Below are 115,343 nucleotides of genomic sequence, written 5' to 3'. Positions count from 1 at the left end.
GATTTTCGCAGCAAACCCGGCGCGCAAAAAATCTGCGATCATGCCAGGCACTCTTCAACGCTTCCTAACGCCAAAGCGCCCACGCCAACCCCAGCCCGCCTATGTCCACCCGCCCCACGCTCCTCACCACCGACCGTCTGATCATGCGCCCGCACACGCGCGACGATTTCCTCGAGAGCTATGCAATGTGGTCCGATCCCGAAGTGATCCGCTACATCGGCGGCAAGCCGTTCACGCGCGAAGAAGTCTGGGCGCGCCTGCTGCGCTACGCCGGGCATTGGGCGATGCTGGGATATGGCTATTGGGTGGTGCGGGAAAAGGACGGCGGCCGGTTCCTGGGGGAAGTCGGCTTTGCCGACTACCACCGCGAGATCGAGCCTTCCTTGATGGGCACACCTGAAATTGGCTGGGCACTCGACCCCGCCGTGCACAATCGCGGCTACGCAACCGAAGCCGTGCGTGCCGCACTCGCCTGGGCCGATACGCATTGGCCCGGTGGTGAGACCGCCTGCATCATCGCGCCGGAAAACCAGCCATCACTACGCGTCGCGCACAAATGCGGTTACCGTGAGCGACTTCGCACGACGTACAAGGGCGATCCGACTATCGTGCTGCGGCGACCGGCGGGCGTTGTCTGAATGACCGCTTAGTCTGCCGTCACCTGCCGTCACTTGCCTTCACTCGCCTTCACTCGCCGCCGCTCGCTGCCGCGCGATCAGGTCCACCAGCCGTGCGACCTGCTTACCCTGTGCATCGAAATTGCCGGCGTCAAGCCAGCGCACATAGCTCGGACGCAGCGCGGGCCATTCGCTGTCGACGATCGAAAACCACGCGGTATCGCGATTGCGTCCGCGATACACGATCGCCTGCCGGAAGATCCCCTCGAACGTAAAGCCATAGCGCAACGCCGCCGTGCGCGAGGGGCCATTCAGCGAATCGCACTTCCATTCGAAGCGGCGATAGCCGAGGTCGTCGAACACGTGGCTCATTAGCAGGAACATCGCTTCGGTGGCAATGCGCGTGCGCTTCAGGCGCGGCGAAAAGGTGACGTGCCCGACTTCGATCACGCCGTTCCCGCGGTCGATGCGCATCAGCGCGAGCGTGCCGACTGCCTTGCCGGTCGCCAGATCGATCACCGCGTAGTGCAGCGGATCGGGCGACGCGGCCATGCGCGTCAGATGCTCGCGATACGCGGCAAGGCTCTCGAACGGTCCGACCGCCAGATAGGTCCAGTCGCGGCCATCGGGCGCCGAGCTGTAGGCCTCGTACAGGTCCGCCGCATGGCGTTCGACGTCCACCGGTTCGATCCGGCAGTATTGGCCCACCAGCGGCTCGCGGCCGGGCGCCTGAGCGCCTTTCCAGTCCGGCACGGGCGCGCCGATAGGCTGCTCGAAAGCGTTACGTCCGGGTTCCATGTCTGCTCTCCTGTCGATAGTGGGTGAGGGTTGCCTATGGAGAACGATACGGCAAACGTGGTATGTTAAAAAGATCCAGCCAAACAGTATTTGATAGGTCCAGACGAGATGATCGAGATCATTGGTCCGCTCGCCAACCCGGGCGCCGCGACCGTCGCGGGTGGCGGGGAAAAGTCCGTGTCGCTGCAAAAACAACTGATCGAGCGTTTGCAGCAGGCGATCCTCACAGGGCGTTTGCCGGCGGGGTCGCTGCTGCCGTCGTCGCGCTTGCTGGCGGCGGAGATGGGCGTGTCGCGCAATACCGTGGTGATTGCGTACGAGCATCTGGCCGCGGTCGGCTATGTGGTGGCCGACAAAAAAGGCACGCGCGTAAGTCCGCTTTCCAGTCCGGCCGCGCGCGGTGAACCGCAGACATTGCCGGCCGCATCGGAGATCGCCTACGCGGCGCGCGTAGCGCAATTCGCGCCGACACGGACCCATGTCGACAATACCTTGCCGCTGACACCGGGCACGCCCGCGCTGGACCATTTTCCACTGGCCGCCTGGCGGCGCGCGCTGGAACGTTCGATGGAGCACGCTTTGCCGCTCGCGCTTGGCTACGGCAACCCGGCGGGCGAGCCGGCACTGCGAGAGGCGATCGCCGCGCATTTGCGAATGGCACGGGGCGTGCGCTGCGAGGGCTCGCAGGTGGTTATCACCGAAGGCGCGCAGGAAGCGCTGAATCTGTGCGTGCGGCTGTTCACCAATCCGGGCGACATTGCGTGGGTTGAAGATCCGGGTTATCGCGGCGCCAAGGCGGCGTTCAATCTGGGCGATTTGACCATGCTGCCAATGCCGGTCGATCCCGAAGGCATCGCGGTGCCGTCCCGCGCGTGGCGCACGCATCCTCCCAAGTTGATTTATACGTCGCCCGCGCATCAGTATCCGACCGGTGCGGTGCTCTCGGTGGCGCGCCGGCTGGAACTGATTGCGCAGGCGCGCCGCTGCGGCGCCTGGCTGATCGAAGACGACTACGACGGCGAATTCCGCCATACGGGCGAGCCGATCGCCAGCATGCAAGGGCTGGTCGAGGACGCGCCGGTTCTGTACGTGGGCTCGTTCAGCAAGACGATGTTTCCGGCGCTGCGGATCGGCTTCGTGGTGCTGCCGCTCGCCATCGCCGCGCACGCGGCGGTGGCGTTGCAGGAGATGCTGCGCGGCGGGCATCGACTGGAGCAACTGGCGCTGGCGCATTTCATCGACAGCGGCGAATTCGGGCGGCATCTGGGTCGCATGCGGCGTTTGTATCGGGAGCGCCAGCAGGCGTTGCGCGATGCGCTCACCGCGCATTTCGCGCCGTCGCAGATTCTGGGCGGCAATTGCGGCATGCATCTGACGCTTCGTCTGCCGTCCCCTATTTCCGATCGGACCCTCGCCGAACGCGCGCTTGCCAGGCGGCTCAATCCGCGGGCGCTGTCGGGTTTTGCGCTGCAGCATCGCGAGGAGACGAACGGCCTCGTGATCGGCTATGGCAGCACGCCAGCCGGGCAACTGACCCTCGCCGTCGGCGTATTGGCGGAACTGGTGAGCGAGTTGACGCGCGCGTCGAGCAACGGGTCGGCAAGCGCGGCGGCCACCCGGCGCGCCGTATAAGTTTTACGTTTGTCCGCGCGGCCCATGTCGCGCTATCGTGTCGTTTATGCGCGGCGATTTCGACGTGCGCGACGTCGACGGATCGCCCGCAGGTCATGCCCAGCGCACTGCCCTGCAACATCGTGTGAAATGCAGCGCCCGCCTGCCGGGCCGCCACCGGGCCCGGGCATGAAGCATGCCTTTGTGGTGGTTATCGATGACGAACTATCTGACGGAGACGACATGAAGGAAATCGAACCGACCGCCTGGTTTGAGCTTGCTGCCCATACACCCGTCCGTGAGGGCTGGTACGAAGTGCAACTGACGAGCGGCGACACGGCTTTTGCGAAATATGGCGACGGCGTGTGGACCGAAAAGCCGTTGCTGGTGTTCACGCACTGGCGGGGTCTCTCCGCCGACCCGTCGAAAGCGGCCGACGGCGAGGCAGAATCGATTAGCGCGGAGGCCACGGCGGCTCAAGGGGTGCGCGCCGCATGGAATGCGTTTTTCCCAGGACTAGGCGAAGAACAGCACAAACCGCTGGACGCCATGCCCAACGGCAAAGCACCGCATTGACAGACGGAATGCCTGGGCGGCGGCCTGGCGGCTGCCGCCCGGCCATGCCGCTCGCCGATCGGGATTGACAGGATCAGTGCGGCGCCAAAGTGTAAGCGGCCGTGTCCAGGATGGACGTTTGCTTTTCAGTTCCCAGCAGTTACTTCTGTTTCAGCGCTTCAGCGCTTCGGCGGCCATTCTGCCGATGTCTGTATCGATGTCCGGCGTTTCGCCCGTTTCAAGCATCCACGCCGCGGACAAACCTGACCACGCGAGAATCCATTGCAGCAAACGGCGTCTGTCGATTCCGGCGATTTGCGCCACGCGTTCGACGCGACGCTCGAATCGTCCTGGCACTAGCGCGGACGCCGGGTCCGGATTGCAGAAGAGGTTCGCGTAGTCGAATCCGCGTTCGCCGTACAGACCTTTCGGGTCGATCGCCAGCCAGCCGCGCTTGCCGAAATCGAGCACGTTGCCGTGATGAATGTCGCCGTGCAGCACCACGAGGTCTTGTGGTGCGGCAAGCAACGCCTGTGCTGCGGTGGCACTCTCGACAAGCCAGCCGCCGTATTGCCCGGCTGCGGGCCAGAGGCTCCGGAACCAGCGCGGTAAGCCGATCAGTTCGGGCAGGGTTTTGTTTCGTGGCGCGTGGAGTCGTGCAACGGCGGCGCAAAGGATGTCGATGGCGTGGTCGTCCGCCTCGCTGTCGTTCGCGCGGGCTTGGTCCGCTAACGCATGATTGCTTTCGGCGCGCTCCAGCAGCAGGGCGTCAGCATCGCGGGCGAGCACGCGGGCTGCGCCGTCGCCGTCCCACCACACCATCAACTGCGCGCCGAATTTCTCTTCGGGTTCCTGCGCAACTTTCAGCATTGCGGCGACGCCGTGCTGACGCACAGGCAACAAACGGCTGCTATGCGTGCGAATCGGCTCGCCGTCCGGCAACAAATCCCACTTGACGATGTATTCGGCGAACATGCCGCTTCAGGCTGCAAGTGTGGCTGCGTGGACCGCGGCGGCGAGGGCGATGTCCACTGAGGGCCCGAGCGTCGAACAGTTGAGCAACACGGCGTGTGCGTTGTCCCTCAGTGCGAGGAGCACCTCGCGGGTTTGCGCCGCGATTCTCTCGGTCAAGCCGCCGGCCTGCTCAGCGGCGGCGAGCAAATCCGCGCGGACCACATGGGTCAGTTCGAGCGCTTCGAATCCTTTGGCACGGGCAGCCGCGTCAAACAGGGCGATGTTGCTCTCGGCGGTATGCAAGCAGACGATGCGCACGGTCTCTCCAACGGTTGGTCGTGGTTCTGCATTCTCGCCTGAAAATAGCACGCGGATGTGGATACGCGCCGGTATTGTGTGAGGCAGTAACGATCGAGTGATTGCGCGAAGCGCAGCGCCACCGGCCATTCAGCTTCGCTCAGCCTGGATCAGGCGCATCGCGGCGCGCCGGAGCGTCGTTCATGAGGGCCGTCTGACCCACTTCGCGCGTCCCCGCTACAATCTGTTTGATCCATTTGACGCGGAAGAGAACGTATGAAAGTCACCCGGGAACCCGTCGCATTGTCGCGCGCCACGCAGTTACTGAATCATGGCCCCGTCACGATCATTACCAGCGCGCACGGCGGCCGCTCGAATGTGATGGCCGCATCGTGGGCGATGCCGCTCGATTTCACCCCGCCGAAAGTCGTGGTGGTGGTGGACAGCCGCACACTCACGCGGCAACTGATCGAAGCGAGCGGTGTGTTCGGCCTGCAATTGCCGAGCCGCGGATTTGCCGCGCAGACGCTGGCGGTGGGCACGAACGCGGGTGCGGAACTCGACAAGTTCTCCGCCTTCGACCTCGAGATCTTTCCTGCACAAGAAATCGATGTGCCGATGCTGGCCGGCTGCATCACGTGGATGGAATGCAAGGTGATTCCGGACGATAGCCAGCGGCACGATCTGATCATTGGTGAAGTGGTTGCCGCCTATGCGGACAGCCGCGTGTATTCGAACAACCGCTGGCATTTCGGCGACGACCCCGACCTGCGTACGTGCCATTACGTGGCAGGTGGGACATTCTTCGCCACGGGCGACGCGTTTGAAGTCGACCCGGTAGTGAACGGGGCGGGCGAATAACGGGCTAGCGCCGCGCGCTAGGTCTGCCGCCAAGGGCTGCGTACGCGGTTCTTGCTGCAGATAAACAAGGCGCGCCTCGTAGATTACCGAGCTATGTTCCTGTTCGGGGGCAAGCGTGTCTCACGTATTGCCATCGGCAAAGGCCGTGAGTGCATCACCCGCCAACCGATAGCGCACCCATTCGCTTTGCGCGCTCGCGCCGATCGATTCGTAGAAGCCGATTGCCGGCTCGTTCCAGTCGAGCACGCTCCATTCGAAGCGCCCACAGCCTGTTTCACATGCAATTTGTGCGAGATGGCGCAGCATCTGTTTGCCCGCGCCGCTGCCGCGCGATGCCGGCGAGATGTACAGGTCCTCCAGATAAAGCCCCTGTTTGCCGAGCCATGTCGAATAGGAAAAGAAGTAGACGCAGAAGCCGATCGGCTCGCCGTTCATTTCGCAGATCAACGATTTCGCGGTGGACGTAGCGGAGAACAGGCTCGCTTCGATGTCTTTGACGGTAGCCACAACTTCGCGCTCCGCCTTTTCGTACACCGCGAGTTCGGTGATGAAGCGGAGAATCAAGGCGGCGTCGGATGCGTGCGCGGGGCGGATATGGATGGTCAAGGTGAAGTGCTCGGTCGGATGGATGGTGGATCGAAGTTTAGCGAAGATGCGTGGGCTTCGGATCGAACATCTATCGTACCGTTTATCCTGCTATCGCCGGCCAGCGCAAGCCGGCGCTCGTCGAGATTACGATTGACGTGCCCTCGTCAAATCGTTTACTGTCGATCCATGGACTTCCACTCGATTCCCCTCGCTGCCGTCACCACCACGACGACCACCTTCACAGGCGGGTCGTCTGGAGGTCGCGCACGCTAGAAGCAGGAAGCTGTGGCAGACCACCAAAGGCCCCGCCGGAAACGGACGGGGCCTTTGGCGTTTCTGGACCTCCGTTTGCGGCATCGATCCGCTTTTTCGGCAACATCAAACCAAACGGAGTGTCATCGTGAACGAAATCGACCATCGTGTACTGGGCAACAAACTCGATCTCTTTCATCAGCAGGAAGAGGGCGCCGGCATGGTTTTCTGGCACCCACGCGGCTGGGACCTTTACCGCGTGCTGGAAGACTACATTCGCGCCCGCATGCGGCGCGCAGGCTTTCGCGAGATCCGTACGCCGCAATTGCTGGCGCGCACGTTGTGGGAGAAGAGCGGCCATTGGGAGAAATTCGGCGCGGCGATGTATTCGCTGGCCGACGCGGAAGAAGGGCGCGCGCTATGTTTGAAGCCGATGAGTTGCCCATGTCATGTGCAAGTATTCAACCAGCGCGTGCGGTCGTATCGCGAGTTGCCGGTTCGTTATAGCGAGTTCGGCGCGTGTCATCGCGACGAACCGTCGGGGTCGCTTGAAGGGCTCAAGCGTACGCGTGCGTTCGTGCAGGACGATGCGCATGTGTTCTGCATGGAGGCGCATATCGAAGCCGAAGTCGGCCGCTTCTGTTCGTTGTTGCGTGCCGTCTATGCGGACCTCGGTTTCCCCGATTTCAAAGTGGCGCTCGCCACGCGGCCCGCGATGCGAGCGGGCAACGATCAAACGTGGGATCGCGCGGAGGAGGCGCTGGCGAATGCGGCGCGTGCAGCGGGTCTCGTATTCGACGTGCTCGCAGGAGAGGGCGCATTTTATGGCCCGAAACTGGAGTTCCATTTGACGGACAGCCGTGAGCGCAGCTGGCAATGCGGCACGATCCAGCTTGACTTCGTGCTGCCCGAGCGGCTCGACGCGGAATTCGTCAACGAGCGCAACGAACGCGAGCGGCCAGTGATGATTCATCACGCGGTGCTCGGCAGCATGGAGCGCTTCATCGCGATGCTGCTCGAACATCACGAAGGATGGCTACCGGTGTGGCTCGCGCCCGAGCAGGTCGTGGTCGCGACGATCAGCGACGCGAACGCGGCCTATGCGCAAGCGGTCATGCAGGCGCTTGACGAGGCCGGTATCAGGGCGCTGCTCGACGGCCGGCCGGAGCGGTTGGAAAAGAAGATCGTCGACGCACGTGAAAAGCAGGTGCCGATTTTTGTCGCGGTGGGTTCGCGCGATGAGCGCGATCGGACGATCAGTATTCGCATGCGCGACGGGCGGCAATCGACGCTTGCGCTCGCGGAGGGGGTTGAGTATTTGCGGTTGGCTGCGCTGCCGCCTGCAATGCGCCGCCAGGAGAGCAACTGTATGGCGGGCTGATCCATTAACGCTACGGAGTTTGGCTGCTGCCGAACTTGCCGACGCGGCAGAATTCGGTGCAGAAGGGGCATGCTGCATCGTCTGGGTCAATAAAGTGAAACTTTAATTCTCGCTGCGTCGATTTTGATGGTATTCCTTCGTCGTTTTAGTGACGGTACGCGGCTTGCTTCCGCAATTAACCAATACTGACAGGAGATTTGCCATGACGATTCAAAAGATCACCCCTTTTCTTTGGTACATCGAGCAAGCTGAGGAGGCCGCAGCTTTCTATGCGAATATTTTTCCAGACTCACGTGTTATTCGGGTCACTCCAGTGCCGAGTGCCGGTTCTACAAGGATCGTGGAGTTTGTTCTCTTTGGGCAGCCATTCATTGCGATGAGCGCCGGGGGAGCCGACCCGTTCAACCACTCGGTGTCCCTTATGGTCAACTGTGGCGATCAGGAAGAACTTGACCGCTATTGGAACGCCCTTCTCGAGGGTGGCGGTTCGCCCGAGGCGTGTGGCTGGCTGAAGGACCGCTTCGGCGTCTCGTGGCAGATCATTCCGACCGATCAGATCGAGATGATGGCTGACCCCGATCCGTCAAAGGCCGGGCGCGTTGCCGACGCCATGTTAAAAATGGTGAAGCTCGACGTCGCCGCGCTGAAAGCCGCCTATTCGGGGACGAAGGTTTAACAAAGGGTCTGGTACATCGTGTGTCCGATAAATCGCCGATCAGGTTTGTCTGCATCCTCCCGACCGGCTCACGTGTTTAGGTACCCTAACGCTGGGAAAGCCAACGTCCGCTTCGCGGTTTCCGATTGAACGACATGGCTTTCCGCAGTCAACTCCGATTGGATACGGCTCACTGAACACCTGTTGGCGCGTGTGCCTGGAGAAACCAGGCGATCGCCGCGATGCGCGCCCGGGTCGGGCCGGACCGGCCAATCCTTGTCTATCACGAAGACCTGCCGCTCAACGATTTCAATTCGCTGTTCAAGGGGCTGGCTTCTGGAAACGTTCACCTAAACTACGGGAAAAATGTTGAGGTAGCATCATCGAACTCAACAGCGGAGAAAGCGGTGTTTCGGGAAATCAAATCTCGCATAAACGCAATCGCCCCACCTCTTGCCAGTCTGCTTCTCAGCGATCTTCTGACGATCCTGGCGGACATGGTCGGCTATATCACGCTCCCTTGGTGGATCGTTCATCAGGGCGGCGCACATGACCTTGCGCTGTACAGCGTCAGTATCGCCATCACCACGATTTTTGCAATGCCGCTGCTTTCGCCACTTGGGGATCGATATGCAAAGAGCGCGCAGATTGTATGGGGTGTCTGCGCCTTAATGGTCGTCGCCTTTACCCTCGCTACGCTCGCCTCGCTGTCTGACTACCGGCTTACGCTCATCATTTGCATAGGCGTGGTCACCGTTATAGCGAAAGCTTTCATCCACCCGGCCAGCGCCACCATTTCGGCTGAACTTGTTCCGGCGAATCGTTTGGCAGAAGCGCTTCGTCTTCGTAAATCGACGCAAGCGGCTGGCCGCGCTTTAGGACCGGCATTGGCTGGCGCAACTCTGGCCTTGGGAGGTATCGCTGCAACATTCTGGATGAACGGTATCCTGCTTGGCGTCGCTGCCTATGTGACTTTGCAGCTTCCGTCCCAGTCTCAGCATCGCGAGCACCATCGCGGGTTAGCCCGTTGGTGGGAAGACCTGCGCGCCGGACTGCATGCTAAATGGATCGTCCCGTTGGAGCGCGGCTGGACACTTGTCAACTTCCTCGTATGGATATTCCAGGGACCTGCAGTCGGTATGCTGATCCCGCTCAAAGTTCAATCACTCGGGCTGTCGGGCCTCTGGCTAGGTGGTTGCGAAGCGGCCTTATCTATCGGTTTGCTACTCGGCAGCTTTCGCGGTTCTGACGCACTAGTCAGTCGGTTCGGCCGATTCAATGTCCGCGTAGGGGCCGCTATGTGCGAAGGACTGGCACTTGCTGCTTCGGGCTGGGCCCATTCACCCATCGTTCTCGTATTGGCGCTTACGTGTGTGGGTTTCGCCAATGCATCAATGGGGCTCGTTGGCGCGACTCACCGTTCATTGGCCATCCCGCAAAATTTCCGGGTGCGCATTCTCGCTGCCAGTATGATGACTACGCAGATTGCAGGGATTCTTGGACCGATGATCGCAGGTGCGGCGCTCACGCATTGGGCAGTGAGCAAGGTCTATACATGTTTCGGTCTCGCCACCTGTCTGCTCGCTTTCGGTTTCGTCCTGATACCGCGATCGCGCGAATTCTTTGCACTCAATCACGATCAGGTGAAAGACTGGTTTCGTCACGAATATCCCGATGCATTCCAAACGCCTAAAGTGCCGGAGTCGAGACAAATTACGTAGATCGCAATGCGACAGGAAGTCGGAGATGCCGCGCGCATACGAGCCTCAACCGCAGCTTCAGCCAGAATGCGCGGACCCTTTCGAGTGAAAACGAGGTGCCGGCTTTGCGCAACAGGATGTGTGGATCACTTCCTGGTTTTTTTCGGGATCAGTATTTGCGCCAGTTCCTGCAGGAACCGTACGGGCCCCTCTGCGTGCAGCGCGTGCCCACTACTGAGTGCGCCGTCGATGACCGTGCCCAGCCGTAAAGCAAAAGTCTCGGCCCCTTCGATGCGCAAGGCTCGCGCCAGATCCGCGAGTCGCCGTCGCAGTTCTTGCTTGTGCGCCACCGCGACCTTGCGGGCCGGGTGGTTCTCGTCCGCATATTCCGCGGCGATGTTGATCTGCGGGCACCCGCGATAACCCGGACGCGCAATGCGTTCGCCAATCCATCGGAGTTGCGCATCCAGTTCTTCACGCGGCGCGCCCTTGTGCCGTGCGGCAACCGTATCCCAATGCCGCCAGAAGTCTTCATCCTCAAGGTGAAGAAAAGCTTCGATCAGGTCATCTTTCGTCCCGAAATGACGATAAAGGCTCGTCTTGGCGACACCCGCCCGCGCCACGATAAGGTCGACGCCAACCGCGCGCGTGCCCTCTCGATAGAAAAGTTCGCTGGCGGTCCGCAGGATGCGCTCACGCGTATCAGGTGCGAGTCCGTGCGCTTGTTCTCCCTTCTTCATTCAGGCTCAACCTCAAAAATTTCTTATGCCGAAACACTATTGCCAAGCATAGCACTCAGAGCTTGACGGTGCTACAGATCTGTATTACAAATACAGACAGGTCTGTAGCGTAATCAATCATATATCGGAGACAAGGATGAACGACCGAATGACCGTTGCGGTGTACGGGGCCACAGGCCACACGGGAAGCTTTGTTGTCGCGGAATTAAAGCGGCGCGGGCTCGGCGTTGTCCGGATAGGGCGCGATGCTGCGCGCTTGAGGCAAAGCAGTGCCGGTGACTCGACTCCATGGCGCGTCGCTGACATTGACGACCCGGAGCAACTCGACGCGGCGCTTCACGGCACGAACGCCGTCATTAACTGCGCCGGCCCTTTTCTCGATACGGCGTTGCCGATCGTCGATGCTGCGTTGCGCGCCAAGATTCCTTATCTGGACGTCACGGCGGAACAGCCCGCGCTCCAGGCGCTGATCGAGCAACGTGATACGAGCGCACGCGCTGCGGGGGTGACGCTCATCCCCGCAGCGGCGTTCTATGGCGGACTTGCCGATTTGCTCGTCACGGCCGTAGCAGACAAAGATAAGCCGCTCGACAGGGTTGATATCGCCATTGGCCTCGACAGTTGGCATCCGACGCGTGGAACGCGCCTGACTGGCGAACGCAATCGCGCAAGACGGCTCATCCAGGCGGAGGGGCGACTGGCGCCTGTCCCGCAACCGGCGCCCGAAGGCGTGTGGTCTTTCCCGACACCGCTCGGCAACGTGGACGTGATGATGCTCCCCTTTACGGAGGTGCTCACCGTCTCGCGTCATCTGCGTGTCGATACCGTCGAGTCCTGGCTCGCTCTTTCGGCCCTGCGCGACATTCGCGATCCGAATACGCCACCGCCCCGCCCTGACGATGAGCAGGGACGATCGGCCCAACAATTCGTTGTGGACGTCGTCATCGTACAGAGCGGAACGACGCGCCGTGTCACGGCAACGGGACGCGACATCTATGCGGTCAGTGCGCCGATCGTCGTGGAGGCGACCGAGCGGCTGCTGAGCGGCAAGGCCGCGCCAGGAGGTGGCGTCGCAAGTCTGGGAGAAATTTTCGATGCCCGGGATTTTCTCGCCGCGCTCGATACGGTGACGGTATCCTTTGGCGCAGTGTCCAGCCCGATATTGACGAGGAGAGACGAGCATGAGCAGCAATGACAAGGGTGCATATTTTCGATCGCTTCATCGCGCAGGAAATCCGCTGATCCTGTTCAATGTGTGGGACGCCGGCAGCGCCGCCACCGTGGCCAAGGCAGGCGCCGTTGCGCTGGCTACGGGAAGCTGGTCAGTGGCCATGGCCAATGGGTTTTCCGACGGAGAGAAAATGCCGCGGGCGCTGGTCATGGAGGTGCTCACAAAGATCGCACGTGCAACGGACCTCCCGGTCACCGTGGACCTGGAAAGTGGCTATGGAGAAAGACTCGAGGACGTGGCCGAAACGATCGCGCTTAGCATCGAAGCAGGGGCAACCGGTTGCAACATCGAGGATAGCTTTCCCGCAGCGGGTGCCTTGCGCGCTGTCGAGGACGCGGCCGCCCGTATCGCCGCGGCGCGAAGTGCGGCTGATCGCGCGGGGAGTGAATATTTCATCAATGCACGTACCGACGTATTCTTCACGCGTCCACCGGAAGAGCACGATAGCCGCATGGTCGAGGAAGCGCTGGCGCGAGGACGGGCTTATGCAAAAGCGGGGGCCGACGGTCTTTTCGTGCCGGGCCTTCAATCACCAGCGCTCATTCGCGAGTTGACGGCTGCATCACCTCTCCCGGTCAACATCATGCGTCTGGCAGAAACGACTTCCATCGCGGAACTCGCGGAAAACGGGGTTGCACGAATCAGCCATGGCCCGTACCCGTACATGCTGGCGATGAAAGCGCTCGCGGCCGCCGCTCAGGGCGTCAGCTAGCAAATTCATCTGCCAGTGTTCATATCATCCGACTGACTTCAGATAACGTCCCCGACCCTTGTGCGCTGTTTAGCGATTCGATCGGTTAAGAATGCCGATCGAATCGTGACGTAAAGCAATGGCCCGAGCCTCTCGGGGACGAACGACAAAACGTCCGCTTCCGGCCATAGCGAACTGTCCCTCCAGGCTCGACGGCGGAAGTTCGGCGTGAGACCGGACCCGGCAGGAAGCGGCTAGGAATTGCCTGCTAAACTCGTCCCGATTTCCGACCTGAGTGTCTTTGAGTAAGCCAATCATGAAGAGTAGTTCAAAAGGCGGCCTTGTCTATTCCACAGACGGCGGGCGGATGTGTCCCGAATGCAGGCAGGTACTCGCGGAATGTGTCTGCACGACGGCTGCCAGGACACGTCCGGTAGGCGATGGCGTGGTGCGGGTGACGCGTGAAACCAAAGGCCGGGGTGGGAAGAGCGTGACGGTCGTCAAGGGGCTTGCGCTTGATCCTCTCGCCTTGGCCCTGCTAGGCAAGCAGTTGCGCACGGCCTGCGGTTCTGGTGGAACGGTCAAGGATGGCGTCATTGAAGTGCAGGGCGACCATTGCGAGCGGGTTGTCGAAGCGCTCAAAAAGTACGGCCACAGCGCGAAGCGGGCCGGGGGCTAATCGATATCCTGGCACGGGCCAAAGTGGGAGCGGTGTGGGGTTGACGGCTTTCGTTCCCGTCGACTTCATCGACTTTCCTACGGACAGGTTATTGCCATCCGGGCACTCACTCGGAGTCTCCTACCGCTGTTTGACCTGGCGCACCGGTTGAAAAAACGTCGAATGATCACCACACGATTCGCGTTTTTGGAAGCGCCGCTTTGAGATCGTCGACGTTCCTGGCCTGGATGCCATACAGAACGAGCTCTCGCAGGCCAGTGAGCCCTTTCAGCGCGTCGACGTCTTCGACAGGGGTGTTCGCCAGGTAGAGCTCCTGCAAACCGGTCAAACCTCGCAGTGGATCGATGTTTCGAACCCTGGTGCGAAAGAGATTGAGCATTCGCAGGGTTTTCAGGTCTGCCAGCGCCTCGATGTTCTCGACCCGGGTGTCGGCGAGATTGAGCCTTTGCAGACGGGTGAGCCCCTTCAATGCATCGATGTTCGTCACTTGCGTGCGCGCGAGCACCAGCGTGTCCAGCTGGAGCATGCCCTGCGCCGCGTCGATATCATCGACCTTCGAGCCGTCCAGCACGAGCGTCCTGAGCGAGGTCATTCCTTTTAGTGCGTCGATGTCTCGCAGCGGCGTGTTCGCCAGATAGAGCGCTTGCAGACCGCTGAGCTTTTTCAACTCACTGATGCTGTCGATCTGGGTTTCGTTGAGGTCAAGCGTCTGCAAGGAGGCGAGCTGGCTGAGCGCGTCGACGTTCCGGACGTTCCTCGCGCCCCCGAGTTTGAGCGTTTCCAGATGAGGCAAATCTTCGAGCGGATTGAGATCGCGAACCTGTGTATCCCGCAGGTCGAGGTCTCGCAAATCGCGCAGGTTCTTGAGCGCGTCGAGATTCGAGACGCGGGTATCCCAGAGATTCAGCGATTGCAGACCGGTCAGCCCTTTTAGCGCGGCGATATTTTCGACTTCGGTGCGATGGAGCACGAGCCTTTTCAGCGAGTGCATGTCCTTCAGGGCGTCGATGTTCCAGACGGGCGTGTCCGTCAGGTCAAGCGATTGCAGATCGTCCAGTTCCTTCAGCGAATCGAGGTTATCGATCTGGGTGCCTCCCAGATTCAGTTCTATCTTGCGGTCGGAATTCTTTAGATGTGGCAAAGCGGCCGCGACCTGAGATGCCGTCATTGTCGGTTTCGCCCGCAACGCCAGGCATCCCGAGTCGGGCGTGGCTGTCGACGCATCGCTGTCGTTGCAGGTGCCTTTGATGAATCCCAGTTCGCTCAGCGCCCGTTCATCCGGGCTCTTGTGGAACGGGTTGAAGACCAGCAGCAAAATGCCGAGCAACAGCACGATTGCGCCGCCGATGGCCAACGGCTTGATGATTCGCGGCGAGGACGGGTTCGGACCTTCAGCGGTTGAGTTTGTGGTTGACGGCGGGGTTTCGGGCACGGCGGGCTTCCGTAGTACAGGCTTCCTCCTTTATACACGAAGAGCGGGGGCATGCCGCCCAGCCAACGTGGCTCTTCGCGCTACGCGCGAGAGCTCCCGGAAGCGTTTGTCGGCGGCTCGGCCGGAGCCCTCATTGACGTGACGGCGTCGGCGGACGATGGCTGCACCAATGAATCAACCCCGGCGTTTGAATGCCAATTAACGTTAACCCGGAGGCGGGAAACGACGATGCTGGTGGATATGGCGGCAGCAATAACAGCGGTTGTTGGCAACCGCGAACGGGTGATTGGCGTGAATGCTTCTGGACGAGGCTTGAGCGAGGGATCAGACAATTAGCCTGGACAGTACGCGCTAGCGTATTCACCGCGTGTTCATGACAATACGATGATGGTCGTCACCGGCCATCGACCGCTTCGCCGCCTAGCCGGGCACTTTCGATGCTGGCAATGCGGCCTTGTGACCACAGCTGCGGCCAACAATGAAGTTACGTCAATTGCCGCATATAGGGGAGCAGAGACAAATGAACGTCATCGATACGTGGGCCATCACGTCCCTAAGTAAAGTGGCCATTCCCTCCCCAGGCTTCACCCATGTAGTCGAAGCGGTCGTGAACGCGTACTTGCCCAAGGGTGTGGTGTTGGTTGCACTGCTGTGGTGGGTCTGGTTCAGGCCCGAACGTGCGGAAGGACTTGACGGCGAGGCCGCTCGGCGACACCGTCGCGAGCTCGTGGTGATCGCCATCGCAAGCGGCCTCATCGCACTGGCGGCTGGCCGCCTGCTTGCGCTCTACCTGCCGTTTCGCCTGAGGCCGATGTACGAACCGGCGTTGCGTGCGTTCTTTCCGGAGGCCAACGTGGACGAGCCGGTACTGCGAACGTGGAGTTCGTTTCCGAGCGATCACGCCATGCTCTGGTGCGCGGTCGCCATGGGCATTTTCCTCGCCTCGCGGCCCGTGGGGATCTACGCGCTATTGCACGCCGTGGTGCTGATCGGCCTGCCGCGCATCTATCTCGGCGTGCACTACCCGACGGACGTGCTGGCCGGTGCGGCACTCGGTATCGGCATCGCATCCGTGATGAGCGCGAGGGCAATACGCACGCGCATCGCCGCACCGATACTGGCGTTCGCCGAGCGCTATCCCGGCGTGTTTTATGGCGCCGCGTTCGTGCTCAGTTTCGAGTTGGCGACACAGTTCCAAGAGCTGCGCGTGTTGGCGCACGGCCTGATACATGGGATGTAGCTGGTCGGCGAGGTGTGGAGGGGAGGCGCTCATCGCCCCCTACTGGACACGCTCGCACGCGTGGCGTGGCATCTGATCGATCCGGGAAGCCGTTCAAAGTGGCGTCACCTGCTCGCGGCTCGTGCCCGGATGACGGTAGCACGAGGTTTTTCAACAGGCTGCTAGTTAAGTCCTTGAAGAAAATCGGGGATCGCATTTCTAATCGAGGCAAGATATCCCGCCATAGCACCGGCAACTTTTCGCACGGCAGGACGTGCGGTCATCCGTTCACGCCAAGCCAGCAGGTTGGGCGTTTCTCCTGTCATCGGCGCGCCCTTGCGCGCGCCGAACAACTGCGCCATGTAAAACGCAATGTCGGCATAGGAATAGGTCTCGGCCAGAAATTCCCGATTCGCAAGAACGCGTTCCATGCGTCGATAATATTGCAGCGCTTCGTTGCGCGCAGTCTGCGCCGCAGGATCATCCGGCGCATCTTCAAGACCCATCAGTCGGACAACGTGGGGAAAATAGATTTCATCGCTGCAGTGTTCGAGCTGACGCGCCCTGGCGCGCGCCTCTGGATGCGCCGGCCATAAGGCGGGATTGGGCTTCAGGTCTTCAAGATACTCAAATATTTGCGTGGAATCGAAAATCTCCAGGTTGCCGTCTATCAGTACCGGCACCTGATGCTTCGGATTGACGCGCAATACATCGGGATGTTTGGGGGCGTAACCGCGTAGCTGGTCAAACGGAACCATCACCAGTTCGAAGTCGATGCCCTTCTCGTGCGCCGCGATCTCGACCTTGGCACCGAACATGCTCAGGGGTCCGGAAATTATTTTCATTTGTCTTTCCTCATTTGATTTAATGCGGCGCAACCCTGCTCGCCTTCGGGGTTCACTTAGATATCGATCAGCAACGACAATGCTATTTGAGTTGCCTTTCGTGAGTGCTCTCGTCCATGTCTGACCTTCGCATCGATCCAGCAGATTAGGGGTGTGGCAGATAATAGATCCGTTAACATGACACCTTATGTCATGTATTTGAGGTCAGGTGCCATTTATGAAAGCCAGCCGCCTTTTGTCGATCATGATGATGCTGCAAGCGCGCGGGCGGTTGACCGCACCGGCTTTGGCCGAAGCACTGGAGGTTTCCGAGCGCACGATCTTGCGCGATATCGATCAGCTCTCCAGTGCTGGCGTGCCGATCTGGGGGGATCGAGGTCGCAATGGGGGATTTCAATTGCGCGAGGGTTGGAGCAGCGATCTCACAGGGCTCACGGAGCACGAAGCGCACGCGCTGTTTCTGGCAGGTTTGCCCGGGCCTGCGACAGAACTCGGCCTGGACGGCATGGCTGCCTCGGCGCGGCTAAAGATGATTGCCAGCCTGCCTCCGGACTCGCGCGAGCAGGCTGATCGCGTCGCCAGCCGACTGCACATTGACACTGTGGATTGGTACCGTGCGCAAGAAACGCCGTCATTTCTGCGTGAAGTCGCCAATGCCGTGTGGAGCCAGTACCGTATCGAAGTGACGTATGAGAGTTGGCGCGGTTTATCCCGCCGCGAACTTGAGCCGCTCGGTTTGGTGCTCAAGGGAGGTACCTGGTACCTGATTGCCAGGGTGGTGGGCAAGCACGGCGCACTGACCTTTCGGCTAGCGAATATTAGTGAACTCAAGTCCTCCCGCCTCCGTTTCAAGCGTCCTGCCCGATTTGATCTGGCGAAGCACTGGCGTGATGCCATAAACCGGTACGAGACCGATCTTTATCGGTTGACGGCACATATCGCCGTGTCGCCGCGCGGCGAGAATTGGTTGGTCAACGCGCGTATTAAAACCGCTCCAGTTTTGCAGGGTGCAGGAAGTGCGGAGGTGCCATCGGGATGGAAAGAGTTTTTGATGCCCATCGAATCCATCGAGCACGGCACGCGGAAGCTGCTGGAATACGGTTCAAATTTGAAAATCGTAGGGCCGCAGGAACTTAAGAATAAATTCATGGAAGAGTTATCGCAGTTGAAAGCGCTCTATAAGAAGGGAGCATAATTTTGGTGAGAGATGACGCCAGGAAACCGGACCGTTCGGGAGGGGGAAAAGCGGGCATGGGTCTCCTTTCTTCTTACGAGCTCGTTAGGTTTTAACGGGTCAGGTCCAGGAGTAAAGTACGCGAGGCAATCCTTGAACCCCATCATCGGTCTGATGATGCGTTTGATGGTGCGGTGGTCCTGCTCAGGCAGATGAAGAGTGACGGTGGCCGGCAGAGTTCAGTCACCTGGCAGTTCCACGATTTCACGAAATAAGCATTCCTATTCGTGCCGTCTCGATCTTTCCCGATTTTCGTTACCGCGTCAGATCCGATCGTGGATGGGATGGCAGGACTCGGGCCTTATTTCGGGTAGCTGGTGGCGATACAGGTGCGTGCGTGGCTGGTTGCGCGGCGCAATCAGGCGGTAACCGCTAGAATTGCGGCTTTAGCCCGGAATACGCCAATGTCTTTTGCCTCGCTTGGCCTGATCGATCCCTTGCTGCGTAATCTGCAGGGCCTCAATTACCAGACACCTACGCCGGTGCAGGCCAAGGCGATTCCTGCTGTGCTCAGTGGCAAGGACGTCATGGCTGCGGCACAGACCGGCACTGGCAAAACGGCGGGTTTTGCGTTGCCGCTGTTGCAACGGCTGGTGCAACACGGCCCGGCGGTGTCCAGCAACCGCGCGCGTGTTCTGGTGCTGGTGCCCACGCGTGAACTGGCCGAACAACTGCTGCAAAGCTTTATCGAGTACGGCAAAGGCCTCGACTTACGATTTCTGGCCGCCTACGGCGGTGTGAGTATCAACCCGCAGATGATGAAGTTGCGCAAAGGTGTGGATGTGCTCGTTGCCACGCCGGGCCGTTTGCTGGATCTCCACCGCCAGAACGCAGTGCAGTTCGATCAAGTACAAACGCTGGTGCTGGATGAGGCCGACCGCATGCTGGATCTGGGCTTTGAGCGCGAACTCAACGCCGTCTTTGCAGCCTTGCCCGCGCAGCGCCAAACCCTGTTGTTCTCTGCCACGTTTACCGATGATATCCGCGCCATGGCGGCAGGCATTCTGCGCGGCCCGGTCAATATCAGCGTCAGCCCGCCCAATGCCACGGCCAGCAAGATCAAGCAGTGGGTGGTGACGGTCGATAAGAAGAACAAGCCTGACCTCTTCATGCACCTTGTGGCAGAGAACAACTGGGAGCACGCGCTGGTGTTCGTCAAAACCCGCAATGGCGTGGATTACCTGGCGGCCATGCTGGATGAAGCGGGCTATTCGGTCGACACCATCCACGGCGACAAACCGCAACCCGCGCGCCTGCGTGCGCTGGAGCGCTTCAAGACGGGCGAAGTACTGATGCTGGTAGCCACCGATGTGGCGGCGCGCGGGCTGGATATCGACGACCTGCCGCTGGTGATCAACGTTGATCTGCCGATCGTGGCGCAAGACTATGTGCACCGTATTGGCCGTACCGGCCGCGCGGGCGCCAGCGGCGTGGCGGTGTCCCTTGTGTGTGCCGATGAAGCGCCGCAACTGGCCGCGATTGAAGCGCTGATCCGGCAAACGCTGCGCCGTGAAGAAGAGCCGGGTTTTGAAGCCGAACACCGCGTGCCGGAAACTAGCGCGACGGGCGAGATCATCAAGAAACCCAAAAAGCCTAAGAAGCCGAAAGTGCCGCAAGCTGCGCGGGGCGCCGTGCAGGTGCCCAGCAAAAAACCGCGTCCGCAAAGTGGCGAAAACAAACCTAAGCCTGCGGCGCAGCGCGCTGTGGCCGCGGGTAAAGGCACGAGCTTGTCCAGCGGTAGCCCATTCAGCGTGCAAAAGCCACGCAGCAAACCCGCCAGCAAGCCAGTTGCGGGTTCAAGTAAGCCGGCGGGCAAACCCGCTGGTGGCCGCGGCAAACGCCAACCCTGATAAGCCGTCATTTGATCGGCTCATTGCGAACTACCGCATCACGCCCTGAGTCGGTCAGTCAAGCATTTTGAGCGGGAAGCGCGAGGCTTCCAAGGAGAGGCGAGCCCCGCTTCTTCATCGCGGCATCTCACGCGACACGGCCGGCAACCTATCAATGCCGCGAGTCAGACAGGTCGCTATGCCGAAATGAGCGTCCTTTTCGTCCCGATCATACAAGCCTGGTGGATTTTGCACTGATACATTCCTCTCGCCAAGAATGGCCGCATACAGGCCTGCGCTGGAGACTATGTTTCAAAATCTCTCAGAGAAGACTATGAAGAACAAGACAAGAAAGAGTCGAATTCGCATCGGAGCATTGTCGCTAGCCTTGTTGTCACTCCTGTTGACGCAGTATGGACAGGCGGCGGAGACCAGCAGGACATTGGTGTATTGCTCAGAGGGTAGTCCTGGTGGATTCGATCCTGCCCAATTCACCACCGGCACCGATTTCACGGCCAATACGTTCACCGTCTACAACCGTCTCGTCGAATTCGAACGCGGCGGTACTAAAGTCGAGCCGGGCCTTGCTGAAAAGTGGGAGGTCTCGCCGGACGGCAAGACTTACACGTTCCACCTGCGCCACGGCGTCAAATTTCAGACGACATCGTTCTTCAAGCCAACTCGCGAATTCAATGCGGATGACGTCGTCTTTACGTTCGAGCGCATGCTGGACCCAAATCAGCCGTTTCGTAAGGCGTACCCGGTCCAATTCCCGTACTTCACCGACATGGGCCTCGACAAGCTGATCACCAGCGTCGAAAAGGTCGATCCGTACACGGTCAAGTTCACGCTGAAGGACGTGAACGCGCCGTTCGTCCAGAATCTGGCGATGGAATTCGCGTCGATCCTGTCGGAAGAATATGCGAATCAATTGCTGAAGGCGGGGAATGCGGCCGACATCAACCAGAAGCCGGTCGGTACGGGCCCGTTCATCTTCCGCAGCTATACGAAGGACGCGACGATCCGCTTCGACGGCAATCCGGACTACTGGAAGCCGAACGCGGTCAAGATCTCGAAGCTGATCTTCTCGATCACGCCGGACGCCAGTGTGCGCGTGCAGAAGTTGAAGCGCGACGAATGCCAGGTGATGAGCTATCCGCGTCCGGCCGATATTGCGCAGCTGAAATCCGCCCCGAATATTCTGATGCCTTCGCAGGCCGGCTTCAACGTCGGATACCTTGCCTACAACACGACGCACAAACCCGTTGACAATGCCGACGTGCGGCGCGCCCTGGATATGGCGATCAACAAGGCGGCGATCATTGAATCTGTCTACCAGGGCGCGGGGCAGGGCGCGTCGAATCCCATGCCGCCGACGCAATGGTCATACGACAAGAGCCTGAAGAGCGCTGCCTTTGATCCGGTCAGAGCCAAGGCTTTGCTCGAGAAGGCGGGCTATCCTAACGGTTTCGATATCACGCTTTGGGCGATGCCGGTGCAGCGGCCCTACAACCCGAACGCCCGTCTCATGTCCGAAATGATCCAGTCCGACTGGGCGAAAATCGGTGTGAAGGCAAAAATCGTCACGTATGAGTGGGGCGAGTACATCAAGCGGGCGCACGCGGGTGAGCACGATGCAATGTTGATTGGATTTACCGGAGACAATGGAGACCCTGATAACTGGCTCGGAACAATACTGAGCTGCGATTCAGTGAATGGGAACAACTTTGCGCACTGGTGCTTTGGACCGTTTAACGATCTCGTGCAAAAGGGACGGGAGACGAATGACGTTGCGACGCGCACGAAGTACTACATGGAGGCGCAGCAGATCTTTGCACAACAACTTCCCTTTTCACCCATCGCCAATTCGACGGTCTACCAGCCGACGAGCGCGAAAGTTGTCGACATGCGCATCGAACCGCTCGGCTACGCGCGCTTCGACGGCGTGACGCTCAGGTAACTTGCTGACGAAGCAGATAGCGGGCGAGCCGATCGAAGTCACGATGGGTGTCATCACTCCGTGTAAGGTACTGATACCTGCAGTCAATCCTGTTAACCCCAACCACGCGCAACCGGTATGGCTGGCCATGCACCTTCGCCTTCCGGTGCGCGTCATTAAACAATGAGATGAAAGATGAGCAATGGGATCGGTGGAAGCAAGCAATCAGAAGCACTGGAGCGACTTGTCCGATTGCCGACCGAAGTCGATGAAATCAGCGTAGTCGAGTATCGTGACCGGATACGCAGAGTCCAGCTATCGATGAAGGCGTCGGGCGTTGACGCACTCTATATCAATGCCGGGACGAACCTGCTCTACTTCACTGGCATTCAGTGGTATCCAAGCGAGAGACTATTCGGCGCCGTCATTCCTGCCGACGGAGAATTGGTCTACATCGCTCCGTGCTTCGAAAAAAGAACGCTGTGCGACGCCATGAAAGTCGCAGGTGAAGTCGTGTGCTGGCATGAGGACGAGTCTTCCTACGCGACGTTCTACAAAGCGCTGGGCGTGCTAGGTATCACTTCCGAGTCAGGAAAAAAGAGAATCGCCATCTGTGCAACGGCGAGTGTTGCAGTGTTCTTCGGCATGAAGCAACTGTCCGGCAGCTATGAATTGATCAGTGCGGAGGCATTGGTGACGGGGTTGAGGAGCGTTAAATCGCTCAGTGAAATCGCGCTAATTCAGTCGGCGATGAACATGACTCTGCGGGTTCACGAAGCTGCTGCAAGCATTCTGCATGAAGGGATGAGTACGGTTGAGGTGCGCGATTTCATTGAGCAGGCTCACCGCAAGCTGGGTGCCTCGGGTTCGACATTCTGCTCTGTTCTTTTTGGTGAAGCGACGTCCTATCCGCATGGCGTTAAGGATATCCAGTACCTGAAGAAGAACGATATCGTACTCATCGATACGGGTTGCCGGTACAAGAACTACAACTCCGATATTACGCGTACCTATGTTTTTGGCGACCCTACTGACCGGCAACGATTTGTGTGGGACACGGAAAAGGCAGCGCAGGCCGCGGCTTTCAAGGCGGCTCAACTGGGCGTGCCGTGTTGCGACGTTGATCGCGCGGCGCGGCAAGTTGTGGAGGCGGCTGGATTCGGCCCCGGGTATCAGTTGCCTGGCTTGCCGCATCGAACCGGTCATGGGATTGGTTTGGACTTGCATGAGGCGCCGAACCTGGTCGGCAATGACACCACCCCGCTTGAAGCCGGTATGTGCTTCAGCAACGAGCCGATGATTTCTATTCCAGGTGAATTCGGCATCCGTCACGAAGATCATTTTTACATGACCTCAAGCGGGCCAGTGTGGTTTACACAGCCGGCTCACTCGATCGAGGACCCTTTCGGTCTTTCATGAATTCAACAACAGATCACGCGCGACGTGAAATCGCGTGTGATCGTATTGCCCCTCTGATTCTGTGACCCCCAGCATCCATGGCCGCGGCGGCTCACGACGCCCGCAACTCACGTACCCCTTTACCTATCCGCCGCCGCAGCAACGTTCGCAAAGTGACGCCGTCCGCATACCCGACCTGCTCGGCAATGCGATCAACGCTGAGCTTGCTCGTCTTCAACAGATGGACGGCGCGCTCGACCCGCAGATCCTGAATGTACTCGACGGGCGTTTTACCCAGCACCTCATTTAAACGTCGCGTCAATGTCCGCGTGCTGGTCGCCAATGCATTGGCGACGACGTCGAGCGCAATTGCCTTATCAAGGTGTTCACGCACCCAGCGGTCGAAACGTTCGACGAGCGGGTCCGAATGAGAGAGGTGATCGGAGATCGCATAGGCAGACTGCGACGGCCGCGAATCGAATACGAGGTAGTTGGCCACGAGCGCCGCAAGCTCGGGGCTGTTGTTGCGGATCAACCAGAGTGCAAGGTCGAGGTGGCTCAGGGCCGCCCCTGCCGTCACCGTGCTGCCGCTGGGGACGACGATGCGATGCGCATCCAGGTGCACGTGTGGGTAACGCTGGCGGAACACCGGTGACAGCCACCAGGTGGTCGTGGCTTCGTGGCCGTCGAGCAAGCCGCTTTCAGCCAGCACGAACGTACCCGTACAGGCGGCTGCAATCTGGGCGCCGCCACTGCGCCACGAGCGCAAAGCGCCAATCGCATCGATCACATCGTCCTGGCCGAGCGCAGGCACGAGCTCTTCGGCGGTCGTGCAGTTGAGCGCCGGCACGACGATCCAATCCGGGGCGGGGGCGCCGGTCATATCCCGGACGGGTACCTGCAGCCCAAGCGCGGTACGCACTTGGGGCCGCATCCCCACCACGGTGATGTCGAAACCCGGTGTGGCGACGCCCGTCGCGGACGCAAGTTTGTTGGCGATGGTCAAGGCATCGAGCACGGTGGTCAGACCGGTATCGAACACTCCATCGAGCGCCAGGACAAAAATTCGCATGGCGGAATTGATATCAAAGTTGTCGATTGAGACAGTGTTTCCCAACGCGCTCCGTTTGTAAAGTGTGACTCACCGCATGACCCCCTCACGCGGACACCGGAGAACGAAGATGATCAAACACGCACTATTTGTCCGACTTGAAGCCAAGCCGGGAAAGGAGCAGGCCGTAGCAGACTTCCTTGCCGCCGGCCTGGAAATGACCAATCGGGAGGCGACCACGCCGATCTGGTTCGCCCTCAAGCTGTCGCCGACGACGGTCGGCGTCTTCGACGCCTTTGCAAGTGAAGAGGATCGCCAGGCACACCTCGCCGGTGACATGGCCAACGCCCTGATGGCGCAGGTCGACGAGATGCTGGCAAGCCCGCCGTCAGTTGAGCCGATCGACGTTCTCGCCATGAAAAACAAGCTCGGCTGACGTCGTTACGCGCCGGTACGCCAGCGCGCAAATGCGACCCGCAGCGTTCGTGGGTCGACATGTCCGACGTTAGAGGGTTCAGGCAAAACGTCGGGCACATTGGAACACCACTGGAGATTGAAATGTACGCACTACGAAAGAAAGTTGCTGTTGCCTTCCTGCTTGCTTTGGGTAGCACGATGGCTCACGCCCAGACGAAGCCGGCGGCGAACGATATCGTCATTGTCCACGGAGCACTCGTGGATGGCTCAGGCTGGCGAGCCGTCTACGACATCCTGACCAAGGACGGTTTCCATGTGACGATCGTGCAGGAACCGCTCACTGGCCTCACTGAGGACGTCGAGACCACCAGGCGCGCCATTGAGCAGCAGAGCGGTCCGGTCGTGCTGGTCGGTCACAGCTATGGCGGCTCCGTGATCACGGAGGCAGGCGCCGACCCGAAGGTTAAATCGCTCGTCTATGTGGCTGCGCTCCAACCCGATAAAGGGGAAGCCAGTGGTCAACTGCTGTCGAAGTTCGCCGCGCCCAACGATGCCATGCGAGCAACACCGGACAAGTATTTCTTCATCCCTGCGGCAAGATTCCCTGGGACCTATGCACAGGATGTCTCGCCGTCGGAGGCTCAATTCATGGCGGACTCGCAGGTGCAGCTTAATCAGCAAGCCTTGGGGACACCTGTTTCTGTAGTGGCATGGCGAACCAGGCCGAGCTACGCCATCCTGACCACTCAGGATCATGTAGTGAGCCCTCAGCTTCAGCGCTGGATGTATCAACGCTCGGGCGCCAAGGTCACTGAAGTGAGCGCAAGCCACGCGGTCTTCATCTCTCAGCCGGCCAAAGTCGCTCAAGTGATTGAGACTGCAGCAAGGCAGGCAAATTAACCGCTGATGTGCGTCATGCGGACGCCGGCAGGCACGCGATTGAGATCAGGGCTACCGCGCATGCGGCGATCACGTACCACGCCGGTGCGAACGTGCTGTGCAGGTTTTGCGTCATCCAGGTCAGCGCAGCGGGCGCAAATCCGCCGAAGGTGAGGACGGCGGTGTTATATGACAGCGACATGCCAGTCGAGCGAACCCGTGTCGGGAACAACTCGGACAGCGCAGCCGGCGCGACACCGCCGAACATTGCGACGACTGCGCAGAGCATGATCTGCACGACGACGAGCGTGGCGGTCGTGTGCGACAGTTGCAGAAGCGCGAGGAGCGGGTAGACGACCACCAGCATGACGACCGCGCTGCAGGCGAGCACGGTGCGGCGCCCGAAGCGATCCGACAGCGTGCCTGCCGCCACGCAAGCGGCCGCCATGAAGACGTTGCCGACCAGGGCGGCGAAGAAAGCCTGCTGGCTCGAAAAGCCTAATGTCCGCTGGACATAGACGGGCATGAAGATCACCAGCGTATAGATGGACGTCGCCCACAGTACCGAGATGCCGAAACCAATCAGCAGGCCGCGCCGATGCGCCGTGACAATCTCGCGCAAGGTGCTGCGTTGCGCGTGCTGTTCACGAAGGGCGCGATCCATCTCTGCCTGGAAGTGGGGGGTCTCATCGAGCGTCTTGCGCAGCCAGAAGCCGACCGGCGCAATGGCGAGACCGACGATGAACGGGATCCGCCAACCCCAGTCGCCGATTTGCGTGCGGCTCAGCGTCAGTGTCACCGCCGTCGCGACGAGTGCGCTCAGCACGTTGGAAATGGCCATGCTCGCCTGCAGCCACGACGCATACTTGCCTTTCCTGTCCTGCGGCGCGTGTTCGATCAGGAACGCTGCCGCCCCGCCGATCTCGCCGCCCGCGGAGAAGCCCTGCAGCGCGCGACCGCAAACAATCAGGAGTGGCGCGCCAATACCTATCGCCGAGTAGGGCGGCGCGAATGCGATGACGGCTGTGCCCACGGCCATGAACAGGATGGTCAGCGTCAGCGCGGCCTTGCGCCCGGCGCGATCGCCATATACGCCGAGCAGGACCGCACCGAGCGGCCGCACGATGAAACCGAGTCCGAACGCGAGGAATGCCTGGAGCAGCCGTGCGCCGTCGTCGGCGCCGCTGAAAAAGTTTTGCGCAATGTAAACGGCGAAGAATGCATACACCGAAAAGTCATACCATTCGAGCGCGTTACCGATCGAGGCGGCAAAGACAGCGCGACGGCCTGTCTTCAAAGTGGCGGGCGAGGCAAGCGTGCCAGCGGACGAAAGCGTTTCCATGACATAACCCGAGAATGGAGGAGGGACGCGGGAAGTCTAGATAGCCAATTTCGTTGATGGTTAATGCCTTTTTATCGTCCACGCATAACGGGGTGTTATGCCGTGGGCGGGGCCGGCCGAAGGACATCCAGACTGAGGCGAAGCATGCGCGACGGTGCGATCGGGAGGCGAGGGCCAGCGTGTATTACGCGAGCAGCCTCAAAGTCTCGAACAGGGCGACGTCCTGTTTTTTGGCGGAGCGCGCGTGTTGACGGATGACTTGCAGCAGGCATTCCGCGAAGCAGCGCGCCGCTGTGCTCAGCGTGCCATTTCTGCGCATGATGATCGAAAGTTCGATTGGTTCGAACTGCTCCTTTAATGTGAGCGCCCGAAGCGGTCGGCGAAACGACGGTGCGGCGGCAATGATCGCCGGACACCATGTGCACATATCGGCATCTTCGACCATGAGTTGCTGCATGGCCAACGACTGGGCGCGGACGATGCGCTGCTCGTCGATCGTCGCGCCGTGTCGGTGAAACAGATGTTCGAGGATCGTCTCGCGGCCGTCCGGCGCGAAATTCAGCACCCAGTCCTGATCGAGCAGATCGTGAATCGAGCGGCAGCCCTGGCGGGGATGGCCGTCGCGGACCATGACGGCCGTCTCGTAGGTCAGGATCGGTTCGCCGGCGAACTCCTGCATCGCGGCCGACGAATGCAACGGACCGATCGCGAAGTCCATGTCGCCGCTACGCAGCAGCGGCTGCGCGACGGCCATCAGGCTCTCGAATAGCTCGAGGCGCACGTTCGGCATCCGCTGCCGGAACGACAGTACGGTCTCGGTCAGAAAAGTGAGCGTGATCCAAGGGGTGATGCCGACGCTAAGCCGCTCCTCCGAGCGGCCGCGCAAGCGCGCCAGATCGTTTTGCGCACGGGACAACTGGTTGAGCACCAGCTTCGCGTGATTGAGCAGCACCTTGCCGTATTCCGTCAGGTTGATGCCTTCTGTCGCGCGGATGAGCAGCGGCAGGCCCTCGCTCGTTTCAAGCTCGCGCAGCGCGCGCGTGACGGCCGCCTGGGATAGACCCAGCGCACGTGCCGCGCCCCGGATACTGCCCGCCTCGGCACTGGCGACCAATGCCTGTAGCTGATGGAGTTTCATCGATTGGATGGTTTGACGACAACAAACGGTTGTCATCATAACAAACTTGCATCTTTTCCCGAGATTTTCCGCTGCATATGATCCGCCCAGTCATGTATCTCCAAAGCGCCACCGCGTGGGTGGCCAAACTGTTCAAGGAGTTGTTCGATTGAAGGATGACGTCGTATTGCCAGGCATATCTGCCATCCAGGACGAGATGATCGCGTTGCGCCGGCGGATTCATGCGCATCCCGAGCTCGGTTTCCAGGAACAGGCGACAAGCGATCTCGTCGCCGGCCAGCTCAGTGCATGGGACTATCGCGTCACGCGCGGCCTCGGGAAGACCGGCGTGGTCGGCACCCTGACAACCGGCGTTGGTCGCTCCATCGGCTTGCGCGCGGACATGGATGCGCTGCCAATCCGGGAAGCGACCGGCTTGCAGCACGCAAGCCGCATCGACGGCGTGATGCACGCATGCGGTCACGATGGCCACACTGCGATGCTCCTGGCGGCGGCGCGCCACCTGGCCGAAAGCCGCTCGTTCAAGGGCACGCTGAACGTGATCTTTCAGCCGGCGGAAGAGGGGCTGGGCGGCGCGCGTGCGATGCTCGACGACGGGTTGTTCGAGCAGTTTCCGTGCGATGCGGTGTTCGCGATGCACAACGTGCCGGGCCATCCGGCGGGGCAGTTCGGTTTCGTGAGCGGCCCATGCATGGCGTCCGCCGACGAGGTCACGATCCGCGTGGTGGGCCGTGGCGGACACGGCGCTGCGCCGCACACAACCGTTGATCCGGTCGTCGTGTGCGCTTCGATCGTGATGGCGTTGCAGAGCATCGTCGCGCGCAATGTGGATCCGTTCGCGCAGGCGGTGGTGACGGTCGGGGCGATTCACGCAGGCACCGTGTCGAACGTGATTCCGGCGTCGGCTGAGATGCGTATGAGCGTGCGGGCGCTCGACCCGGCAGTGCGCGAGACACTCGAACAGCGCATCGTGGCACTCGCGCAGGGGCAGGCTGAGAGCTACGGCGCCGAGGCGCAGGTCAACTATGTGCGCTGTCATCCGGTGCTCGTCAATCACGCGGCCGAAACCGAATTCGCGCGGCGCGTCGCCGAGCAATGGTTGGGCCGCGACGGACTGATCAGCAATTTCGGTCCGTGCATGGCGAGCGAAGACTTCGCGTTCATGCTCGAAGCCCGGCCGGGATGTTATCTGTCGATCGGCAACGGCGTCGGCGAGCACGGATGTGCGCTGCACAACCCGAAATACGATTTCAACGATAACTGCCTCGCAATCGGCGCAAGTTACTGGGTCAAGCTGGCCGAGCAATTTCTGCAATGAATGGGGCGCGCACCGCAGTTCCGCGGGTGCGCACTACATTCGATAGATAGGCGGCGGCCGGATTTCAGGCCGCCCCAATAACCTGGAGGAGAGACAAAAGTGAAAAAGTGGATTGCAATGCTGTCGCTAACGGTCATGGCGCTATCGGGCACGGCGCAGGCCGCTGACTGGGCGGGCAAGGAGATTCGTCTTGCGGTCGATCCGACCTATCCGCCTCTGGAATACAAGACGCCCGATGGCAAGCTCGCCGGTTTCGGCATCGACATGACGAATGCATTGTGCGCGCAGATGCGTGCGCACTGCGTCTGGGTGGAGAACAGCTTCGACGGGATGATTCCTGGTCTGCTCGCGCGGAAATTCGACGTGATCGCTTCGTCGATGACGATCACGCCGAAGCGCATGGAACAGATCGCGTTTACCAACAAGATGTCGAATACGCCCGCGCAACTGGTTGTGCGACGCGGGTCGCCGCTTGTGCCGACGGCTGCGTCGCTGAAGGGCAAGCGGGTCGGCGTCCAGCAGGGCACGAGCCAGGAGGACTATGCCCGGGCGCTCTGGCAACCCGCCGGCGTGCAGATCGTCTCTTATCAGGATCAGGACCAGGTCTACACCGACCTCGTGTCGGGTCGCCTCGACGCGGCGTTCCAGGCGGCAATCGCTGCGAGCGAAGGATTCCTGAAGAAACCGCAGGGCAAGGACTTCATGTCCGCCGGCCAGAGCATTCTCGATCCGAAGTACTTCGGTCAGGGCGACGGGCTCGGTTTGCGCAAGGAGGACGTTGCGCTGCGCGAGGCGTTCAATCAGGCGCTGGCGGCTATCCTGGCGAACGGCACGTATGCCCGCATCAACAATAAGTATTTCGATTTCGACGCCTACGGCGGGAAGTGACACGACGACCCGGTGCCGCACAGCGTGGGCGGTACCGGTGAGACTGAACCTGAGAGGAGCAAGCTCATGTATTTCGCCGGATTCGGCGCCGCGATAGCGACGGGCACATGGTTGACGCTCAAGCTCGCCGTGCTGTCGCTTGTTATCGCTTTCGCGCTGGGCCTTGTCGGTGCCTCCGCGAAATTGTCGCGGCATCGTGTGCCCGCCCGGATGGGCGCCGCCTACACCACGCTGATCCGCGCAGTACCCGACCTCGTCCTGATGCTGCTGCTGTTCTATAGCAGCCAGATACTGCTGAACCGGATCACGGACTTGCTCGGTGCGCCGCAGATCGACATCGATCCTTTCGTCGCCGGCGTGCTGACGATCGGCTTCATCTACGGCGCGTATTTCACTGAGACGTTTCGTGGCGCGTTCCTTGGCGTGCCCCGCGGGCAGCTCGAAGCGGGCGCGGCATACGGGATGTCGGGCTGGCAGGTGTTTCGCCGCATCCTGTTTCCACAGATGATGCGGCTCGCGTTGCCTGGCATCGGCAACAACTGGCTGGTGATCGTTAAGGCCACCGCGCTTGTGTCGATCATCGGATTGTCGGATCTCGTCAAGGCGACACAGGACGCGGGCAAGTCGTCGCGCGAGTTTTTCCTGTTTGCGCTGGTGGCGGGCGCGGTTTTTCTTGCAATCACAACGGCTTCGAACCTGCTGCTTGTATGGCTCGAAGCGCGCTATGCCGCAGGCGTAAGGCGGGTGGCCGCATGAGCGAAATCGCTCGCCAATACTGGCACAACTATCTGTACACCGACGGCTATCAGCTTACCGGCCTCGCGATGACGCTGTGGCTGCTCGTCGCTTCGCTGGTGCTCGGCTTCCTGCTCGCGCTACCGCTCGCGATCGCACGCGCCTCGTCGAACCGCTGGCTGTCGACGCCCGTCTGGTTCTACACCTACGTATTCAGGGGAACGCCGCTCTACGTGCAGTTACTGCTCTGCTACACGGGAATCTACAGCCTGCAGGTCGTGCAATCGCACGCGCTACTGGATGCCTTCTTTCGCAGCGCGATGAACTGCACGGTGCTCGCTTTCGCGTTGAACGAATGTGCGTACGCGACTGAGATCATCGCAGGTGCAATCAGGACGACCGCCTACGGCGAGGTCGAGGCCGGGCAAGCGTTCGGCATGTCGAGACTGACGCTGTATCGCCGGATCGTGCTGCCGTCCGCGCTGCGGCGCGCATTGCCGATGTACAGCAACGAGGTGATCCTGATGCTGCATTCGACCACACTCGCCTTTACCGCCACCGTGCCGGATTTGCTGAAGGTCGCGCGGGACGTGAATGCCGCGACCTACGCGTCATTCTCCGCATTCGGCATTGCGGCCTGTCTGTACGCTTGCGTCGCGTTCGTTCTGGTGTGGACCTTCAGGAAGCTCGAGGGCCGCTGGCTGGCGTTCCTCCGGCCCGCAACCCTCAATCGGAAACATTGAATGTCGACAGGCATGGCTTTACCCATCCCCTATAAATTGACCGCTGAGGATGTGCACAAGCGTTACGGCATGCACGAGGTGCTCAAGGGCGTGTCGCTCAAGGCGAAGGCCGGGGACGTCATCAGTCTGGTCGGATCGAGCGGCTCTGGAAAGAGCACGTTCCTGCGCTGCATCAATTTTCTGGAGCACCCGACATCGGGGCGGATCACCGTGGACGGTGATGTCATCGAGACCGTGCGTGACCGCGCGGGCGCGTTGCGCGTCGCGAGCGAAAGTCAGTTGCGCCGGGTCCGCACCCGGCTCTCCATGGTGTTCCAGCATTTCAACCTGTGGTCGCATCTGACGGTGCTCGAAAACATCGTCGAGGCGCCTGCCAGCGTGCTGAAGATCAGCCGCCAGGAGGCGCGGGAACGCGCCCGGCACTATCTGGGGAAGGTCGGGCTCGGCCGCGAAGTGGAAGCGCGTTATCCGGCGCATCTGTCGGGCGGCCAGCAGCAGCGTGTCGCGATCGCGAGAGCCCTTGCGATGGAGCCCGAGGTCCTTTTATTCGATGAACCGACGTCAGCGCTGGATCCGGAACTGGTTGGCGAAGTTCTGCGGGTGATGCAGACGCTTGCCGAAGAAGGGCGAACGATGGTGGTCGTCACCCACGAGATGGGATTCGCGCGCAACGTGTCGAACCACGTCGTATTTTTGCATCAGGGCAAGATCGAGGAGGAGGGGTGCCCGGACGAAGTACTCGTGCGGCCCTCGAGCGAACGGCTGGCGAAGTTTCTGTCCGGCAATCTCAAGTGATGCCGGTTGTGCCCGCAGCGGTGCGAACTACGGAGTAAAGGTGTTGGCGTGCACGGCGGGCTCGCCGTAGGCCGAATGACGGCTCGCGGTGCGTCCGCCGGAAAAGGTGTGGAGACGTTGTTTTATAATTATTAAGGATATCAAAATGAAAAAAGTTGTCGTTGCGGTCATGTTTTCGTCCGCACTCGCGACATCCGCGTTTGCTCAGGGCAGTATGACGCTGTACGGCGTGCTGGATGAGGGCATCGATTTCACCAGTAACGTTGGCGGCAAGCACGTCTACGAGATGACGAGCGGATATGCGCAGGGCAGCAGATGGGGACTGCGCGGGACTGAGGACCTCGGCGGCGGATACGGTGCGGTTTTCGTGATCGAGAACGGCTTCAATCTCAGCAATGGCAGGCTCGCCCAAGGTGGTCTCGGCTTCGGGCGGCAGGTCTATGTGGGCATCCGAAGCGAGCGCTTCGGCACGATAACGCTGGGGCGCCAGTACGACTCCGTGGTCGACTATTTCGCGCAGACGACGGCAATATGGTGGGGCGGATACATCTTTGCTCATCCGTTTGACAATGACAACGCGTCGAACACGTTTCGGGTCAACAACACGATCAAGTATCAGAGCCCAGACCTGCCTGGCGTGAAGTTTGGCGGCGCCTACAGCTTCAGCAACGACACAGGATTCGCGAACAACCGGCAGCTCAGCTTCGGCGCGAGCTACGCCTATGGCGGATTGCTGCTGGCGGCGGCTTTTCTCAACGCGGACAATCCCGGCGCCACCTCAGGCGGAGCAATCGCAGGCTCAAGCTCGACCGTGTACGCGGACGCCAATTTCCAGTCCGAACGATTACGCATCTTCGGTGCGGGCATGAACTACACGTTTGGCCCTGCGACACTCGGTCTGACGTACTCGAACACGACCGTGGGAAATCCCGTGGCAAACGTCGGCTATCTTTACGGCTCGGAAACCATTCAGCCTGTAGTCGGGCGGCTGGCAGGCGGCACGGTCACCACGCTGAAGTACCAGAACTTCGAAGTGAACGGGCGATATCAGGTTAGTCCGGCGTTTTACGTCGGCGTGCAGTATGCGTACACGCTGGAGAACTACGACACAACGGCGGGCGGCGCAACACCGAAGGTGCACAGCTTCGGCTTCATGGCCGACTACAATCTGTCGAAGCGCACCGATGTCTATTTGCAGGGCGTTTTCCAGAAAGTCGCGGGCGACAAGACCGGGTCTTCGCTCGATCAGGCCTACGTGGCCGGCGCGCAGGATTTGTCGTCGACATCGAAGCAATTGCTCGTTCGAGCCGCGCTTCGGCATCAGTTCTGATACCGAAGGAGATCGAGTCCAAAAACACAGCGGCCACGATCCGGTGAAAGCCGGATCGTGGCCGCTGGTCCATCTGCTGCGCCGCGAGCGTGGTCGCCGCGCGGATACCTCAACGTCTCAACGTTGCAGGATGGTATCCAGTTCGAGTATGGATTCGTACAGCACGCGTGTGCCGTCGAGGAGCTGCGACGGTTCGATCCATTCCTCTGGGCAGTGGCTGCGCCCATTCAGGCACGGAATGAAGATCATACCGATTGGCCCCGTGGGCGCCATGTAGACGGCGTCGTGCCCGGCGCCGCTCGGCAGGCCCATCGACGCATAGCCCAGCCGCTTCGCCGCGATTTCCACCGCGTCCATCACGAGCGGCGAGCAGTCGGTCGGCCGCGCCCGGCTGACGGCGCTCATGCTGGCTGTCAGCCGCAGCGCGGCGAGGTCCGCCGCCACTTCGTCCATCAACGCCTCGGGGAAACTGTCGAGCACCTGATCGCTGTCGCTGCGCACTTCCAGCATCAATTCGACCCGGCCTGGTACTGCGTTGGGCACGTTTGGCGTCATCGCGATGCGGCCAATCGTGGCGACCACGTAGTGGGGATGGCCGCTCAGTGCGCCGGCGCGCCGATGGGCCGCCTGGATCACGCTGGCTGCGCCGACGAGCGCGTCACGCCGGATGTCCATAGGCGTCGTGCCGGCGTGATCCGGCTGACCCTCGACGACGATCAGCGCGCGCCGGATACCGACGATGTTGGTCACGACACCGATCGGCAGCTTGCGCGTTTCGAGCACCGGCCCCTGTTCGATGTGCAGCTCGACGAATGCGGCAGTGCCGCCCGCGCCGCGTAGGGGCGCGTTGAGCGCGTCCGGATTGCCGCCGATCCGGCGCATGCCCTCGGCGAGCGTTTCACCGGCTGCGTTGCGGGCAGACAGCATGTCCGGATGGAGTTGGCCCGACAGAGCCCGGCTGCCGACGCACGAGATCCCGTAGTCGCTCGGCTCTTCCGATAGAAAATCGACGACTTCGAACGGATGAGCGAGCGCAATGCCGTGCTCATGCAGCGTGTGCGCGACCTCGATGCCCGCCAGCACGCCGATGATGCCATCGAAGCGGCCGCCGCCCACCACCGTGTCGCAATGTGACCCGGTGACGATCGGTGCGCGGCTTGCATCGCGCCCGGCGCGGCGGCCCACCAGATTGCCGCCGGCGTCCTTGTGCACGGCGAGACCGGCCGCTTCGAATTCACCATGCAGCCACGTGCGTGCCTCTTCGAACAGCGGAGTGAACGCGCGGCGCGTCCAGGGGATGTCGGGCAAGGTCATCCGCGACAACGTTTCGACGCGCGACCACAGACGGTCGGCGTTCAGGGGAGGCATAGCCATGAGTACTCCGGAAGAAAAGAATGATACAGAGAAAAGGTGGCGATCACGCGGCACGGGGGCGCAGAAAGCGGCCGTGGCCCGGCTCGTTAACGATGCGGCGGCCGTCATACACCTGCTGGCCTCTGCACCAGGTGCCGGCGACGCGCACGGTGAACTCACGATCCTCGAACGCGCTCCATTGCACCGCCGACAGACTGCTGGACGGATCGAATACGTGGCGTCCCGGTTCGAGCAGCACGAAGTCGGCGTCGCAGCCGGCGGCGAGCGAGCCTTTGCGGTCGTCGAGCAGGAAATGGCGGGCCGGATTGCGGCAGAGCTGCTTCGCCACCATGGTCGGCGGGATGCCGTGCTCGTCGCAGCCGGTCCAGAACGCGGGCAGCAGGGTTTCGAGGCCAGGGCCGCCGGATGCGTTCTTGAAGATGTCCGCGTTCTGCTTGCGCTCCAGTCCCCAACTGACGTGATCGGACGACACGAACGTACATTCGTCGCGGGCGATGTGGGTCCACAAAAGCTCCACTTCGGCTTTGGGTCGGATCGGCGGGTAATGCTTGGTCTTCGCGCCGAACCTGCGCGTGTGTTCCTCGTGATTGAGCATCAGGTACTGGACGCACGTTTCAATGCTGGCCTGATGGCCCGCGCGGCGGTACATGTTGCACAGATCGAAACCGCGCGATGTGGAGACGTGCACCGCATGCGCGCGGGCGCCGGTTTCGGCGCCGATCTCGTAGATGATCGCGGTCGCCAGGTTTTCGATCAGTGGCGTATGAGCGCGTAGGAACGCGTCCCAGCCGGTGTCGCCCGCCTCGATCATTCGGGTGATGTTCTTGCGCGTCAGCTCCTGCATCTGGTTATGCACGCCGCACGCAAGCCCGGATGGCGCGATCAGGCGAAACGCCTCGTGGAGGTCGTCTTCCGCCACGCGCGGGAAGCGGCCGGGCGTCGCCTCGAACGTTGAGAACTTGAACGCGCAGACGCCGCCTTCGATCAGGCCGGCCGCGGCCTGCAGGCCGTGCGTCGCGTTCAGCGTGCCGAACAGACCGACGTCCACGTGGCAATCGCGCTCGAGCTCGGCGATCTTTGCATCAAGTTGCGCGCGCGAAGCCACCGGCTCGGGATCGTCGTATGGCATGTCGACCATGACGGTAACGCCGCCCGCAGCCGCGGCGCGCGACGCGTGGCCGAGTCCTTCCTGAGCGCGCTGGCTACCTGAGTGCACCTGCCCGTCGACGACGCCAGGGAGGATCCACTGTCCGCGCGCGTCCACGTGTTCGGCAGCGGCCGGCGGTGCGCCGTCGCCACGTGCGGCGATGCGGCCCTCGCGCACCGCCAGCCAGCCGTCGGCCGTCACGCGATCGGCCTCCACGATATTGCCCCGCACCACCAATTCGAAATCGCTCATGACGCGTCCCTGATCTACACGAATGTTGAGATGCAGGCAGTGTAGTAACGGGCCGCGCTTAACCTGCTATACCGATATGTGTGTCGCCATTGATCGAATGTTATGACGTGGTCGCGGTGGCTCTCAAATACGCAAGGACTCGAGAATGGCGATGAATTCCTCAGCAAGCCGGGACAGCGGCTGGAACTGGACGCTGAAGATCTCAATGGGGGCATTGATCTCAGGCGCGATCGGCCGGGTCACGATGTTCGACCAGATCGGACCCTGCATGGTGATTTCGTCCACCAGCGCAATGCCGATTCCGGCCTGGACCATTGCGCAGGCGACATGCGCCTGCTTGACCTCGACGCGGGACGACGGCTGGCTCTCGGCGCCGCCGAACACCTGCTGCGTGAGCTGGCCGAACGGAATGTCGTTGCTGTAGCCGATCAGCGGTTCGTTGACGAGCTCGGCGGCGCGAATCACATCGCGCGCTGTGAGTGGGTGGCCGGCGGGCAGCGCGGCGACGAGGCGGTTCGCGTAGAGCGGCCGGGAATCCAGCGTGGGGGGCGCGACCGGCATGTAGGCGATGCCGAGTTCGACCTGTTGCGTTTGCAGGCTGTGGACCAGCGCGCCTGGGATCAACGTGTGCAACGCGATCCGGACATCGGGATAGCGTTCGCAGAAAATCGCGATAGCGCGTGGCATCACGGACTGGCCAATGTTCGGACTGCACGCGAGGCGCAGTTGCCCGACGCGGTTCTCAGCGAGGTTATCCGCGATTTCGTTGACGCGTTGCACGTATTCATACAGCCCGCCAATTTCCTCAAACAGCCGCTGCGCCTCGGGCGTCGGGACGAGACGGCCTTTGATGCGCTTGAACAGCAGAAAACCCAGCCGTTGCTCGGTGTAGGAAATCAGCCGGCTTACCGCCGGCTGCGAGACGAACAGCACTCTCGACGCGCCACTGATCGAGCCGCTAAGCATGATTGCCCGAAAAACTTCGATCTGACGCAGATTGATTTTCATAACATCATGTTAATTGGTTGCCACATATAAGCATAAGATATTTTGGCTTATGGCAATTTACACTGTCCTTGCTCGTGAAGCGCTACTTGCCGCCGTGCGCATGAACGAGACGGGATGTCGGATCCGACCGCCCAGACACTACTTCTATCTGGAAAGCCAGGACCATGAGCGTCAGTACATCATTCTCCAGTTCAGACGAACTCGGCGCGCAGCGTCAGTCGATGCGTCCTCTGCTCGACGCGCTGGCGCTGAGCAGCCAGTTGCTGCAAATCGCCGATCCGGTCGACGCGCGCTTCGAGATCGCCGCTTATCTCGCGCAGTGCGCGCAAGGGCCCGCGCTGCGATTCGATTCGATCGATGGATACGCGATACCGGTGGTCGGAAATCTGCTCAACTCGGTGCCGCGCATCGCGCGCGGCCTTGGCGTGCCGCGGGCTGCGCTGCAGCAGCGCATCGTCGACGCGATCGATCGCGGCATCGCCCCTGTGCGCGTCGAGAGCGGGCCTTGTCAGGACGTCGTGGTCGAGGCGCCCGATTTGCGCGCGGCGCTGCCGGCGCCATGGTTCTTTCCGAACGAAACGGGCGCGTACATCACGGCCGGCCTGATCTTCGCGCGCGATCGGGTCACGGGGCGCGGTAATGTGTCGTTCGCACGAATCAAACTGCTGGACGGCCGGTTCGGCATGGTCGGCATCGCGCCCAACCATCATCTGGCGGTCATGGCTCGCGCGGCGAAGGCACGGGGCGAGAAACTCGAGATTGCGGTCACCGTCGGCAACCATCCTGCGCTGCTGATCGCCGGCGCGCTCTACCTTCGGCTCGGCGACGACGAACTGGAAGCGGCGGGCGCCTTGCTGGGCGAACCGGTGCAGACGGTCGCGTGCCGCACCGTTGACCTGGATGTGCCCGCACAGTGCGAACTCGTGCTGGAGGGCACGCTCGACATCGACGAGCAGCACGAGGAAGTGCGGGTGTCCGAGTATCACGGCATGTACGAAGCGTACGGCAGCGGGCCCATCGCCGAATTCCACTGCCTGACGCGGCGCCGCGACGCGCTGTTTCAGGTGATCCAGCCAGGCTATTACCCAGAGCACACGCTGATCGGTGGTGTTGCGATCGCAGCCGGCCTCGCACGAGCGCTGCGCGATGCCGCGCTCCCAGTGCACGAAGTCGCGGTCGGACACGGTGGTTGCGGGCGCCTGAGCGCGGTGGTCAGCCTGCGCGCGCCGCGCCCCGGCGATGCACGCAAAGCGATGTTCGTTGTCTGGGGCAGCGTCAATCTGATCAAGCATGTCACGGTCGTCGACGACGATATTGATCCGTGGAACGATGCACAGGTCGAATGGGCGCGCAGCACCCGCATGTCGGCGCACCGCGACGTCGTGATCGTACCTGGCGCGCGCACCGACCGGTCGGAACCCGTCAAGCAGGACGGCCTCGCCTGCAAGATGGGGATCGACGCCACGCGCAAGCGCGGGGATCGCGAGGATTGGGAACGCGCGGTTCCGCCGCCCGAGGCGATGGAGCGGGTTCGTGCGCGACTTGCCGCAGCGGGGTATGGCAATGACGAGTGAGTTCTCGGCGCAGGCGGCCGTACGCGCCGATTCCGCGCAGCGGCGCCGGATCGTGGTCGGGATCAGCGGGGCGTCGGGGGCGATCTACGGTATCCGCCTGTTGACGCTGCTGCGGCGCATGGATGTCGAGTCACATCTGGTCGTCAGCAAGTCCGCCCAGTTGACGCTGGCGAGCGAATCGAGCCTGCGCCTGGCGGACGTGCAGGCCTTGGCCGACGTCAGTTATTCGAATGCCAACATTGGCGCTGCGATCGCGAGCGGTTCGTTCCACGCTGATGGCATGGTGATCGCGCCGTGCTCGATCAAGACGCTCTCCGAAATCGCGACCGGTTGCACGACGTCGCTGCTGTCCCGGGCCGCCGACGTGACACTGAAGGAGCGCCGCAGGCTTGTGCTGATGGTGCGCGAAACACCGCTGCATGCCGGCCACTTGCGCAGCATGGCCGCAGTGACGGATTGTGGCGGCATTATCTATCCGCCGGTTCCGGCGTTTTACGCGCATCCCGCTAACATCGAAGACCTGGTCGACTATACGGTGGCGCGAGTACTGGACCTGTTCGACCTGCAAACACAGGTCGCCGGAAGGTGGACCGGTATGCACCGAGCGAGTACGCGTTCTCAGACCGTTTGAGAAGCGAATTGGCGCCCCTCGTCGTGGATGGCAAGGTGATCGGCGCGATGGTGTCCAACATCATTGTGGCCCATGCCTGAAGTGCGGCGCGCGAGATAACGAACGTCGAACCCCCTTCGTCAATCATTCGAGCGCATCCACCACCGTTCCCAGATACGGTCGTGATAAGCCACGAGCCACTTCTCTCCCGCGATGTAAGCACGAATTGGGCTTTCAAAGGGATGATGGAGAACGCAATGTATCCATGCAAAGCCAGTCGCATCGAGCGTACTCGGCACATCGCCGAGCAGATAGGTCCTGTCGTCTAACAGATCAGCCACCGCCCGCCACCCTGGCATCCCAATATGAACGATTTCATCGTACGTATGGCGGCCGATACCTTGCTCCCACGCTTGTCGCATCATCCGCCTGCGTGCCAAAGCCAACGCGACTATCGGACAGGAGATATTGGAGGACCTGCCAGACGTCGACGTGATACTCGTTCCTTTCGGAGGCGGAGGACTGATATCAGGTATTGCGCTGGTATGTATGCATTGGGGCTCCCGCGCGCAAATGTATGCGTGCGAGACCGAGGCAGCGGCTCCTTTCTATTCTTCTCTTGCGGCAGCCGGCCATCCTTACTTTGCTGGCAAGCGCATTGCCGCTGTACTAACGGGCGGCGGTATCGATATGCGTGTTCTGGCTTCGGTGCTGAATGGCGAGCGATCGGGGTATCTCATGCCGTCCCGGATCCGAGACTATGAATAGGGCGATGGCGCTCGCCCGGACGGTTGATGCGCGCATGGAAGAATGTCCGGCCTGCGTCCAGGAGCGGTCGCGTCGGCGTTAATGGCGCATGGCAGTTCCGGCCGACAATCTGCCGTTGGCCGACGCGACATAAAGGGCGGGTGATCGGCCTTTGCTGACCTTGGGCTTCCATCTAATCGCAACCGGTGGAATGACTGCTCTCCGAGAACGCGGAGGACTGAAGTCGACCCGTTTCCGTCAGTCAGGTCATTGCACTAGTTGTGGCCGTTCTCGAATTACCAACGGTCACTTGCCCGTCGTGCGCACTGCGCATCGGCAGGCGCCGGAAACAGCATCCCGACTGTCGGAGGAAGCCTCTGCAAACGAGCGGGCCGGCTGCGGCCGGCCCAGGGTGGCGGTGCTATCGGCTTGCAACGGCCTGAGGATCGGCGGGTTGCCACCCTCCGCCGAGTGCCTTGAATGCAGCGACCGCTGCGCGCGCGGACTCCGTTTGCGCCTGCACCCGCTCGTCGGATGCGCGCAGCAAGTTTTGATCGGCCTGCAGGACCTCGATCAGGCTGACGACACCTTTCTGGTAGGCCGCAAACGAGGCGGCTCGCGCCCGGCCTAGCGAGTTCACACCCTGCGCGAGAACGGCAGCCTGCTCCTCGCGCTTCACGAGCGCAGAGAAAGAATTCTCGACGTCCTCCGTTGCGTGCAATGCGGCAAGCCGGTACGCGGCGAGCATCTCGGCGTCCTGGCCTTTGGCCTCATTGATCTGCGCATTGATGCGGCCGAAATCGAACAGACGCCAGCGCAGCCCCAGCAGACCAGCGGCCTGACTGGCGCCGCTACTGAACAGGTTGCCGCTGGCCACTGAAGTGGCGCTCCCGATCAGTCCACTGAGTGACAGCTTGGGGTAATACTCAGCGACTGCCACGCCGATACGCGCGTTCGATGCAGCAAGGCGACGCTCGGCCACGATCAGATCGGGCCGACGCCTGAGCAACTCGCCAGGCGATCCGGTGCCTGCGATTCGCGGGGCGGCCGGGATATCGACGCCCTCGATGAGTTCCGCCCGATGCGTGCCGGGCTGTGAGCCCAGCATCACATCCAGCGCGTTCATCGCCGCATCCAGCCCCGCCTCGAGGACCGGGATGGACGCCTGAACCTGCGCAAGCGCGCCTTCAGCCTGGCTCACCTGAAGATCGGCCGCCAAGCCTTTCCCATACAGAAGCTTGATGGTCGAGAGCAGATCCTGCTGCGTCTGCAACTGCTTGCGGGCCACCTGCAGACGAGCCTGCAATCCACGGATGGTGATGTAGATGTCGGCGGTCTGTGCTGCCACAGCCAGGCGCGTAGCCACCTCGCCGGCCTCTGAAGCCTGATAGTCGGCAAGTGCCGCTTCCCGCCCGCGACGCAGGCCACCAAACACATCCAGTTCCCAGCTCGCGTTGAAATTGGCCTCGTAGTCGTTGCCGTAGCGATCGAAACCGGGCGTTGAATTCAGGACACGTCCCAGCGGAGTTTCAACCGACTGGTAGACCCGGGCCGCCTGGCCACTAACATTGCCAGAAGGCAGCAGCGCGGCATTCGCCGCGCCAAGTCCTGCACGCGCCTGCACGACGCGAGCGGATGCCTGCGCGAGGTCGAGGTTCTGCTCCAGCGCAAGCGCGACGAATCGCGTCAGTTGCGGATCGCCGAAACCCGTCCACCACGTGACCAGGTCTGCGCTCGCCGCCGCCTGCCGGTGATCCACCGCAGCCTGGCCCTGGAAATGGTCCGGCATGGCAACATCGGGCCGGGCATAGTCGGGGCCGACAGCGCAGGCCGCCGAGAGGCTGGCGACAATGACCGCAGCAAGGAGGTGTTTGGGTAGCATAAGCGTCTTTACGAGATTCTGATTGTGACTACTATACCAAATAGTCACTAGTTGTCCATTCCTGTATGCTATGCCCATGAAAAACACCACCACTTCCTCCGTCCCCGCGCGCGGCCCGGCTGATCACGAGGTTCGGGACCAGATCGTTGCCGCCGCCACCGAGCACTTCAGCCGGTATGGCTACGAGAAAACGACGGTCTCGGACCTTGCCAGGGCGATCGGGTTTTCCAAGGCCTACATCTACAAGTTCTTTGAATCCAAGCAGGCCATTGGCGAGATGATCTGCGTCAACTGCCTGCGCGAAATCGAAAGCGAGGTCCGGACAGCCGTCGCAGAGACCGATCTGCCGCCGGAGAAGCTGCGACGGATCTTCAAGGTCTTTACCGAAGCCAGCCTCAGGCTGTTTTTCCGGGACCGCAAGCTATACGAAATCGCAGCATCGGCCGCCACGGAAAACTGGCAGGCGGTGCAAGCCTATGAGGCACGTGTTCAGAAGCTGCTCCAGGAAATTCTGCAGGAAGGTCGCCAAAGCGGAGACTTCGAACGCAAGACGCCGCTGGACGAAACCGCGATGGCAATCTATCTGGTGCTGCGCCCGTACCTCAACCCGCTACTCCTGCAGTACAACCGCGACACCACCGATGTCGCGCCTGCGCAGCTGTCCAGCCTGGTTCTCCGAAGTCTGTCGCCCTGACGCGATCAATACCAGTGACTATTGACTAACTTAGTCACTAGAACCATAATGAAAGCCGTCATCACTTCATCGATGGGACTTTCATGTTCTCGCGTCGCCTCGCCACCTCCGCACTCGCCTGTGCGCTGCCGCTTGCGCTAGCGGCCTGCGGCGAAAAAGCACCGCCCGATCCGCGCACCGAGGTACCGCTGGTGCGCACGGCCATCGTTCAGAGCGCCGTCCCCGCAGCCCGTTCGTTTACGGGGACTGTCGCGGCTCGCGTGCAGAGCGATCTGGGTTTCCGTGTTTCCGGCAAGGTGCTGGAACGGCTTGTGGATACCGGCCAAACCGTCAAACGCGGCCAGCTGCTGATGCGCCTCGATCCCATCGATCTCAAGCTTGCCGCGCAGGCCCGGCAGGAGGCGGTCACCGCCGCGCGGGCGCGGGCGCAGCAGACCGCGCAGGATGAGGAGCGCTATCGCGACCTGCGCGGCACGGGTGCGATCTCGGCTTCGGCCTACGATCAGGCCAAGGCGGCCGCCGATGCCGCCAGGGCGCAGCTCAGCGCGGCCCAGGCCGACGCCGACGTGGCGCGCAATGCGACGGGCTATGCCGAGTTGGCCGCGGACGGCGATGGCGTCGTGATGGAAACGCTGGCCGAACCGGGCCAGGTCGTCAGCGCGGGACAGCCCGTGGTGCGACTGGCCCACGCGGGCCGTCGCGAGGCTGTGATCCAGCTTCCGGAAACCCTACGTCCCATCATCGGTTCAGTTGCCCAGGCGGCCCTGTTCGGCGACAGCAGCGCCGGCGTGCCAGCCACGCTGCGCCAGCTCTCGGATTCGGCAGATCCGCGTACCCGCACCTTCGAAGCGCGTTACGTGTTGCAGGGTGCGCTGGCCGACGCGCCGCTAGGCGCGACCGTCACGATCGAGGTACCGGACGCACGCGTGGCGCTCCAGGGCGGCATGCAGGTGCCGATCGGCGCGGTGCTCGATGCGGGCAAAGGGCCCGGCGTGTGGATCGCCAACGGCGAGCCGACCAGGGTCGCATGGCAGCCGGTGACGGTTCTTCACCTGGACGACGACAGCGCGCGCGTGTCCGGTACGTTGAAGCAAGGCGATCGCGTCATTGCGCTCGGTGCCCAGTTGCTGCACGAAGGCGAACAGGTCCGCGTGTCCGGCCAGGCCGTCGCGATGGCAAACGAAGGAGCACGTCCGTGAGCGAAGGCCGATTCAATCTGTCGGCGCTCGCCGTGCGCGAGCGTTCCATCATCCTGTTCCTGATCTGCCTGATCTCGCTGGCCGGGCTCCTGTCGTTCTTCAAGCTGGGTCGCGCCGAAGATCCAGCGTTCACAATCAAGGTGATGACCATCGTCACCGTATGGCCGGGGGCCACTGCGCAGGAAATGCACGATCAGGTCGCAGAGAAGATCGAAAAGCGCATGCAGGAGCTGCGCTGGTACGACCGGACCGAAACTTACACACGACCTGGCCTGGCCTTCACGACGCTAACATTGCTCGACAGCACACCACCGTCGGAAGTGCAGGAGCAGTTCTACCAGGCCCGGAAAAAAATCGGCGACGAAGCAGCCAACCTTCCGGCTGGCGTGATCGGGCCGATGGTCAACGACGAATATGCTGATGTCACGTTTGCGCTCTTCGCACTGAAAGCCCGGGGCGAACCGCAACGGCTGCTCGTGCGCGATGCCGAGACGCTGCGGCAACGGCTGCTGCATGTGCCGGGCGTGAAGAAGGTCAATATCATCGGCGAGCAGGGCGAGCGCATCTACGTCCAGTTCTCGCATGACCGGCTGGCAACGCTCGGTGTCAGCCCGCAGGACGTGTTCGCCGCGCTCAATGGCCAGAACGCCCTGACGCCAGCCGGCTCCGTGGAGACCAAAGGTCCAGAGGTGTTCATTCGCCTGGACGGCGCCTTCGACAATCTGCAGAAGATCCGTGACACGCCGGTCGTCGTGCAGGGCCGCACGCTGAAACTGTCGGACATTGCCACCGTCGAGCGCGGTTATGAAGATCCTGCGACATTCATGATCCGCAACAACGGCGAGCCCGCGCTGCTGCTGGGCATCGTGATGCGCGACGGCTGGAACGGGCTCGACCTCGGCAAGGCGCTGGACAGCGAGGTCGGCGCAATCAACGCCGGGTTGCCGCTGGGCATGAGCCTGACCAAGGTCACCGATCAGGCCGTCAACATTCATTCGGCGGTCGACGAGTTCATGGTCAAGTTTTTCGTCGCCCTGCTGGTGGTCATGCTCGTGAGCTTCGTGAGCATGGGCTGGCGCGCAGGCCTGGTGGTTGCCGCCGCCGTGCCGTTGACGCTGGCCATCGTGTTCGTGGTGATGGCCGCGACCGGCAAGAACTTCGACCGCATCACGCTGGGATCCCTGATCCTGGCGCTGGGCCTGCTGGTGGACGACGCGATCATCGCCATTGAAATGATGGTGGTGAAAATGGAGGAAGGCTACAGCCGTGTGGCCGCCTCTGCCTATGCCTGGAGCCACACTGCCGCCCCCATGCTGTCGGGCACGCTGGTGACGGCGGTCGGCTTCATGCCCAACGGCTTCGCGAGGTCCACCGCAGGCGAATACACCAGCAACATGTTCTGGATCGTCGGCATTGCACTGATCGCATCCTGGGTCGTTGCCGTGGTCTTTACGCCCTACCTCGGCGTGAAGATGCTGCCCGACTTCAAAAAGGTCGAAGGCGGGCATGACGCGATCTACGACACGCCGCGCTACAACCGCTTCCGTAAGCTGCTCACGCGTGTCATCGCGCGCAAATGGCTGGTTGCCGGTTCGGTCGTTGGCCTCTTCGCCCTGGCCATCGTCGGCATGGGCGTGGTCAAGAAGCAGTTCTTCCCCATCTCCGACCGTCCAGAAGTGCTGGTCGAGGTGCAGATGCCCTATGGCACCTCCATTTCTCAAACCAGCGCTGCTACCGAAAAGGTGGAGGCGTGGCTGGCTAAACAGAAGGACGCCAGGATCGTCACCGCGTACGTCGGGCAAGGTGCACCGCGCTTTTTCCTGGCGATGGGCCCGGAACTGCCCGATCCGTCGTTCGCGAAGATCGTGATCCGCACGGACAGTCAGGAGGAACGCGATGCATTGAAGGCGCGACTGCGGCGAGCCATCGCCGACGGTCTTGTTCCCGAAGCGCGCGTGCGCGTCACGCAACTCGTGTTCGGGCCGTATTCGCCGTTCCCGGTCGCGTATCGCGTCACCGGTCCGGACGCAGACAAGCTGCGTGGAATCGCGGCTCAAGTCCAGCAGGTGATGGAGGCCAGTCCGATGATGCGCACGGTCAACACGGACTGGGGCACGCGCTCACCGACGCTGCACTTCACGTTGCAGCAGGATCGCTTGCAGGCGGTGGGATTGACATCCAGCGCCGTCGCGCAACAGCTGCAGTTCCTGCTCACCGGCGTGCCTGTCACCGCCGTGCGTGAGGACATTCGAAACGTGCAGGTCGTCGCGCGTTCGGCCGGCGATGTGCGTCTCGACCCGGCCCGGCTCGGCGATTTCACGCTGGCCGGCGCCAACGGGCAGCGCATTCCGCTGTCGCAGGTCGGCAAGGTCGACGTGCGGCTGGAGGAGCCGATCATGCGCTGGCGCGACCGCGTGCCGACGATCACGGTACGTGGCGACATTGCCGAAAATCTGCAGCCACCGGACGTATCGACGGCAATCACCAGGCAGCTTCAGCCGATCATCGCGAAGCTGCCGACCGGCTACCGGATCGAGCAGGCTGGCTCCATCGAGGAATCGGGCAAAGCGACGACTGCGATGCTGCCGCTGTTCCCGATCATGCTGGCGATCACGCTGATCATCATCATTCTCCAGGTTCGCTCGATCTCGGCGATGGTGATGGTGTTCCTGACGAGTCCGCTCGGCCTCATTGGCGTCGTTCCGACATTGATCCTGTTCCGGCAGCCGTTCGGCATCAACGCGCTGGTCGGCCTCATCGCGCTCTCGGGCATCCTGATGCGCAACACGCTGATCCTGATCGGGCAGATTCACCAGAACGAACATGCCGGGCTGGATCCGTTCCATGCGGTCGTCGAAGCCACTGTGCAGCGGGCGCGCCCGGTGATCCTCACGGCCATGGCGGCGATCCTGGCATTCATCCCGCTGACGCATTCGGTGTTCTGGGGAACGCTCGCCTACACGCTGATCGGCGGCACGTTAGCCGGAACGATTCTCACGCTGGTGTTCCTGCCGGCCATGTTCGCGATCTGGTTCAGGATCCGCCCCGGCAGCCCTGCGGGTTCGCACAAGAGCCGGAATCACCAGTCTTCGCGCTCCGAACCGATGACCCAGGATGCGCTCGACGCGCGTTGAAACACCATCAAATCACCAAACGGAGCTTTTCATGTCGCATTCCACGGTTGTCGTTGTGACCGGCGTGTCATCGGGTATCGGACGCGCCACCGCCGAGAGGTTTACGAGGCGAGATTGCCGCGTGTTTGGCACAGTACGCAGCATTGCAAAAGCGGTGCCTATCTCCGGAGTCGAGCTTGTCGAGATGGATGTTCGCGACGATGCTTCGGTCCAGGCCGGAATCCAGTCCGTCATCGAACGCACCGGGCGAATCGACGTCCTCGTCAATAATGCGGGAACGAGCCTGATCGGTGCCGTGGAGGAAACTTCGGCCGCCGAGGCCTTGTCGCTGTTCGATACCAACGTCTTCAGCATTCTGCGCACGACGCAGGCAGTACTTCCCCATATGCGTGCACAACATGGCGGAAGGATCATCAATGTCAGTTCGGTGCTCGGGTTCTTGCCCGCCCCCTACATGGGACTCTACTCCGCGTCCAAGCATGCCGTCGAAGGGCTGACCGAGACACTGGATCATGAGGTGCGCCAGTTCGGTATCCGAGTATCGTTGGTCGAGCCGTCCTTTACCCGCACAAATCTCGATGTCAATGCACCGGAGGTGAGTTCGAAGATCGCCGACTATGATCGCGAGCGGGTCCTTGCATCAAGCGCAGTCGTCAACAGTGTCAATGGCGCCCCCGCGCCCGACGGCGTAGCGAAGACAATCGTTGAAGCGGCGCTCGGTACCTGGCGTATGCGTCGCACGCCGGCCGGCGAAGCATCCTTGTTGCGCAAATTGCGGCGCTTCATGCCCTCCGGCCCCGTGGATGCAAGCTTGAGGAAAACATTCGGGCTCGCGTGAAATCCTCTCTCCCGCCGCAACGTGCATCACGTTCGCGGGCCCGCCCTGCGCCGACGAGTGATTAGCTTCAGGCGTCCATGGTCATGACAACTTCGGCGCCTTGCAACGACGGCCCGCAGCAGCACGGAACTCTTTGCAACCGAGCCCGTACGCACCCGGAACCGCACATATGGAAAGTCAGAATTGCGAGTCGTCGATGCTCGCAATCGGAGAAATCTCCGCTCTCGCGCTCAACCATTTTTTCGCCCAGCGCGCAATGCGCGCTTTATGGGCTCATTTCGACGAAGCGCTGCGGGATACCGACGTCAACGCATCCCAGTTTTGTATGCTCGCCTTGCTACATCTACGCGAACCAATGGTTTTCGGCGACATGGCAGCAGAACTGGCAATGGACCGATCGAACCTGTCGGCCAATCTGGCACCATTGTTCCGTCGCAAGCTCATCTCATCGATCATCCACAAGGGAGATCGGCGGACACGTCAGCTCGCCGTGACGACCGAGGGACGAAAAGCTGTGGCTTCCGCAATGAGCCCCTGGATGCGAGCTTATCAGGATACCTTTGCGTTTTTGAGACTGCTTGATCTTGATTCAATGCGTGATCTTTTCCAGATGATCCGGGATATGAAAAGGCTCGACGACCTGAACGACCCCAGCGGCGCTCCTGCTCGCCCGGAATCTCGACTGCTGCGACGCAATGACTAGCCTGGTGAACTACAAGACGGCCCGACAGCCCGGACGATCATCGTGACTGACATACGTCGGCCGCGTCAATCCAGTTCGGAGCACGGGGGAATCGGCGCGAAGGGGCAGTCGCGTGACCATCAGCTCGAAGCGACCTACCGGGCTTCCGGAAATACCTGCACCGTTACCGGGTTGGGGGCCACCCGAGTATTTGCTGCCGCATTTCGGCCCATTCGATGAGCACCTCGATGAGGGTCCGAGCGCAATTCCCATTTTACTCGGCGTGTATTCGACCTTCGGAGGAACCTGGGATACTGTCCAGCTGGTGCGAGCCGATGGAAGCGCGCATTGTCGGCCCCAGTCTTTCAGCAACACCTGTCGAACGGCCGGTTGCCGGTGTGCCGCGGTCGCCTTGATGTCCAATCGACGCTGCCGGCGAATGACTCTTGGTGGCCGGAAGTACGCGTTCGCACAAACCGCCGGAAAGCTGCCATTGCGAATTCCAACTTCATCACGACGGCGCCTTCATCGAAATGGTGCAACCGGCCGTTGGATGTTGTCTTCTCGACGGACAGCAACAGGTCGGGCTTAGCCCGACCTCATCGGCCAGCAGGTGTCCACAAGCCGTTCCAGCGCTTGCTCGCGTGAATCCATTACCAATGCAAGGCCGACCCCTGCCGCAATCGCTGGCTAAGGCCGTATCACGGTCATTCTGAATGGACCTCCGTTCGCAGCCGCATGGGATACCGCATCGTTGGCATCGACGAGCGGGAATGTCTTGATGTCGAAATGTCCAGGATCCAGCAAGCCGGAGCGGATCAGACCCGCCATGAGCGTCACAGCTTCCGTCGGATACATCCATTTGCCGCGTATTGTGATGTCGTTGCGCATGATCCATGGATACGGCAGGTCGAGCCCTGCGCCGCCCAGCATTCCCACGCCACCCATCAAAACGACGCGACCGTACGGGCGCACGGCCATCAGAGCGGCACGCACGGCCGTGGTGGGTGCCGAGGGCGGCAACAGATCGATTACGCAATCGATCGGACAAGGAGCCGCCTGTTGCATCCGTTCTCGGTCCGCCTGCTCATCGCCTGAAAGTTTGACCGGGCGCACACGTTCGCCGAACCGCTGTTTCAGATCGTCGAGCGCTTGTGCATTGCGACCCGGGGCAACCACGCAACGCGCCCCCATAGCTAGCGCGACGGCCACGCAGGCACTGCCGAAGTTGCCGGTAGCACCGCTCACGAGCAGCGTCTCGCCCGCCCGCAGCGCAGCCGAAAGCAGCCCCCCATAGGGCACGAGCATGACGTTGAGCGCACACCACCGCCCCGCCTCGTCCGAATCGATCTCACCGATTCGAATCGCGTTCTCGGTCGGCACACGCACCTGTTCAGCGAACGGGCCATCATGAAAGTACCGTTGCAGACGCAGGCCACCCTCGCCTCGTGAACTCCAGCCCTGTAGCGCAATATCGGGAATCAAGGCGTCGTCGCGCGAGCGCACAGTCGGATCGCAGAACACCCAGTCGCCAGCCTTCAGATGCGTAGCGTCAGGGCCGATTGCGCTCACGCGGCCGATCGCGCCGCAGCCGGGCACTATGGGCAGCTCGATCGGATAACGACGCTGACCATTGAACACTTCGTTGGCGTATGGCAGCACCGGCGCGGCGACGACATCCACGATCACCTCGCCCGTCCCGATTTCCGGATTCGGTATCTGCGCAATCTCAAGCGGTCGGTCAAGCGAATGCAGGATTGCAGCTTTCATCGTCGTCCTCCTCAAAGATGGTTTGACGACGTCATTCTGGCGAGCCCAGAATAGACAACAAGGCCTGGTACTATCCTAGGATTCTTGCGTACCCCCCTTGCGAGACGAACATGCCAGCAGCGAGACTGAGTGAGTTTGGTGATTTCCTGCGCTCGCGCCGGGAGAATCTGGTCCCGGATGCGGGCGTGCTCAGAAGCGGCCGGCGCCGTCGCACGCCGGGTCTGCGGCGGGAAGAAGTTGCCGAACTGGCGGGCATTGGCGTTGACTGGTATGTGCGGCTCGAGCAGGGGCGAACGGTCAGTCCCTCCGATGCCACCCTCGACGCACTTGCTCATGCCCTGCGCCTTGGAAAAGCAGAGGCCGCACATCTGCGGACGCTCGCCCGCTGCAATGACCAAGGTACATTTGCGCCGGAGAGCGTTCCGCCGGCGATCGCGCGCATCGTTTCAAACCTGCCCCTGCCGGCATACGTGACCGGCCGGCGGTGGGACATCCTGAAGTGGAACCAGGCGGCTGCGGATCTGTTCGGGTTCGCTCGCCTGGCGGAGGCGGACCACAACATCCTCATTTTCATGTTCATCGAACCCGAAGCGCGGCGGCTGTTCGGATCCGCCTGGGTGAACGAAGCGCGCCGCATGATCGCCCTCTTTCGCACGACGCATGATCTGTTTGCCGCCGACTCGTCGTTCGTAGAGCTAGTGGAACGCCTTCGTTCGCATAGTCCGGAGTTTGCGCGGTGGTGGAGCGCGCACGATGTCCGCGGTGGCGCATCCGGGCAGAAGGTACTCGCGCATCCCCAGCGTGGCACTCAACGTTACGAATACGCTACGTTTCAGGCGAACGACGACCCGTCGCTGAAACTCTCGATCTACACCCCCGTCTGAAGGGGCTTCGTATGTTGGGGGGACGGTCGACTAGGCATTCGGCGATACGCTTAAGCTGGCCAATGTAGAACTGCGTGTCGGCTATGCGCACGAACCGCTCGACGAGAACCGTGCCATCAACGTCGCCCACCAGAACAGCACGGTGTTCGTCGCGCCGGGTACGAGCCCGCCACTCAGTTCTGGCCTAGGCTGCACGACCGGTGAAGTTCGAAAACCGGCCGCTCGATCTGCGGCAATTGGTAGACCGCTTAGGGTCGGGTAGTGACCGTTGGCAGCTAGCGCAGACTGATCCTCCCTTCACGTGAAAGGAGCGGATCGTGGAAACCACTAAAGTCACTCGTACGGCGAGAGTGCCCTGGAACAAGGGTGAGCTCACAGGGCAGAAACCTCCGCTCAAACTGCCGGAAATCTGGGTGATTCGTGTCCGGCTCCAGCTATCCAGGCAGCCTCGCGACCTTGCGATGTTTAACTTGGCAATCGATAGCAAGTTGAGAGCTTGCGATCTGACCAAGCTGCGGGTCCTTGACGTATGTCACGGCCAACATGTTTCGCCGCGGGCAACTGTTATACAGCAGAAAACGCAACGGCCGGTTCAGTTCGAAATCACCGAGCAAACCCGCGAAAGCGTCGAGGCCTGGATCAAGGCAGCGAAGCTTGCGGGTTCGGATTTTCTTTTTCCCAGCCCAATTCACGAGTCGCCACATATTTCAACACGGCAGTATGCGCGTGTCATACATCGTTGGGTCGCGTCAATTGGACTTGATGATGCAGCCTATGGAACGCACACCATGCGCCGCACCAAGGCATCGCTGATCTATCGACGTACCAAGAATCTCAGGGCGGTGCAATTGCTCCTCGGCCATACCAAATTGGAAAGCACGGTTCGATATCTCGGCATCGAAGTGGACGACGCGCTTGAAATGGCGGAACAGACTGAAGTGTAAGCTGGCGCCGGCGAGCGAACGGACGCTTGCCGGCCAGACGCGGTCGTCCACCATTAACGTTCCACAGTCATTCGAGCGGCGGCTTTCACCAACGGCGGACACGCAACGCCAGGAGCTATTTTGGTCCGGTTCTGGGGCTGTGGCATTGAGATCCGCGCAGTCGTAGACCGTATTAAATCTATCAACGTTGCGACAATAATTGTGTGAACTCGCGACAATGCGGCGGGAGCGTTAAAAACTTTGGAGTTTCGTCGGAGACTGCCTAGGTTTTCTGCAGTCACGCTGGACGCAAGCGGGAATGAAAGTCACGATTCGCGTTGAGATCACCACAGAGTGCAAGAAATCTGCGCGCGCTGTGTCTCGAACTCGATAGGCAGCACCAGCGTGTTGTCTTTCGGCGCCTTCTTTAAGGAATCCTGCACTTTCCCCTTGGCATCGATATATCCCTGCAAATATTCTCGTGAATAGGTACTGCTGGAGCTGAACGAACCGTCGCGTTGCTTATTTCCGGGTATCATTTGACGCTTCATGTTGCCGAAGACTGGCGATCAGCGTTGGGGTGATCGGCTCGGTCGTGACGATGCAAGGGGACACAAGAGTGGTAATGACCGTTGAGCGGGCGGCCGGCATCGGAGGGATGCGGCAAGCGCGCCTTCTTGCCGGCAGGGAGGGGCTTTCGAGCATCGTGAGTCACGTCAACGTGCTCGAGGCCGTGACAGGGACCGAGGACAAATGGGACCTTCGGAATCACCTGTTTCTGACCACGTTCCATTTCGCGGGAAACGACACGGACCGGCAAGTCAGAGCGATCAGACAATTGAGGCGGGACGGGTGCGTCGCGATCGTTTTCCAGGTCGGGCTCGTCGCGCCTTTGCAACCCGCCGTCCTGCGTGCGGCGGACGAACTTCTTCTGCCGCTCTTCGAGCTGCCTTTGAACGTGGATTACGCGGATATCCTGACGCCCCTCATTTGCGCGGTCCAGGGTGAGGACGCGTATTTCGTCAGCGAGGCAAACGTCGTCCAGCAAAAACTGCTGAACGAAATGATGAACGGCGGCGGCTTGGGTGCGCTGGTGTCATTGCTTGCGGAGCATTTCGGGCGATCGGTCGCCGTAGTCGACGATCGGGGTGTGTTATATGCGTCCTCCGACAACTGGATGGTCGCCGACGTCGTCGCCCAGTTGCCTCAATATGCCGCGCCCGGAAAGACCGTCGTCAGACAATTGGCCTGGATTACCGTGCTCGGCCGGCGCGCTGACGTTCCGATCGACGGATACCTGATCGTGAACTCGCCAGACGCCGTTCCGCCGTCCCCGTCGGAGGCCGCGTTGCTGGATCAGAGCGCGGCGCTCTTGACGCTGGAGCTGGCCAAACTTCGGGTGGCGGACGAGACATACGTCGAGCCGTTCAGAACCTGGATGGGGCATCTGTCAGCAGGGGATGCCGAAGCGGCACGCAGTCTCGCCGCGGCGGAGTCCCTCGACCTGTCGACCGTGCGCGTGGCGGTGTTGTTTCAGCATGCCGAGGAATTGCAGGGCATCTGGACGCAGGGGGATGCGGAAACACGCCGCATCTGGCAGGCGATCTATTCGGTCGAGCAGAAGCCTCGCGTCTTCGAGTGGAACGGACGTCTGCTCTGGCTGCCTTCGGTCGCGTCCGGGGTGTCGATCGAGCAAGCCCGGACGGCAGTCGACTGTAAGCTCAGGCAAATCTGGAGCGGCCTGGTCGACAACGGTACGTCGGTATGGCACGTCGCGTCCGGCGCGCCGGTCGAACCCGCCGCGCAGATATACCAGAGTGTACGGGATGCAGAGGCGGTGCTGGTGCTCGCCCCCCCGGAACTGGCTAATGGCCCCATCGCGTATGGGGATGTCACGCTCGACATTCTGTTCCGGCAGATTGCCGCACAGCCGGCCGCGCAACGGTGGGTTGACGACGTTGTCGGAAAACTCGCATCGCATGATGTGCTGCAACGAAGCGAGCTCGTGCTGACCCTCGAGACCTTCTTCGATTCCGGCCAGTCCCACAAATTGGCCGCGCACCGGCTCGGTATTCACCCCAAGACGCTCAAGTACCGCCTCGACAAGATTGAACAAATCATGGGCGGCCTGCCGACCCGCGATGGTGCTTGCTTCGCGTTGCATTTCGCACTGAAGCTGTCCCGCAGCTCGAGATAACGGGGCGGCTGCACGCTGCCCCTCAGCAGTCGCTATCCCGGTGAGATAAACGGCCGGCGATCGATTGCGCATCTTGTCCAATGACGATCTGAATTTGACGCTCGACTATTCATGCCGAGACGCCGGGCGCCGTGCGCCGTCGGCTTTGTGGGCAACCAGAAAAGCGAGACGAGTCAGCAGATGGAACAATGGACGAACCACCCGGCCAGCGTGCCGGGAAAAGCATGCCGATCCACAAATTGGGGGGCGCATGCGACTTCTAAATGAGTCAGCGGTCCGGTCGGGTGCTGCTCCGTCCACGGTCGAAGTGCTCGAACACGAGGATGTGCCTCTTTCATATCTGCCCGGCAACGCGACACGCATCCACTGCAAGGTCGCAGGGCGTCTCGTGTCCGGAAAGTAATCCGGCACAGCGCGGCAGGCAATAGCCGTATCGCGGACTTCATCCGTGCCGTCGAACGCTGAGCGCGCTGCGACGGTAAATCTTTGACAGACAACACAAGGGACAACGCAGATGACGGAAACGATTGAACAACGGGTCGCACGAGCCGTGACCGCCGATCTTGTAAAGACATTTCGCGTCAACGGGGCGGTGTGCATCCGCAACATCTTCTCGGACGACGAAGTCGCGCTTCTGCGCGACGCGATCGACCACAACATCGCTGCGCCCAGTCCGCGTGCAAGAGTGGCAAGCCGCCAGGACGATCCGGGCTGGTTCTTCGAGGACTTCTGCAACTGGCAGGACAATGCGGGCTACCGGCGTTTCATCATGGAGTCGCCGGCGCCAAGCGTGGCGGGCGCACTGATCGGCGGCGACACGGTGCGCCTCTATCACGACCATGTTCTCGTGAAAGAACCGAATACCCGCCAGCGCACGCCGTGGCATCAGGACCAGCCTTACTACAACATTGCCGGCGAGCTGAACGTCAGTATGTGGATTCCCGTGGATCCGGTCGCGCGCGAATCGACGCTCGAATTCGTCGCTGGTTCCCATCGCGGCCCCTGGCTGATGCCACGTACGTTTATGGAGAACGAGGCGCGGTGGTTTCCGGAAGGCAGCCTCTGCGACTTGCCCGATATCGAGGGTGACCGCGGTGCGTACCCGATTGTTGGCTGGGCACTCGAACCGGGCGACATGGTGTGCTTTCACATGCTGACGCTGCATGCATCGGGCGGAGTAGGAGGTGACCGCCGTCGGCGCGCATTCTCGCTGCGCTTGATCGGCGACGACATCCGGCACAAGCCGCGCCCCTGGCGCACGTCGCCCGATTTTCCCGGGCTGCGGGAAACGCTCGCAGAAGACGCACCGATGGCGCACCCGCTGTTTCCCGTGCTGTGGCGTTCGGGGGAAGGACAGGTGAGCGCATGAGCGAGCTGAATCACACATTGCAATGGACGGCGGTGCCCGCGTACATCCGTGCGCTGCCGCTATAACGCGCACCTGTCTCCGATAGCCGATGCCGGTCACAAATGCCGCTAGTTTCGCATCCGCCCTGTTCCTGTCATTTGAGAAAACGTCTATGAAATCACGTGCTGCTGTTGCATTTGGCCCTGGAAAACCGCTCGACATTGTCGAGATCGATGTTGCGCCACCGAGGAAAGGCGAAGTATTGGTCAAGATCACGCATACGGGCGTCTGCCACACCGACGCCTTCACACTTTCGGGCGACGATCCTGAAGGCCTCTTCCCCTGCGTGCTCGGTCATGAAGGTGCGGGCGTCGTCGTCGAAGTCGGCGAAGGCGTAACGTCGGTGATGGCTGGGGATCACGTGATACCACTCTACACAGCCGAGTGCGGAGAATGTCTCTTCTGCAGGTCCGGCAAGACCAATCTGTGCGTCGCGGTGCGCGCCACACAAGGCAAAGGTGTCATGCCCGACGGCACGTCGCGATTCTCGTATAACGGCCAGCCGATCTATCACTACATGGGTTGCTCGACGTTCAGTGAGTACACGGTAGTGGCCGAGGTCTCGCTCGCAAAAGTCAATCCGGCAGCCAGTCACGAGCAGATCTGCCTGTTGGGTTGCGGTGTCACAACCGGCATCGGTGCGGTGCATAACACCGCCAAGGTGCAACCCGGCGACAGCGTCGCGGTTTTTGGACTCGGTGGCATTGGGCTCGCCGTCATCCAGGGCGCGCGCCAGGCAAAGGCCGGCCGGATCTTCGCCGTCGACACGAATCCGTCGAAGTTCCCGCTCGCGGAACTGTTCGGCGCAACCGACTGTGTCAACCCGAAAGACCATGAAGAACCGATCCAGCAGGTGATCGTCGAGATGACCGGCTGGGGCGTTGACCATTCGTTCGAATGTATCGGCAACGTAAGCGTGATGCGCGCGGCGCTTGAGTGCGCTCACCGCGGTTGGGGGCAGTCGATCATCATTGGCGTGGCTGGCGCGGGCCAGGAAATCTCCACGCGCCCTTTCCAGCTGGTGACGGGACGCAGTTGGAAAGGCACGGCGTTTGGCGGGGTCAAGGGCCGCTCGCAGCTGCCGGGCATGGTCGAAGACGCAATGCGCGGCGACATCCAGCTCGCCCCGTTCGTCACGCACACGTTGCCGCTTGACCGGATCAACGAAGCGTTCGACCTGATGCACGACGGAAAGTCGATCCGCACGGTGATCAACTATTAGGTGTCAACCGTGTGTCGTTCACTGCGCGGTGTCATTGCGCTGAATTTCTTCAAACCTTAGGAGGATTAAGATGAGTTCCGTAGCTATTCACCCGTTGGTGGACCCTGGCGTCAAAAAGGGCAATCCCACATTCGGTGGCGGTACGCTCCGCTGCCGATGCAAGAACGATCCGGTCGAAGTGAGTGTGCAGAGCAACGTCGCTCATAATCACGCATGTGGTTGCACGAAATGCTGGAAGCCGGCGGGCGCCATTTTCGCTGTGATCGGCGTGGTGCCGCGGGAGAAAGTTGAAGTCACCCAGCATTCTGAAAAACTGCAGATGGTCGATCCAACCGCAGCGATCCAGCGCCACGCGTGCAAGGAATGCGGCACGCACATGCTTGGGCGAATCGAAAACCGTGGCCATCCGTTCTATGGGCTCGATTTCATTCACGTCGAACTCTCGGATGACACCGGCTGGGAAGAGCCGCGCTTCGCAGCCTTCGTATCTTCCACCATCGAGGGCGGTAGCGCGAGGCCGGAGCAGATGGACGGTATTCGCGCCCGGCTCAGCGAGCTCGGCCTGACGCCATACGACTCCCTCAATCCGCCGCTGATGGACGCGATAGCAACCCATATCGCGAAGCGCAACGGTATTCTGAAATAGAAAGCATTCGGGCGAGCCGCTTGCGACGGACCGCCCTCTCACGGAAGCCATAATGGAACGGATCGAACACCGCGCCTGTTTCGCCGGCTGGCAGGACGTATACCGCCACGAATCCAAGACCCTCGGTTGCACGATGAGGTTCGCTGTATTCCTGCCCCCGCGAGCGCAGGGAAAAAAGTTGCCCGTACTGTACTGGCTTTCGGGCCTTACTTCCACGGAACAGAATTTCATCAACAAAGCCGGTGCACAACGCTATGCCGCACAGCATGGCGTCATCGTCGTTGCCCCGGACACAAGTCCACGTGGCGACGACGTAACCGACGATCCCGGTTACGACCTCGGGAAAGGCGCAGGCTTCTATGTCAATGCGACGCAGCAGCCATGGGCTGCGCATTATCAGATGTATGACTATATCGTCAGCGAATTGCCTGCTCTGATCGAGGCGAATTTTCCCGCTTCGGGAGCGCGATCGATCAGCGGCCACTCGATGGGTGGGCATGGAGCGCTCGTCGTGGCATTGAGGAATCCAGATCGCTATCGCAGCGTATCGGCATTTTCGCCGATCGTGGCGCCGTCTTTGGTGCCATGGGGCGAAAAAGTCTTTGGCGCCTATCTCGGCCCCGACCGTGAGACGTGGCAGCAGTACGACGCGACCGCACTGGTGCGATCAACGACGGAGAAGCTGCCGCTCCTGATCGAGCAAGGCGAAGCCGACGAGTTCCTGGAAACTCAACTCAGGCCGCATCTGCTTCGCGACGCATGCGAAGCCGCAGGCCATCCGCTGACGCTTAATCTGCGTCCCGGCTACGACCACAGCTATTACTTCATCGCCAGCTTCATCGGAGGTCACCTCGCGTTTCACGCGGCGGCGCTTAATTCGTGACCCCCCGTAGGCGTCACGCTTCAAATCAGTCGATCTCGTGGATTGCGCACCAGTGGCTAGTTTGGTTTGAGGCGACCTCGCGCCGGTTGGCGAAACGTCGCCAGCCGGACGGTTCCTTGACCAACATCCTTCGCGATGCTGCCTGCGATCAAAACGGCAGCGTAACGTCCGGCAAGCTCCACTTTAATTCCCGGAACAACTGTCCGAACGAATGGAATCACTACAAACCTGCGCGCCTGATACCAGCCAGGTACGCCGTGCGATGCAGCGACGCCACACCCACTGAGATATCGACCGGGTATGATTTGGCGCCTAACGCTCCCGATGACCGACGATCGGCGTCGGGATGATCGGTTAAGTTGTGCCGAAGCAGGGGGAGACAAGGGTGGGATTAACAGTTGAACAGGCATCCAGGATCGGGGGGATGCGACAAGGACGTCTTCTTGCCGGCAAGAAGGGGCTCTCGAACATTGTGAGTCACGTTAACGTACTCGAGGCCGTTACCGAGAACGACGACCGTTGGGAATTTCGAAACCACCTGTTCCTGACGACTTTCAACTTTGCAGGAAACGATACCAATCGACAGGTTGAATTAATCCGACAATTGCGCCGAGGTGGCTGCGTTGCGGTCGTCTTCCAGGTTGGGCTCGTGGCGCCTTTGCTACCGGCAGTTTTGCGTGCTGCGGACGAGCTTTCCCTGCCGCTTTTCGAACTGCCGTTGAGTGTGGACTACGCGGATATTCTTACCCCTCTCATTTGTGCCGTTCAGGGCGAAGACGGCTATCTTGTCCGCGAAGCAAACCTCGTTCAGCAAGAGCTCCTGAAGGAAATGCTGAATGGCGGCGGGTTGAGTTCTCTCGTTTCTTTGCTCGCAGGTCATTTTCAAAAGTCGGTGGCGGTAGTTGACGATCGAGGCGTTCTCTATGCGTCTTCCGACGACTGGGCCGCTGCCGACGTCATCGCCCATTTGCCGCAGTATGTCGCGCCGGGCAAGACCGTCGTCAGAAGATCTGCCTGGATCACGGCCCTGGGCCGGCGGGCCGGTATCCCGAGTGAGGGATATCTGATTGTGAATTCGCCTGACGCGGTTCCTCCGTCTGCGCTGGAGGCCGCGATGCTGGATCAGGGTGCGGCGCTTCTGACGCTGGAACTCGCCAAGCTTCGGGTTGCAGACGAGACGTACGCCGAGCCTTTCAGAACCTGGATGGGACATCTTTTAGCGGGTGACTTTGAAACTGCTCGCTTATTTGCGTCAGCGCAATCTCTGGACCTCTCATCCGTGCGTGTAGCAGTGATGTTTCAGCGTGTCCAACCCTCGCAGGATAGCGGGACGCCGGGAGATGCAGAAACGCGTGGCGCCTGGCAGGCGATTTATACGACGGAAAAAAAACCCCTCGTCTTCGAGTGGGAAGGACGCCTGCTCTGGCTACCGTCAGTCGCCCCCAGCGCCTCGCTCGAGGACGCTCGAGTCGCGGTCGACGCTCAACTCCAACAGGTATGGAGCCGTTTGATCGGCAACGGGATTGCGGTATGGCGCATCGCGTCCGGCGCGCCGGTCGAATCCGCCGCGCTGCTACACCAGAGCGTGCAGGATGCCCAGGCTGTGTTGGCACTCGATAGTCCGGAACTGGTTAATGGCCCCGTGGCGTATGGTGACGTAGCACTCGACATCCTGTTTCGGCAGATCGGTTTGCAACCGGCCGCGCAAAGGTGGGTCGAGAACGTTGTCGGAAGACTCGCATCGCACGACCGGCTGCAACGAAGCGATCTTGTCCTGACGCTTGAGACCTTTTTCGATTCGGGACAGTCTCATAAATTGGCCGCCCATCGGCTAGGCATTCATCCGAAAACGCTCAAGTACCGTCTCGACAAAATAGAACAGATCATGGGCGGTTTGCCCACCCGGGACGGGGCGCAATTTGCTTTGCATTTCGCCCTGAAGCTGTCCCGGAGCGCGGGCTGACGAAGCCACTGCACCGCCGTCGCCTCCACCATCGTATCGCCGGCAGCACACTATCCCGGCGAGATAAACACCCTGCGTTCGGTTGCGCATCTTGTCCAATGACTGTCTGAATTTGGCGCTCGACTATTACCAACGAGACGCCGGGCGCACTGCGCCGTCGGCTTTGTGGTGCAACCCAAGAACCGAGACGATTCAGCAAATGGAAGAATGGACGAAGCAACTGGCGAATGTGCCAGGAGACGCATGTCAATCCACTAGTGGAGGTGCACGTGCGACTTCTCAATGAAGAGGCAATCAGGAACATCGCCGTCGGCGCGGCGGTCCTTGGCACGGGCGGTGGCGGCGACACAGCTGTCGGTCTGTTCATGGCTCTGGAAGCAATCCGCCGGAATGGTCCGATCGAGCTACTCAACGTAGACGAAGTACCGCTCGACGCGTTGATCTTGCCGACGTCAATGATGGGGGCACCGGCCGTCTCTATCGAGAAGCTGCCATCGGGACGGGAGTTGGACATCGTCTTTGACGACATGCAGGCCGCGTTGGGGAAACAAGCGTTCGCCACGATGCCGGTAGAAATTGGCGGCGGAAATGCACTGGTCCCGCTCATTCTTGCCGCGCGCAGAAAGCTGCCCGTCATCGACGCGGACGCAATGGGCCGGGCATTTCCCGAGTATCAGATGGTTTCCTTTCATCTCCACGGGCTCGGCGCACGCATCGCTACGTTTGCAGACGAGCGTGGAAATCGTGCAACCGTCCACCCGATCGACGGAGAGTGGGGTGAGCGAATCTGCCGTCCGCTGGTTGACGCGATGGGCGCGAGCGCGACGGTGTGCGACTTCCCGCTTGACGGCGACGAAGTACGCCGCTGTGCGATACCAGGAACGGTAACCCAGGCGGAAAAAATCGGCGCGCTGATCTCCGGGACAAGCAAACGAACGGCCGATACCGTCGTCTCTGAACTGGTTACCGCTCTGAACGGATATCTTCTGATCGAAGGCAAGATCGTTGATCTGAAGCGCCACACGAGTGGCGGGTTCACGCGAGGCTCGATGGTGATAGAAGGCGCGGAGCGGGACAGCGGTCGCCGCGTGACCGTGAATTTCCAGAATGAATTTCTGGTCGCACAGGACGAGGTCAATGTTCTTGCCACGACACCCGATCTGATTATTCTCGTCGACCGGGAAACCGCGCGCGCGATCTCCACTGAAACGCTTGCGTATGGAATGCGCGTTGTCCTTCTCGCCTGTCCTTGCGACGCCCAGTGGCGCTCGAAGTTAGGAATTCAAACGACGGGGCCCCGCTACTTTGGCTACAGCGTCGACTACGAACCCGTCGAGTCGATCGCCAGGAGGTTGGCATGAGCACCTATCGAATTGGTATTGATGTCGGCGGCACAAACACGGATGCCGCGATTCTCAACGAAAGCCTGACATGTATAGCTACTGCAAAGGTGCCAACAACCGATGACGTGTTCGGCGGCGTTCGCGCTGCGATTGACCATCTCCTGTCAGAGACCGGCATAGCCGCGCGCGATATCGGGTTGGCGATGCTGGGTACGACGCATTGCACCAACGCCATCGTGGAGCGCAAACGTCTTCTGCGAGTCGGCTTGCTGCGGCTGGCCGGCCCCGCCTCGGCGTCTGTTCCTCCGTTGGCTAACTGGCCCGCGGACCTCGCCGCGGCGGTCACACTGAAGTGGAAAATCGTGGGCGGCGGGTACGAGTACGACGGTCGCATCCTGACCAGGTTAGTTGAAGATGAGATTCGCGCAGCTGTCCGCGACTGGCGAGGGCGTATCGACGCCGTTGCTGTCTGCGGCGTGTTCTCGAATATCAATAGCGAGCAGGAGTGCCTTGTTGAGCAGTGGATCCTCGATGAGCTGGGTCCGATCCCCATCACGTTGTCGCATCGAATTGGCTCCTTGGGGTTTCTGCCACGGGAAAACGCATCGATCCTGAACGCTGCGCTGGGCGATGTGATCGGCGATGTCATTTCCGGGTTCGCTAATGCACTGAAGGCGACCGGACTCGACCACGTGCGCGCCATGATCGGGCAGAACGACGGCACGTTGATGTCAGCGGAAGCAGCCCGCGCATTTCCGGTTCTCACTATCGGATGCGGACCGACCAATTCCTTGAAAGGCGCAGCCTTTCTGTCAGGCCGAAAAGACGCGATTGTCGTTGATGTCGGCGGAACGACTGCAGATATTGGAATGCTATCCAAAGGCTTTCCACGTCAATCCGCGCTTGCGGTCGATATTGGCGGGGTGCGGACGAATTTCAGAATGCCCGACATCATCTCCCTCGCAGTAGGAGGAGGCACCGTTATCACGGCGGACTCGAAAGGCGAACCGGTCATTGGTCCCCAAAGCGTTGGCTATCGGCTGACGAGCGAGGCGATGGTATTCGGCGGAAAGACCCTGACGCTCACTGACGTCTCGTCGGTTCTGGGGGTCGGGCTTAGCATAGGAAATCGCTTCCCCGATGTCCCGACGTCGTTCTGCCGCGCAGCGTTCGAGAGCGTGTTGAAGCGACTCGCCACGGGAGTCGACCGGATCAAGACCAGTGCGGCCCCGCTGCCTGTCATCCTGGTCGGAGGCGGAAGCGCTTTGTTTCCGGACCGCATCGATGGAACCGACGAAGTCATCAGGCCGGCAAACTTTGGCGCGGCCAATGCGATCGGCGTAGCGATCGGAGATGTCAGCGGCGAGGTTGACCGCATCGTAGCGATGCGTGACGACGTTCGGGAACAGACGTTGGCGTCGTTGCGCGACGAGGCGATTCAGTCCGCGGTCCTTGCGGGAGCTGACCCGTCAACGGTCGAAGTGCTCGAACAGGAGGATGTGCCGCTCTCCTATCTCCCCGGCAACGCAACGCGGATTCGGTTCAAGGTCGCCGGTCGTCTCATCTCTCGCGCGTAAGATATTTCCAACATTCATAGGCGTATCAACCACCATGTCACCCAAACCTCATTTCAAAGCGATCAGAATTGCGATCGCATGTGCGTCTGCGGTAGTGGCGTTCTGCGGGCTCGCAAGAGCCGACGACGGAAAAACGCTCCACGTCTACAACTTCTCCCAAAACATTGCACCGGGCACCATCGAGAAGTTCGAAAAGGAAACGGGTATCAAGGTCACCTACGACGTCTACGACTCGGACGATACGCTGATGACCAAGTTGCTCGCCGGCCGCTCGGACTACGACATTGTGGTGCCAAGTAACAATTACTTCGCCAAGGAGAAAGACGCGGGGATCTTCGCGAAGATCGATCTTTCGAAGCTTTCCAATCTAAAGAATCTCGATCCGCAGATCGTCGAGTTGACGAAGGCGAACGACCCGAAGGGGGAATATGGCATTCCCTACATATGGGGGATTACCGGTATCGCCTATAACCTCACCGAGGTAAAGAAGCGGGCAGGCGCCGATGCGCCGTTGGACAGCTGGGACATGATTTTGGATCCCAAGTGGGCAGCGAAGCTGAAATCTTGCGGCCTCTCGCTGCAGGACAACGGCGGGGAGTCCTTCCAGGATGCCCTTTTCGGTGCCAAGCTCAATCCCGACTCAACGGACCCCAAAGATTTTCGGGTTGCACTCGAGAAGCTCAAAGCGATTCGACCGTTCGTCACCCAATTCAGTTCGAACAGTTACATTGACGATCTGGCCGGGGGCGACATCTGCGCCGCGGTAGCCTATTCGGGCGACGCGCAAACGGCCAAGTTGCAGGCAAAGGCCGCAGGTCGAAAATTCGAATTGACCTTTGTCATTCCGAAAGAGGGCGCGCCTCTCTGGCTCGATATGTTTGCTATCCCTGCGGAATCGACCCACAAGGAAAATGCAACGAAATTCATCGATTTCATGCTCCGCCCGGACGTTGCGGCGGCACAAACCAACGAGCTCAAGTACCCAACTGCGGTGAGTGCCGCTCGTCCGCTGATCAACCCGGAGATCGCGAACGACACCGCGATCTTTCCTCTGCCCAAGGACATGAAGAGGGTGGTCATGGAAAAGCCGTTGCCTATTTCCCTCATGCGTCAGATCAATCGAGATTTCCTGGAGCTTAAGGCAAACCGATAGGGCATCTCCCTATCGGTAGGTGAGGCACAGGCAAACAACATAAAAGAATCCGATTAATTTCGGATTACTAAAAAAAGAAATTAAGGAGACGAAAAGTGAAGAAAATCATTGGGACATTGTTGATCGCGGGTTTGCCCGGCATCTCGCATGCGGATGCGAGCGTTGACGAACTAAAAGCTGAACTTCATGTACTCCAGCAAAAAGTGGAAAACCTCGAGAAATCGGCAGCCAGTGCCGCATCGTCAAGGCCTCAAAGTTCGGAGCCAGCCGTATCGCCTGCTGAGTTCGCCTCGCTGAAGCAACAGGTGGCCAAGCAGGACCTGCAAGTCGAGACCCTGAGCACGGCGGCCAGTGAAGGCCCCATTGCCGGACTTTCGATAACGGGCTATCTCGATCCGGTATATCTCTACAACCGGAACGCCCGTAGCGGCGGATTCTCCTTTCTCGACCACAACAGCCCCTACACCTACTACAACGGTAACATGGGAGATGTCTACCTTGATATCAAGAAGACGTTCGGTGTTGGACCGCTCGCTCCGTCGGCGGAAATCCAGATTCAGCCGAACCGTGGAGCGGGAAACACAACGCTTGACGGCGCGAAGGGCAATAACATTTTCAACACGGCGTTTATAACCATCCCGCACGACGATGCCAATCAGTTTGTAGCGGGGTTGATGCCAAGCCTTGCTGGATATGAGTCTCAGCAGTCCACCCTGGTGCCGACGCTGACGCACAACCTCTTATACGATTTCAGCATCCCCGGATACTTTGTCGGCATCGGCTACAACGGCTCAAAGGGCGAGTACACGTGGAAGGTCATTCTGGGCAACGAGCAGAATCAAACTCACGCAACAGTGGCATCGGACTCGAGCGGGCGTTTGCACACCAACGTGACGCCGATGATCAACTGGCGAATTGACCGATCAAAAGGCGCCTGGGATTGGGGTTGGTCCGGCGCAATCGGCCGTCAGGCGATTTACGCCGGCAACGCGGCCGGAGATTGCACGTCAGGAGGATTCGGATACAACTGTACGAGCAGTTCGGCGTTTTCAACCTACATGTTTACGGACTTCGACGCGTCTTATGCGATTGCCGATTCCACCTTTAACGCTGAGCTCGACCTCGGCAACCAGAAACATGCCGCGTGGAACGGTGGCGATGCGACATGGTGGGGATTCTCACTCCTGTACACCCAAAAATGGCGGCTGCCCACCATTGGCTTGATGGGACTCGCCGCGCGTTGGGACTACCTGAACGACACCAGAAACGGCGGTGGAGGCGGCAACATCTATGTGGGCGGGTCCTCCCTGAGCGGATCCGCATCACCCGGCACAGACGGTCTCAATGGATTTGGTATCGATCCCTCGTGCCTCGCGTCGTCCAGCAACAATGGGCAAAGTTGTAAAGGCGCAACCCATCAGGATATTGCGTTGGATCTCCTGTTCTACCCGGCCGTGAATTACACAGTCAAGGTCGAGTACAGACATGATTGGTCCAACCGCAATGTATTCCAACGAGCGGACGGCACCTGGCGTAAGAGCAACGACGTCATTGGCACGACCCTCGTCTACACGTTTTAAGCAACGGGTGACGCGCGATCCATGCGCGTCAACACGCACGTCTTCAACACCTGGTCTTGTCCCCGAATCTGCCTTCATTTAGCTAACCACATCATGAATCTTACCGATGCACCGCCTTCACTCGACCGGCGGACCAGCGACGCCCATCCTGCTCTACGTCACTCCCAGTTCGTTCACGTTGAGAACGTCGTGAAAAAATTTGGTGAATCGACTGCCGTACAGAACGTCGATTTGTCCGTGGGCAAAGGAGAGTTGTTTGCTCTGTTGGGTAGTTCCGGATGCGGAAAATCCACACTGCTTCGGATGCTTGCCGGCTTCGAGACGCCCACCGCCGGGCGCATATGGGTTGACGGAACGGACGTGACTGCACTGCCTCCGTACCGCAGGCCGGTGAACATGATGTTCCAGTCATACGCTCTCTTTCCCCACATGACCGTTGCTGAGAATGTGGCTTTCGGTTTGAAGTGGGAGCATCTAAGCCGTGTCGAGCGCAGGGAGCGCGTGATGGCCACGCTGGAGCTAGTCCAGATGACATCGTTCTCCGGTAGAAAGCCCAGTCAGCTATCGGGTGGGCAGCAGCAGCGCGTCGCGCTCGCTCGATCTCTGGCAAAGCAGCCCAAGCTTCTCCTTCTGGATGAACCCATGTCGGCGCTAGACAGGCAGATCCGTCAGAAGACGCAACTGGAACTCGCGAACATCATCGAGAAAGTTGGGGTCACCTGCATCATGGTGACGCACGATCAGGAGGAGGCGATGACCATGGCGGATCGTCTCGCGGTGATGAGCGCCGGCGCCATCGTTCAAGTCGGAACGCCCCGAGAGGTTTATCAGTTTCCGAACTGTCGCTTTACCGCCGGCTTTGTCGGCACCACCAATATCTTTACGGGCTTCACTGTGCGGGAGGAGGCGGATCACGTTTTTATCCAGACAGGACAGCTCGAATTGCTCATGTATATCAACCATGGCATTACTGGCCCCGTAGGAATGTCGGTCGCCGTTTCGGTTCGACCAGAGCGTGTTCACGTTTCGCTCCACAAGCCAACGCAAAGCGCTAACTGGTCCGGCGCTGTCGTGGTCGACGTTGCCTACATGGGAGCCCATTCCGTGTACCACCTTCGACTCCCGACTGGAATGATCATGTTGGCGAACGTTCCCGCGGCAAGTGCCTCGGACGAAAACTCTCCTGAATGCGGGGATCATGTCTTCGCCTCGTGGAATGCATCGGATGCGGTGGTACTGACATCATGACAACCTCAAAGACCCGATCCATCGCCCTTGATCTGCTGGCCGCTTTACGCGTCGCTTTGACGTGTTTCAGGGCAGCGTCCCCCCGTGGTCGCACAGTCGCTATCGCCGTCCCCTCTACGTGGCTAGCACTCTTTCTTGCGATTCCATTTTTTCTCGTACTAAAGATCAGTTTCTCCGAAATGGCCCTTCGGAGTCCACCCTATTCTGAAGTCCTCTCAGTCGCGGATTCCGTAGTCCGTATTGCTATCAATCTGCAACACTACGGCTCCATTCTGGCGGACCACCTCTATATTTCGACCTACATCAGTTCCCTGAAGATAGCAGCAATCTCAACGGTCCTATGTCTTGTCATTGGGTATCCGTTCGCCTATTGCATATCCCGTTCGGCGCCGAAAAGGCGAAATCTTCTGATGCTCGGCGTGATGCTTCCGTTCTGGACGTCGTTTTTGATTCGCGTTTATGCATGGATTGGGATTCTCAAGGACGATGGGTTGCTCAATCGCGCGCTGATGGCAATTGGATTGATAGCTTCCCCGATACGCCTCTACCATACCGATATCGGTGTTTATATCGGGATGGTCTACTCCTACCTGCCCTTCATGGTCATGCCGCTCTGCGCGCATCTTGCGAAGATGGATCTGAATCTGCTAGAGGCGGCTTACGACCTCGGAGCGGGACCTGTTGAGGCATTCTTTCGTGTGACGGTACCGCTGTCCCGAAACGGCATCATCGCAGGTAGCTTGCTTGTCTTTATCCCTTCGGTCGGCGAATACGTGATCCCTGAACTGTTGGGCGGTTCCAGCACGCTAATGATTGGGCGGCTTATGTGGGACGAGTTCTTTAACAATACTGACTGGCCGATGGCATCTGCAGTCACCGTGGCGATGGTTGGCTTGCTATTGGGCCCGATCGCTGCATTTCAACACTATCAAAATCGAGAGCAAGGTGTGTGAGATGAGAAACGCAACGGACAAAGCCAGTACCGCAGTTCTCGCCTTGGGATTCCTGTTCCTGTATCTACCCATAGCAAGCGTCGTTTTTTACTCATTCAATGACTCAAGGCTCGTCAGCGTGTGGTCGCATTTTTCGTTTCGGTGGTACACCGCGCTGGCGAGTGACGACGAGTTGATCAATGCCGCCACGCTTTCGCTAAAAATCGCGCTTCTGACTGCGTGCGCTTCCACGTTCGTCGGGACGTGGGCGGGTTTCATCCTCGCGCGGTTCAATCGATTTCAGGGGCGAACACTGTTCTCATTGATGATCAACGCGCCGCTCGTCATTCCCGAGGTTATCACCGGAATTTCGTTGCTGCTGCTTTTCGTTGCAATGGAGCAAGTGTTCGGCTGGCCGCGGGGAAGGGGTTGGCTCACGATGGCCATAGGCCATACCGTTCTTTGCGTGTCTTACGTCGCGATCGTCGTACAGTCCCGCGTAAAGGAGCTGGACAAGGCAACCGAGGAAGCCGCGCTTGATCTTGGCGCCGGGCCGCTTCGTGTTTTCTTCTACATCACCCTTCCGCTTATTTCTCAGGCAGTCGGATCCGGATGGCTTCTCTCATTTACGATATCGGTCGACGACCTTATCCTGAGCGCGTTCCTTTCTGGACCCGGGTCAACCACATTACCTCTGGTCGTTTTCTCTAGAGTGCGATTGGGCATGAATCCTGAGATGAACGCGCTGGCCGCGGTCATCATCGCGGTTGTCACACTGGGAGTCTTCGTGCTGAACCGCTCTGTGCGCAATCGAGGCGAATCTGCTCGACAGATAGCGGCTCAAAACCATCAAAAATCCATAACTGGACTACAGGACTACGGCGCGACGAATGTGTGAGCGGCCATGTCCGGGTACGGACTGGTGCCAGCGCCACCTCAATGAATTGGAAACGCTCCACGGCAGCCGAGTGACTACCGGTCGACACGATGGCACTGAGATGACCGCTGGCTCCAGTAAGCTGCCGTCGAAGTGGCGAGGGCTCGAACGGCGGTAGTGGGTCGCGTGCTGCGGATCGCGGCCTTGCGAGGTTAAGACTGTGCATGCCGGTTGCATGAGGCAGGATCCGGCCATCAGACGCCATTCGCCTGCGCGGGAAGTCGGACATCTGAGCGACCGCATCATCCGAATATCCCGCCCTTCGCGCAAGAGCATAAAATCAGGACGTGGTCGAATTCAGCCTGTGAGCAGTTTCGCAGTGATGCGGCCAATCAGGGTATTGAAGGCAAACAACCTGTCTCTCAAAACTACATGAAAACGTTCATATCGGCCGTTCTGTTGTGCCTGTCTGCGTCAATTGCAAACGCTGCGGGAATAAAGTTCGCGCAGATTCTGGCTGATGCCGGCGGTCCGGCGTTAAAAGCGATAGTGTGGACACCGTGTTCAGAACCTGCCCAGGAGGTGCCGATCGGGCCATATGTCCTGAAGGGGCGGCGCGACTGTCCGACCGCTGGCGAAAAGCTTCCTCTCATTGTCATTTCACACGGTTATGGCGGATCGTACCTTGGCCACCGAGACCTTGCCGAGACGCTTGCCGACGCCGGCTTTGTCGTGGCTGCAATCAATCATCCAGGCGATACGTTCTCTGACATGACTCGCGCCGACGATATGTCTGTGTTCGTCGAGCGACCGACCGACATCAAGCGTCTTATCGATTACATGTTGAGCGCCGCCCCCGACGCAGCCAGAATCGACCCGCAACGCATAGGCTTTTTTGGCTTTTCGCGCGGCGGCTACACGGGCCTGGTGTTGGCCGGCGGTAACCCGGATTTCCCGCACGCCGATATTACGTGCCCGGACCCGAGAGCGCCGATTTGCAAACAGGTCCGAAGTGGAGAGGTATCCACCGATCACCTGACTCATGACGCGCGGATCAAAGCCTTTGTGCTGGCGGACCCGTTCAATGCATTTCCAACCGCGGAGAGCCTGAAGAACGTGCAAGCGCCAGTTCAGCTTTGGGCTTCCCAGTTCGGTGGCGCCGGCGTGCTGCCGCGCAACGCTGACGCACTCGCCAGGACCCTTCCTCGCAAGCCTGAATATCACATTGTTTCCGACGCGGCGCATTTTGCCTTTCTTGCTCCATGTCCTGCGGCAATGAAGAGCAATGAGCCGGGGCTCTGCGTCGATGCGAACGGCTTCGATCGCACAACCTTTCACGAGCAGTTTGACGAAATGGCGCTTACTTTTTTTCAAACGAATCTTCGGTAGATCCCTGCGTGGTCCGCCAGAGCGCGCGTGGCAGATAAGTCGGCTTGGCGAGCGGCCATTGCATCGTGAAAGCTGCCGTTCGTGCTCCCGACCCTGAAGCGACATTCAACGCTCCAACTCGCAGTCGTCCACTCACAGGCGTTGAGCAGACATTCGGGAAATCGGCTTGGACGGCTCAGCCGTACACGGTTGCCAATCGCTCACCAATGTCGACTTTGCGGAATCACCGCCCATCGGAGCTATCGGCCACAGTTTTGGACGCTCGAACTCGACGCCCGCATCGCTCCGGATCGACAAGGCCACATCACTCCTCCCCCCGCCGTTGATCCCGCTCCCACTTCGGCATACCTGCTTGCCCCGCCCGGAAAGTTCGCCGCAACAGCGGGATCTCATTCCGGCTTATCGAAGACGCCAGCTTCGAGATCCTGACTGAAATGCTGCACCCAACCGGTTTCGAAGCCGATGGGGTATTCCCTCGCAATTTGCGTTGATAGTCTGGTTACGGTGACATATCCCTGCAGGCCGACGTTCTCGTCGCCCTTGGGGTCAGTCGTATCCGTTTCCAGCAGTTCGAATTCACCTTCTGCCAGTCCCTTGCGCTGCAAGGTCGCCAGGAAAGCCTGACGTTCATCCGCTTCGATCAGTCGCATCTTCCGCCCTCCCGTCTGTCCGACAGCGATATTCGTGGCCCCCTTTACGACGTTGTCATAACCCCAGAACGTTACGCCGTGCCCGAGTGCGTCATAGCTGCGGCTGAGGTTGTGAAAGTCGAATGCCATGCGCTCATCGGGGTCCGATCCGGTCGCAGTCGGGAATCACCAGCGTACAGCTTTTGTGCACGCGCTCGATGGAAAACTGTCCAGACAGTTTTGTCATAGTTCCTGCCATCCTTCATGACCCGTCGCCATTTGCATCGGTGCGCAAAGCGCCCGGGCTCGTATCTGTGCCGATAGCAACGTCCGCTCGCTGGACGAGCCGATGCGAAAGGACGGATCAGTCCATGCGCAGATCGATAGTGAGGCTCGTTGGCCACAACAGGGCTACACTCAAGATGGGATAAATTCCGGAGCAATACCATGACCGACGCTACCCCCCAAAGCACATTTCGCGGTCTTCCCCTGACGCCGGAGCAGGACGCAGAAGTCAGGCACTACATAAAGAAGAAAGAGCAGCATGGCGCGCCGTGGGACACGCCGGAGTTGGAGGCCATGCTTCGAGACATGCTGCAGCCCCCGAGCGACGACGACGGAGGACTCGGTTCCACCGTCGACGAAACGAAGGCGGCCACAGAACGCGCGACAGCTTCCATCGACGAGACCATGGAACCCATTGAAGCCTGCGAAGAGCGGAATGCTGCGATGGAAACCGAGGGTATGAGGGGACCGAAGCGTTGAATCCCAGGCAGCACTCGCGACTGGTGTTGAAATTCACCCTACGCGTTCGGACCGTGGCATGAGCCTGTTGGGAACCCGGAATCACATCGATTGCGGCGCCGCCGGTCAGCTCTGCAATCAGCGCCCCCCACCGGCGAGAAGACGGTGCTCGCCGTGTACTTCGATGCCTGCGTCCCAGAGTCTCGTTTCGGAGAACAATGAAACACGTTCTATCGATGTACCCTTATCTGTACCGGGCACAAAGCCGATTTCAAGGTCGGCGCAGAAGCCAGCCGGGGATCTGTCGCAGTCACTGCGAGAAACCACTCACGACGAGCACGAAAAAAGCAATCAGACACACGATGCCGGACGACCGCACGGGATTCTGCCCGGTCGGCCACGACCTCTCAGTCAGATGGAACGTCCGGTGGCTTTTCATCTAATGAACGTCCATCGTGGACCTGCGCGGTATGCGAACGGGCGCTTCGGCTGGGAACGTATCTCAATCATTCAATGACCGACAATCCGCTAGCATGCCTCGAAGCGCTGCCATTTGAAGGATTCGCTCAAGACGTGCACTACCAGGCCGTCAATCGGAATTGAGTCTACCGAACCGCACCACGCGGCGGGATATGCCTGCTGCAGCTTTCCCGCGGCATACAAGGCCGCCCAGACCTCGTGGGTCATCTGTGCTTTTTGCCGCAGCACTTCGCCGGCGTAGAGGCGTTTAACATCGCATCCATACCGAACGAGTCCGCCGCTCGCCACGTAAGTTTCACGCATTGTCAGGCGGCGCAGCGGTTGCCCAGCCTCATGGCACGCGTCGCCAGCGGTTTGCTCCCAATGCTGATTTCGCGAAAACCACAGCACAGGGGTCCCGGTGGGCTCGACCCCGATGCCGCCTGGGATTAGCAACCCGCTTGAGTTGATGTGCTGAAATTTTCGTCCCGTGGTGTAGTGCCATGCCAACATCGTTTGCTCCGATCAGATTTGCCTGCCACTACCATTATTCGTCTCCTGTTTTACTCTCGAAGACCGATGCGTGATTCGTCACACGACCTGCACGCCGGAGTTCACGTCTTCACTCACGCCGAAGCAAAGCGAAATCAGGAGCTTATGCGACTTGGCATCAAGCGGCACGCGCACCCGTCCATCACCACACTCGACACTCGCGCCGTCGAGCACCGCGTGCATTGCACCGCTCTCGTCAGCGGATTCGACGCGGACCTCATACCGCGTCGAATGCATCGTCACGATTGCTTCAAACCCCGGCCACGTGTCCGGAATACAAGGATCGACCACCAGGAAATCCCCCTCGCGACAAATCCCGAGAATGCCCTCGACACCCGCCCGGTACATCCATCCAGCGGATCCCGTGTACCAGGTCCAGCCACCCCGCCCGGCGTGCGGCGCCACGGAATAGACATCGGCGGCAACGACATAGGGCTCGACCTTGTAGCGGTCGACTTCGATCGGTGTGCGCGCATGATTGACCGGATTAAGCAGTGAAAACAGCGCGGCGGCCTTGTTGCCATCGCCCATTTTCGTCAACGCGAGGATCGCCCACATCGCCGCGTGGCTATACTGCCCGCCGTTTTCACGTAGCCCCGGCGGATAGCCCTTGATATAGCCGGGATCGTGCGACGTTTTATCGAACGGCGGCGTGAACAGCAAGGCAAGCCCGGCGTCGCGACGGATCAGGTGCTTTTCCAGCGACTTCATCGCCAGCGCAGCGCGCGCTGGATCTGCCGCGCCTGACAGCACAGCCCACGACTGCGCGATCGAATCGATCTGACACTCGTCACTGTCTTTCGAGCCAAGCCACGTGCCGTCGTCAAAAGTCGCGCGGCGATACCATTCGCCGTCCCACGCATCGCGCTCCAGCGCCTCGCGCACCGACGCCGCATGAGCGCGCCAGCGCGCAGCCCGCGCAATAGAAACCGCATCGCGCGATTCAGCCAGGGGGGCGAACAACTCGATAGTCCGCAACAGCAGCCAGCCGAGCCAAACGCTTTCTCCCTTGCCGTCCGCGCCGACGCGGTTCATCCCGTCGTTCCAGTCGCCCGTGCCGATCAGAGGCAAGCCATGCTCGCCGGTCAGTTCGATGCATTGATCCAGGCCGCGCGCGCAATGTTCGAACAGTGACGCTGATTCATCTGCGACCATCGGCTGGAAGAACGCATCGTGCTCGCCAGGCTGCAGTTGCGGTCCATCGAGGAACGGCACGGTCTCGTCGAGAGTCGCGACGTCACCCGCGCAGCCAATGTACGTCGCCGTCGCGAACGCGAGCCACACGCGGTCATCGGAAATCCGCGTGCGCACACCTTGCCCCGACTGTGGCAACCACCAATGCTGGAAATCGCCTTCGACGAACTGCCGCGCCGCGGCGCACAGCAAATGCCGCCGTGTCTCGTCCGGCTGCACATGGGTGAGCGCCATGCCGTCCTGCAATTGGTCACGGAACCCGTAGGCACCGCTCGCCTGATAGAACGCCGAGCGCGCCCAGGTACGGCACGCGAGAGTCTGATACAGCAGCCAGCCGTTCAGCATCAGGTCCATCGCGCGGTCGGGGGTCTTCACCTGGACGCTACCGAGCACCTTCTGCCACTGGCTCGTCACTTCGGCGAGGACAGCGTCGAGATCGGCCTTACGATAGCGCTCGATCAACGCCCGGGCCTCTTCAACGCCAACGCATTGCCCGACGAACGACACCACTTCGACGATCTCATCCACACCCAACTCAATCACGGCCTGCAACGCCGCGCATGGATCGAGGCCCGCGCCGGTCGCGCCAGACAGCGGCGCGTTGCCGGTCAGCGCGGCGGGCGCCGCAGTCCGACCGTTGCGGCCGAGAAATTCGGTGCGATCCGCCGTCCACGCGGTCTGCTGGCCGCCGAGGTCGGCGAACGCGACGCGCCCCGCGAACCCGATACTCCACGGATTGCGCGCCAGCATCGCGCCGGTAGCGGAGTCGATTTCCGTCACGATGAAGGGTCCCGATGCACTGCGCGATGTGCCAAGCACCCATTCCATCCACGTCGTCACGGACAGACGGCGCGGCACACCGGACAGATTGCGCAACGTCAGCCGGGAAATCTTCACCGGGTCGGCGAGCGGCACGTATTGCAGCAAGTCGAGCGCGATGCCATTCGCCTCGTGTTCGAAGCGACTGTAGCCATGCCCGTGACGCGCGATATATGTCCCACCATCGCGGACCGGCAGCGCGGTGGCGCCCCATACATCGCCAGTGACTTCGTCGCGCACATAGATGGCTTCGCCGGCGGGGTCTTCGACCGGATCGTTCGACCACGGCGTGAGTTGATTCTCACGGCTGTTTTCGGCCCACGTGTAGCCGCTGCCTTCGGCCGCGACCTGAAAGCCGAAGCCGGGGTTCGCGATCACGTTGATCCACGGCGCGGGCGTCGTCGCACCTGCCACGAGCACGCTCACATATTCCTGGCCGTCCTTATCGAAACCGCCCAGGCCGTTGAAGAACTCGAGCTTCGACGGAACAGACGAAAGCTCGCGAGGCAGACGAGGCGGCGCGGGCCATGGCGACGACATCGGCGGCTTCTGCCGACGCAGCGCCGACGGCTGGCCCTGCGACTGCGGCAACCGGGCGAGCTGGTCGGCGATTGAACCGCGACGCGCGAGCAACGCAACACGCGCGATCGATTGCAGCAGCGCACGCGCCTCCACGCTCATCAAATCGGCGCGCAGCGTAAAGACCGCCCCTTGCGCGAGTTCTTCGCCGAAACGCGGCCGCGACTGGCTGCTGCGCACGGCGGTTTCGATCGCACCCTGCAATTCCTGGATATACGACGAAGCGCGTTCGTTGACGATGACGAGATCGACGCTCAACCGCTTCATCCGCCAGTACTCGTGTGCCCTCAATAGCTGCCGGACCTGCGCGATGTCTTCGACGTCGTCGATACGCAGTAGCACGATCGGCAGATCGCCGGAAATCGCGTGCGGCCAGAGTCCCGACTGCGCGCCGGCCCCGCGAATGATCGCGTCCGACGGTGCCCTGAAACGCTGATCGGCGTAGATAATCGGCGCGGCGAGGCGCTGAAAATCCGCCGCCTCTTCGGCTTCGACATCGAGATGGCGCAACTGCACCTGAGCCTGCGTCCAGGCTAGCGTCTTGGCGCGATCGAACGCGTTGCGGTCATGGTGTTGGTCGACCAGATCGAGCAGCAGCGCTCGCGACTCGGCCACTACTGTCCAGAACGTCACGCGTGCGACCTTGCCCGGCGGCACCAGCACGCGATACCTGAGCGCAAAGACGGGATCGAGTACGGTCCCGGCGGTGTTGGTCAACGGCTGATCGTTGAAGATCGCCGCCGCTGTGCCCGCGTTGCGCCCGCGCCCCAGAAAGCGCGCGCGATCCGATTCGAATTGCGGATCGGCGACGATCTCGCCGTCGACAACGGCAAAATGCGCAACCCACAACTGCTTTTCGTCATGCGAACGCGAACGGCGCGTCGCCACCAGCGCGCCAAATTCTGCGAGGTGCTCGGTCTGGACAAACATCCGCGAAAAGGCCGGATGCGCATTGTCCGCGGCGGGCGTCGCGAGCACGATTTCGGCGTAGGAAGTCAGTTCAATCTCGCGCGCGCGGCGTCCGCTGTTCGCCAACGACACGCGGCGCACTTCGCTGTCTGCTTCGCCGGAAACCAGCACATCCATCGTCGTTGTCAACGAGCCGTCGCGGCGGATGAATTCCGCATGGTCCTCGCCGAACACAACCTCTTCGTACTCGGCTTCGCTGCCCACCGGCTGTGCGCCTGCCGACCACACGTGGCCGCTCTGCGTATCGCGCAGGAAGATAAAGGAGCCCCAGTCGTCGCGGGTTGCGTCTTCGCGCCAGCGCGTCACCGCAATATCGCGCCAACGGCTGTAACCGCCGCCGGTCGCAGTCAGCATGACCGCGTAGCGTCCGTTCGACAACAGGTGTGTCACCGGCGCTGCGCCAGTCACCGCCGACGCAGCGAGGCGCCGTACGGTCGGTGGCAAGACGCCGGCGATGGCTGCTGACGTGTTCACTTCCTCGGCACGGGGGTGCGCCACGGCGACATTGCGCGGCATGCGTTCCTGCAACAACAGTTCGCACGCCTGGATCATGGGTTCGCGATGGAAACGCGCACGCATCTGCGCGTCGAGCAACGTGTTCGTGATCGACACGATCGTCATGCCCTGGTGATGCGCCATGAAATTGCGCACGATCGCCACATTCTCGTTGTCGGGTAGCCGCGTGCGGGTGAAATCGAGCGCTTCGTAGAAACCATAGCGACCCAGCGCGCCCAGCGCGGCGAGTTGGGCGTAGTTCTGTCGCGCGGCCTGCGGGTCGACCATCGCAGCTAGCCCCGTCGCATACGGCGCGATCACGCGGTTCTCTGAAAGCCCGCGCTTGAGGCCGAGACCGGGCACGCCGAAATTCGAATACTGGTAGGTAAACTCAATGTCGCGAGCGTTGTACGCCGATTCCGAAATGCCCCACGGAATGCCAAGCGAACGCCCATACGAGGCTTGCCGCTCCACCACCAGACGGCTCGTCTGCTCGAGCAGGCTGCCGACCGGCGCGCGCATCACCAGCGACGGCATCAGGTATTCGAACATCGACCCCGACCACGAGATCAGCGCCGAGCCGTTGCCGATCGGCGTCGCGGCGCGCCCGAGGCGGAACCAGTGGCGCGTCGTCACGTCACCTTTCGCGATGGCGAACAGGCTCGCGAGGCGCGCTTCGGACGCCAGCAGGTCGTAGCAGTTCAGGTCGAGGCTGTTGTCGGATTGCGAATAGCCGATCGATAGCAGCTTGCGTTCCGGATCGAGCAGGAACGCAAAGTCCATGTCGAGCGCCATCGCTCGCGAGGTATCGGCGAGCGACTTCAAGCGTGCCTGCAGAAGATCCGGTGCCTCGGCCAGTTGTTGCCGGTCGCGGGCATGTTCGACGACGCTTTTGCTCAACGCGTCGATCCAGAACATCAGGTCGTCAGAACTGTCGTCACCGCCGGCGGGCACGAGTTCACGCGTCGCCTTCGCGGCCTTTTCCGTCAGCCGCGTGAGCGACGGCGACAGCGCTTCGAGCGTCTGCGGGCCGTGCAACTGCGCGCTGACCTCTTCGAGGATCGCAACCAGTTGCCTGCCACGTTCACCGCCTGCAGCGGGCAGCGCGTCGACGGCTTCGCGTGCCAGTTGCAGGTTGTCCATCATTCCAGGTCGCGCAGCCGGCGCGAGCAACCCATACGGCCACTCTTCGCACGCGTTGGCAAGGACGATCAGATGACCGGCAAGATTCCCGCTATCGACCGACGAAACATACGCCGGCGCCAGCACCTGGAGATCGAGCGTCCCGTACCAGTTATAGAAATGCCCCTTGAAACGCCTGAGTTTATGCATCGAAGCGAACGCCGCTTCGAGCCGTTCAACGGTTTCCGTCGTCCCCGCCCAGCCAAAATCGCGCGCGGCAATCGCCGACAGCAGATAAAGCCCAAGGTTGGTCGGCGAGGTGCGGTGCGCGACGACCGGTTTCGGATCTTCCTGGAAGTTGTCGGGCGGCAGCATGTTTTCTGCTGGCGTAACGAAGGTCTCGAAGAAACGCCACGTGCGTCGCGCAATGAGGCGAAGGCTGCGTGCGTCCATGTCCGCCATCGCGAACCGCCGCGCGACGGTCGGCGAACGGCTCGACCACAGCGCGAGCGCCGGCGCGGCGAGCCATAACAATGCAAACGGCAGCACGAGCGGCCAGTGCGACGGTGCGGACGCAAGCGCGCCAGCCGGCAGCACCAGGCCAAGCGTGACACTGCCTGTCATCTGCCGATAAAAGCCGCGCAGATCGAGACGAGGGCTGCCCTTCGACTGCGCAGCGGTCGTCCATTCGAGCAGTCGGCGATGCGTCACGAACAGCCGCAGCAGCGTCCGGACGATCGCATCGCCCATGCGCCACGCCTGGTCGGCGAGGAACGCGGCCGACAGAAAAGTTTGCAAGGCGGCGAGCCGCACGTCGGCGGCCAGCACGTCCAGATGATTGCGCAGATGAATGCCGCTGCGGCGCGGCAGGATCGCGAAGAGCGTCGGCAGGAAAGCGGGAATCGCGAGCGCACCTAGCACCAGCAGCGCGCCTGCCATCCCGGCGCGGATCGGCATCAGCCAGGATAGGCCAAGCGCGGCGACCATGAAGGGTGCGAGCAGCGAACGGCGCAAATTGTCGAGCATCTTGAAACGGCCGATCGACGGCATCCCGTGTCGGTCCCGGCCACGATGACCGACGATCCACGGCAGCAATTGCCAGTCGCCACGCGTCCAGCGATGCTGGCGCTTGCCAATCACGTCGTAACGTGACGGCACTTCCTCGACCACCTCGACATCCGACGCTAGTCCGGCGCGCGCAAAAATCCCTTCGAACAGATCGTGACTGAGCAGCGCGTTTTCCGGCACGCGTCCATGCAAAGCCGCTTCGAACGCATCGACGTCGTAGATGCCCTTGCCGGTATACGACCCTTCTCCGAACAGGTCCTGATAGACATCGGACACGGCCGCCGCGTACGGATCCATCCCGCCGGGGCCGGAGAAGACGCGCTGATGCAGCGACCCTTCCTGACCGACGGGCAGCGACGGTGTGACACGCGGCTGCAGAATCGCGTATCCGTTGACGACGCGTTGTTCGGCGTCGCTGAATGTCGGCCGGTTCAGCGGATGTGCCATCTTGCCGATCAGCCGCAACGCGGCGTCTCGTGGCAGACGCGTATCGGCGTCGAGTGTGATGACGTAGCGCACGTCGGACGGCACCTGCGGCGCACGACCGGCGATCGACATGAAGGTCGTATCCGTCGCGCCGCGCAGCAGCCGGTTGAGTTCGTGCAACTTGCCGCGCTTGCGTTCCCAGCCCATCCATTTGTTCTCGCTCGCGTTGAACACGCGGCGGCGGTGTAGCAGCAGGAAACGGTTGCCGCCGGGGCCGGGCTCGTAACGGCGGTTCAGTGCTTCGATAGCGTCGGCGGCCACTGCAAGAAGATGCGCATCGCCGGCCAGCACTTCCTGATCCGCATCGAGCCCGTCCGCCAGCAACGCAAAGGACAGGTCGCCACCGGCTCCCGCGAGGTGATGCACCTCAAGACGTTCGACCTGCTCGCGCAGATCGGCAACGCTCGTCAGGAGCGTCGGCACGGCAACCAGCGTGCGCAACGACGGCGGCACGCCGGTAGTCAGTTCGAGACCCGGCAAGGTGATCGCACCGAAACTCCATGTCACCGCGCGATTGATGAGCGCGGTCGCGATCTCGGTGACGGGCAGGAATCCGCACACGGCAAACAGTGCGAGTACCCCGGCTTCGAGACCGCGTGGCGCTAGTGTCCACATTGCCCACAACGCCAGCGCCATTAACGCCATGGCGACCGTCAGGATCGTGCCGACGTAGCCGCCGATGCCGAGGCGGATGTTGAACCGCGTGATCCGCAGACGCGCTGGCGGACGGAAGTCGATCGCCTGCTCCAGTGCGCGCCGGCCTTCGGCGATCAGGTGATAGCCGGGGTCGCCGGCGCGTTCCGCATGCGCGGCATCGCCTGCTGCCAGTACCGCCGCCTGCGCCGATTCCAGCGCCAGCCCGGCAACGTCGAGTTCGGTGAAGGATGAGCCGCGCGCCAGTTGCTCGATCGCACTGCGATACAGATTGCGCGTCGGAAAATCCATCGTGGCAAAGCGGCTGCCCGCGCGCAACCGGGCGTCGACAAGACTCACTTCCTCGAACAGTTCCGCCCAGTCAATGTCGGAAATCAGCCGCATGCTGGTGATCACATTACGCACGGTGACATTCGATGCACCCTGCCGCTGCTGCGCGTGCTGCACGACTTCATCGATGGAGACGCCCTGAAGCCTGAGGCGCTCTTCCAGCCAGCCAAGTGCCGGCGTGGTGCGCGGATCCTGGTCACGCAGCCGTTTAACGAGCTGTGCGGCGAACAGCTCCGACAACAGGCCGGAGGAGCGCGTGGAAATGTCCGCTTCGAGCGCCGAGCGGGCGCTACCCGATTCGAGCAGACGGTCCGTGAGTGCGTCGGCGTCGGCGCGTGCGCTGCGGCCTGCGGTGATCTGGTCAGTCAGGCGTCGCAGGTTCTCGATCAGCACGATGCGCAACGTGATCGCCACGGCCCACAATTCGCCGATGGTCAGCGGCTGAACCCGCTGATACGCACTGATGAAACGCCGCAGGATCTGCGGGTCGAAGTGACTGTCGGTATGCGCGACGAACGCCCACGCGAGACCAAATACGCGCGGATAGCCGGCGAACGGGCCAGCAGCAAGTTTGGGTAACTGACGGTAGTAGCCGGGCGGCAAGTCGTCGCGAATTTCGCGGATCTGCTCCTCGACGAGGTGATAGTTGTCGAGCAGCCATTCCGCGGCGGGCACCACGCCCCGGCCGCTCTCCAGTTCTTCGGCGCTCGCACGGTAGGCCGCGAGCAGGACAGCGGCATTGTCGTTCAGTCTCGTGTGCAGCGATAAAACGGCGGGCGGTGTCTTCGTTACCGGTTGCGCGGCAGCGAGGCTCTCCGCGTGCTGCTCGAGCCGTTCGACGCCGAACAGCTCCTCGCGCACCGGCGCGATGTCAGTCCACGGCGGCGACGGCGAGCGATGTCCCGCGACATATCGAAGGATCGCTTTCAATGGAGCACTTCCTGCGATGTCGATGAGTTCGGCGGGGCGGACTGGTCGCTGTGGCGTGCCATGTTAGCGGCGCGCATATCGTTCACCATCGTTGTATCGGCGGACAGCTCATTGAGTTGGGACATGATCGGATCTTCCTTCGGGGAGGCCGGATCACGCGTGTCGCGTGGGTGCAGACCTCCGGGCTGTGTGGCTCGATTCCAAGGATGCGGGTGGACGCGCGAGGAACCGTCAGGATGAAAAGCAGGCGTACAGCTTCTGCGGGCATGGTCAGCGATGACGCCACGCGTGAACCGTTAGCTGTCGTTTAGTGGCGCGCTAATACGTCGGACGAGCTTCGCTCAGATCGACGCGGCGATGAACGAGGGACAGGAGCCGCTGCGCGGCCCTGTAGACGCAGTTCCTGGCTGAATACCGGGAAAGGATGGAGCAGAAAGGACACGGATCCGCGCCCCGGGTGCGTCTTATTTCTTCTTCGCCGGTGTGTTGGCCGCTGCGGTCTTCGACGCAATCACCGAGGACACGCCTGCCGTAGGAGAGATCACCTTTTTGGGTTGCTTAGGCTTTTTAGCCTCGCGGTTACCGCGCATCGTGCTCTTTGCCAACCTGTTTCTCCTGATTTGCCGGTCGCGAAAGCGACAGCCATGTCGCGCAGTGTGGGCGCATCTGGTAATTCTGTCGCGATTTTTATTTATCGAGCACCGTGTACGCGCGTTCCGGACGAGGCCGTCTAACTCAACGACGACGAATATAGCGTATGCTGTCGGCGTGACGTCTCGCGTTCACGACAGACGAAGCTTGATTCCGCGATTTTCTGCATTCCAGAATATTTCCTTCTTCCCCGCCCGGCCAACACCACTGGCGCAATGAATCGGGTTGTCCCCTGAACTGCTGCCTTGCAGGCCGACCCGTTACCGGGACCACAATGGCAACGGATGGAACGGTGATGGCGATATGCCGGCCTGGCTTAAACGTGTCCAGCAGCTCGGTGTAGATATCGATTTCTCTGCTGTCCGGACATGCATAAACGTTTCGGAAAACTGAACTCCGAGGATTTCAGGTACAAAAAGACGTCGGCGCCAGCCAAAGGGTATACAGTGGGGAAACTGGTCGCCCATGAGCGACCTCCTGCTTCGGGGCCCCATCATGCGATCGCAACTCAAACCTGCTTCGGCTGCAATTGGCAGTGAGAGCGAGTACGCCGTCGAACGCAGGACGCGTGTTCATATACTCGACACAGCGGATGCTCTGAGAGCAGAGAAAAGACGCGTCAGTTACGCCACGATCGACTCCAACGCCAGTAAGTGGCGCTACTCGGCCGTGTGCGAGAAAGGCTGATCGCGGTGCTTCAATTTCCCAACCCCAGCCGTAGCTACGATGCCTCCCGACATTGCGTGTGTTTCTGGGGGTACGACAATTCGCGCGAAATCACCTTCATGGTCGACGACGCCATCCTCAGAAATCTGCAACCTGGCGTTGGATCCGACGAGCAGTCGGTGCTTGGTGCCTTTGACGAGTTTCGCGAAAAGGTTCTCGAAATCGCAAAGAAGCAGTATGCCGGCGGTCCGCAGAATCGGTATTTGATTTTATGAGCTACAGCTCTGTCGCGAAAATGCTTCCGGATCTGCCAATTCCCGGCTTCGTGGAGCGCCCTGCACACCCTTAAGGGGGCGACGTCGCTTGGGTTCCGACGGTGATCAGGGGTGCCACCATCGCCTGTGCCGCGCTGGCCCGGATAGGTGCACGGAGCCCACGCATGTTCCGGCTCGCCACCGCCTGCCGCGGCCAAAAATCTGTGGAAGGAGAACAACATGACGCGACTCATTGCTCTGTTTCTGATCGCCGGTACCGCGTTCCTCGCGGGCTGCAACACCGTTGCGGGTGCGGGCGAAGACATTTCGAAGGGCGGCCAGGCCATCCATAACACGGCCGAGCAAGCCAAATAGCCAACGCTTGCGCTACGGGCCAGCCGTTCAACATTGTGCTCTACGTTGTCGGGCGCACGTTTGTCAGACAGTGGCGAATACTCGCGGCGCCTGGCAACGGACAACAGACTTCTGCGTGCCGAAAACAGCAGCTCACGTGACCAAATCGGGGTTTGCGCGACGAGATTGCGAGTTCGCTGCGTGCCGGGTGTCAACCTCGCGCTGGAGGAATCCGCCTGCGACGAAGGGGCAGCGCCTCGACGCAATCTCACTGTACGCGTGCGGCGCTTGCCAGGAGCCACCCACTCGGGATCGAAGTCTGATTCCACCGCTCGTCGCGATGAACTGAATTCATCGGATGAAATCGGCAAGCGCACGCTATGTTCGGGTGGTGGCGCTGCTGGACTTTACCTGCGGCAAACTCAAGAGCCAGATTGTTTCTGACGTGGATCTGCTGCCCACGTCGGCGGAAATGTTCGATGCCTGGTTTCGCATTGAAGGACCCATCAGGCCCCCTGGGGTGGTGGCGCTCGGCGAGCGCATCAAGATACGAGGCGGTCCGTTTTCGCGCCGGTGGGCCTACCTTGTTTCGGAGATCGCCGGCCAGGCCGCTGTGGACGTCATCCTCGGATCCGCTGAGTAGCGGCGCACCTGTATCGCACTATGCAGCTGCGCAACAGGGTTCGCACGAAACAAGGAGCATTGAATGAAGATGACTCCTGCTATTTATCTGTTCACCTAAAATATAAGCATGGTTCTGACCTCAAAGGAGGCTGCAATGAGCCAGTCAATGATCAGTTTTGTAGTGGGGATCGTCGTGCTGCTGTGCGTCGCGATATTCACAGAGGCGCGGTACAGGCGAGAACACAAGGACGAGCCGATGACCCGTTGGCTAGACGCGCATCCGATTCGCGACTGGCTGCGCCATAAGCACTGAGTGATTCAACATGATTTTCGGAAACGCTGGGGCGCGCGCGTGCTATTTCTCTATCGTGCGGTCTGTCGCCTGATGTAAAGCGAGAACAGATTGAAAAGGATGATATGACGTACGCAATGTGGGGCATCGCGGTCGGGCTGGCGCTGATGTTCGGCGTGTCTCTGCGGCGATACAGGCGCAGCCTTCTGCGCAAGCGGGAGATCCGTTGGATGGATGAGCACCATGTATTGGACCGGCTACGCAAGCAATTGGGATTGTCGCTCCAGAAGTGACACGCGCTGGGCAGATTGGCAGGTTGCAAAGACTACTTTTTGGAGGAGTTGGCGAGATGACCATGAATTACGCAGGCAGGTCGCACGATGAAGCCGTGGCAGCGCGGCACATGCAGAAGCAGAAGGCACAGGAACAGGCTGGCGGCGAAATGGCGGTAGAAGGGACGGAGGCCGACGCGGAGCATAGTTGCGGCGAGCTCTCCGAGCGGGGAAAGCAGGTATGGCGAAGTGGAAGCGGGATCAACGGTGGGGGGAAGGAGTGATAGGGTCTCGTCGATGCGATGCGGGCGAAAATTCACTTCGCCCGCCATCGTGGGCAGGCCCCATTCCGCTACTCCGGTACCATTGAGCCGGTCCGTCTACGCGGTCTTGAGAGGCGTCACCGCAGCCCCCCGCTACATCAGGCATGTCTGCGAGTGTTGCATCGTGATGCAGCGGGAATTCGAGCACCTGTCACCGGATTTGAAGTCGCTGTGACCGGGACGTCAACGCTTCGCTGTGCATCCCGGTGACCGTCGGGCGGTGGCCTTGCCTGTTATCAATGCGCGCTCGACTTCATCGAATACATCAAGCAGTCGGGTTACGCGCCTGGTTCCACCGGGAAGCAGGCCCTGCTGCGTCGATAGCGACGAAACGCGACGTCGCCAGTACGCTAGCGCGAGCGGATTTCCGTGCACAAGTAGCGGAATGATCCGTTCGAGATGCATCAGGTCTATTTCGAATTGGTTGCTCGACATCAGGATCCTTGCAGAGGTGATTCGGTGTCGCGGATCAAGTCTGTACCGGCCGGGCTGGCATGTCTGCACGCTACCGTACAGGGTGTCGGGTGGCCCGAACTTGTCACACGAGCCGCGGATGGCTTCACGCATGCGGCTTCACGTCGAGATCCATGCCGCCTCGCCTGGATCGCGGTATGGCACCGTACCCATTCTTGTCATACCTGCACCAGCAGATCTGACGTCGGAGCCCTCGTACCGGGACGATGCCGCGCCACCGCAGAAAAACCGACGCTTCGCCGGTTCTTCCGCTTCCGCCGCTCTGGGCGGAACAATATCTTCCTTACGAGTCACCGACGTTCAAGGTCGCATAAAGCCGCTTCCAGCACCCAGCAATTTCCTTGCGTGCCTGACCCATTGCTTCGGCCCTCTGTACTGAATCCCTTCGGCAACCCGCTTTTCATTTTCCGGGGCCACCGGCATGCCATCATCCGTCGCATTCGCCGCGGCCTCTCTCTGCCTCCTGCTTTCTGCCAGTTCTTCGGCATTTACCTGGTCATCAATCATGATGCACTCCTACTATGGAAAAAAGTGGTTCGCCAACAGGCGGTTGGCGCCGCCCTCGATAGTCGGGACGACGCGACACATCGTAAGTTCGGGTTTGATTCCTGACGCCCGTCGTAGCGCGAGCGGTGTCATCCGTCCACGAACACCTACCGGGAAACCGGCGTACAGAGCAATTGCCCTTCGTATCGGTTCTCAAGTTCGTGTACGGCAGCCAGCGCAATGAACATGGAGCGAGTCAAGTGACGTTCTTTTGCTGCAGCATCGACTCGCTGCAGCAGACTCCCGGGCAGACTGAATTGAACGCTCACGGCTTTCGAGGTAACCCGCGCCAGATTGATCTCGATGAACATCCAGATCCCACGCCCGTCGTCCATGTCGAGCGATTGCAATTCAGACGTACTGCAGGTGGGAGCGGGTATGAGTTGCTCGCTGCGGTCGTACATCAATTCGACAACCTCCTGCGCATTGCGTTTTACTTCATCAAACGAACGGCCACGCGCAGCCGCTCGGGGAAAATCTGGAAAACTGGCACGAAAGCCGGTATCGCCGTCGCGGTGAACATAAAGCGGATATTGCATGACCTGCTCCACTCGAGCTGGGGACTGACTGGCATTCGGCGTGTCGGAGTCCAGCCGCCGGAACCTTGCCATCGACAATGTCTTTGCCGTATTGCATCGCGAGGTCGATGGCGTCGCCCGCGGTGGTGGGACTTACCGTGTCGAACAACGCCGCCTGGCGCAGGGCCTTGACCTCGGTGGACGGAATGTTGTCGATTCGCACGATCGATGAGAACGGCCTTGGACCGTTGGCATACGGGTCACGGAATACCTGGCGAGAGTACGCATGTAGCTCGTACCTTTGGTATCCGATGGTGGGAATGGTCAAGATGACGCGCTCCTTAGCGATACTGACCGTCATGAAACCATGCCTGTCCGGATGCGAAAAAAGCGTGACCAGATACATCTGAATCATTTCACCATGCGCTCAATGCCGTCGAAAAGCAAACTAAATCTTGACGGCGCAAAGGCGGAAGCTGGCGTCTTGCCGGATTCCTCGTCAGGCGGCGAGACCGCCCAACAACCGACTCGCGCAGGACGTCGTTTTCCTGCTTGCATGCAAGCCGTGCATCGCTATCGCCTGCGCAACGTCGGGTACTGGCCGCATACTTGGCGGTTTCCTGCTTCATCCCCTGGGCCCGCATCAATTCGCCGATTGCAGACTGCATCGCGGTAAAGGCGGCGTCCGGCCCAAAAGAGGTGGCCTGTCCGAGGTTGACTGCAATCTGCGGCGAGTGAATGATCTGCGGCGTGCGTGCCGGGAGCGGCTGAAAGGCGTTTGACTGAATGGCTTTTGCGTCCGAAATTCGCCCGGCTTCCGCCGGGCCCTCCATTTTCTGGCGCATCATTGACTGAGTTTGGTGTGCATATGAGTTACGTGCGCCGGATTCGAGGCGACAGCATTGTGCCCAATGTCGGTAATGCGCCAGTTGCCGACTCCATGTTGCACCGCGAGCCCTCTGTCATTGAGAAGCAGCGCATGATGTCTTATGGCCTCGAAGCTAACGTTTGGGTGAGTTTTCCCGAGCGCTGCTGCAATCGAATCATGTTCTATCTGATCGTTGTGTTCTCGTTGAGTTATGTCACGAAAACGCTGGGCGTGCCGAAACAGACGGGCGTCCTGCTGTTGATGGGCGCGAACGTGTGTGCCATCGTCGGCGCGCTAGCCGGCGGCATGCTGAGCGATCGTATCGGTCGCAAGAAAGCTCTCGCGATCGGCTCGACCGGGACCTTGCTCATGTTGTTCGTGTACTTTCAGATTCTTGATACGAAGAGTTTCGTGCCCATGCTGACAGCAATGGGCTTCTTTCTCGGATTCACCCAATTCCAGAGCGGCATCCAACCCGTTGCATTCGCTGAGGCATTCCCAACCAACGTGCGCTACTCCGGCTCGGCGCTTGCCTATACCGGTGCCAATCTGGTCGCTGGGGGGCCGATGCCTGTTCTTGCGGTCTGGCTCTTCGCCCTTTGCAATGGCTCCCCGTGGGCCGTTGTCACAGTGTGCGTCACGTTCAACGTCATTTCGCTTATCGCAATCCTCACCGCCCCCGAAACGCTGGGTATCGACATGAACCGAGTCGACTCTGCGGAAGAAGTCATTGGATCATCAGCGCACGCGCCCACTCAATCCCATTCTCACTGAAACGCAGGCAATGCAGATGAAACCACTTGTTTATGTCCTGAACGGTTCGAACCTGAACATGCTCGGCAAGCGCGAACCGCACCTGTATGGCACGACGACCCTTGCTCAGGTGAAAGAGCGTACTGAAGCCCTCACGGCCGAGCTTGGCCTGGAATGCGATTTTCGCCAAACGAACCACGAAGGCGTGATGGTCGACTGGTTGCAGGAAGCCTTCGAGAAGGACGCGGCCGTCGTCATCAACCCAGCGGGGTTTTCGTTTGCGTCGATACCCGTGCTGGATGCAGTCAAGCTGATTCGCCAACCTGTGATTGAGGTGCACATCACCAACATCCATCAGCGGGAGGAACAGTATCGACATTCGCTGATCTCATTGGTGGCACGCGGCGTGATATGTGGCCTTGGTGTTGATGGATACCTGCTCGCCGTGCGAGCGGTCGCTGGCGCCATCCAGCGCGTACAAGTGTGACGAGGCGCTAACAGAAAGTTCGCAAACGTTATTTCGACCGGCGATAAGCTGGGTGAATAATGGCGAACTCTCAGACGGCCCTATCCTGAATAGTCGCGACCGATTTTGCGAGGTTCGGGCCAGCGTCCGCTGCTGGTCCCGTAGCTGACCTTTGTCCTCAATCGGCGTGTGGCCAAGTTGGGTCGGGAGTGTGAGTTCACCAAGTGGAACAGCGGCCGTTCAGTTGCTTGACGGCGTCAGCGTCATCAATGGAACACATTGCTGACGCTGGATCCAGCCCGTCCCAACGTCCGCTTCGGCCGACAATCTGCCGTTGGCCGAGGCGACATAAAGAGCGGGTGATCGGCCGGAGCCGACGTTTGCTCATCGGCCTTGAGGTGGCCGCTGCAGGTTGCCGAACGGCCATTCATGACTTGCCCGTCCCGGACCGCCGCTTACGCATTCAGCGAATGCGTACTTTCGACCCACTCGTGTGCGGTTTCGCTATCTACGCTGCTACTTTCGGCTTCGAGGTGCCCGCATGGCACGCATCGTAGAGATCCCACATTCAAACAGAAGGGACGGAGCTTTGTCTACCTGAGGCAGGGCACTCGGCGTATGGGTTGCCTCGGCTAGAAACCACGCGTCTCCGTTAGATCGCCAAGTGGTGTTTCAAAATTGGAACGACCCTTCATTTTTTCCCCCTTACGGCCGTCCTCAGCAAACTTTAATGTTCCAACAACCCGGTATCGGTTAGCTCGATGTCGCAGGACATTGCGACCGGGGGCGCTGCGGTTGCGATGCTTTCGGTTGTCAAACCCGCGGCGACGATGCGGGGTCCAGGGAAACTTTAGAAACAAACGGGAGTGTTAATTGGAAAAACTCGGGTTTGAGCGCTTTGATGCGACTGCTCATTGGTACCCGGTCGCAGCTTCTAACGAAATTCAAGCTGGTTTGATCGTGCAGGCGTTTCTTGATGGTCAGGAGTTGGCGCTCTGGCGCTCGTCCGACGGGGAATTGCACGCATGGGAGAACCGCTGTCCGCATAGAGGCACCCGCTTTACGCTTGGGCGGATTGTCGGCGACACATTGATTTGCGCTTATCACGGTTGGAAATTTGCGCCGCAGGGGCAATGTTTGACGATTCCCGCCAATCCGACACTGACTCCGCCGAAGAGCGCGTGCGCTAAAACGTTCTCCGTTCGGGAAGATCAGGGCATGGTGTGGGTCACGCTCAGCGATGCACCATGGTCTCCACTCGATCTCGGTCGGGCCGCGCGATCGTTTTGCCGCGGCTTTGTGCTCTACCGGGCACCGGAGGAAGTCCGTGTGTCTTTGCTAAATCAAGTCGATCAGAAATACGAAGATAGAGGCCATGCGGTTTTGGCTTCTGGCACCGATGGCGGCGAATCTACGCTCCTCTTTTTGCAACCCATGGCATCCGACCGCACGGTCGCGTATCTCTGGGCGGACACCCCCCCATCGGGGGACAGCAGGATGCAGACGCTAAAGCGCGCGACTTCCGCCTTCAAGACTTTGCGAAATCAAATCGAGCTAGTCGCGCAATGAGCGATCTTACCTGGAGTTCGTGATGATCAATCAGCAGGAAGACTCGTTAGACAACGTCCTTCGTGACGATTGGTTTGTCGTCTGCGCCGCCCAGCGCCTAACGGCGTTCGCCACGACCACGAAGTTGCTCGGGCGGCCTGTTGCCATCTGGCGAGAAGAGGACGGCCCGGTAGCGGCTCCATACCCAACGTCCAAGGAGCGGTATCGGGCGATGGACCGCTACGGCTACACATGGGTTTCGTTAGGTGAGCCGAAAGCACCGCTATTTCTGCTGCCCGAATTCGACCAGCCAGGTCGGCGGCTCATCGACTGTGGCGCCTTCGGCGTGCGGACGTCAGGCTTGCGGATGATCGAAAATTTTCTGGACATGGGCCACTTCCCCTATGTGCACACCGAAATTCTTGGCAAGGAACCGCATACGGAAGTGAAGGAGTACCGGGTCGCGCTGGACGATAACGACGAATTGTGGGCAACCGACTGTGTCTTCTGGCAGCCGAAAGCGGCGGCTGCCGCCTCGTCGGGAATGGACGTTCATTACACGTACCGGGTGATGCAACCGTTCAGTGCAATCTTGTACAAGTCGAGCCCCGCTCGACCCGACCAGCGCGATGTCATTGCATTGTTCGTCCAGCCGCTGAGCGGTGTGGAAAGCCGCGCACATTTAATGATGTTGCTATACGACGAAGCTCACAACGACACGCAGTTGATCGCGTTTCAACAAACCATTTTTGGTCAGGACAAGCCGATTCTCGAGAACCAGCTGCCCGCGCGTCTTCCATTAGGAGCGCGGACGGAAACGCCTGCGCGCGCTGACGCCGCATCGATCGCGTACCGTCGTTGGCTGCAACGCCGGGGTGTGACGTTTGGGACGGTCACGAGCGCCTGACAAGCCGGTGCGAAATGCATCGAGAGCATTCCGATAGGGGATTTTCCATGAAAACCGATTTCGAGTCGACGCTTGCCGAGGACTGGCTTGTCGCTGCGAGCAGCGACAAGTTGTCCGCCAAACGATCGCTTCACACCAGAGTGTTGGGAAAAGAGGTCATCCTGACACGAGATGCATCAGGCCGCCCTTGTGCGAATGTTCGAAACGGTCCGCGTGATCAGGACATCTCGCCGATCTTTGTATGCGAGCGGTACAGGATGATCTGGATCGCTTTCCAGAAACCGATGAAGCCCTTGTTTGATATTGCCGAGTTCGACCAGGCTGGGCGGCGGATCATTCCCTGCGGTTCGATCGGCGTCAATACGTCCGGCCTGCGCGTCGTCGAGAACTTTCTCGACATGGCTCATCTTCCGTACGTGCACTCTGGCTGGCTTGGAAAGGAACCTCACAGCGAAGTCAAGGAATACAAGGTTACGTTGAATCCTGACGTAGATGAACTGTGGGCCACCAACTGCCGATTCTGGCAGCCTAAAGCCGCGCCGTCAGCGGCCGACGGGTTCGAAGTCGAATACACCTATCGCGTCATGCAGCCGTTTGTGACGATGCTGTACAAATCGTCGCCTGCGCGTCCCGGCTACTTCGACTTTGTTCTCCTCTGTGTTCAACCTCAAACAGAAGAGCAATGCCTGGTTCACTCATTGCTCGGATATTTTGATGACGTCAGCAGCGACGCCGAACTGATTTCATTCATGCAGCTGATCTTCGGTCAGGACAAACCGATTCTTGAAAGTCAGTTGCCTAAACGCATGCCTCTCGACCCACGCACAGAAGTGCCAACGCGCGCGGATGCGATGTCTATCGCCTACCGGCGCTGGTTGCACGATAAGGGTGTGACCTACGGTGTGCATCGGTAAAGAACCCACGAACAGAAAAAGAGGCCTTCATACATGATCAAGCTCTACAACTACGAACTCTCAGGCAACTGCTACAAGCTTAGATTGTTCATGAACATTATTGGACTTCAATACGAAACAGTCGCGGTTGATTTTTACCCGGGACGTGAGCACAAGTCTGCAGAATTTCTGGCGATCAACCCTTGGGGCCAACTGCCCGTCCTGGAAGACGGCCAATGTCGACTGCGCGACGCACAGGCGATTCTGGTCTATCTCGCGAGTGCTTACGACCCCCAGTCGAACTGGTTCCCGGCAGATCCTCAAACCCGCGCACAGGTCTGCGCATGGCTTGCAGTTGCGGACGACATCACCCGAACTGCGTCAGCTGCGCGACTGCACGACGCATTGGGCTATGAACTGGACGTCGAATCCGCTCGTCGAGACGCGCGAGTCATTTTCAGGCTGATTGATGACCATCTTGCCGAGACGGAGATGGAAGGGGGGCTGTGGCTCGCGGCAGAGTGGCCGACGATCGCCGATATCGCCTGCTTTCCCTATATCGCGCTTTCGCAGGAAGGCGGGATTTCGCGCGACGATTTTCCCGCGATCAGGCGCTGGATTGATCGGGTCCGTCATCTGAACGGTTTTATCGGCATGCCGGGAATTTTTGCGCCGCACGTTTGAATTGACGCGTCTTTTTGTAGACAGCAGGACCATCCATGAATCAACTCTCCGTAAGAGTCACACGTAAGCAACGTGAGGCAGAAGATGTATTCAGCTACGAATTGGCTTCCGTCGATGGCACTCCACTTCCGAAATTCTCGGCCGGATCGCATATCGACGTATATATCCGTCCAACACTGAGTCGTCAGTATTCACTCTGCAACGATCCCAGTGAGCAGCACCGTTATTTAATCGCCGTGCTACGTGAACCGAACTCGCGTGGTGGGTCGATAGCCATGCATGATGAGATCCATGAAGGCGACCTGGTTACGATAAGCGCACCGCGTAATCACTTTCCGCTGGTCGAAGCGAGACGCTCGCTACTGTTTGCCGGCGGCATCGGCATCACACCAATATTATGTATGGCGGAGGGGCTCGCACAAACTGATGCGCAGTTCGAGATGCATTATTGCGCGCGCTCGGAGAGTCGGGCAGCGTTCCGGACCCGGATTGGCAGCGCCGCATATGCACGAGACGTCCATTTCCACTATGACGACGGCAGTGACGATCAGCGGTTAATGCTCTCGACGGTACTCGCGGAGCCCGATTTGGACACGCATCTTTATGTATGCGGACCGGCAGGTTTCATCGACTATGTTGTGCAAGGTGCGAAGCGCTTGGGGTGGGCTGAGGAGACAATCCACCTCGAGTATTTTGGTGCCAAGCACATCGATCGGGCAAGTCAGGCCTCTTTTCTTGTGCGGATCGCAAGTAGCGGCCGGGTTGTTGAGATTCCTGCGGATAAGACAGTTACTGCCGTTCTTACGGAGCAGGGTATCGACATACCGGTCTCATGTGAGCAGGGCGTATGTGGTACGTGTGTGACGCGCGTTCTTGGCGGCGAGCCGGACCATCGTGATGTGTATCTGACCGATGTCGAGAAGGCGAAGAACGATCAGTTCACTCCGTGCTGTTCGCGAGCCAAGTCTGAACTGCTTGTCCTGGATCTGTAACGATTCAGACCAGGTTAGCTCGATCGAGCGGAAATGTTCGATCTTTGCAAAAAATTTCTGGGAAATCGATTGCCGTGCGTCGACGCGCTTCCCGCGCGAGGCGCAACCGGGATCGTTCAGACGAATATTCAAGGAAAGATGAGATGAAGACCAAAGCAGCAATCGCATGGAAAGCCGGCGCCCCGTTGACGATCGAAGAAGTTGATCTGGAAGGCCCGCGTGCCGGTGAAGTCCTGATCGAAGTGAAGGCAACAGGGATCTGTCACACGGATTACTACACGCTCTCGGGCGCCGATCCGGAAGGCATCTTCCCTGCGATTCTCGGCCACGAAGGCGCGGGCGTGATCGTCGATGTCGGTCCCGGCGTAGGCACGCTGAAAAAAGGCGACCACGTCATTCCGCTCTACACACCGGAATGCCGCCAGTGCAAATTCTGTCTGTCGCGCAAGACCAATCTTTGCCAGGCGATCCGTTCGACGCAAGGTCGCGGCCTGATGCCCGATGCGACCTCGCGTTTCTCGCTCGACGGCAAGCCGCTGTTTCACTACATGGGCACGTCTACGTTTTCGAACTACATCGTCGTGCCGGAAATCGCCGTTGCGAAGGTGCGAGAAGACGCGCCGTTCGACAAGATCTGCTACATCGGCTGCGGCGTGACGACGGGCGTTGGTGCGGTCGTCTATTCGGCGAAGGTCGAAGCGGGCGCGAACGTGGTCGTGTTCGGTCTCGGCGGCATCGGCCTGAACGTGATCCAGGGCGCGAAGATGGTGGGCGCCGACAAGATCATCGGCGTCGACATCAATCCGGGCCGCATTGAGTTGGCGAAGAAATTCGGCATGACCCACTTCGTCAACCCGAACGAAGTCGAGAACGTGGTCGATCACATCGTGCAACTCACCGATGGCGGTGCGGACTACTCATTCGAATGCATCGGCAACACCAAGGTGATGCGTCAGGCGTTGGAGTGCACGCACAAGGGCTGGGGCCAGTCGTTCATCATCGGCGTGGCGGCGGCGGGCGAGGAGATCAGCACGCGTCCGTTCCAGCTGGTGACGGGCCGCGAGTGGAAGGGCTCGGCATTCGGCGGCGCACGCGGGCGTACGGACGTACCGAAGATCGTCGACTGGTACATGGAAGGCAAGATCAATATCGACGATCTGATCACGCACCACTTGCCGCTCGAACGCATCAACGAAGGCTTCGACCTGATGAAGAAGGGAGAGTCGATCCGCTCGGTGGTGTTGTACTAACGCGGCATCTATGCGCCACCGACCCAGAACGGAAAGGAACAAGTCGATGCTTGAACTATTGTCGTCGCATGCCTGCCATGGTGGCGAGCAGCGGATCTACCGCCACGACTCGCAGACCATCGGTCTGCCGATGCGCTTCTCGGTTTATCTGCCGCCGCAGGCCATGCAGGCCAACGCGAATGTGCCTGCGCTGTTCTACCTCGCGGGTCTGACCTGCACCGAAGAAACCTTTCCGGTCAAGGCGGGCGCGCAGCGCTTCGCGGCACAGCACGGCATTGCTCTCGTCGCGCCGGACACCAGTCCGCGCGGTGCGGGCGTGCCGGGCGAAAGCGCGGCGTGGGACTTCGGCGTGGGCGCGGGGTTTTACGTCAACGCGACGCAGCAGCCGTGGGCGACGCACTACCGGATGTACTCGTATGTGCGCGATGAACTGCGCGAAACGGTGCTCGCGAATCTGCCGGTGGACGGCGCGCGTCTGGGTATCTTCGGACATTCGATGGGTGGTCACGGCGCGTTGATGCTGGCGCTGCGCAACCCGGAGATCTATCGGTCGGTGTCGGCGTTCGCGCCGATCGCCGCGCCTTCACAGTGCCCGTGGGGCGTGAAGGCGTTCAGCGGATATCTGGGCGAAGACCGTGAAGCGTGGCGTCAGTATGACTCGAGCGAACTGGTCACGCGGTCGTCACGCAAGTTCAAGGAAGGGATCCTGATCGATCAGGGGCTCGCGGATCAGTTCCTCGCCGAGCAGCTGAATCCGGATGTGTTCGAAGCGGCCTGCAAGGCCGCGGGACAGCCGCTGACGTTGCGCCGTCATGCAGGCTACGACCACGGGTATTACTTCATCTCGACGTTCATCGAGGATCACATCGCACATCACGCGAAGGTGCTGCTCGGCTGAACGCGGCATACGGGTGGGCCGCGCGACACACGCGCCTGTGTGCCGCGCATTTCCACGCCTGCCAGGCACACTTTCCACGCTGACGCGTGTTGGATCGTAGCCCGCAAACGTCGCCTCGCACATCATCGGTCAATATCGCGCCAGCACGGCGACCCTCGTTTACCTCTGACTCACCATGCAGTTGGGCACGAACATCGTGCGCGCCTTCGTGCGTGCATGGAACGGCTGCGCCGACGATTTGTGCGGCGACGTCGCGGTCCGCGTGTCACTTTCGGAGCCTGTTCCGGAAATGAAACGAGACATTTCACGATGACCCTTATGCAGCACTTTTTCGCTACATACATTCACTTCGACGAGCACGCCTGACGGATGTAATCAGTCCAGCATCCTCGTGACTGCTTCTTGTCTCTTGTCCGCTACTCGCCGCATCTGCCACGGGGTCACCATGAAAAACAGCGCAATCTTGCTGATAGTAAGTCTCGCAGCTTTAACAACGAGTGTTCCAGCCTATGCCGCAGCTGACTGGCAGGAACTGGATGCACAGCTCTACTACGGGAGTGGTTTCAAGCAGTACAGTGGTGGCATCGACAACACGACCGGCAATCCCACCGGCGGCTCGAGCTCGCTGACCATGTTTCAGCTGAACTACAGCAATGGATGGAAATATGGCGCGACCTATTTCTATTTTCAGAACGGGTTCGATCACAACGACTACCGGATGTACACCCAGGGATGGGAGTTTCTCAGCCTGAACAAGATCTTCGGCAAGGACCTTTCGTTCGGCCCAGTGAAGGAGATCAGGTTCGCTCCGGGCTGGCAGTTCTCCACGTCCAAGGATTTCTATGCGGGTACCCAGAACCAGGGGAATGCCGGCAACTCAGGCGCGGAAGTGGTTTACGCCGGTGTGGACAGCAAAGATCTGTTCTGGGGGCTCGACTTCCTGCTGGACATTCCTGGCTTCGACTTCGCGGGCGTAACGGCAGGGGTGTATCAGAACATCCAGAGTGAAACGAAATACTCCGTCCAGCCTTCTGTGAATTTCTATTACCGGTCGACGTTTTACATTGGCCCAACACGCTGGAAAACGGAGGGATACGTGCAGTGGTACGGCGGGCGCCGTTCCCATGTGAACTCGAACTACGACGCGGTGGCCTATTTCACCACGCAGGACGCCCTGCTTCTCGACACAGGGTTGCTACTTTGGGAGCGGCCCGATCAGTTCTACACCGGTATCCAGCTTCAATGGTCGCACAATACGTATGGCGTCAAGACGATCCCGTACGTTTCAAAGGCCACGAACGAATTCTTCCCACAAGTCATGCTTGAGTGGGTGTTTTGATCGCCACGTTTTTTGATTGTTTTCTACGGAGTTTCATCATGATGTACTCAAGAGCCAGACACGTATGGCGGACGACAAGCATCTGTTTGCGATTTGTATTCTTCGTCGTGCTGGGACTATCGACGTCGATGGTATACGCGGAACCGCCGAAGCAAGTGAAGATTGCCGCGGTGTTCGGATCGGGGCCAGACGACCCGTGGAATGCCACTCTCCTCGCCGCCTGGGCAGATATCAAGGCAAAGAAACCGCATGGGCTGGAGTTCAATGATCCTGTCTATACGGAAAACGTATGGGGTGACGCCGCAGAGGCCGCGCTGCGCCTCTATGCCAGAAAGGGTTACGACATCGTTTGGGCAGCGGCGGGGTACGCGGATCAGGTGCGGCGAATTCGGGCGCAGTATCCGAACACGCTGTTCGTTCTGACCGGCGCACCCAATGAGCCGATGGGTGGCAACGTTTATGTCGTCTACAACCGCATTTTTGAGCCGGCCTATCTGGCAGGCATGGTCGCGGGTCAGCTGACAAAGACAGGGGTACTCGGCGCCGTTGCGGGTTATCCGACTGAGGACACGAACGATGCCATCAATGCGTTCTTTGCTGGAGCGAAGAGTGTGCGTCCGAACATCAAGCAAAAGGTGTCGTTTATCGCGAGTTGGTGGGATCCGCCCATGGCGGTGGAAGCGATGAAGGCACAGGTTTCGGCTGGCGCCGATCAGGAGTTAATGCTCAGTTCCTCGTTCGAAGCGTGCAAGCAGCAGAAGATAACCTGCTACGGAGGCTATCGCGATTGGAACCCGGTTGCACCGCAATATATCGCGACTAGTGCGCTGGGGAGCTGGCATCCCGCTTTTCAATGGATCATCGATCAGTGGTATGAGGCGCGCACAAGCGATAAGCCATTCAACGGCAATATGGACAAACGCTATTTCGGCATGGCTCAAGGAGGGGCAGACCTTGCGCCGTACCACGATTTTCCAATACCGGCAGACGTTGCCGCGAAGGTCAGCGCAGTCAAGGTCAAAATCGAGAATAAACAGTTTGCCGTCCCGCTCGACGTCGCGAAGCCCGTATCTTCAAACTAGACAGCCTCTGCGAGAAGACTATGGAATCACAATTGCGCGTTCACCATCTCTCGAAGCGCTTCGGGAACTTCGTTGCGTTGAGTGACGTATCGCTTGAAATCAGGCGCGGCGAAATGCATTGCCTGCTGGGTGAGAACGGTGCCGGAAAATCGACCCTCACGGGTTGCATAAGTGGCTACCTCCAGGCTGATAGCGGTTCGATTGACGTGCTTGACCGCCCAGCTCACCTCCGATCACCGCTGGACGCGTGCCGTTTAGGTATTGGGATGGTCCATCAGCACTTTGTTTTGGTACCGACGCTGACGGTGGTCGAGAACGTCATTGCTGGGACGCCGGGGCGCGGCTTACTTCAAAAGACAAAGGAGACAAAAGAAGCGCTGTCCACCCTGTGTCGCCGCCACAAGCTACAGGTTGATCTGGACGCGCCTGTAGGTGAACTGGATGTCGGCCAACAGCAGTGGGCGGAAATTCTCAAATGCCTTTATCTGGACGTTAGCCTGCTGATCCTCGACGAGCCGACTGCGGTGCTGACGCCGCAGGAGTCTGTACGTCTGTTCGATGTTCTTCGCGAACTCAATCAACATGGGACGGCTGTCTTGCTGATTACGCATAAGCTGGACGAGGTGCTCCAGTGTGACCGGGTCACGGTGATGCGCAAGGGCAAAGTGGTTACTACGGTAGCGACCGCTGATTGCGATAAAGCGGATCTCTCGAAGTTCATGGTGGGCAGGGTGACCGCGACACCGCGTAGAGATCCCAGGCCCCCTGGCGAACTGCGGCTGGAAATGAGAAACATCTCATCCTCCGGCGGACGGCGCGCGATCAGTAACCTCTCCCTAGGGGTGCATCGCGGAGAAATCGTTGGAATTGCCGGCGTGTCGGGCAATGGTCAGAAAGAGTTATTCGAGCTTATTGCGGGAATCGGGCGGGTGCTGGCGGGGCAGATACTGTGCGACGGGGTCGACGTAACGAACGCAAGCCCTGCTGCGGTATCCCGAGCCGGGATAGGTCACGTGCCACAAGATCGATATGCGGAAGGTCTGGTCGGCGAATTTGGTCTGATCGACAACCTTACGCTCGGCCGGCAACGGGATCCGGAGTTCAGCCGATCTGGATTTCTCTTAAGGCGGCGAGCCCGCCACTTCGCGGAACAGTCGGTGGAGCGCTTCTCAATCGCGACACGTTCGGTTGATACGCCGGTCAACACGTTGTCAGGCGGAAACGCTCAAAAGGTCGTCATTGCTCGCGAGTTGTTCCAGGCGTCCAAGGTCCTGCTTGCGAACCAACCGACTCGTGGCGTCGACGTCGGTGTGATTGAAAGCATTTATCAACTGCTACTTGAAAAGCGTCGCGAGGGTTATGCGATTTTGCTGGCATCCGACGAACTCGACGATCTGTTCGCCTTGAGTGACCGCATTGCGGTGATGTACGAGGGGCGGATTGCTGGCGTCTTCGATTCTGACGACGTGTCGATTGAACAGATTGGACACCTGATGGCGGGCGGCACTGACTCGTCATCCCCTAATAGGGCCGAGATATGAATGTGAGGCTTGAAAAAATGCCCGATAGGAAATTGCGCTTATCGCTTCCTGGTCGCGCGTGGACTGCTGTGCTCACGACTACATTCGCGGGCAGCGTGCTAGGGCTTGCATTGTCCTGCATTCTACTTGTGGTGGCAGGTTATCGCGTGGGTCCTGCACTGAGCGCATTGCTGGACGGCGCCTTCGGCGGCGCGCAGGAATGCATCGACACGCTTGTCAACGCTACTCCGCTATTCATGACCGCGCTGGCCACGCTTGTTGCGTATCGGGCTCGCATCTGGACGGTCGGTCAGGAGGGGCAGCTGGTTTTGGGAGCGATTTTTTGTTACGGCGCCTCTCTACTGTGCGCTGGTTTCCCACAACCGCTAGCCTGGATACTTCCACTGCTGGCGGGCGCATTGGGGGGCGTTGCGTGGAGCTTGCCTCCGGCATTCGCGAGAGTGAAATGGAGCGTCAACGAGATCGTTTCGACGATGATGCTCAACTACGTTGCGGTTTTTTTATTGATGTATCTCCTTGGACATCTCTGGTCCGAATCCTCGGCGACCTATGTCCAGTCAAGCCTGGTAAGCGACCGTGTCCATCTGCCGCAGCTCAATGCGGAGGGCACGCTGAACGCCGGAATCATAGTCGCAATTGGGCTGGCAATCATGGTCTCGGTGATGTTGCACCGAAGTACATTTGGATTTGAATTACGCTCGTTTGGTTTCAACCCTAGAACGTCATTGTTCAAAGGGATCAACCCAGCAACGACCTGCATCAAGGTGTTTGCTATCAGTGGAGCGATTTCAGGTGTATGTGGTGCCGTGCAAATTCTCGGATCCGACTGGCGACTGACATTAACCATAGCGAGCGGGGTCGGGTATAGCGGAATCATGGTCGCCATGCTCGGACGCTTAAGTCCGGTTGGTGCGATGCTGGCTGCGCTGTTCTTCGGGGCGCTGAATACGGGGAGTGCCGCCATGCAACTCGAGGCGGGTGTGCCGAGTACCATCGCGCGCGCGATGCAGGCGATTCTGCTCATATGCTTCCTGCTGACGGAAGCCGTCGGTCAAACGTACGTGGCAAGGAGAGGCAGCGATGCATGATTTTTTTAATCAGGCGATTATCGCCAGCGTCCTCGCGGCGACCGTACGGCTGCTTACGCCGCTGCTGCTTGCCGCGCTCGGCGAGCTGGTTGCGGAAGTCTCTGGTGTGATGAATCTTGGCGTTGAAGGCACGATGCTGACCGGATGCTTTGTCGCGTTCCTGGTGACATTCCTGAGCGGGTCGGCAGCGCTAGGGATTTCAGCAGCGATAGTGGCAGGCGCCGCCATGAGTTTGCTGATGGCGTTTACCGTTGTCACGTTACGGATCGAGCAGTTCGTCATGGGGCTGGCAATCAATCTGCTCGGCTCCGCGATCACGGCTTATGCGTTCAGGTCGCTCAGCAGGACGGTCCCTGCCGAGAGAGCCGTCATTGAACCGCTTGGACTGATCAAGATTCCGCTCTTAGGCAACCTGCCATTTGTCGGTGAGTTGCTCTTTACCCAGAGTTTGCTGACGTACATAGCCTTTGCCATGATCCCCGTTGTCGCGTTCATTCTTCATCGCACACGCTTTGGTCTCGAGTTGCGAAGTCTCGGCGAGAACCCGAAACTCGTGGACACGGCGGGTCGAAGCGTGGCGTTGCGCAGGTATCTCGCGATCGTGTTCGGCGGATGCATGGCTGGCCTGGCTGGAGCGTCCTTGAGCGTCGGATCATCCATGCGCTTTATCGAAGACATGACAGCTGGGCGCGGATGGATCGCTATCGTGATCGTCGTTGCCGCTAACTGGCGGGTGTGGCGGGTTCCGGCAGTCACAGCGCTGTTTGCCTTTCTGCAGGCACTGCAACTGCAGGCCCAGGCGGGAGGGTCCACGTTTCCGTATGAACTTCTGCTGGCATTGCCATATATCACGGCGATCGTAGTCATGATTGTGTTCCGTAGTTCATCTCGCATGCCGGGCGCTCTCGGCGTTGCGTACCGACGAAGATGAGTTTGCAGCGTTGACGTGAGTCACCGCGAATCCGCGGGGGCGCGGATCATCGCGTCGCGTCAGGTGTTTGAAGGGGCTGCGCCAAGGGCAGGTAGCAGCTAGTGCAAGGGGATTGGGGCGACGTTGTCAGAGCGTCGCCCGTTTTTTCACCCAGACCAATCACACGAGAATGACGGGTATGACGGAGATCTTCTTGCCATGAGCACACCGCGCGACACTTTCCAGTTGCTCGATTCTTCCGAAAAAGTACTTCTGTTCGCGCACGATATTGGTCTCACCCCATTGCTCGCGATCGCTCGAGAACTCTCGTTCAGGCAGCGCGCTTTCGATCTGCATTACTTCGTGCCCTCGTTCGGAGCGGTGACCCATCGGGTTGAGTTGAGTGACCTGGAGCGCAACGGACACGTTCATTATCACGGCGGGCTCGATCCACCGGCGATCGATCGGCTTGTTGGCTACGTCGTCGAAGCCATTCCGGCAAGCACTCAGATTTACTGCTGCGGACCAACGGACTTCAACCATGTCATAGCGACCCACGCGAGGCAATGGGTGTATGGCTTCAATATCCACCTGGAGTCCGTCTCTCCTGCTCCGGAGTAGATCCGAGTCGAAAGCACGCGGCATGCGGAGGTAAGTTGCCGGACCTTGGCGAGGAGTGGATGATTGACGAAACAATGAGAATGTATGTCGCGCAGACGCGAAACCATTGATATATACGAGCTCAAGGTTCTGCATGCAGTGGTAACTGAGCGAAGCATAACCCGGGCCGCCGACAAGCTTAACCAGTCCCAATCACAAGTCAGTGTCGCATTGCGACGTCTGAGGACCATTGCTGGGGACCCTATCCTCGTTAGGGGGAAGCGGAAGATGGTGCCTACCGAGTATGGATTGCAGCTATATGAGGCGGCGGATTTCGCGCTCCGTGAAATCCAGTTCGTTGCACATCTCCAGCGTGAGTTCGATCCGGGGCATTCAAGACGAACCTATCGGGTCGGATGCCCCGACTGCGTCAGCACGACGTTTGTCCCCCGTCTTGTTGCGCTTTTTCGTGACGCCGCACCCCATGCCACGCTGGAGTGCTCTTCAGCGGGGCTGACATTTGACTACGAAGGCGCACTTCAACGCGGTGAACTAGATATCGCTATCGGCAGTTGGACAAGTCAGTCGGCTCAATTACGTCGCTTGCCGCTCTTTGAGGATGACACGGTGTGTGTCGTCAGCGACGATCACCCGTTTGCGGTTTCTTCGCCTGTATCACTCGAGGACTACGTGAGCGCCCGTCATCTTGTGTCAATGTCCGAGGATTCGCACCATCGACACCTGGTCGAACAGGTGTTGCGGCGCGCTGGGAAGGCGCGAAACGTGGTTGCTACAATCCACGCCGATCTGGCTCCGTACGTCCTGGTCAGCTCTGATCTTGTATTGACCACCTCAAGATTTTCCGCTGCACGCTACGTTCAGTTTCAGCCCCTGGCAATCGTTCGCGCGCCTTCCAGATTTAGTCGCGTAAGTTACTTTCAATGGTGGCACGAACGCAGTGCGTCCTCGAAAGAAGTTCGGTGGCTTCGGGATCTAATTTCGGAGGTGAGTCATTCCCTATGCGAGATTAGGGTTGACGCCTGAATTTTCATGTGTCGCTAACAGGCAGCTGAAAAGGACGCTGAAAAGGACGCACGTCTATTGCCGCATAGAGGGTCCTCGGTGGCGTGATGTTTGCTTTGGCAGCTTGGTCCCATGCTGTGGCGCCGAAAGGTGCCGCTCGGAAGTGATTCAAAGGCCCTGTAGGGGGACGCACTCATTGATAAAGCATCGGTTGCTTTGCATAGTGTCGAGATCTCTACGTAGAGGGTGCGCCGCACTGACGGCGTCATGCTTTTCCAACTGCGGACCGAATAATGACGGATCTGAAACTGATCGAGGCCTTCGTATTGGCTATGCGGTACGGTAGCCTGTCCGCGGCGGAAACGCACAGTGGCATCCCGAAAGCAACGTTGAGTCGCCTGATTTCTCGACTCGAGGAATCATTGGGTGTGCAGCTTTTCCAGCGTTCAGCACGTCGGGCCGTGCCGACCGAAGCCGGACGTCAGTTTTATGTGCATTCCCAACGCTTGCTGGATTCTGTCAACGCGGAATTCGAAGAGGCAAAAGCCGTTGTCCAAAACCTGGCTGATGGGATCTCCGGTGAACTGAGCATTGTCACCGTGAGTTGCCTGAGTTCCTCGTATGTGACCCATATCCTTAGCAGGTATATGGAGCTCCATCCGGCCGTTGTTTGCCGGCTCGACATTGTTTGCGATCCGACGCCGACGAGGGCAGACAACGTCGATTGTTATGTGTCGACCGCACCGCCCGCTGATCCAAATTTGACGACATTCCTGTTGGGAAAGCTCAAGTGTCGGCTCTTCGCAAGTCCTGCCTACCTCAAGAAGTTCGGTATACCACGAGCACCATCCGATCTGATCGATCATAAATGTTTGGTGTTACAACGTAATTTGAGCGAGGTCACCATCCGACTGACCTCATGCGACCAGATCGTTGAATGTGAAATACCAGTGGGTGGTTCGACCAATGACTACTGGATCATGAAGACGATGGCGATTGATGGTTATGGTGTTGCGGCTCTGCCAGATTTCTTTGCACGCCCTGAGGTCGACGCGGGCACCTTGCAGCCCGTACTCGAAGAGTGGGAAGCACCGGCGTTGCCTGTGTATTGTGCCTATCCGAAGCGGCGTCTTCTCGGACGAAAGGTCAGTGGCTTGATCGATTTGATGATTGAGTCGTTCGAGCAGATCAGCGTCATCCATTTTTACGTCGCCGACGGCGCTGCGGTCGACCATATGGCTACTCTGTAAGACGGCTGCGACGGTAATCAGGAAAGGACCACGGATGCAGGACTACAAGGTAATCGAGGCGTTCATACTCGTTATGCGAAACGGGAGCGTAACCGCTGCGGAGAATGCGACGGGTATTCCGAAGGCAACGCTGAATCGACATCTCGCGCGCCTGGAGGAGTCACTTGGCGTGCAGCTTTTTGTACGATCCGTGCGTAAGTCTGTGCCGACCGAGGCTGCACGAGATTTCTACAAGAACTGTGTGCGCCTGATCGACGATATGGAAGTGGGACTGGAGGAAGCACGCGCGTCAGTTCGCGACCTGTCCGACGGCGTGTGCGGACATCTTACTATTGTGTCGACGAGCCACCTTGCAACCTCTTATGTTGGGCACATTCTGCGCAAATACGTTGGTCGACATCCCAATGTTGTTTGCCACATGGATCTGGTGAGTGATTCGTCAACTGCGCTAGGCAACGATATTGATTGTTATGTGTGCTCTTCTCCGCGAGACGATCTCGACCTCGCTGCGCGGCTCCTTGGGCACCTCCGTTACCGCTTTTTCGCCAGTAGTGACTACATCAGGACGTTCGGTGAACCCGCTGCCCCTGCGGAACTCTGCCAGCACCGTTCGCTTGTACTCGGTCAGCAGTCAGCCGACGTCACTGTAAGGCATGATTCGACGGGTGAGGAAGATCAGTGCAATCTGCGTGTCATAGCGTCGAGCAACGACTATTGGGTCGTTAAAACCATGGCGATCCGTGGGCACGGCATAGCAATCTTGCCAGAATTCTTCGCGCACAATGAAGTGGAAAGTGGCTTGTTGCAACCCGTTCTGGCAGCCTGGCAAGCGCCAAGGGTTCCAGTTTATTGCATGTACCAACGCCAACGTTATATGGGGAGGAAGCTTCGAGCTTTCATCGATTTGATGGTCGAGTCGTTCGACCGGATCGAATCGCTCCAGTACTACACTGCCGACCGGCCGACCAAGGCCGGCTGAATGCAGTGCGCTTTACGTTCAGCTGTTCCAGAACAGAGACGATGCGCTGCATTTTCCCCCTTACTTCGCTGCGGGCCCGCCGGTAAGCTTGAGTTTCCTGCCTGGGCGTCAGCCGGGGCATCTCAGAGACCGGCGATCCGACCATGAACGACGATAGACTTGTAGATTTCATCCGAGGTATTCCTAAGGCAGAACTGCACGTCCATCTGGAGGGCAGCATTACTCCCGAACGAGTTATTGCTCTTGCAGAGAGAAATCGCATCTCCTTGCCTTTTGATGGTCCGGAAGCAGTCAACGCGGCCATGACGTACGCGAATCTCGACGAGTTTCTGAACATGTTTTCGCTCATGTGCGGAACGTTGAACACGAGCGAGGACTTCTCAGACGTGGTGGTTGACATGGGGGCTGACGCGCTACGGCAAAACATTCTCTATCGTGAGGTGATGTTCACCTTTGCATATCACGCGCGACGGGGTATTGCGCTTGATACGGTGATTAACGGATTGGCGGCGGGAAGGAAGATCTGTCTGGAACAGTTTGGCGTATCGATCAACTTCATTGCCGATATCGACCGATCCATCTCGCCCGAAGACGCTGTCGATTTCATTGAACAATTGGTCCCTTACCGGAACGAAGCAGGGATAGTTGCTGTAGGAATGGACAGTCAGGAACTTGGTATCCCGCCGAGTACGCACACGTCGGCGTTCAGGCTTGCGGCGGCGCTTGGGTTTCACACAACAGCGCATCTCGGCTGGGAGGAGGGGGCCGAATTCATTTGGGAGGCGATCCGCGAGTTGCCGCTTGAGCGGATAGACCACGGGCTGAGAGCCGTAGAAGATCGAACCTTATTGGCGCAGCTCGTAGAATCCCAGACACCTGTTACTAGCTGTCCTCTGTCGAGCATTGCAGTCGACCCTGCCAAATACCCTGATCTGGCAACTCACGCATTTCGAAAAATGTGGGATGCAGGCGTGTTCCTGACGCTCAATTCTGACGATCCGGCAATGATCGGTACCGATCTCGTAACGAATTATGTCGAGGTGTCCCGGGCATATGGCTTCGATGTCCACGATATCACGCACCTGGTCAAGAACGGAGTACGTGCAGCATTCGCCAGTGACGACCAGAAGGAAAAGTTGCTTGACCAGATTGATCGGTATTCGAAGATCCGGCGCTGCGAGTTTTAATTTCTCTTTAGGACAGGGGTGTTCGGTTTTCCTGCAATCGTGATGTCGGTGAATCGCACACGTGTGCCGCGGTCACATTCTGGAAAACAAGGCCGCTTGCTTGTTCGATCCGGCAGCGACAGGGGGTCGTGCGGATTCTACCGAACGTCTGCTGCACGGCCGGAAGTAGGCTGTCGTCGAGGTGGGCGCGAAGGTCTTTTGTGGGGCGGGAGTGTGAGTCCGCTGATGCGAGAAACTGCCGTCCAACTACTCGATGCCGCTGTCAGCAATCCTCCACATTGCTGACGGTCACGGCACCACAAAGCGGAACGGCAGCTTTCTGCATCGGCGAACTCACACGTCCGACCCTGAACTGCCCTTCAACCAGGCGTGGTCCCACCGGCCAGTTCCAAGGTCTAACGGCCATCCGTCCACGCCAGGTCGCATGCCGCTTATTGTGCGTTGGAAACGTTCACTGAGGGCGAAGACGTGTCTTCGGCAATTGTCGGCTGACGAGAAGCCAGATGATCGTGGCCGCCCCGACGCGTTGACCAGTTTGGCCCCGCAGCCGGCGTAAAGTTGCTGCAAAACCGCAATTTGTGCCGACCTCTTCAACTCCCACCCGCAATGGCAGCAAGCGCTGGTGCGACATGTTGAAAAGCGTCCGGGCAGCCGCGCATGCGGCACGATATCAATAGTGGCGGCGGTCCGTGCGCTCAAGGCGGCACGCAAGCGCAAACACCAACGCCAGAAGTAAAAAAACCGCGCGCCAGGCCGGCCGCGCGGTGAAATCCTCCAGATCGGCAGAGCCGGTTCGGCCCTGCCCGCCATGCCACGCCGTTACGGCGTGCGCGGAAACTCGAACGCGTCGAACAGATCGCCGATTGCGGGCGAATTGACCGGCACATACGGATGCGTCTGCAGCTGGATCGGATTCGGCAGATTGTCGCGGCTTCTCTGCGTGATCGGCTTCAGATGCCAGTTGCGTTCGATGAATTTCAGGATCGACGCGTGATCCGAGTACTGATGCGCGACACGGCCGCCGCGCGAGTATGCCGACACGACGATCATCGGAATACGCGGGCCGTCGCCGAAGTAATCGAGCGGCTGGATGTAGCCTGAGTCGTAGTAGCCGCCGCCTTCGTCGGTCGTGACCAGGATCGCCGTCGAAGCCCACAGGCTCGGATCGCGCTGTACCTTGTCGACCAGCTTGTGCACGAACGATTCAAAGAGCCCGAACTTCGACGACTCCGGGTGCCCGTCGAGCAGACCGCCCGGCTTCACGAATGAAACCGCCGGCAGCGTGCCGTTCGCAATGTCCGCATACAGATCGGTCGTGTCCTGCAGATGCGCACTGACGAGCGCGGGGTTCGTCATGATCGCGGTTTCATACAGGAACGGGTTGCAGATATTGCAGTAGACACTCGTGGCCGGCGTCTTGACAAACGTATTCCAGCCTTCGCCGTAGTACTTCCACGAGATGCTCTTCTCGATCAGCGTGTCGGCGATCGTGCGCACCGGCGACGGCGGGATCGTGAACGTGCTTGTATTCACCGTGCCGTCCCCGTTGTAGCCGGGGTTGTAGTTGTTCAGCAGGTAATACGTGTTCGGCTCGCACTTCGCGTCCGGCTTGTACGGCAAGCGGTCCAGATAGTGGCGCAGCGTGCCGGCGCCGGGCTGATGACTGTCCGAGCAGTTGGTATACGTGCCGCCCGAATAGCCGTCCTGTGTGTAGTAGTTGTTGGTGCCCTGCTGCGGCAGCGGATTCTCGATCTGATCGGCAGGCGGTTTCGCGGCATTGCCGTTGCCGTCCGTGTAGTAGAGCGCGTCAGCCGTGCCGATCATGATGCTGTTTGCGCCCGTGCCGCCCATCACCGGCTGGTGATAGTTGTCGCTAATCGTGAATTGGCGCGCAAGATGCGTGAAGTACGGCATGTCGCCTGTATTCACGTTGTAATAGCCGAGCGCGGTTGCGCCTTCGCCGGTGGTCTCGTCGTTGAAATTCGCGGGCTGCGGCTTGCCGTTCGAACCGGCGCCAATCGAGGTCTCGACCCATGCGAATAGATCCATCTGGCAACCGCTCGGATTATCGAGCGTGGCGTGATCGAGGCTGCAATCGGCCTGTTGCCAATTCTGGTAGAAGCGGTGCACCGGGCTGTTGATGTACTGATCATAGTCAGGCCCGACGCGCGAGATCTGATACGGTCCATTCGGCAGGTTATACGTGTTCGAACCGAAGCGCGTATCGACGCTATGCTGCGGAACGCCGCTCGCCCCGGTAGTCAGGTGCACGACATCCCAAGGCTCAATCATGGCGCCCTCGGCGGCCTGAGCCGCGGCGAGCGTCGCGAACGGCGGCGGATTGGTATCGCTAGGCGTGCTTGTCGTACCGCCGGTATTCGGTGCCGGGAGCACCGTATAGGGCTGTTTGCCGCCTGGCGCCATATCGAAGCGCTTCGGGTCCGTGGCGCTGGCCGTGTATTGCGTGGCTAGCGCGAAGTTAGGGCCTGGGCGGCCGTCGGCCGTGATGATGCCCTTCGACAGCAGGTTCGCCACCGTCTGCCCCTGGCGCGGCGTGTAAGCGCCGAATACGTGATCGAACGTACGGTTCTCGCCGACCACCACGATGACATGCTTGATCGGCGACGCGGTGTTCACCGCGGCGGCCTGCTGCTGGCTTTGCGCGACTGCCGGCCAGATAGCTGAGGCAAGCGCGAAGGCAACGGCGCTGCAAAGCAGGCCGCCTCTAAATGCGGGGGTACTAATTACATTGACAATTTTCTTCACGAACGCCTCCATGACGTTACTCGGACGAGCAATCGGTAATGTGGCGCGTGGAAACGACGGGCAGCTCCATATGTGGAGACGCTGCCTCTCTTACAAAGCGTTACGACGAGGAGAAATTATAGGGAGGCAATGACAATTCAGGGACAAAAAAAAGTCGATGGCGTGTGAATTTTCTAACGAATTACTTTCACTGCGATTCACATCGCATAATTCGCCCATGGCGCTGGACTGGACTACCATAAGCCGTACGCAGCAAAGGCCATGAGCGCATCATTGTTCATTGCCGTTGTCTCGTCCCTTCACGGGAATCGGCACCGTGCTTTCACATGTCTTTATCGTTATTAAATATTTCGACCACGCATTCGGTTTTTTTCTGCACTACTATATAAAGACCGTCCATGATCGGGGGGGCGAATAAGCGAATACCGCCGACTTCTCAACGTGGGAGCGGCGCGACGGGCGAATGAAGCTTCATGGCCGCACCCTGCCTCTCGACGATCGGCAGCACGCGGCCTTGGATTCAACCGGTCGACGCTTCTACTCCTTCTGCTGCCTGCCGAAGCTGTCGGTGACTCGCGTGCCACATTGGCCGGTCGCGGGGGCCGCAGATGCCGGAACCTGATCAGGTTCTTTTGTCTCCGTCGGTGCCATGCCGGATTCGCTACTTGGCGCGCCTTGCTGCTGACTTTCGCGCATTCAGCGTAAGAGGTCCAGCGGGTCGAGCGCTCAAACCCGAGCGATCGTTTAGTCCGCTATCGAGCAAAGGCAAGTCATCGCAATTTTGCATTGTCATTAATTTGCCTCGCTATTTAATAAGTTGAATAAAGGCACTCCATAGACTAGAGTGGTCGGTACCTTCTATCTGCACACATCTTCTAATCTCCAACACGGCAAGCGGATAATGGGTAATCTCGTCATTGATCACGGTGATCAATGGTGGATCAACCTCACGTCTGGGTTGTGCCGATCAGCAATCCGAACTAATCATGTCGGCTTTCCGATGCAACCCAGCGCAATTTGTCCTGATGCAGTTGCACGAACGGCATTTATATGCGGATTTTTTATCTACAAAAAACTCGACTTTCTATCGATCTGCGCCTAAATCGAGACGCAAGTTGTACCCCGTTGTGCCACACATGAATCGAAGTCGTGCCGACGTTTATGTCGATGTTGGTGCATATGCCTCTGGCTGCCCCGTAGTGAGTCATTCAAAGTTCAGCCGGCTTTAGCAGGCGTCTGGTGCCTGTCTGTCCTTGGTCTCTCTTTGCTTGTGAGAGCCCACTTTGGTTGAAACGGCAATAGACCATGCTCCTGGATGGTTATGATCGCTTTGTGTGGTCGCCCTGCAGTGCATGCCGCAACGCCCCTATCCACGATTCTCATGGATTCCGAAATAGCGCTGCACCTCTCTAATTGGCTACGTCTTTGTCAAAATGCATTCGGCGCGCTTACGGCCAGGTGGCCGATCGCGATCCAGGTTACGGCTCAGGAAAGGGGTTTGCTATGCAATCCGCATTCAAGGTAGTTAGCAGTGTGCACTATGTTCGCCGCGCCCTGATTGTTTTCACCCTGCTCGCTGTCGCCGCATTCCAGCCTGCCGCAGGCCAAAGTTTCATCATCAGGGATCTCGGCGCGCTCCCCGGTGGCTCTAACTACAGCAACGCTCTCGGGATCAACGAGCGCGGCCAGGTGGTCGGCTATTCGATCACCGCGGGCGGGAACACGCACGCTTGTCTGTTTGAAAAAGGGGGGGGTGACAGACCTGGGCACGTTTCCCGGTGGCAGCGATAGCACAGCTACCGCGGTCAACAATCGCGGTCAGGTGGTCGGTTCCTCTAGCACCGCACGCGGGAACTCGCACGCCTTTCTGTTCGATCACGGGGTGATGACCGACCTGGGTACGCTCCCCGGCGGCAACTTCAGCGGAGGTGCCGGGATCAACGAGCGCGGCCAGGCGGTTGGTTTAGCGTCCAACCTACGCGGGTACGTTCACGCTGCTCTGTTTGAAAACGGGGTGGTGACAGACCTGGGCACGCTCCCCGGTGGCAGCGATAGCGGAGCCTTGGGGATCAACAATCGCGGCCAGGTGGTCGGCTATTCGTCCATCGCAGGCGGGTACGCGCACGCCTTTCTGTATGAACACGGGGTGATGACCGACCTGGGCACGCTCCAGGGCAGCAACGGCAACAGCCATGCTCAGGCGATCAACAATCGCGGCCAGGTGATCGGCATATCGTCTACCGCAAGCGGGGACGTGCACGGCTTTCTGTTTGAAAACGGGGTGATGACTGACCTTGGCACGATTCCCGGTCGCAACGACAGTAACGCTTTTGGGATTAACAATCGCGGCCAGGTGGTCGGCGAGTCGGATCCCGGAACCAACCCGTACTTGCCGCACGCCTTTCTGTTTGAGCACGGGCTGATGACCGACCTGGGCACGCTCCCCGGGGACAACTTCAGCGAAGCTGTCGGGATCACCGAGAGCGGCCAGATCGCGGGTAACTCCACGTCGCACGCTATCCTTTGGACACGAGAAAAATGACTGCCGATCTCTAGTGGTTCACCAAAATTGTTGAAACTGCGGGACCAGCATAGCGCGTGCTCTTGCAGCGCTTTTCGCCCTGACGTGCCGTGTATGGCGTGGTCACTGGCCGCCACTTACTTTTCGCGCCCGGGCGGTCCGCTTTGGTCGACGACGCGGCAGCTGCCGTGGAAGTGCGACGGTCCGTTTTCGGGCGAAGCCACCGTTCGCATGTCCGCGCGGAAGTTGGTGCCAGCGACCGTAGTTGGCGTGCGCCGTGCAAAGGCGGCGCTTTCCCAGTGGGTGTAAGCCCCACCCGGCAACCGCTCCAGCCGGGAGCAACCGGAGCAGCTATGGAGGTAACGAAATGGCTGAAGCCTTCGGTGTAGCGTGTCACGAATTACGGTGACAGCGCGAGTGTGCAGGCCGTAACGCGAGTGAACGCCGAGCAAGCCTCGAAAAGGTCGATGCGCAGGCCGACCCGACTGCCATTACGGGGAAGGCTGATACGGCTGGGTGAATGAGCAGGCAGGACGCCCAGCCGCTGCGCCGGGGTAGTGGCGACAGCATGCACACAAGGGAAGCGCACGCAACACGGGAAGCCCATTGGCGTGGTCAGGGATGACCAACCGGACGCCCGCGAGGGACAGGCCGGGCGCCTTGGGGTGACGGAGAGGCCCGTATTACCGATGAAGCCGGGTACCGCTTCTATGCCCTGTATGACAAGATCTTTCGTGAGGATGTGCTGGCGCATGCGTACGCCCAGTGTCGCTCGAACAAGGGCGCGCCGGGTGTCGATCGGCAAGACTTCGCGGAGGTCGAAGCGTATGGAGTGTCAAAGTGGCTCGGCGAACTGGCGCTTGCGCTCAGGCAGGAGACTTACCGGCCGGACCCTATCAGAAGAGTGTTTATCCCGAAGGCCAATGGCAAGCTGAGGCCACTGGGCATCTCGACCTTGCGAGATCGGGTGTGCATGACAGCAGCGATGCTGGTGCTCGAGCCGATCTTCGAAGCCGACCTTCCACCCGAGCAGTACGCTTACCGCCCCGGGCGAAATGCCCAGCAAGCGGTGATCGAAGTGGAGGAACGACTGCACCGGGGGCACACGGATGTCGTCGACGCCGACCTCGCGGACTACTTCGGAAGTATTCCCCACGCCGATTTGATGTTGTCGCTCGCGCGACGCATCGTTGACCGGCGCGTGCTGCATCTGATCAAGATGTGGTTGGAGTGCTCCGTTGAAGAAACCGATCACCGAGGCCGGAAGACACGTACGACCGAGGCCAAGGACAGCAGGCGCGGCATTCCGCAAGGCTCATCCGTCTCACCACTGCTGGCGAATATTTATATGCGCCGGTTTGTGTTGGCATGGAAGAAGCTCGGGCTTGAGCGAAGTCTTGGCAGTCGAATCGTGACCTACGCGGACGATCTGGTGATCCTGTGCAAGCGAGGCAAGGCTGAAGAAGCGTTGTCGCGACTACGCGAGATCATGAGCAAGCTGAAGCTGACGGTCAACGACGAGAAGACACCAATCTGCGCGGTTCCGGAAGGGGAGTTCGACTTCCTGGGTTACACGTTTGGGCGGATGTACTCAGCAACGACTGGCCAGGCCCGTATGGGCATGCGTCCATCGAAGAAGAGTATCCGGCGCATGGTTGAGAAGGTTCATGCGCTGACCGCCGCTTCCATGACGTGGCTGGATACCACGGAGCTGGTTGGCAAGTTGAATCGCATGCTACGCGGCTGGGCGAACTACTTCAAAGTAGGGACGTTCAGACGCGCGTACCGGGCGCTCGACAGCTATACCGCTGCGCGGTTGCGCCGGTGGTTACGGAACAAGCATAAGGTAAGGCGTCGCAGGGGCGGGAGCTATCCACTCCAGCACCTCTGCGGGCACTTCGGTCTCGTACGCCTGACGGGTCCTTGGCTGTAACTTGCCGTGTACGAAGGCGTGATGTCCTGTCCGAGAGCCGGATGCGGGAGATCTGCATGTCCGGTTCGATGAGCGGGGTGTGAAAACGGAACCATGGTGAGGTTATTCGGGCACCGCCAGACGAAAGAGGCGGCAACAGACAAACCCAGCCTACAGTCACCGCGTCACATCTCGACTCTACCGACAGTACGCGTTCACTCCCTTCGACTTAAGCCGCCGGTCGAAAACATTCGGCTTACGCTAGCGGCAGCTTTGTGACGCCGCATCTCAGCGGGTGCAATCGGCCATATCCTGCCATTCGGCAGCGCGCGTGGATGGAATTGCAAACGGCGGCTCCGCCAGACGCAGCGGATGTTCGCCGTGTCAATCACGCTGGTCGGGTTAATCAGTTCGTGCCGGGTTGCAGCGCGGCATAAGCGCGGTTCTCGTCCGCAGTTCTTCTATTGCGCCATTTGTTGGCGCTGGTACTCGTTCTTCTTCATCTGCAGATACTCTTGCCGATCCAGCTCATGCAATTGGCGCGGGTACTGCTCTGTTGCATCGAACCATGTCGAAAAGCGTTGATCGACGCGTTTGTCCGCAG

General features: G+C 60.0%; 101 protein-coding genes and 1 pseudogene (1 of these 102 only partly in view). 77 read left to right on the top strand and 25 right to left on the bottom strand.

Annotated elements, in window-relative coordinates; all coding sequences use genetic code 11:
* The first annotated feature begins 101 nt into the window (after positions 1–101).
* Positions 102–638, top strand: coding sequence for a GNAT family N-acetyltransferase (locus tag KHO23_RS18090; RefSeq protein ID WP_211612586.1), 537 nt, complete (start codon positions 102–104; stop codon positions 636–638).
* A 39-nt stretch (positions 639–677) separates the two neighbouring features.
* Here KHO23_RS18090 and KHO23_RS18085 read toward each other — a convergent pair whose 3' ends face one another.
* On the bottom strand, positions 678–1,415 hold the full coding sequence (locus tag KHO23_RS18085) for a GNAT family N-acetyltransferase (protein WP_211612585.1): 738 nt from the start codon (positions 1,413–1,415) through the stop codon (positions 678–680).
* Between the two features lie 108 nt (positions 1,416–1,523).
* Between KHO23_RS18085 and pdxR the strand changes: the two genes are divergently transcribed.
* Both pdxR and KHO23_RS18075 read left to right on the top strand, forming a co-directional pair.
* Positions 1,524–3,047 (top strand): MocR-like pyridoxine biosynthesis transcription factor PdxR, encoded by a 1,524-nt coding sequence (gene pdxR / locus KHO23_RS18080; RefSeq protein ID WP_211612584.1) that lies wholly within the window; start codon positions 1,524–1,526, stop codon positions 3,045–3,047.
* Between the two features lie 222 nt (positions 3,048–3,269).
* Entirely contained in the window at positions 3,270–3,602 is a 333-nt protein-coding gene (locus KHO23_RS18075; RefSeq protein WP_211612583.1) for a hypothetical protein, read from the top strand.
* Between the two features lie 150 nt (positions 3,603–3,752).
* Here KHO23_RS18075 and KHO23_RS18070 read toward each other — a convergent pair whose 3' ends face one another.
* On the bottom strand, positions 3,753–4,556 hold the full coding sequence (locus tag KHO23_RS18070; RefSeq protein ID WP_211612582.1) for an aminoglycoside phosphotransferase family protein: 804 nt from the start codon (positions 4,554–4,556) through the stop codon (positions 3,753–3,755).
* Positions 4,557–4,562: 6 nt separating this feature from the next.
* Positions 4,563–4,853 (bottom strand): hypothetical protein, encoded by a 291-nt coding sequence (locus KHO23_RS18065; protein ID WP_211612581.1) that lies wholly within the window; start codon positions 4,851–4,853, stop codon positions 4,563–4,565.
* A gap of 255 nt (positions 4,854–5,108) precedes the next feature.
* On the opposite strand from KHO23_RS18065, the gene KHO23_RS18060 reads away from it, so the two are divergent.
* The gene (locus KHO23_RS18060; RefSeq protein WP_211612580.1) at positions 5,109–5,693 is read left to right on the top strand and encodes a flavin reductase family protein; all 585 of its coding nucleotides are present in this window, start codon (positions 5,109–5,111) and stop codon (positions 5,691–5,693) included.
* 120 nt (positions 5,694–5,813) lie between these two features.
* On the opposite strand, the gene KHO23_RS18055 is transcribed toward KHO23_RS18060, so the two are convergent.
* Positions 5,814–6,299: a GNAT family N-acetyltransferase gene (locus tag KHO23_RS18055; protein ID WP_211612579.1), complete on the bottom strand. Its 486-nt coding sequence runs from the start codon at positions 6,297–6,299 to the stop codon at positions 5,814–5,816.
* A 193-nt stretch (positions 6,300–6,492) separates the two neighbouring features.
* Here KHO23_RS18055 and thrS point away from each other — a divergent pair, with 193 nt between their 5' ends.
* The 3 genes from thrS to KHO23_RS18035 all read left to right on the top strand — a co-directional run bounded on the left by thrS (position 6,493) and on the right by KHO23_RS18035 (position 10,290).
* Entirely contained in the window at positions 6,493–7,914 is a 1,422-nt protein-coding gene (gene thrS, locus KHO23_RS18050; protein WP_328821987.1) for a threonine--tRNA ligase, read from the top strand.
* 202 nt (positions 7,915–8,116) lie between these two features.
* Entirely contained in the window at positions 8,117–8,590 is a 474-nt protein-coding gene (locus KHO23_RS18045) for a VOC family protein (RefSeq protein ID WP_211612578.1), read from the top strand.
* Between the two features lie 221 nt (positions 8,591–8,811).
* Positions 8,812–10,290: an MFS transporter gene (locus tag KHO23_RS18035; RefSeq protein WP_236066902.1), complete on the top strand. Its 1,479-nt coding sequence runs from the start codon at positions 8,812–8,814 to the stop codon at positions 10,288–10,290.
* A 125-nt stretch (positions 10,291–10,415) separates the two neighbouring features.
* Here the strand turns inward: KHO23_RS18035 and KHO23_RS18030 are convergent, their stop codons facing one another.
* Entirely contained in the window at positions 10,416–11,009 is a 594-nt protein-coding gene (locus KHO23_RS18030) for a TetR/AcrR family transcriptional regulator (protein ID WP_211612577.1), read from the bottom strand.
* 148 nt (positions 11,010–11,157) lie between these two features.
* Between KHO23_RS18030 and KHO23_RS18025 the strand changes: the two genes are divergently transcribed.
* The 3 genes from KHO23_RS18025 to KHO23_RS18015 all read left to right on the top strand — a co-directional run bounded on the left by KHO23_RS18025 (position 11,158) and on the right by KHO23_RS18015 (position 13,610).
* Positions 11,158–12,204, top strand: a complete 1,047-nt coding sequence (locus KHO23_RS18025; protein ID WP_236066901.1) for a saccharopine dehydrogenase family protein — start codon at positions 11,158–11,160, stop codon at positions 12,202–12,204.
* Complete coding sequence (locus KHO23_RS18020; protein WP_211612575.1) at positions 12,191–12,952, top strand: isocitrate lyase/PEP mutase family protein; 762 nt, start codon at positions 12,191–12,193, stop codon at positions 12,950–12,952. Before KHO23_RS18025 ends, KHO23_RS18020 begins: the two co-directional genes overlap by 14 nt.
* Before the next feature lie 295 nt (positions 12,953–13,247).
* Complete coding sequence (locus tag KHO23_RS18015; RefSeq protein WP_211612574.1) at positions 13,248–13,610, top strand: translation initiation factor Sui1; 363 nt, start codon at positions 13,248–13,250, stop codon at positions 13,608–13,610.
* A 166-nt stretch (positions 13,611–13,776) separates the two neighbouring features.
* Here the strand turns inward: KHO23_RS18015 and KHO23_RS18010 are convergent, their stop codons facing one another.
* Positions 13,777–14,964 carry a leucine-rich repeat domain-containing protein gene (locus KHO23_RS18010; RefSeq protein WP_236066900.1) on the bottom strand — a complete coding sequence of 396 codons (1,188 nt, stop codon included), beginning with the start codon at positions 14,962–14,964 and terminating at the stop codon, positions 13,777–13,779.
* A gap of 129 nt (positions 14,965–15,093) precedes the next feature.
* On the opposite strand from KHO23_RS18010, the gene KHO23_RS18005 reads away from it, so the two are divergent.
* The gene (locus KHO23_RS18005) at positions 15,094–15,378 is read left to right on the top strand and encodes a hypothetical protein (RefSeq protein WP_211612572.1); all 285 of its coding nucleotides are present in this window, start codon (positions 15,094–15,096) and stop codon (positions 15,376–15,378) included.
* A 184-nt stretch (positions 15,379–15,562) separates the two neighbouring features.
* Positions 15,563–16,282, top strand: coding sequence for a phosphatase PAP2 family protein (locus KHO23_RS18000; RefSeq protein WP_211612571.1), 720 nt, complete (start codon positions 15,563–15,565; stop codon positions 16,280–16,282).
* Between the two features lie 161 nt (positions 16,283–16,443).
* Here KHO23_RS18000 and KHO23_RS17995 read toward each other — a convergent pair whose 3' ends face one another.
* Positions 16,444–17,106, bottom strand: coding sequence for a glutathione S-transferase family protein (locus tag KHO23_RS17995; protein WP_211612570.1), 663 nt, complete (start codon positions 17,104–17,106; stop codon positions 16,444–16,446).
* A gap of 217 nt (positions 17,107–17,323) precedes the next feature.
* Between KHO23_RS17995 and KHO23_RS17990 the strand changes: the two genes are divergently transcribed.
* The 4 genes from KHO23_RS17990 (at position 17,324) to KHO23_RS17975 (ending at position 23,527) form a co-directional block, all read left to right on the top strand.
* Entirely contained in the window at positions 17,324–18,301 is a 978-nt protein-coding gene (locus tag KHO23_RS17990; RefSeq protein ID WP_211612569.1) for a helix-turn-helix transcriptional regulator, read from the top strand.
* A gap of 443 nt (positions 18,302–18,744) precedes the next feature.
* A complete protein-coding gene (locus tag KHO23_RS17985) occupies positions 18,745–20,190 on the top strand; it encodes a DEAD/DEAH box helicase (protein ID WP_211612568.1) in 1,446 nt (481 codons plus the stop codon).
* Positions 20,191–20,503: 313 nt separating this feature from the next.
* Positions 20,504–22,129, top strand: a complete 1,626-nt coding sequence (locus KHO23_RS17980) for an ABC transporter substrate-binding protein (RefSeq protein WP_211612567.1) — start codon at positions 20,504–20,506, stop codon at positions 22,127–22,129.
* A gap of 174 nt (positions 22,130–22,303) precedes the next feature.
* Positions 22,304–23,527, top strand: coding sequence for a M24 family metallopeptidase (locus KHO23_RS17975; RefSeq protein ID WP_211612566.1), 1,224 nt, complete (start codon positions 22,304–22,306; stop codon positions 23,525–23,527).
* Positions 23,528–23,618: 91 nt separating this feature from the next.
* Here KHO23_RS17975 and KHO23_RS17970 read toward each other — a convergent pair whose 3' ends face one another.
* Positions 23,619–24,578 carry a GlxA family transcriptional regulator gene (locus tag KHO23_RS17970; protein ID WP_211612672.1) on the bottom strand — a complete coding sequence of 320 codons (960 nt, stop codon included), beginning with the start codon at positions 24,576–24,578 and terminating at the stop codon, positions 23,619–23,621.
* A gap of 109 nt (positions 24,579–24,687) precedes the next feature.
* On the opposite strand from KHO23_RS17970, the gene KHO23_RS17965 reads away from it, so the two are divergent.
* Both KHO23_RS17965 and KHO23_RS17960 read left to right on the top strand, forming a co-directional pair.
* Positions 24,688–24,993 (top strand): putative quinol monooxygenase, encoded by a 306-nt coding sequence (locus KHO23_RS17965; protein WP_211612565.1) that lies wholly within the window; start codon positions 24,688–24,690, stop codon positions 24,991–24,993.
* Between the two features lie 122 nt (positions 24,994–25,115).
* Positions 25,116–25,874, top strand: a complete 759-nt coding sequence (locus KHO23_RS17960; RefSeq protein ID WP_211612564.1) for an alpha/beta hydrolase — start codon at positions 25,116–25,118, stop codon at positions 25,872–25,874.
* Between the two features lie 13 nt (positions 25,875–25,887).
* Here the strand turns inward: KHO23_RS17960 and KHO23_RS17955 are convergent, their stop codons facing one another.
* On the bottom strand, positions 25,888–27,195 hold the full coding sequence (locus tag KHO23_RS17955; protein WP_211612563.1) for an MFS transporter: 1,308 nt from the start codon (positions 27,193–27,195) through the stop codon (positions 25,888–25,890).
* Positions 27,196–27,379: 184 nt separating this feature from the next.
* On the bottom strand, positions 27,380–28,333 hold the full coding sequence (locus tag KHO23_RS17950) for a LysR substrate-binding domain-containing protein (protein ID WP_211612562.1): 954 nt from the start codon (positions 28,331–28,333) through the stop codon (positions 27,380–27,382).
* Between the two features lie 196 nt (positions 28,334–28,529).
* Between KHO23_RS17950 and KHO23_RS17945 the strand changes: the two genes are divergently transcribed.
* From KHO23_RS17945 to KHO23_RS17920, 6 genes are all read left to right on the top strand, one after another.
* Entirely contained in the window at positions 28,530–29,651 is a 1,122-nt protein-coding gene (locus tag KHO23_RS17945; protein WP_211612671.1) for a M20 aminoacylase family protein, read from the top strand.
* Between the two features lie 99 nt (positions 29,652–29,750).
* Entirely contained in the window at positions 29,751–30,539 is a 789-nt protein-coding gene (locus KHO23_RS17940; RefSeq protein WP_211612561.1) for an ABC transporter substrate-binding protein, read from the top strand.
* A gap of 66 nt (positions 30,540–30,605) precedes the next feature.
* Entirely contained in the window at positions 30,606–31,295 is a 690-nt protein-coding gene (locus KHO23_RS17935; RefSeq protein WP_211612560.1) for an ABC transporter permease, read from the top strand.
* Positions 31,292–32,017, top strand: a complete 726-nt coding sequence (locus KHO23_RS17930; protein ID WP_211612559.1) for an ABC transporter permease — start codon at positions 31,292–31,294, stop codon at positions 32,015–32,017. Before KHO23_RS17935 ends, KHO23_RS17930 begins: the two co-directional genes overlap by 4 nt.
* Entirely contained in the window at positions 32,018–32,812 is a 795-nt protein-coding gene (locus KHO23_RS17925; RefSeq protein ID WP_328821985.1) for an ABC transporter ATP-binding protein, read from the top strand.
* A 145-nt stretch (positions 32,813–32,957) separates the two neighbouring features.
* On the top strand, positions 32,958–34,142 hold the full coding sequence (locus tag KHO23_RS17920) for a porin (RefSeq protein WP_211612558.1): 1,185 nt from the start codon (positions 32,958–32,960) through the stop codon (positions 34,140–34,142).
* 117 nt (positions 34,143–34,259) lie between these two features.
* Here KHO23_RS17920 and KHO23_RS17915 read toward each other — a convergent pair whose 3' ends face one another.
* The 3 genes from KHO23_RS17915 to KHO23_RS17905 form a co-directional block, all read right to left on the bottom strand.
* Positions 34,260–35,516, bottom strand: a complete 1,257-nt coding sequence (locus KHO23_RS17915; RefSeq protein WP_211612557.1) for a Zn-dependent hydrolase — start codon at positions 35,514–35,516, stop codon at positions 34,260–34,262.
* Between the two features lie 43 nt (positions 35,517–35,559).
* Entirely contained in the window at positions 35,560–36,915 is a 1,356-nt protein-coding gene (locus tag KHO23_RS17910; protein ID WP_211612556.1) for a dihydroorotase, read from the bottom strand.
* A 123-nt stretch (positions 36,916–37,038) separates the two neighbouring features.
* Positions 37,039–37,923, bottom strand: a complete 885-nt coding sequence (locus KHO23_RS17905) for a LysR family transcriptional regulator (RefSeq protein WP_211612555.1) — start codon at positions 37,921–37,923, stop codon at positions 37,039–37,041.
* Between the two features lie 164 nt (positions 37,924–38,087).
* Here KHO23_RS17905 and KHO23_RS17900 point away from each other — a divergent pair, with 164 nt between their 5' ends.
* Together KHO23_RS17900 and KHO23_RS17895 are read left to right on the top strand one after the other, a co-directional pair.
* Positions 38,088–39,497, top strand: coding sequence for a UbiD family decarboxylase (locus KHO23_RS17900; RefSeq protein ID WP_211612554.1), 1,410 nt, complete (start codon positions 38,088–38,090; stop codon positions 39,495–39,497).
* On the top strand, positions 39,487–40,128 hold the full coding sequence (locus KHO23_RS17895; protein ID WP_211612669.1) for a UbiX family flavin prenyltransferase: 642 nt from the start codon (positions 39,487–39,489) through the stop codon (positions 40,126–40,128). Before KHO23_RS17900 ends, KHO23_RS17895 begins: the two co-directional genes overlap by 11 nt.
* A 119-nt stretch (positions 40,129–40,247) precedes the next feature.
* Here KHO23_RS17895 and KHO23_RS17890 read toward each other — a convergent pair whose 3' ends face one another.
* A complete protein-coding gene (locus KHO23_RS17890; protein ID WP_236066910.1) occupies positions 40,248–40,466 on the bottom strand; it encodes a glutathione S-transferase C-terminal domain-containing protein in 219 nt (72 codons plus the stop codon).
* A gap of 133 nt (positions 40,467–40,599) precedes the next feature.
* Here KHO23_RS17890 and KHO23_RS17885 point away from each other — a divergent pair, with 133 nt between their 5' ends.
* Positions 40,600–40,875 (top strand): hypothetical protein, encoded by a 276-nt coding sequence (locus KHO23_RS17885; protein ID WP_236066909.1) that lies wholly within the window; start codon positions 40,600–40,602, stop codon positions 40,873–40,875.
* Between the two features lie 400 nt (positions 40,876–41,275).
* Here the strand turns inward: KHO23_RS17885 and KHO23_RS17880 are convergent, their stop codons facing one another.
* A complete protein-coding gene (locus KHO23_RS17880) occupies positions 41,276–42,736 on the bottom strand; it encodes an efflux transporter outer membrane subunit (protein ID WP_211612551.1) in 1,461 nt (486 codons plus the stop codon).
* A gap of 76 nt (positions 42,737–42,812) precedes the next feature.
* Between KHO23_RS17880 and KHO23_RS17875 the strand changes: the two genes are divergently transcribed.
* From KHO23_RS17875 to KHO23_RS17855, 5 genes are all read left to right on the top strand, one after another.
* A complete protein-coding gene (locus KHO23_RS17875) occupies positions 42,813–43,430 on the top strand; it encodes a TetR/AcrR family transcriptional regulator (RefSeq protein WP_200562069.1) in 618 nt (205 codons plus the stop codon).
* Positions 43,431–43,513: 83 nt separating this feature from the next.
* On the top strand, positions 43,514–44,629 hold the full coding sequence (locus KHO23_RS17870; RefSeq protein ID WP_211612550.1) for an efflux RND transporter periplasmic adaptor subunit: 1,116 nt from the start codon (positions 43,514–43,516) through the stop codon (positions 44,627–44,629).
* Entirely contained in the window at positions 44,626–47,763 is a 3,138-nt protein-coding gene (locus tag KHO23_RS17865; protein WP_211612549.1) for an efflux RND transporter permease subunit, read from the top strand. Before KHO23_RS17870 ends, KHO23_RS17865 begins: the two co-directional genes overlap by 4 nt.
* A 31-nt stretch (positions 47,764–47,794) precedes the next feature.
* Positions 47,795–48,601 (top strand): oxidoreductase, encoded by an 807-nt coding sequence (locus KHO23_RS17860; RefSeq protein WP_211612548.1) that lies wholly within the window; start codon positions 47,795–47,797, stop codon positions 48,599–48,601.
* 169 nt (positions 48,602–48,770) lie between these two features.
* Complete coding sequence (locus tag KHO23_RS17855; RefSeq protein WP_211612547.1) at positions 48,771–49,304, top strand: MarR family winged helix-turn-helix transcriptional regulator; 534 nt, start codon at positions 48,771–48,773, stop codon at positions 49,302–49,304.
* A 669-nt stretch (positions 49,305–49,973) separates the two neighbouring features.
* On the opposite strand, the gene KHO23_RS17850 is transcribed toward KHO23_RS17855, so the two are convergent.
* Entirely contained in the window at positions 49,974–51,053 is a 1,080-nt protein-coding gene (locus KHO23_RS17850) for an alcohol dehydrogenase catalytic domain-containing protein (RefSeq protein ID WP_211612546.1), read from the bottom strand.
* Between the two features lie 110 nt (positions 51,054–51,163).
* Here KHO23_RS17850 and KHO23_RS17845 point away from each other — a divergent pair, with 110 nt between their 5' ends.
* The 16 genes from KHO23_RS17845 to KHO23_RS17770 all read left to right on the top strand — a co-directional run bounded on the left by KHO23_RS17845 (position 51,164) and on the right by KHO23_RS17770 (position 71,278).
* Entirely contained in the window at positions 51,164–51,937 is a 774-nt protein-coding gene (locus KHO23_RS17845; RefSeq protein ID WP_211612545.1) for a helix-turn-helix transcriptional regulator, read from the top strand.
* Positions 51,938–52,254: 317 nt separating this feature from the next.
* Entirely contained in the window at positions 52,255–52,881 is a 627-nt protein-coding gene (locus KHO23_RS17840) for a tyrosine-type recombinase/integrase (RefSeq protein WP_211612544.1), read from the top strand.
* 604 nt (positions 52,882–53,485) lie between these two features.
* Positions 53,486–55,057: a helix-turn-helix domain-containing protein gene (locus KHO23_RS17835; protein ID WP_211612543.1), complete on the top strand. Its 1,572-nt coding sequence runs from the start codon at positions 53,486–53,488 to the stop codon at positions 55,055–55,057.
* Positions 55,058–55,571: 514 nt separating this feature from the next.
* On the top strand, positions 55,572–56,426 hold the full coding sequence (locus KHO23_RS17830; protein WP_211612542.1) for a phytanoyl-CoA dioxygenase family protein: 855 nt from the start codon (positions 55,572–55,574) through the stop codon (positions 56,424–56,426).
* Between the two features lie 151 nt (positions 56,427–56,577).
* Positions 56,578–57,687, top strand: coding sequence for an S-(hydroxymethyl)glutathione dehydrogenase/class III alcohol dehydrogenase (locus tag KHO23_RS17825; protein WP_211612541.1), 1,110 nt, complete (start codon positions 56,578–56,580; stop codon positions 57,685–57,687).
* 70 nt (positions 57,688–57,757) lie between these two features.
* Positions 57,758–58,333 carry an S-(hydroxymethyl)glutathione synthase gene (gene gfa, locus KHO23_RS17820; protein WP_211612540.1) on the top strand — a complete coding sequence of 192 codons (576 nt, stop codon included), beginning with the start codon at positions 57,758–57,760 and terminating at the stop codon, positions 58,331–58,333.
* Positions 58,334–58,385: 52 nt separating this feature from the next.
* On the top strand, positions 58,386–59,216 hold the full coding sequence (gene fghA / locus KHO23_RS17815; RefSeq protein ID WP_211612539.1) for an S-formylglutathione hydrolase: 831 nt from the start codon (positions 58,386–58,388) through the stop codon (positions 59,214–59,216).
* Between the two features lie 424 nt (positions 59,217–59,640).
* A complete protein-coding gene (locus tag KHO23_RS17810; RefSeq protein ID WP_211612538.1) occupies positions 59,641–61,179 on the top strand; it encodes a PucR family transcriptional regulator in 1,539 nt (512 codons plus the stop codon).
* Positions 61,180–61,406: 227 nt separating this feature from the next.
* The gene (locus tag KHO23_RS17805; protein ID WP_211612537.1) at positions 61,407–62,540 is read left to right on the top strand and encodes a DUF917 domain-containing protein; all 1,134 of its coding nucleotides are present in this window, start codon (positions 61,407–61,409) and stop codon (positions 62,538–62,540) included.
* Positions 62,537–64,099 (top strand): hydantoinase/oxoprolinase N-terminal domain-containing protein, encoded by a 1,563-nt coding sequence (locus tag KHO23_RS17800; protein ID WP_211612536.1) that lies wholly within the window; start codon positions 62,537–62,539, stop codon positions 64,097–64,099. The genes KHO23_RS17805 and KHO23_RS17800 overlap by 4 nt, the downstream gene beginning before the upstream one ends.
* A gap of 34 nt (positions 64,100–64,133) precedes the next feature.
* Complete coding sequence (locus tag KHO23_RS17795; protein WP_211612535.1) at positions 64,134–65,252, top strand: extracellular solute-binding protein; 1,119 nt, start codon at positions 64,134–64,136, stop codon at positions 65,250–65,252.
* A 95-nt stretch (positions 65,253–65,347) separates the two neighbouring features.
* On the top strand, positions 65,348–66,832 hold the full coding sequence (locus tag KHO23_RS17790; protein ID WP_211612534.1) for a DUF3138 family protein: 1,485 nt from the start codon (positions 65,348–65,350) through the stop codon (positions 66,830–66,832).
* Positions 66,833–66,925: 93 nt separating this feature from the next.
* Positions 66,926–68,080, top strand: a complete 1,155-nt coding sequence (locus KHO23_RS17785; RefSeq protein ID WP_211612533.1) for an ABC transporter ATP-binding protein — start codon at positions 66,926–66,928, stop codon at positions 68,078–68,080.
* Positions 68,077–69,033: an ABC transporter permease subunit gene (locus tag KHO23_RS17780; RefSeq protein ID WP_211612532.1), complete on the top strand. Its 957-nt coding sequence runs from the start codon at positions 68,077–68,079 to the stop codon at positions 69,031–69,033. The genes KHO23_RS17785 and KHO23_RS17780 overlap by 4 nt, the downstream gene beginning before the upstream one ends.
* Position 69,034: 1 nt before the next feature.
* Positions 69,035–69,910: an ABC transporter permease subunit gene (locus KHO23_RS17775; protein WP_211612531.1), complete on the top strand. Its 876-nt coding sequence runs from the start codon at positions 69,035–69,037 to the stop codon at positions 69,908–69,910.
* A 411-nt stretch (positions 69,911–70,321) separates the two neighbouring features.
* Positions 70,322–71,278, top strand: coding sequence for an alpha/beta hydrolase family protein (locus KHO23_RS17770; RefSeq protein ID WP_211612530.1), 957 nt, complete (start codon positions 70,322–70,324; stop codon positions 71,276–71,278).
* A 389-nt stretch (positions 71,279–71,667) separates the two neighbouring features.
* Here KHO23_RS17770 and KHO23_RS17765 read toward each other — a convergent pair whose 3' ends face one another.
* Positions 71,668–71,928, bottom strand: a complete 261-nt coding sequence (locus tag KHO23_RS17765) for a transcriptional regulator (protein ID WP_211612668.1) — start codon at positions 71,926–71,928, stop codon at positions 71,668–71,670.
* A 426-nt stretch (positions 71,929–72,354) separates the two neighbouring features.
* Between KHO23_RS17765 and KHO23_RS17760 the strand changes: the two genes are divergently transcribed.
* Positions 72,355–72,672 (top strand): hypothetical protein, encoded by a 318-nt coding sequence (locus tag KHO23_RS17760; RefSeq protein WP_211612529.1) that lies wholly within the window; start codon positions 72,355–72,357, stop codon positions 72,670–72,672.
* 507 nt (positions 72,673–73,179) lie between these two features.
* Here KHO23_RS17760 and KHO23_RS17755 read toward each other — a convergent pair.
* The 4 genes from KHO23_RS17755 to KHO23_RS17745 form a co-directional block, all read right to left on the bottom strand.
* Positions 73,180–73,623, bottom strand: coding sequence for a hypothetical protein (locus tag KHO23_RS17755; protein ID WP_211612528.1), 444 nt, complete (start codon positions 73,621–73,623; stop codon positions 73,180–73,182).
* Positions 73,624–73,701: 78 nt separating this feature from the next.
* Entirely contained in the window at positions 73,702–82,308 is an 8,607-nt protein-coding gene (locus KHO23_RS17750; RefSeq protein ID WP_211612527.1) for a GH36-type glycosyl hydrolase domain-containing protein, read from the bottom strand.
* A complete protein-coding gene (locus KHO23_RS35430; RefSeq protein ID WP_268963898.1) occupies positions 82,305–82,433 on the bottom strand; it encodes a hypothetical protein in 129 nt (42 codons plus the stop codon). Before KHO23_RS35430 ends, KHO23_RS17750 begins: the two co-directional genes overlap by 4 nt.
* A 339-nt stretch (positions 82,434–82,772) precedes the next feature.
* A complete protein-coding gene (locus KHO23_RS17745; protein ID WP_211612526.1) occupies positions 82,773–82,913 on the bottom strand; it encodes a hypothetical protein in 141 nt (46 codons plus the stop codon).
* 699 nt (positions 82,914–83,612) lie between these two features.
* On the opposite strand from KHO23_RS17745, the gene KHO23_RS17740 reads away from it, so the two are divergent.
* From KHO23_RS17740 to KHO23_RS17715, 6 genes are all read left to right on the top strand, one after another.
* Positions 83,613–83,900, top strand: a complete 288-nt coding sequence (locus KHO23_RS17740) for a DUF1488 family protein (protein WP_211612525.1) — start codon at positions 83,613–83,615, stop codon at positions 83,898–83,900.
* 219 nt (positions 83,901–84,119) lie between these two features.
* The gene (locus KHO23_RS17735) at positions 84,120–84,254 is read left to right on the top strand and encodes an entericidin A/B family lipoprotein (protein WP_120296523.1); all 135 of its coding nucleotides are present in this window, start codon (positions 84,120–84,122) and stop codon (positions 84,252–84,254) included.
* A 337-nt stretch (positions 84,255–84,591) separates the two neighbouring features.
* Positions 84,592–84,876 carry a cyclase family protein gene (locus tag KHO23_RS17730; RefSeq protein ID WP_236066899.1) on the top strand — a complete coding sequence of 95 codons (285 nt, stop codon included), beginning with the start codon at positions 84,592–84,594 and terminating at the stop codon, positions 84,874–84,876.
* 135 nt (positions 84,877–85,011) lie between these two features.
* Positions 85,012–85,170 (top strand): hypothetical protein, encoded by a 159-nt coding sequence (locus KHO23_RS17725; RefSeq protein ID WP_211612524.1) that lies wholly within the window; start codon positions 85,012–85,014, stop codon positions 85,168–85,170.
* 104 nt (positions 85,171–85,274) lie between these two features.
* On the top strand, positions 85,275–85,442 hold the full coding sequence (locus KHO23_RS17720) for a hypothetical protein (RefSeq protein WP_211612523.1): 168 nt from the start codon (positions 85,275–85,277) through the stop codon (positions 85,440–85,442).
* A 56-nt stretch (positions 85,443–85,498) separates the two neighbouring features.
* Positions 85,499–85,705 (top strand): hypothetical protein, encoded by a 207-nt coding sequence (locus tag KHO23_RS17715; protein ID WP_211612522.1) that lies wholly within the window; start codon positions 85,499–85,501, stop codon positions 85,703–85,705.
* A gap of 813 nt (positions 85,706–86,518) precedes the next feature.
* Here the strand turns inward: KHO23_RS17715 and KHO23_RS17710 are convergent.
* Together KHO23_RS17710 and KHO23_RS17705 are read right to left on the bottom strand one after the other, a co-directional pair.
* The gene (locus KHO23_RS17710; RefSeq protein ID WP_211612521.1) at positions 86,519–86,725 is read right to left on the bottom strand and encodes a hypothetical protein; all 207 of its coding nucleotides are present in this window, start codon (positions 86,723–86,725) and stop codon (positions 86,519–86,521) included.
* Between the two features lie 146 nt (positions 86,726–86,871).
* The gene (locus tag KHO23_RS17705; protein WP_211612520.1) at positions 86,872–87,303 is read right to left on the bottom strand and encodes a type II toxin-antitoxin system HicB family antitoxin; all 432 of its coding nucleotides are present in this window, start codon (positions 87,301–87,303) and stop codon (positions 86,872–86,874) included.
* Between the two features lie 1,024 nt (positions 87,304–88,327).
* On the opposite strand from KHO23_RS17705, the pseudogene KHO23_RS17700 reads away from it, so the two are divergent.
* From KHO23_RS17700 to add, 19 genes and pseudogenes are all read left to right on the top strand, one after another.
* Positions 88,328–88,924: pseudogene (locus tag KHO23_RS17700) on the top strand (MFS transporter); the annotation flags it as partial.
* A gap of 16 nt (positions 88,925–88,940) precedes the next feature.
* Entirely contained in the window at positions 88,941–89,390 is a 450-nt protein-coding gene (locus KHO23_RS17695) for a type II 3-dehydroquinate dehydratase (protein WP_211612519.1), read from the top strand.
* A gap of 852 nt (positions 89,391–90,242) precedes the next feature.
* A complete protein-coding gene (locus KHO23_RS17690; RefSeq protein WP_211612518.1) occupies positions 90,243–90,938 on the top strand; it encodes a Rieske (2Fe-2S) protein in 696 nt (231 codons plus the stop codon).
* Between the two features lie 22 nt (positions 90,939–90,960).
* Positions 90,961–91,824, top strand: a complete 864-nt coding sequence (locus KHO23_RS17685) for an aromatic ring-hydroxylating oxygenase subunit alpha (RefSeq protein ID WP_211612517.1) — start codon at positions 90,961–90,963, stop codon at positions 91,822–91,824.
* 47 nt (positions 91,825–91,871) lie between these two features.
* A complete protein-coding gene (locus tag KHO23_RS17680; RefSeq protein ID WP_211612516.1) occupies positions 91,872–92,738 on the top strand; it encodes an aromatic ring-hydroxylating oxygenase subunit alpha in 867 nt (288 codons plus the stop codon).
* Positions 92,739–92,771: 33 nt separating this feature from the next.
* Positions 92,772–93,401: a glutathione S-transferase family protein gene (locus KHO23_RS17675; RefSeq protein ID WP_211612515.1), complete on the top strand. Its 630-nt coding sequence runs from the start codon at positions 92,772–92,774 to the stop codon at positions 93,399–93,401.
* Between the two features lie 35 nt (positions 93,402–93,436).
* The gene (locus KHO23_RS17670; RefSeq protein ID WP_211612514.1) at positions 93,437–94,393 is read left to right on the top strand and encodes a PDR/VanB family oxidoreductase; all 957 of its coding nucleotides are present in this window, start codon (positions 93,437–93,439) and stop codon (positions 94,391–94,393) included.
* 143 nt (positions 94,394–94,536) lie between these two features.
* On the top strand, positions 94,537–95,643 hold the full coding sequence (locus KHO23_RS17665; RefSeq protein ID WP_211612513.1) for an S-(hydroxymethyl)glutathione dehydrogenase/class III alcohol dehydrogenase: 1,107 nt from the start codon (positions 94,537–94,539) through the stop codon (positions 95,641–95,643).
* Positions 95,644–95,689: 46 nt separating this feature from the next.
* Complete coding sequence (fghA, locus tag KHO23_RS17660; protein WP_211612512.1) at positions 95,690–96,541, top strand: S-formylglutathione hydrolase; 852 nt, start codon at positions 95,690–95,692, stop codon at positions 96,539–96,541.
* A 445-nt stretch (positions 96,542–96,986) separates the two neighbouring features.
* Positions 96,987–97,880, top strand: coding sequence for a hypothetical protein (locus KHO23_RS17655; protein WP_211612511.1), 894 nt, complete (start codon positions 96,987–96,989; stop codon positions 97,878–97,880).
* A 38-nt stretch (positions 97,881–97,918) separates the two neighbouring features.
* Positions 97,919–98,962, top strand: a complete 1,044-nt coding sequence (locus tag KHO23_RS17650; RefSeq protein ID WP_211612510.1) for a BMP family ABC transporter substrate-binding protein — start codon at positions 97,919–97,921, stop codon at positions 98,960–98,962.
* A gap of 20 nt (positions 98,963–98,982) precedes the next feature.
* Positions 98,983–100,503, top strand: coding sequence for an ABC transporter ATP-binding protein (locus KHO23_RS17645; protein ID WP_211612509.1), 1,521 nt, complete (start codon positions 98,983–98,985; stop codon positions 100,501–100,503).
* 68 nt (positions 100,504–100,571) lie between these two features.
* Positions 100,572–101,591: an ABC transporter permease gene (locus KHO23_RS17640; protein ID WP_211612508.1), complete on the top strand. Its 1,020-nt coding sequence runs from the start codon at positions 100,572–100,574 to the stop codon at positions 101,589–101,591.
* Positions 101,584–102,522, top strand: coding sequence for an ABC transporter permease (locus KHO23_RS17635; RefSeq protein ID WP_211612507.1), 939 nt, complete (start codon positions 101,584–101,586; stop codon positions 102,520–102,522). The genes KHO23_RS17640 and KHO23_RS17635 overlap by 8 nt, the downstream gene beginning before the upstream one ends.
* Before the next feature lie 198 nt (positions 102,523–102,720).
* Complete coding sequence (locus KHO23_RS17630) at positions 102,721–103,122, top strand: ferredoxin reductase domain-containing protein (protein WP_211612506.1); 402 nt, start codon at positions 102,721–102,723, stop codon at positions 103,120–103,122.
* An 84-nt stretch (positions 103,123–103,206) separates the two neighbouring features.
* A complete protein-coding gene (locus KHO23_RS17625) occupies positions 103,207–104,145 on the top strand; it encodes a LysR family transcriptional regulator (protein ID WP_211612505.1) in 939 nt (312 codons plus the stop codon).
* Between the two features lie 272 nt (positions 104,146–104,417).
* Positions 104,418–105,374, top strand: coding sequence for a LysR family transcriptional regulator (locus KHO23_RS17620; protein ID WP_211612504.1), 957 nt, complete (start codon positions 104,418–104,420; stop codon positions 105,372–105,374).
* Positions 105,375–105,408: 34 nt separating this feature from the next.
* Positions 105,409–106,353, top strand: a complete 945-nt coding sequence (locus KHO23_RS17615) for a LysR family transcriptional regulator (RefSeq protein WP_211612503.1) — start codon at positions 105,409–105,411, stop codon at positions 106,351–106,353.
* 143 nt (positions 106,354–106,496) lie between these two features.
* Positions 106,497–107,540, top strand: coding sequence for an adenosine deaminase (gene add / locus KHO23_RS17610; RefSeq protein ID WP_211612502.1), 1,044 nt, complete (start codon positions 106,497–106,499; stop codon positions 107,538–107,540).
* 819 nt (positions 107,541–108,359) lie between these two features.
* On the opposite strand, the gene KHO23_RS17605 is transcribed toward add, so the two are convergent.
* Complete coding sequence (locus KHO23_RS17605; RefSeq protein WP_211612501.1) at positions 108,360–110,318, bottom strand: alkaline phosphatase family protein; 1,959 nt, start codon at positions 110,316–110,318, stop codon at positions 108,360–108,362.
* A 1,491-nt stretch (positions 110,319–111,809) separates the two neighbouring features.
* On the opposite strand from KHO23_RS17605, the gene KHO23_RS35105 reads away from it, so the two are divergent.
* From KHO23_RS35105 to ltrA, 3 genes are all read left to right on the top strand, one after another.
* Positions 111,810–112,097 carry a hypothetical protein gene (locus tag KHO23_RS35105; protein ID WP_236066898.1) on the top strand — a complete coding sequence of 96 codons (288 nt, stop codon included), beginning with the start codon at positions 111,810–111,812 and terminating at the stop codon, positions 112,095–112,097.
* Positions 112,098–112,191: 94 nt separating this feature from the next.
* Entirely contained in the window at positions 112,192–112,848 is a 657-nt protein-coding gene (locus tag KHO23_RS35100) for a hypothetical protein (protein WP_236066897.1), read from the top strand.
* Between the two features lie 661 nt (positions 112,849–113,509).
* The gene (gene ltrA, locus KHO23_RS17595; RefSeq protein ID WP_211612666.1) at positions 113,510–114,760 is read left to right on the top strand and encodes a group II intron reverse transcriptase/maturase; all 1,251 of its coding nucleotides are present in this window, start codon (positions 113,510–113,512) and stop codon (positions 114,758–114,760) included.
* 440 nt (positions 114,761–115,200) lie between these two features.
* Here the strand turns inward: ltrA and KHO23_RS17590 are convergent, their stop codons facing one another.
* Positions 115,201–115,343 carry the 3' end of a hypothetical protein gene (locus tag KHO23_RS17590; protein WP_211612500.1) on the bottom strand. It continues 757 nt past the right edge of the window, so only the last 143 of its 900 coding nucleotides appear in the window; the start codon falls outside the window, past its right edge; it ends in the stop codon at positions 115,201–115,203.

Source organism: Paraburkholderia haematera (genome assembly GCF_905220975.1).
GTDB lineage: Bacteria > Pseudomonadota > Gammaproteobacteria > Burkholderiales > Burkholderiaceae > Paraburkholderia > Paraburkholderia haematera.
Note: the sequence above shows the minus strand (reverse complement) of the source record. Positions and strands in the feature narration are given on the sequence as shown.

What these genes read in the sequence shown, in the direction of transcription:
- KHO23_RS17990 (WP_211612569.1), top strand. Translation starts at nt 17,324, where the DNA reads ATGAAAGCCAGCCGCCTTTTGTCGATCATGATGATGCTGCAAGCGCGC.
- KHO23_RS17705 (WP_211612520.1), bottom strand. Translation starts at nt 87,303, where the DNA reads ATGCAATATCCGCTTTATGTTCACCGCGACGGCGATACCGGCTTTCGT.
- KHO23_RS17710 (WP_211612521.1), bottom strand. Translation starts at nt 86,725, where the DNA reads ATGATTGATGACCAGGTAAATGCCGAAGAACTGGCAGAAAGCAGGAGG.
- fghA (WP_211612512.1), top strand. Translation starts at nt 95,690, where the DNA reads ATGCTTGAACTATTGTCGTCGCATGCCTGCCATGGTGGCGAGCAGCGG.
- KHO23_RS17775 (WP_211612531.1), top strand. Translation starts at nt 69,035, where the DNA reads ATGAGAAACGCAACGGACAAAGCCAGTACCGCAGTTCTCGCCTTGGGA.
- KHO23_RS17830 (WP_211612542.1), top strand. Translation starts at nt 55,572, where the DNA reads ATGACGGAAACGATTGAACAACGGGTCGCACGAGCCGTGACCGCCGAT.
- KHO23_RS17880 (WP_211612551.1), bottom strand. Translation starts at nt 42,736, where the DNA reads ATGCTACCCAAACACCTCCTTGCTGCGGTCATTGTCGCCAGCCTCTCG.
- KHO23_RS18030 (WP_211612577.1), bottom strand. Translation starts at nt 11,009, where the DNA reads ATGAAGAAGGGAGAACAAGCGCACGGACTCGCACCTGATACGCGTGAG.
- KHO23_RS17800 (WP_211612536.1), top strand. Translation starts at nt 62,537, where the DNA reads ATGAGCACCTATCGAATTGGTATTGATGTCGGCGGCACAAACACGGAT.
- KHO23_RS17950 (WP_211612562.1), bottom strand. Translation starts at nt 28,333, where the DNA reads ATGAAACTCCATCAGCTACAGGCATTGGTCGCCAGTGCCGAGGCGGGC.
- KHO23_RS17805 (WP_211612537.1), top strand. Translation starts at nt 61,407, where the DNA reads ATGTGCCAGGAGACGCATGTCAATCCACTAGTGGAGGTGCACGTGCGA.
- KHO23_RS17985 (WP_211612568.1), top strand. Translation starts at nt 18,745, where the DNA reads ATGTCTTTTGCCTCGCTTGGCCTGATCGATCCCTTGCTGCGTAATCTG.
- KHO23_RS17810 (WP_211612538.1), top strand. Translation starts at nt 59,641, where the DNA reads ATGCGACAAGGACGTCTTCTTGCCGGCAAGAAGGGGCTCTCGAACATT.
- KHO23_RS17635 (WP_211612507.1), top strand. Translation starts at nt 101,584, where the DNA reads ATGCATGATTTTTTTAATCAGGCGATTATCGCCAGCGTCCTCGCGGCG.
- KHO23_RS17675 (WP_211612515.1), top strand. Translation starts at nt 92,772, where the DNA reads ATGATCAAGCTCTACAACTACGAACTCTCAGGCAACTGCTACAAGCTT.
- KHO23_RS35105 (WP_236066898.1), top strand. Translation starts at nt 111,810, where the DNA reads ATGCAATCCGCATTCAAGGTAGTTAGCAGTGTGCACTATGTTCGCCGC.
- KHO23_RS17785 (WP_211612533.1), top strand. Translation starts at nt 66,926, where the DNA reads ATGAATCTTACCGATGCACCGCCTTCACTCGACCGGCGGACCAGCGAC.
- KHO23_RS17765 (WP_211612668.1), bottom strand. Translation starts at nt 71,928, where the DNA reads ATGCGACTGATCGAAGCGGATGAACGTCAGGCTTTCCTGGCGACCTTG.
- pdxR (WP_211612584.1), top strand. Translation starts at nt 1,524, where the DNA reads ATGATCGAGATCATTGGTCCGCTCGCCAACCCGGGCGCCGCGACCGTC.
- KHO23_RS17650 (WP_211612510.1), top strand. Translation starts at nt 97,919, where the DNA reads ATGATGTACTCAAGAGCCAGACACGTATGGCGGACGACAAGCATCTGT.
- KHO23_RS17720 (WP_211612523.1), top strand. Translation starts at nt 85,275, where the DNA reads ATGACGTACGCAATGTGGGGCATCGCGGTCGGGCTGGCGCTGATGTTC.
- KHO23_RS17685 (WP_211612517.1), top strand. Translation starts at nt 90,961, where the DNA reads ATGATCAATCAGCAGGAAGACTCGTTAGACAACGTCCTTCGTGACGAT.
- fghA (WP_211612539.1), top strand. Translation starts at nt 58,386, where the DNA reads ATGGAACGGATCGAACACCGCGCCTGTTTCGCCGGCTGGCAGGACGTA.
- KHO23_RS18085 (WP_211612585.1), bottom strand. Translation starts at nt 1,415, where the DNA reads ATGGAACCCGGACGTAACGCTTTCGAGCAGCCTATCGGCGCGCCCGTG.
- KHO23_RS18000 (WP_211612571.1), top strand. Translation starts at nt 15,563, where the DNA reads ATGAACGTCATCGATACGTGGGCCATCACGTCCCTAAGTAAAGTGGCC.
- KHO23_RS17760 (WP_211612529.1), top strand. Translation starts at nt 72,355, where the DNA reads ATGACCGACGCTACCCCCCAAAGCACATTTCGCGGTCTTCCCCTGACG.
- KHO23_RS17630 (WP_211612506.1), top strand. Translation starts at nt 102,721, where the DNA reads ATGAGCACACCGCGCGACACTTTCCAGTTGCTCGATTCTTCCGAAAAA.
- KHO23_RS17935 (WP_211612560.1), top strand. Translation starts at nt 30,606, where the DNA reads ATGTATTTCGCCGGATTCGGCGCCGCGATAGCGACGGGCACATGGTTG.
- KHO23_RS17795 (WP_211612535.1), top strand. Translation starts at nt 64,134, where the DNA reads ATGTCACCCAAACCTCATTTCAAAGCGATCAGAATTGCGATCGCATGT.
- KHO23_RS17620 (WP_211612504.1), top strand. Translation starts at nt 104,418, where the DNA reads ATGACGGATCTGAAACTGATCGAGGCCTTCGTATTGGCTATGCGGTAC.
- KHO23_RS17855 (WP_211612547.1), top strand. Translation starts at nt 48,771, where the DNA reads ATGGAAAGTCAGAATTGCGAGTCGTCGATGCTCGCAATCGGAGAAATC.
- KHO23_RS17715 (WP_211612522.1), top strand. Translation starts at nt 85,499, where the DNA reads ATGACCATGAATTACGCAGGCAGGTCGCACGATGAAGCCGTGGCAGCG.
- KHO23_RS18005 (WP_211612572.1), top strand. Translation starts at nt 15,094, where the DNA reads ATGCCGCCCAGCCAACGTGGCTCTTCGCGCTACGCGCGAGAGCTCCCG.
- KHO23_RS17860 (WP_211612548.1), top strand. Translation starts at nt 47,795, where the DNA reads ATGTCGCATTCCACGGTTGTCGTTGTGACCGGCGTGTCATCGGGTATC.
- KHO23_RS17845 (WP_211612545.1), top strand. Translation starts at nt 51,164, where the DNA reads ATGCCAGCAGCGAGACTGAGTGAGTTTGGTGATTTCCTGCGCTCGCGC.
- KHO23_RS17825 (WP_211612541.1), top strand. Translation starts at nt 56,578, where the DNA reads ATGAAATCACGTGCTGCTGTTGCATTTGGCCCTGGAAAACCGCTCGAC.
- KHO23_RS18070 (WP_211612582.1), bottom strand. Translation starts at nt 4,556, where the DNA reads ATGTTCGCCGAATACATCGTCAAGTGGGATTTGTTGCCGGACGGCGAG.
- gfa (WP_211612540.1), top strand. Translation starts at nt 57,758, where the DNA reads ATGAGTTCCGTAGCTATTCACCCGTTGGTGGACCCTGGCGTCAAAAAG.
- KHO23_RS17770 (WP_211612530.1), top strand. Translation starts at nt 70,322, where the DNA reads ATGAAAACGTTCATATCGGCCGTTCTGTTGTGCCTGTCTGCGTCAATT.
- KHO23_RS17905 (WP_211612555.1), bottom strand. Translation starts at nt 37,923, where the DNA reads ATGAAAATCAATCTGCGTCAGATCGAAGTTTTTCGGGCAATCATGCTT.
- KHO23_RS17930 (WP_211612559.1), top strand. Translation starts at nt 31,292, where the DNA reads ATGAGCGAAATCGCTCGCCAATACTGGCACAACTATCTGTACACCGAC.
- KHO23_RS18060 (WP_211612580.1), top strand. Translation starts at nt 5,109, where the DNA reads ATGAAAGTCACCCGGGAACCCGTCGCATTGTCGCGCGCCACGCAGTTA.
- KHO23_RS17625 (WP_211612505.1), top strand. Translation starts at nt 103,207, where the DNA reads ATGTCGCGCAGACGCGAAACCATTGATATATACGAGCTCAAGGTTCTG.
- KHO23_RS17725 (WP_211612524.1), top strand. Translation starts at nt 85,012, where the DNA reads ATGAGCCAGTCAATGATCAGTTTTGTAGTGGGGATCGTCGTGCTGCTG.
- KHO23_RS17665 (WP_211612513.1), top strand. Translation starts at nt 94,537, where the DNA reads ATGAAGACCAAAGCAGCAATCGCATGGAAAGCCGGCGCCCCGTTGACG.
- KHO23_RS17655 (WP_211612511.1), top strand. Translation starts at nt 96,987, where the DNA reads ATGAAAAACAGCGCAATCTTGCTGATAGTAAGTCTCGCAGCTTTAACA.
- KHO23_RS17850 (WP_211612546.1), bottom strand. Translation starts at nt 51,053, where the DNA reads ATGAAAGCTGCAATCCTGCATTCGCTTGACCGACCGCTTGAGATTGCG.
- KHO23_RS18075 (WP_211612583.1), top strand. Translation starts at nt 3,270, where the DNA reads ATGAAGGAAATCGAACCGACCGCCTGGTTTGAGCTTGCTGCCCATACA.
- KHO23_RS17980 (WP_211612567.1), top strand. Translation starts at nt 20,504, where the DNA reads ATGAAGAACAAGACAAGAAAGAGTCGAATTCGCATCGGAGCATTGTCG.
- KHO23_RS18025 (WP_236066901.1), top strand. Translation starts at nt 11,158, where the DNA reads ATGACCGTTGCGGTGTACGGGGCCACAGGCCACACGGGAAGCTTTGTT.
- KHO23_RS17895 (WP_211612669.1), top strand. Translation starts at nt 39,487, where the DNA reads ATGACGAGTGAGTTCTCGGCGCAGGCGGCCGTACGCGCCGATTCCGCG.
- KHO23_RS17680 (WP_211612516.1), top strand. Translation starts at nt 91,872, where the DNA reads ATGAAAACCGATTTCGAGTCGACGCTTGCCGAGGACTGGCTTGTCGCT.
- KHO23_RS17755 (WP_211612528.1), bottom strand. Translation starts at nt 73,623, where the DNA reads ATGTTGGCATGGCACTACACCACGGGACGAAAATTTCAGCACATCAAC.
- KHO23_RS17695 (WP_211612519.1), top strand. Translation starts at nt 88,941, where the DNA reads ATGAAACCACTTGTTTATGTCCTGAACGGTTCGAACCTGAACATGCTC.
- add (WP_211612502.1), top strand. Translation starts at nt 106,497, where the DNA reads ATGAACGACGATAGACTTGTAGATTTCATCCGAGGTATTCCTAAGGCA.
- KHO23_RS18090 (WP_211612586.1), top strand. Translation starts at nt 102, where the DNA reads ATGTCCACCCGCCCCACGCTCCTCACCACCGACCGTCTGATCATGCGC.
- KHO23_RS17995 (WP_211612570.1), bottom strand. Translation starts at nt 17,106, where the DNA reads ATGAAAATAATTTCCGGACCCCTGAGCATGTTCGGTGCCAAGGTCGAG.
- KHO23_RS17735 (WP_120296523.1), top strand. Translation starts at nt 84,120, where the DNA reads ATGACGCGACTCATTGCTCTGTTTCTGATCGCCGGTACCGCGTTCCTC.
- KHO23_RS17910 (WP_211612556.1), bottom strand. Translation starts at nt 36,915, where the DNA reads ATGAGCGATTTCGAATTGGTGGTGCGGGGCAATATCGTGGAGGCCGAT.
- KHO23_RS17780 (WP_211612532.1), top strand. Translation starts at nt 68,077, where the DNA reads ATGACAACCTCAAAGACCCGATCCATCGCCCTTGATCTGCTGGCCGCT.
- KHO23_RS17900 (WP_211612554.1), top strand. Translation starts at nt 38,088, where the DNA reads ATGAGCGTCAGTACATCATTCTCCAGTTCAGACGAACTCGGCGCGCAG.
- KHO23_RS18035 (WP_236066902.1), top strand. Translation starts at nt 8,812, where the DNA reads ATGCGCGCCCGGGTCGGGCCGGACCGGCCAATCCTTGTCTATCACGAA.
- KHO23_RS18045 (WP_211612578.1), top strand. Translation starts at nt 8,117, where the DNA reads ATGACGATTCAAAAGATCACCCCTTTTCTTTGGTACATCGAGCAAGCT.
- KHO23_RS17890 (WP_236066910.1), bottom strand. Translation starts at nt 40,466, where the DNA reads ATGCCAGGGTGGCGGGCGGTGGCTGATCTGTTAGACGACAGGACCTAT.
- KHO23_RS17645 (WP_211612509.1), top strand. Translation starts at nt 98,983, where the DNA reads ATGGAATCACAATTGCGCGTTCACCATCTCTCGAAGCGCTTCGGGAAC.
- KHO23_RS17920 (WP_211612558.1), top strand. Translation starts at nt 32,958, where the DNA reads ATGAAAAAAGTTGTCGTTGCGGTCATGTTTTCGTCCGCACTCGCGACA.
- KHO23_RS17960 (WP_211612564.1), top strand. Translation starts at nt 25,116, where the DNA reads ATGTACGCACTACGAAAGAAAGTTGCTGTTGCCTTCCTGCTTGCTTTG.
- KHO23_RS17875 (WP_200562069.1), top strand. Translation starts at nt 42,813, where the DNA reads ATGAAAAACACCACCACTTCCTCCGTCCCCGCGCGCGGCCCGGCTGAT.
- KHO23_RS18020 (WP_211612575.1), top strand. Translation starts at nt 12,191, where the DNA reads ATGAGCAGCAATGACAAGGGTGCATATTTTCGATCGCTTCATCGCGCA.
- KHO23_RS17870 (WP_211612550.1), top strand. Translation starts at nt 43,514, where the DNA reads ATGTTCTCGCGTCGCCTCGCCACCTCCGCACTCGCCTGTGCGCTGCCG.
- KHO23_RS17965 (WP_211612565.1), top strand. Translation starts at nt 24,688, where the DNA reads ATGATCAAACACGCACTATTTGTCCGACTTGAAGCCAAGCCGGGAAAG.
- KHO23_RS17835 (WP_211612543.1), top strand. Translation starts at nt 53,486, where the DNA reads ATGACCGTTGAGCGGGCGGCCGGCATCGGAGGGATGCGGCAAGCGCGC.
- KHO23_RS17975 (WP_211612566.1), top strand. Translation starts at nt 22,304, where the DNA reads ATGAGCAATGGGATCGGTGGAAGCAAGCAATCAGAAGCACTGGAGCGA.
- KHO23_RS17970 (WP_211612672.1), bottom strand. Translation starts at nt 24,578, where the DNA reads ATGCGAATTTTTGTCCTGGCGCTCGATGGAGTGTTCGATACCGGTCTG.
- KHO23_RS18015 (WP_211612574.1), top strand. Translation starts at nt 13,248, where the DNA reads ATGAAGAGTAGTTCAAAAGGCGGCCTTGTCTATTCCACAGACGGCGGG.
- KHO23_RS17925 (WP_328821985.1), top strand. Translation starts at nt 32,018, where the DNA reads ATGTCGACAGGCATGGCTTTACCCATCCCCTATAAATTGACCGCTGAG.
- KHO23_RS17955 (WP_211612563.1), bottom strand. Translation starts at nt 27,195, where the DNA reads ATGGAAACGCTTTCGTCCGCTGGCACGCTTGCCTCGCCCGCCACTTTG.
- KHO23_RS35430 (WP_268963898.1), bottom strand. Translation starts at nt 82,433, where the DNA reads ATGTCCCAACTCAATGAGCTGTCCGCCGATACAACGATGGTGAACGAT.
- KHO23_RS17670 (WP_211612514.1), top strand. Translation starts at nt 93,437, where the DNA reads ATGAATCAACTCTCCGTAAGAGTCACACGTAAGCAACGTGAGGCAGAA.
- KHO23_RS35100 (WP_236066897.1), top strand. Translation starts at nt 112,192, where the DNA reads ATGACCGACCTGGGTACGCTCCCCGGCGGCAACTTCAGCGGAGGTGCC.
- KHO23_RS17915 (WP_211612557.1), bottom strand. Translation starts at nt 35,516, where the DNA reads ATGGCTATGCCTCCCCTGAACGCCGACCGTCTGTGGTCGCGCGTCGAA.
- KHO23_RS17615 (WP_211612503.1), top strand. Translation starts at nt 105,409, where the DNA reads ATGCAGGACTACAAGGTAATCGAGGCGTTCATACTCGTTATGCGAAAC.
- KHO23_RS17605 (WP_211612501.1), bottom strand. Translation starts at nt 110,318, where the DNA reads ATGGAGGCGTTCGTGAAGAAAATTGTCAATGTAATTAGTACCCCCGCA.
- KHO23_RS17730 (WP_236066899.1), top strand. Translation starts at nt 84,592, where the DNA reads ATGAAATCGGCAAGCGCACGCTATGTTCGGGTGGTGGCGCTGCTGGAC.
- KHO23_RS17945 (WP_211612671.1), top strand. Translation starts at nt 28,530, where the DNA reads ATGATCGCGTTGCGCCGGCGGATTCATGCGCATCCCGAGCTCGGTTTC.